Raw genomic sequence first — 106,850 nt, 5'->3', positions numbered from 1 at the left:
CGGTACAGACGCATTATTTGGGCATTTTAAATTTCTTCAATAACAGGGCTACTAATGCTGCTGCGGAATCATTCAATGCGAAGGTAAAATCGTTCTGAAACGCTTTGCGAGGGATACGGGATGTGGAATTTTTCCTTTTTAGACTGGCTAAGATTTATGCTTAGAGCAATCCCCCATGTTTTCAACTTGATCCAAAATGTGTAATTCGCTATTGAGATAGAGTAAAAAATAGAGTAAAAATGAAAAACCCGCGACCAGCGCGGGTTTTAGAAGAAATTTTGCGGGGGAAAGGGGACAGAGTTCGAACTTTTTGAAAGAAGACTTATTGAAAATCAATTATTTATTAAATTATTTAACCATACATAACCAATCTTCCACCGCCTCATCGAGCCATTTATGACAAGGAATGAACTGGGTTACAAAAATAACTCATCAAACTTCTCTGGAATTATCCCTACTTTTTTCGTCCTTTTTATTCGAGGGCTGGATTATATCATAATGTCCGTCCTTCTTAAAAGAATAATCGTTGTTTAAATTAACAGCTCCCGAAAGGCGTAATCTTTCCTCCAAAGACAATACAAGAAAGGGAAACATATTCTCCTCTCGTTTGGAAAGCTTCATATTGCGTTTTTTTTTAGCCATATGTTTTTAGAAGATCAAGAAGTGTCTTTTCAGAAGTAGCTTGAGGCAAATCCTTTGAGCACGCGGATGCGATCTTCCGCACTTTCCCAACACCATAGGTTTCCGTTGTTTCAATTGAATACAAATTTGCTAATTTTTTTAGACAAATGCAAGTATTTTTAGCATTCCTTCGGTTTACCCATGTCCATTCGTCTTGTCTAGATGAATATTCCCAATCTATTGATTCAGTGATCAGAGACAATTCATTCATTAACTGGAGAACAGTTTGTTGTCTGTCACTTGGATTGATTGATAATGCTTTCACTATAATACTACGCATTTTTTTGGGTACGTGTGGCAAAAAGTTGCCCCGATCTGGAAATTGGCCATTAACAATGGCATGGTGCAACTCATCTCTAGTCTGAAAACTATTGAATTGATTATCAAATTGTACATTGCCATTACATAACCTGTAAAGCGTCAAACCCGCCGAATAAATATCGTAGAGCATGCTATGGAAATTCGTCTTTATAGCCTCTGGGGCGCGATGCTTTGAATAAAAACGGTCCTGTCCAGCCATTCCCCAAACATTGGTCGCCATCGCTAAACCAAAATCTGAAACCATAGCTTCATTTGCGGCATTCAATAAAATGTTATCTGGCTTAATGTCGAAATGAACAAGCTTTTTACTGTGAATGTTATTAAGTCCACTCAGAAATTGAATCCCATATCGGATAACCTCCCTAATTGTGAGATACCTACTTTCTATAAGGTCCTTGAGTGAGCCATCGGGATAATAAGGCATTCCGATATAGATATAATTAGCATCTTCAGATGCAAACTTGAGTGGTACAACATTCGGATGTTCAGAATCATTCAACTTTCTTGCCTCCGAAAAAAATTCATCTTTACTTACTATTTTTGTTTTACTAATTTTTTTAACAACAATCTCACAATCTAACTGCACATCTTTTGCAAGACAAACTTCCGAATTTCTTCCATGCTGTCCAATATCCTTGATCGGTTCAAAAGACAGATTAGTAATTGTATTTGTATTATGCATTTAAATGAGCTTTTATAATTTAAAACTTGCAATTGCGACAAGGATTGCATCTCTTTCTTCTGCGTTATATTCTGCTAGCTTTATCCCGGAGTGAGTGGCGCCTTTCTCCTTTATTAAGGGCTTATAAGCGTCTTTTTTAATTCCTAATTTGGCATGTATACCGGAAATGTCACTTGCAAGATACTTTTTAACGGAGGAGGAACTTATTAACTCCTGTATTACGGCTTCGAAAGAAATTCTCTTAATGTCTTTGTTTTTTGATGTTGCCTCTATAGTTCTTATGCCAGCCTGCTCAACCCCGTATTCCCTAATAATATCCTTTATAGTTATACCTAAGAAATTTAATTGTTCTGGGAAATTCAGTGCAAAAGGGACTATAATGCACTCAACCGCAACCAATCTATAATTGTCAGAAATACTGTTGTCATCTACTATCGAATAAAAGACCTTTGAGGCCGTTGCTCTAAAACCTATTGTTTTCATCGTGAAAAATTGCTATTGGCTTATGAATGAATAAATAGTACTAGTATATGACCTTGCATCTGAATAAACCGTTGCTCCAATTGCTTACGCTCCTCATCGACATATATAATAGTCCTCCATAAAAATCTGCTACTGAACTCCAAAAAGTGAAGGCAGACAAATCATATAGTTGAATAATATTCGGAGACCTACATTTAAATATTTTCAATTCGTTATGTATAAAAAGGTGGAAAGAACTGATTGAGCACAGTTTGCGTGTATGGGGCATTTATAACATTTCGAGGTTAAGATGCTTAATAACAATAATTTTAACTTGTTCGGCATTTCGAACTAGCACAATGACTTAACTATCAACTCAATGCCATAAATATACGAAAATGCAGGCATTCCACTTCGAACCAAAAAAGCCTTCAAATCCAAAGACTTGAAGGCTTTCACTTTTAACGCGGACCGGACGGGACTCGAACCCGCGACCTCCGCCGTGACAGGGCGGCATTCTAACCGACTGAACTACCGATCCAAAACTCTTTACAACGACCGATAATCGCATGACCATCAGTATCTTACCGTTGTCCCGTTTTGGGATTGCAAAGATAGCAACAAAACTTCCATTTCAGCAAATCTTTTTAAAAAAATTTTCTATCCCCTATCTTTACATTCGTCTTTAACCTTTAGTACCTGGATTATGCAATTTCTAGATTTTGAAAAACCTATCGCAGAACTTTACGAACAGCTGGATAAGCTCAAGGAAAATGGCGATAAATCTGGCGTCGATGTATCTGCAACCGTGAAGGAATACGAGCAAAAAATCGCCATCACCCGGCAGGAGTTGTATGCCAACCTTACGTCCTGGCAAAAAGTACAGCTAAGCCGTCATCCGGAAAGACCTTATACGCTGGCGTATATAGAAAAAATGTGCACCAACTTCGTGGAGCTGCATGGTGATCGTAACGTGAAAGATGATAAAGCCATGGTAGGTGGCTTCGCCGAACTGGATGGTGAAACCATTATGTTCATCGGCCAGCAAAAAGGCATCAACACCAAAATGCGCCAGATCCGCAACTTTGGAATGGCCAACCCGGAAGGTTACCGCAAAGCCCTCCGCCTCATGAAGCTGGCGGAGAAATTCAATAAACCTATCGTCACCCTCATCGATACCCCCGGTGCTTACCCAGGCCTCGAAGCAGAAGAAAGAGGACAGGGCGAAGCCATTGCCCGCAACCTCTTTGAAATGATTAAGCTAAAGGTTCCCGTAATCTGCATCATCATCGGGGAAGGCGCTTCCGGTGGGGCGCTGGGCATAGGCATGGGTGATCGCATTTTTATGCTGGAAAACAGTTGGTATACCGTGATCTCTCCAGAAAACTGCTCCACCATTCTTTGGCGCAGTTGGAACTTCAAGGAAAAAGCCGCCGAAGAACTAAAGCTCACCTCCGACTATATGAGCAAATTTGGCCTGGTAGATGGGGTGATCAAAGAACCACTGGGAGGCGCGCACACCAATCACGACGAAGCCGCAGCTATCGTGAAGGCAAAGATCAAGGAAACCCTCGCCGAATTGAAGCAGATCGACCCGCAAAACCGCATCGATCAGCGCATCGAAAAATTCTCCAGCATGGGCTTTTTCGATGAACACTAAAATTTTATGTGAAGAAACGATACCAAATTCCAATCTTTGCAGCTCCCGGTATCGGGATATCAAACCTTGGCCCCGCCAGCCCATGGCGGAACTACTTTTTTTATGACACTACAGGAACAACTGAGAGGCACTGGCGTTGCGCTTGTCACTCCTTTTAAAGCAAATGGCGCCATCGACTGGAATGCATTGGAGAAAACGATCCAACATGTAATTAGCGGCGGCGTGGAATATGTGGTAACACTTGGCACCACCGGCGAAACACCCACTATTAACAGCGATGAAAAGCTGGACGTGATAAAATTCACTTTCGAAAAAGTAAATAAGCGGGTACCCGTGATAGTAGGCATCGGCGATTATAGCACTGCCGATGTGGTGAAGCGCCTGGAAACTTGCCCCCTGGAAGAAGCAGCCGCCGTACTTTCCGTATCACCCTATTACAGCAAACCTACTCAGGAAGGCATTTTCCAGCATTATAAAACCATAGCCAAGGCATCACCTAAACCAATCATCCTGTACAATGTGCCCGCCCGCACAGGCCGCAACATGACCGCCGCCACAACGCTGCGCCTGGCGCATGAAGTGGAAAACATTGTGGCCATGAAGGAAGCCAGTGGCGATATGGTACAGTGCATGCAGATATTGAAAGACCGCCCCAAAGATTTTGTGGTGGTAAGCGGCGACGATGCCGTAGCCATGCCCCAGGTAGCCTGTGGCATGGATGGCCTGATCTCCGTGGCAGCAAACTGGTTTGCTAAAGATGTATCCGATATGATACGCGCTGCCCTGGCCAGTGATTATGCCACCGCCCGCACCCTGCAATTTAAACTGCTGGACGCTTTTGAATTGATGTTTGCCGAAAATAATCCCGGCGGCATTAAGGCCTTCATGGCCATCGGTGGCCTGCTGGAAAACGCCTTCCGCCTGCCGGTAGTGCCGGTGTCTGATAGCCTGTATAAAAGCATCGAAGCATTTATGAATAAATAATTCCGGCTTTTACAGCCTCCTCTAAAAGACCCGTTATGCTTTGGCACAACGGGTCTTTTATTGTAAAATCCCTACCTTTCCATCACATAGGAAGCAAACTGGAAAGGGTAGTTAAAATGTTATCAAAGAATACTATTTTCCTATTAACTACCCACCAACAGATATCCTACTTTTATCGATATGAACACGTTTTTACAAATACATCCGCTGGACAATGTATTGGTAGCGTTGCAAGACTTGGAGCAAGGAGCGGAAATCACGTTTAATGGAGCTACAATTCCACTGTTGCAAAAAGTGCCGGCCAAGCATAAATTCCTTGTACATTCACTACACGCTGGCGATGCCATCCGCATGTATGGCGTTACGGTAGGCAAAACTTTGAAGCCCCTTTCCACCGGCGAACTGATTACCACCCAAAATATTGAACATGATGCTAACGCTTTTCACGAAAAAGACCTTGCCTTTCAATGGCAAGCCCCCGACGTGCAGAAGTGGCGCAACCGTACCTTCCAGGGTTATGCCCGCCCGGATGGACAGGCTGGCACCCGCAACTACTGGCTGGTGATCCCCCTGGTTTTCTGCGAAAACCGCAACGTGCAGGTGATCAAAACTGCCTTTGAAAAAGGCCTGGGATTTGCCCCGGAAGAAATTTATAACGAGCAGGTGAACGAATTGGTGAATTTCTATAAAAACAACGACTTGGAGGCCATCCGCAATTATGCCCCAGCTCCCGCAGCCAGCCGGCAAAAGCGGCATACGTTGTTTACCAATATAGACGGGATTAAGTTCCTCTCCCACGAAGGCGGCTGCGGTGGCACCCGGCAGGATGCAGAAGCGCTCTGCGCCCTGCTGGCAGGTTACATCCATCACCCCAACGTGGCCGGCGCTACCATCCTCAGCCTGGGCTGCCAGCACGCGCAGGTATCGCTGCTGCAAGGGGCGCTGGCCAAACTGAACACCAGTTTCAGCAAACCCCTGCTCGTGTTTGAACAGCAAAGAAGCAAGTCGGAATATGATATGCTGAGCGAAGCCATTAAACAAACCTTCCTGGCCCTCATTGATGCCAATAAACTGGAACGTACGCCTCAGCCCCTATCTAAGTTGACCATAGGCCTGGAATGCGGCGGCTCCGACGGCTTCTCCGGCATCTCTGCCAATCCTGCCGTAGGCCACACCTCCGATCTGCTGGTGGCCCTGGGTGGCAAGTCTATCCTGTCCGAGTTCCCGGAACTATGCGGCGTGGAGCAGGAACTCATTAACCGCTGCGAAAACAGTGAAATTGCCGGTAAGTTTATCCACCTAATGCGCAATTACGAACGCGCAGCCAAGCAGGTAGGTTCTGGGTTCGATATGAACCCCTCACCGGGTAATATCCGCGATGGGCTTATTACTGATGCGATCAAATCGGCCGGCGCAGCCAAAAAAGGCGGCTCTTCCCCTATCACGGCGGTGCTGGACTATACCGAATATGCCACTCAACCTGGCCTGAACTTACTTTGCACACCAGGCAATGACGTAGAAAGCACTTCCGCCGAGGTAGGCGCTGGAGCCAATATCGTACTGTTTACCACAGGCTTGGGTACGCCTACCGGCAATCCTATTGCACCCGTGCTAAAACTGGCCACCAATACCCGCCTGGCCACCCGTATGCCTGATATCATCGACATCGATACCGGCGGCATCATCAGCGGCCAGCAAAGCATTGCCGAAGTGGGCGAAGATATCCTGGAATGGATTATCCGCACCGCCAGCGGCGAAGTTTATACCAAAGCGGAACAGCTAAACCAGGACGATTTCATTCCCTGGAAGCGGGGCGTAAGCTTGTAATACCAGGCCCCTTCGCTACTTACTTATACTTAATTCCTATACCCGCCCTGCTTTCAACTGATAACTGGTATTTGGTAAATTTATATTTAATTGGTTATCATAATATTAAATAATCAGTATTTTTATTCCAGCCAGCCCTCCCATAACAGGTACCCCTTATCTCCTACCTTGAACAATTTCCGCTACCTTTGCAGACTCAATCATTTCAACAATGAGCAAACACGGTAAAGTGCTGGTAGCCATGAGCGGCGGTATAGATAGTACCGTTACCTCGCTGATGCTGCACGAACAGGGATATGAAGTGGTAGGCATTACCATGAAAACCTGGGACTATGCTTCGGCAGGCAGTAGCAAAAAAGAAACCGGCTGTTGTAATCTCGATTCCTTTAACGACGCCCGCGCCGCGGCAGTGCATCATGGTTTCCCCCATTTTGTGCTGGATATCCGTGATGAATTTGGCGACTTCGTGATCAATAATTTCGTAGAAGAATACATGGCTGGACGTACACCCAATCCTTGTGTTCTTTGCAATACCCATATTAAATGGCGCGCCCTGCTGAAACGGGCCGATGCCATGGACTGCGCTTTTATCGCCACCGGCCACTATGGCCAGATCCGCGAGGAAAACGACCGCTACATCCTGAGCAAGGGAGTAGATGAAACCAAAGACCAAAGTTATGTACTCTGGGGCCTGCAACAAGATGTGTTGAAACGCACCCTGCTGCCCCTGGGCAAATACCGCAAAACGGAGATCCGCCAAATGGCATATGATTTTGGCTACCCCGAACTGGCCAAAAAAGCAGAGAGCTACGAAATATGCTTTGTGCCCGATAACGATTACCGGGGATTCCTGAAACGGAAGGTAAATGGCCTGGAAGAACAGGTAGATGGTGGCAATTTTGTATTGCAAAACGGCACCATCGTAGGCAAACATAAAGGTTATCCTTTCTACACCATCGGCCAGCGCAAAGGGCTGGATATTGCCCTGGGCAAACCCGTATTCGTGACGGAAATTATCCCCGAAACCAATACCGTGGTACTGGGCGATGAGGCAGACCTGGGCAAGTCGGAAGCCCTGATAGCCGGCATGAACTGGATAAAATACGAGGGCATTACCGACGGCATGGAAGCCCTTACTAAAATCCGCTACAAAAGCCCCGGTGCCGTGAGTAACCTTTACAACGAAAACGGCAAAATCAGGGTCCGCTTTTACGAAGAGGTAAAAAGTATAGCCCCCGGCCAGTCTGCCGTGTTTTACGACGGCGACGACGTGATTGGCGGCGGCATTATCCAGCGCCAGCAACCCGTTATGCTTTAATACAACACATTCCAATAAAACACCCGCCTGCCGCCACGCGACAGGCATTTTTTTTCTCTTTTTCTTAACCTCCTATGATCCATTCCAACACCGTTTACCGGCTGCTGCTAGTCCTGCTCCTCCTGCTGCCTTTGGCCAGCTTGGCCCAGGCACCGCGTTATGTGATCACCTTTACCGATAAAAATAACTCCCCTTACCGCCTTACCACACCCGCCGCTTACCTTTCTCCCCGCGCCCTGGCCCGCCGCCAGCGCATGCATATTGTTCCCGATAGCAGCGACCTGCCCGTAAACCCCGCCTACCTAACCACCCTGCTCGCTACCGGCCAGGTTACCCTGCGCTACACCTCCCGCTGGTTTAACCAGGCCATTATTCAAACTACAGACAGCGAAGCCTTACAAAAGATAAATGCCCTACCCTTCGTAAAAAATACCAGCGCGCCTATGCAGCGCCAACGAATGGACACGGCCCACAACGTATATAAATGGGATACGGAAAGGAAACTAGCTGCTACTAAAACAACCCTGCAAGCAAACGCCAATGATTACGGTTACGCCTATACGCAGATACATTTACACAACGGGGAATACCTGCATCAAAAAGGCTACACCGGCCAGGGAATGCTCATAGCCGTGCTGGACGCCGGTTTTCCGGGAGTAAATACCAATCCAGGTTATGACAGCCTGCGCGCAGCGAATGGAATTGTGTACACGTTCAATTGCTCCACCGCCTTGGAAGATGTATATGGTGATGATGTACACGGCGCCTGGTGTTTTTCCACCCTGGCGGCCAATCTTCCCGGCCAATTGGTGGGCACTGCGCCCGGCGCACAATACGCCCTCTTTAAAACAGAGGAAGCCGCCACCGAACAACCCATCGAAGAAAACAACTGGGCCGCCGCTGCAGAACGGGCAGACAGCCTGGGCGCAGATATACTCTCCTCCTCCCTGGCCTACAATACTTTCGACAATGCCACGTATAATTACACCTATGCCCAGATGGATGGCCATACTTCCCTTATTGCAAAAGCCGCCATCATGGCGGCCCGTAAAGGAATGATTGTACTCAATGCCATCGGTAATGAAGGCAGCAATACCTGGCATTATAGCTGCACGCCCGCCGATGCAGACAGCATCCTGGCCGTAGGCGCCGTAAATGGGAATAAAATTCCCGCCGCCTTTAGCAGTTACGGCCCTGCCGCCGATGGCCGCATAAAACCAGACGTTGCCGCCATGGGCGTCTCCACCCAGTTGCTGGATACGAATGGCACTATCACCGCCAGCAGCGGCACCTCTTTTGCCACACCAGTGCTGGCCGGCCTGGTAACCTGTCTATGGCAGGCCTTTCCACAAATAGATAACATCCGGCTCATGCAGGTAGTCCGTGCCTGTAGCGATCATTACACTGCTCCTGATAACCGGGTGGGATATGGCATTCCTGATTTCAAAATGGCCTTCGATACCCTCACTAAAATTGTAGCTACAGACAGTACGCTCCTGGCAGAGCGCCTCGATCATCACCTGCTGCGGGTACTGCCCAATCCCTTCTCCACTGCTGTAAAGATCTATTATGCCAGCACAGGCAAAGCCCCCGTGCAAATAACCCTTTACAATGCCCTGGGCCGGCTGGTACGCCTATCCACCACCGATGCCCCGGCTAATGGCATTGGCGTACTGTTATGGAACAATCTTTCCAACCTCGCGCCCGGCCTGTATTTCATGCGCTATGTACAAGGCACCGCAAAAGCAAGCACCAAGCTGTTAAAACTATAAAGCCCTTAACCCTCTTTTACAAACCTTACGGCAAACATACTGTCTGCCCCCTGCCCCATTCCCTGGATCAGCCCACCCTCCTGCGCGCGCAGGGATGTATTGGCTTCCAGCCATTGCACCATACTTTCATTCTCCGAGGCAAATACAGAACAGGTGATGTACACCAACTGCCCCCCTTTCTTCAGGTAAGGCACCACGTTGGTGGTGATGTTGCGTTGCAGCATTTCAAACCTCCGCAGTTGGCTCTCCGAAAAGTAAAACAAATTTTCCGGCGACCGCGCCCAGGTACCCGCCCCGGTACAGGGAGCATCTACAATAATACCGTCAAACATCAGCGGCTTAAAATCCGGGCTGGAAAATGGATTGGAAAGGTCTATCACATACCCTTTATATCCATCTATGCGGGCATCGGCAAAACGGTGTTGCAAATTATCTAAGATAGATTTACGTATATCCGATACCGTTAGGTTTACCTCCGGGCATTTATCCCGCAGTAAAATAGACTTGCCACCGCTGGCTGCACAGGCATCCCACCAGGCTTCGCCGGCACGGGCCTGGAATAAATTACCAGTTTGCTGGGAGGAGGCGTCCTGCACCACGTACCAGCTTTTTTCAGGGAGGATGGTTTCTATTTTAGTACCATTGGGCAATGAAATACAGCCAGGGGCGGGCGTTTCAAAGTCGATGTCCTTTTCCTGCAACCGTTTTTCAACAGCAGTTTGTTGCTGCCTGCGCACGCGGATGAACAACCGGGGTTGGGAAAAAAAGGAGTTTACAAACGCCTTCCCATCCAGTGCGGCAGAAAGGTAGCCCATGAAAGGAAAGATGGCCGCTTCTGTAATACCCAGCAGCTTCATTTTTTCCGGCAGGGGCAAGGTTACTTTTTCATTCCATTCCGGTTTCTGCAAAGCCAGTATTTCATTGGGCGTTTGCTCACAAAGAAAGGTGCCGGCTAGCAACCTTTCCTCCACCGGTAGCGAGTCTTTCCGCCAATGCCCAAGCCGGAAATAGTGATACACCAGCTGCGTTATCCAACGCCGGTCGCGGCTACCCATCTGCGGCCGTGCCTTGAAAAAATCTTTCAGGAAATGGTGCAGCGGTAGCTTGCCGTCGTAGCCTTCCAATACTTTCCTGGCCGATACAATATAGGATTCCCAGCGGGTCATGTCTGATTGTTTTAAGAAATGGTGAAATGCCCGTTGTGCCAGCATTTCACCAAAAATGCAAAAGGTAAAATGCATGTGCATTTTACCTTTTGCCCATATGGATGCAGCAGCTACTACAGTTTCAGCAAGGCCTTTACAGGGTCTTTGCCAAAGAGCAGTTGCTCCGGATTTTCCAGCAGGTCTTTTACTTTTACCAGGAAGCTCACCGATTCGCGCCCGTCAATGATGCGGTGGTCGTAACTCAGCGCCAGGTACATCATCGGACGTATCACCACCTGGCCGTTGATGGCCATGGGGCGCTCCTGAATTTTATGCATACCCAGGATGGCAGATTGGGGCAGGTTAATGATCGGGGTACTCATCAGCGAACCAAACACGCCACCATTGGTAATGGTGAAGGTACCACCCGTCATTTCGTCCATCGTAAGTTTGTTTTCACGGGCCTTGGTGGCCAGTTCCACTACTTTTTTCTCGATGTCGGCCATGCCCAGGCTTTCCGCGTTGCGGATCACCGGTACTACCAGGCCTTTGGGGGCAGATACAGCAATGGAAATATCACAGTAATCGTGGTATACCAGCTCTTCCCCATCGATGTAGGCATTCACCGCAGGAAATTCCTGCAAGGCGTAACATACCGCTTTGGTAAAGAAACTCATGAAACCAAGGTTCACTTCATGTGCCTTTTTAAACACCTCTTTATACTTCGCGCGAATGTCCATGATGGCAGACATGTCTACCTCGTTAAAGGTGGTGAGCATGGCCGTGGTGTTCTTGGCTTCCACCAGGCGGCGGCTCACGGTTTTGCGCAGGTTACTCATTTTCTCACGACGCGCCTCTCGGCTAAACAAGGGCTGCCCAATGGATACCCCTGGATGTTGCAGGGCGGCAAATACATCGTCTTTAAGAATCTTGCCATGAGCCCCGGTACCGGTAATGGTTTTCGGGTCTACCTGTTTATCGGCAATCACGGCGGCGGCTACCGGCGTGGCTTTAATATCGTTGGGAATGGATATCACGGGTGCAGACGGTGCAGACGGCTGTGCGGACGGGGTGGCAGCAGCGGCGGGAGCAGCAGCCGGGGTGGGTGTACCCGCAGGGCGGGCTACGGAGGTATCGATCTTGCCTACTACATCGCCTATCTTCAGCACATCGCCCTCTTTGGCTACGCGTTGCAAGGCACCAGCTTCTTCGGCATTCAGTTCAAAAGTGGCTTTTTCAGATTCCAGCTCACAAACCACTTCATCGCGCGATACATATTCCTGATCGGCTTTCACCCAGCGCACAAGGGTTACCTCGCTGATGGATTCACCAACGGTAGGCACTTTCAGGTCTACCACGCCTTTGTTTACCGCAGGTGCTTCCGGGGCGGAAGGAGCAGCCGCAACCGGGGCGGGGGCAGCGGTAGCAGCAGGGGTAGGTGCAGCTACCGGGGCGGGTGTAGCGGCGGCGGGGGCGGCTACCGGCGCAGCGCCACTGGGGGCGGCGGCATCGGTATCAATACTGCCTACTACATCGCCAATCTTCATGGTCGCACCTTCTACGGCTACGATATGGATACGGCCCGCTTTTTCAGCATTCAACTCAAAGGTGGCTTTCTCTGATTCCAGTTCACACAACACTTCATCCTGCTGCACATAATCTCCTTCCTTTTTCAACCACTTTGCAATTGTTACCTCGCTAATAGATTCTCCTACCGTTGGAACTTTGATTTCGATACTCATATGATCTGAATAAAATTGTTAGATGTTGAAACACACGCCCTGCGCTGCTTGCAACCAATAGCTTCCTTAAATATTAAATGCTGTCTCGATAATCTCCAGTTGCTCCCGGGTATGCACCTTTCCATAACCAGTGGCCGTAGCGGCACTCGGGTTGCGGCTGATGACGCCATAGTTCAGTTGCTTCAGGTTCATTTGCAGGAAAGCAGCGGCACCCATATTGAGCGGCTCTTCCTGTACCCAGAAGCAGGTGGCTCCCTTGTATTTCTGCTGAATGGCTTCCAGTTGTTTCACGGGCAGCGGAAACAGTTGCTCCAGGCGTACAATGGCCACATCTTTACGGTTGTCTTTAACCTGTTTTTCACTCAGGTCGAAATACATTTTACCGGAACACAACAACACTTTCTTTACAGTACCAGCATCTGTGATAAACGGATCGTCCAGTACTTCCTGGAAACCACCGGTGGTAAATTCCTGGATGGTAGAGTAAGAACCGGCATGACGCAGGTTAGCCTTGGGCGAAAAATTGACTAGCGGCTTGCGGAACGGCCAGGTAAGCTGGCGGCGCAGCGCATGGAAGAAGTTGGCCGCCGTGGTGATATTGGTAACAATGATATTGTCTTCGGCGCAGGCTTGCAGGAAACGCTCTGGGCGGGCGTTGGAGTGGTCTGGGCCACCGCCTTCGTACCCATGCGGCAACAGCAGTACCAGGCCGTTTTGCGTACCCCATTTCTGCTCGGCGCTGGTGATGTATTGGTCGATAACCGTTTGGGCACCGTTGGCAAAATCGCCATACTGTGCCTCCCACAGCACGAGGCTGTTAGGATTGGCCATGGCATAACCATATTCAAACCCCATTACGCCAAACTCGCTTAGCAAGGAGTTGTAAATGCGGAATTTGTTGGTACCATTCCCGATATTGCCCAGCCGGTTGTAAGTAGCATTGGTATTTTCGTCGAACAGTACGGCATGGCGGTGAGAGAAAGTGCCGCGTTTTACGTCTTCCCCACTCATGCGCACATCCTTGCCTTCCAGCAGCAAACTGGCATAGGCCAGCAGTTCGCCGGTGGCCCAGTCTACCTTGCCTTCCGTATCATATAATTTGATCTTGTCCTGGAGCAGTTTTTCCACTTTACGCAGCGGCACAAAGTCGGAAGGCCAGCTCATTAACTGGGCAAATAATTTTTTAAAGTCGGCCTCCGTAATAGCCGTAACCGGCGATGCCTCAAAGTCGCTGTTATTGCTCTTGCGCAGGGCGGCCCACCACTCTTCCGGCTTCTGCGGCGTGTAGGGCAGCGGGTGTTGCTTTATTTCATCCAGCCTTGCTTGCAGGTCGGCCCAGAAACTTTGTTCCATTTCTTTGGCCAGGGCCTGTGCGTCCGGCTCGCCGTTGTTCAGCAGGTACTCCACATACTTCTCCCGTGGGTTCGGATGTTTATCGATGAGGGCGTACAGGCTGGGTTGGGTAAACTTTGGCTCATCACCCTCGTTATGACCATGCTTGCGGTAGCACACTAGATCCACAAATACATCGCAATTAAACTCCTGGCGGAAACGGGTGGCAATCTCCGATACTTTTACCACCGCCTCGGCATCGTCGCCGTTTACATGGAATACCGGTGCCTGTATGATAGCGGCTACGCTGGTACAGTAATCGGAAGAGCGGGCATCGTCAAAATCCGTGGTAAACCCTATCTGGTTATTAATCACCAGGTGCATAGTACCCCCGGTGTAATATCCTTTCAGGTTGGCCATCTGGGCTATTTCGTAAATAATGCCCTGGCCGGCCACGGCGGCGTCGCCATGTATGAGGATGGGCATTACCTTATCATAATCGCTGTTATAAATTACGTCCGATTTGCTACGGGCAAAACCAAGTACTACAGGGTCTACAGCTTCCAGGTGGGAAGGGTTGGGCGCCAGTTGCAGGTTTACCTTTTTGCCCCCGGGGGTAGTATGCTCGGCGCGGAAACCCAGGTGGTATTTCACATCGCCGCTACCCATAGTACTGTCGGGAATTACTTTGCCTTCAAATTCTGAAAAGATCTGCTCGTAAGTTTTGCCCATGATATTGGCCAGCACGTTCAGGCGGCCACGGTGGGCCATGCCGATCACGACTTCCTGTACACCGTCGTCGCCGGCAATGTTAATCATGGCATCTAGCGAAGGAATGGTGGATTCGCCCCCTTCCAGGCCAAAACGCTTTTGCCCGATGTATTTGGTATGCAGAAATTTTTCGAAGATAACCCCCTGGTTCAGTTTCTGAAGAATGCGGCGTTTTTGAGGTACGCTGAGGGGCTTTTGCATGGCGGTTTCAAACGCCTGTTGCAGCCATTCCGTTTTCTTAGCGTCGTTGATGTAGGTAAATTCAAGACCTACAGCACCCGCGTAAATTTTTTGCAGAAAGGCTACTATCTTTTCAAGCGATACCTTACCTAAACCCAACACCTGAGCAGCATAAAATTCCGTTTTCAGGTCGGCATCAGAAAGGCCAAAGAATGAAATATCAAGATTGGCATGCCGGTCTTTGCGTTCCCGGATGGGATTGGTTTTGGCTACTAAATGCCCCCTTTTGCGGTAGGCATGGATGAGGCGGTACACACCCAGTTCCTTCACCAGCTGTTCGTTGGAAACCGGCAGCCCATTGCTGCTGGCGGGGGCCACTGTGGCGGGTCCTGCCTTACCGTTTACCTGGGATACCGCGAAATCAAATCCTTCAAAAAATTTTACCCATTCAGGATCAACCGACTGCGGATCTTTCGTGAAATCCTGGTATAACGATTCTATGTAAGCAGGATGCGAGTTAGTGACAAATGAGAAATCCTTCATTTCCAACGAGTTTTTCTTAATCTTCTTTGCTAATGCTAAGCGTGAAATGCTTCCTATTAATATACTATACGGGATGCAAATATCGACTCTTTTTTGTAATGTTCTAATAAAAAAGACACGCAATTTTGCATTACTTATTTTTATATGTGACCCTCCGGCAAAGCAAGATAACCGGCCATGAGTGGGCTATTTTAGATGACGGGTCCGCAAGAATAGTATTAGAATTTAACGTACTTTTGTGTTTTTAAACCGGGCAACGGCCGCCGGGTTTCCACTGCTCCCGGAAAGATCTCGCCTTCAGAAAAGATTTTTTTAAGTCAGGAAATGTTTTACCTTTGCCGTCCCATAACAAGAATATAATAAACTAATGGCAAACCATAAAGCAACGAAAAAAGACGTACGTCAGAGTACCAAGCGTAATGAACGTAACCGTTACTACGGTAAGACAACGCGTAATGCCATCCGTGATCTGAAAGTAATTACCGATAAAGCGGCTGCAGGAGCGGAATTACCATCTGTGATCTCCATGATCGACAAGCTGGCTAAACGCAATGTTATCCATAAGAACAAAGCAGCTAACCTGAAAAGTAAGCTGACCAAAAAAGTGAACGCTTTAGCTTAATTGCTGTAAAGATATAACCATACAATAGCTCCTGCTGGCAAACAGCAGGGGCTTTTTTTGTGTGCGGTATTCACTCCGCCATCCAGCCAACCATCCCATTTCCACCCCCACCCCAGCGCAAAAAATTATCTTTGCCTGTAGATTATAGTATACCATCCTTCAAAGATATCCATACCACTCATGCGTCACTTCCTCCCAGCCCGGCTGCTTCGCTGCATGCTATATTTACCGCTGTTCTTATGCTGCATAGCCCACGCAACATGGGCGCAAGACCTGTCCACCGTTTTTGAAAGGTCTCATGCACAGGAAACGGTTACTTATGCACAATGCATTCAATATTACCAAACCCTGGCCAAGCGATTCCCTCACACGATGCAACTGCGCACAGTAGGGCAAACCGATGCCGGCTTTCCCCTACACCTGTTGGTGTACAGCCCTGGCGGGGAATTTGACTTTGCCCACCTCCACCAGCAAAACAAACGCATTATCCTCATTAATAACGGCATTCACCCCGGCGAGCCGGATGGCGTAGATGCCAGTATGCTGTTGCTGCGCGATATAGCCCTGGGCAGGAAAAACCTGCCGGCCAATATTGTGCTGGCCGTGATCCCCCTTTACAACATTGGCGGTGCACTAAATCGCAGCCCCGATTTCCGGGTAGATCAAAACGGGCCGGCGGCATTTGGCAGCCGCGGCAACGGGCAAAACCTGGACCTGAACCGGGATTTTATTAAGTCCGACTCCAAAAATGCCCTGGCCTTCCAGCAAATTTATCAACTCACAGATCCAGATGTGTTGATCGACAACCACGTGAGCAATGGGGCCGATTACCAGCATATTATGACCCTGCTCACCTCCCAGCCGGATAAACTGGGCGGCGGCATGGGCGATTTTTTGCGCAACCAGTTCGAACCCGGCCTGTTTACATTGATGAAGGAAAAGGGGTACGACCTGGTACCTTACGTAAATCATAACGGCGACCTGCCCGACAGTGGTTGGGTAGCCTTCCAGGACAATCCCCGCTATTCCACTGGCTACGCCACCCTGTTTCACACCTTCGCTTTTATGCCTGAAACACATATGCTCAAGGCCTATGCCCTGCGTGTAAAGGCTACTTATGCCCTGATGGAATGTTTCATTGCCTTCACCAGCGCCCACAGTAACGATATGGCCGCCCTGCGTGCGCAAACGAAAAAAGAAGTACGCACCCAAACCAGTTTCCCGCTGGAATGGAAGCCCGATATGCAGCGCGATTCGCTCATCCCCTTCAAGGGCTTTCAGGCAGGATATAAGCCCAGCGGCATTTCCGGCCTACCCAGGCTTTATTACGATCGCAGTTTACCCTTTACCAAACAGGTGAAATTTTACAACCACTTTACCCCGGGCAATTATGTAGCCAAACCAACCGCCTACATTATTCCCCAAGGCTGGTGGGCCGTGATCGATATTTTGAAAAATAACCAGGTACTCCTGCAACCACTGGCGCACGATACCACCATAGCCGTAGCCGTTTATCATATCGAGGATTATAAAACTGCTGCCCGCCCGTACGAAAAACATTTCCTGCATAGCGGCGTAAAAACCAGTACCAGCCTGCAACGCATCTCCTTCCGGAAAGGTGATTATTACATTCCTATGAACCAGGTGGCCAACCGCTACCTCATGGAAACCCTGGAACCCACTGCCGGCGATTCATTCTTTGCATGGAATTTCTTTGACGCCATCCTGGGCCAGAAAGAAGGGTATTCGGATTATGTGTTTGAAGATATTGCCGCAGATTATTTGAGCCAGCATGCAGACTTGCAAGCTTTATTGGCCCGGCAAAGGGCTGCCGATACGGCTTTTGCGAAGAGCGCCGCTGCACAACTGGAATTTGTGTACAAGCATTCCCCGTATGCAGAGCCAGGTTTTTTGAGATACCCTGTATTCCGGGTGGTGAATGAATAAGCCTTGTACCATGGCCTCAATAGCCATTTACAGCGCTTTTTTGAGCAGTATAAAAGCATGCTGCTCCCCGTAATATTGATTATACAATAATACCGTACGGTAGGCTTTAGGAAAAACCGTACCCGCTGGAAACCACTGCTGTGGTGCCTTTCCGGCTTTAATCATTTGAGCGGCCAGCCACAAGCCAAATGCATGGGCCGTATCATATTCCCCACACAGCGGTTTAAACGATACTTCAGGTATACCCGGCAGCGCCTGTGCCACCTGGTCGTAAAAGTGCTGGTAATTACTATCGCCATTACGCCCACTCATGAGCAGGTCTATGTGGCCTGGCTGCAAAGCATGTTCGTCCAGGAATTGCTGCAAGGCTGTATCCAGCTTGTGGGAGGAAGGCTTGTGTAATAACTTCATGCCTTCAATACTGGCTGCGGGATGATCGCCCGGCTGGTTTGCCAGCAGGAAAAACACTGCGCCTTCGCCGGCAATGGTGCCGGGCGAAAGGTGTTGCAGTAATGCGGCGCTATGAATCTTCTCCTGCTTCCACCAGCCGCTATGGCTTTTTATCTGGAACTGGTCGGGCGTTACTTCGTCGAAACCGCCCAGCAACACATGGTGTTTGCCAGCGGATAGTTGCAACAGGGCATCCAGCAGGGCACTTTCAAAAGAAAGACCACGGTGTACAAAGGTGTTGTTGTACTGGGTATTTTGCTGTTGAAGCGCAATCAGCCCGTTCACCGCATTGAAGGTAGATTGGATAAACTGGGTAGGATTGAGGGCGGTTTCGTGGTAAGTCTGGATGTCTTTGATAAACTTTTCCATGTCTTGCAGGCTACCCTTTCCGGTGCCGGTAATGATGGCACCGGGGTTAGCAATACCACCTTCGGCCAGGCATTGGCTGGCGGCAGCCAGGCCCATTTTCAGCGCTTTACTCATGCGGCGCAGGCTATTAGGTGGTATAAGACCGGCATATGATGGCTGCCAGGCCTGCAACATATTGGTATCGGTGGTTTGCAGCGCCTCCGAAAAAATATCCTGTTGAAAGGTGTGTTGCGGAGAAATTGCACAACTGCTTTGTATATAACACTGGAATTTCATGGCTGCTCCTTAAAATTTACTGATAACCAGCGAGGCATTGTTCCCGCCAAAACCGAATGAGTTGGAAAGCACGTGCTGTATGGGCGCGTGGCGCAAGGTCGTTTGGGGTATAATATCCAGTTCCTCCATTTTTTCAGAAAAATTCAGGTTGGGAAAGATCACCTGTTCGCGGATGGCCAGTACAGCAAAAATGGCTTCCACCGCGCCTGCAGCGGCCAGGGTGTGGCCGGTGAAAGGTTTGGTGGAACTAAAGGGCGGCACCGCCTTGCCAAAGAGGCGTTGCAAGGCTTTGCCTTCGGAGGCATCGTTGGTAAGGGTGGCCGTGCCGTGTACATTGATGTACTGCACGTCTTGCGGCGTCAGGCCGCCCATCTCAATTGCTTCCCCCATGGCGGCCAGCGCACCATCGCCCTCCGGTGAGGGGGAGGTGGCATGAAAGGCCTCGTTGGTATTGGCATAACCTGTCAGTTCGGCCAGTACGGTGGCGCCCCGCTGTTGTACCAGCGATTCGCTTTCCAGCACCAGGTAGGCCGCGCCTTCACCCAGGTTCAGGCCATTGCGCTGCTGGTCAAAAGGACGGCAGGGTTGCCGGTCGGTATTTTTAAGTGAATTAAAACCATTGATAGTAAAGCGGGTGAGCGCTTCAGTGCCGCCACATACGGCGCGAGACAGCAATCCCTGTTTTATCATGCGGGCGCCCAGCATCAGGGCATTGGCAGAGGAGGAACAAGCTGTGCTAATGGTGGTTACAAATTCATCGATATGCACGGTGTCGGCTATACGTTGAGAGCAATCGCCACAATCCAGCAGGTCGGCAACAGGCATCATTTCACCTTCGCGGGCGGGATCTGTAAGGGTAAAGTAATGGCGTTCTGTTTCCACCATGCCGCCTACCGTGGTGGCGTTCACCAGTCCAGTGGGTACCTCCTGCGGATCGGCAATACCGGCATTGCGCAGGGCTTCCTGTATGGCCACCAGGCCTAGTAAAGTGGTACGGGAATAACCTTTATTATCGGGAAGGCCGGCCATTGCTGCCAGTTCCACATCGCTGTGTTTTACCTCGGCCACGGGCAGTATGTTGCGGTGTATAGTATCTACATAATCCGTAACACCCAACCCGCTGCGGGCAGTTAGCAGGTGTTCCAGGTTCTGCTGCACATCATCGCCTATGGCGGTTATCATGCCCACCCCTGTTATAAACACACGTTCCCCCATGCTTCTTTTTTAGGATTATGCCAGTTGTTGGGCCAGGATGAATTCCGCCATGGATTGCACGGATTGGAGGATCTTGCGGCCTTCGCGGGGATCTTCCACTTTGATTTGGTAATTTCTTTCGAGCAGCACCATCAGCTCAAGCGAATCGATGCTGTCCAGCCCCAGCCCTTCACCAAATAGGGGGGCGTTATCGTCAATGTCGGCGGGCCTGGTATCCTGCAGGTTCAGGGCCTCAATAATCTGTTCTTTCAGTTGCTGTTTTAATGCTTCTATTGTCATAATATGCTGGTTTTTTGCTCTGTAGAAAGAGCGGGCAAACCGTGCCGCGTATGAATTTGGTAAAAATAGTGTTTTGTATTGACATTCCGGGTTGGCATTGGTCTACTAATCTAATTCATCCTTCGCTTTTCCACAGCGCCGGCGATGGCCAGCAAAGTGCCGGCAAAGCCCAGTAGCAGCCCTATCTGTTTCCACACCTGCCCCATGCCGCCGTTGCGCAGGTATATGTTGTTAATGGCGTCCAGTCCCCAACTGAGCGGCGACAGGCGGCCTATCTGCTGCATGTGGGCCGGCATTACTTCCAGCGGTATCCAGATACCACCAATGGCGGAAAGGATGACGATGGATATAGCGCCGAAATTTAGCGCCTGGTTGGGTGTTTTAAACAAGGTGCCAATGAGTATGCCATAAGCTGTGGCGGCCAGGCCAATGCAGGCTGCGATGATAAGTGTGGGCAGGTATTGGTGTCCCATTTCCAGCTTGGGCAGTGCCAGCAGGGGCAGCAGGTAAATGCCTACCAGCATCATCAGGTAAAACTGTACTACGCAGATGCAGACGAAAAAAAACATTTTGCCTGCCAGGATGGCCAGGTAGGAACCGGGAATCAGTTTCATGCGCAGCAGGCTGCCGTCTTCCCGTTCGCGGATCATATTGCCTGCGATGGGAATTACGATGAAGAACATGGCAAAGATGCTCCAGGCAGGCACATTGTGCTGCACAGAATTAGAGATCACATCCACCCCGCCGCCGGGCACGGTACTTTGCTCCTGAAGTCCTATGGCCTTTAGCTGGATATCCAGGGAATCCTGCTGCGCCGCACCTTTGCGCTTAAGCTGCTGCTGTATACGTTCTATGAGCAGATCTGTTTCTACCTGGGTCAGAAAATTATCGAGCGCCTGGTGAATGGCGCTTTTAAAGGCTTTCTTGGCAGCGGGATCAAAATAAATTACTACGTTCAGCGAATCGTTGCGCAAGCGTACGGGCGCCATAAAAGGGAGGCCCATGCGGCGGCTCAGGTCGTTGGTGATCTTATTGGCATTGCTCACAATGGCACCGGTGGCACCCTGGGGTATGATGATACTGATTTTATAATCGCCCCGGTTCACCAGGGCTTTGGCCTGTTCCTGCGTTACAGGCTGGCCCTGCAGCGAGTCCACAATGCGGAACTGGCCGCTGTGGTCCAGCCCTTCCCTGATATAACGACCCAGCCGCCCATGGTCATTGTCAACCGTAAGGATATCGAACTTCAGCTCCTGGTAGTCCTTAAAAGGCGTATCCTGGATAAGGGCCATCACGGTGATGAGTACCACCGGCATGAGGAATAACAGCCCCAGTCCCATTTTATCGCGGAACAAGAGCCTGTATTCTTTTCGGATGGTGGCGAATAATCTTAGCATGGAAAAAAGGGTACTATATTACCGGTATACCTGGTGGTTTAATGATGATGATGAATGGCTTATCCTGTAAAATAATAAGCTAATCCCGGAGTTTACTTCCTGTGAAATGCAGGAATACATCTTCCAGATTACGGCAGGCTGGCAGGGCATTGATGAGTGCAGCGGGGTTGCCCTGCACCACCTGCCTGCCATCGTCCATGATAACCACGTCTTCACAAAGGTGCTGGGCCTCTTCCAGCAAGTGGGAGGTGTAAAGGATGCTCACCCCTTCTGAGCGGTTATAGTCGCGCAGAAATTGCAGGATCATGCTGCGGGATTGCACATCTACCCCAGCTGTAGGCTCGTCTAGTATAAGCAGGCGTGGCCGGTGTAAAATGGCGGCGATGATGTTGGTACGGCGTTTCATACCGCCGGAAAATTTACCCGTTTCCTTATGGGCGGCTTTCTCCAGGCCAAATTGTTCCAGCAGGGCCAGTATCTGGGTTTTCAGTGCAGGCCCTTTAAATCCGTACAGGTTGCCAAAATATTCCAGGTTTTCAAAAGCGGTGAGTTGTGGAAACAGGGCTATCTGTTGAGGCACCACACCCAGCGCCCGTTTAATGCGTTCGCGATAGTTGGCTTCCTGCGGGATGCCCAGCACCTGTACGCTGCCTTTACCAGCCTTTACCAAGCCACAGAGAATGGAAATGGTCGTGGTTTTGCCGGCCCCGTTAGGCCCTAGCAGCCCCACTATTTTACCCGTGGGGAAGGCAAAAGAAAGCCCTTTCAGCGTGGGTTCCAGGCTGCCGTTGTAGGTTTTGTGCAGGTCTTGCACGGCTATGCTGTACATGACAATTTAAAATTTTACTTGGGCCAGGCGGCGAAACAATACTTCTTCGGCGGCGGCACACTGCACCATCATATCGCCCAGGTCTTTATAAGAAGTTTCATCACCGGCGCGGCTCTTGCATACGCGGCCTGCCTGGAAGGCGAAGTTGCGCCACAGGTCGCCCACAGCGGTAAGCTCCGTGCCCAGGGTACTCAGCACTGGCTTATTCAGCTGCTGCGCGGCTTCCTGCAAAAAGGCAGCATACATAAAGCGGAAACCTGCGCCGCCGGTACCAATTTCTTCCTGCATGCGGATCACATTGCCCAGGAAAAGTCCTGCCTTGCGATCGCCCACTGCATGGGGATATTTCTGTATCCGCTTGGCCAGGAAGCGCATACCTTTTACGCCAAACAAAGGCACCGGTATTTTCAGCATATAATGACAGGCCTGTTCAATGCCTTGCTGGATGGGCTTTTCCCATTTTACTTGGTCGGGCATGGCTACAGGATAGTACATTTTGCCTTTAGGCTCGGGGAAACCTTTGGCAAAACGGGCCGCCACCAAGCTCTCCGGGTCTATCTCGGTAGCTACATCCATGATGGGGTCGCTCACAAGGTAGTTACCGTCTTTCTTACCATACACCACCAGGTTGTGGGCATTGAAGTGAAAGCGGTAGGCCGGCGGGAAATATGGCAGGTAGTACACGCTAGACAATAGCCCTACAGGCGTACCCTGGGCCAATTTTTCGTCCAGCGCCTGCATGGCTTTTTCCGGACTACGGAACGACTCCGACCTAACGGTAACGCCTAAACGCTTGCTGGCTTTATTAAAAATGGCACCCGGGAAAGTGCGGTAGGTGGTACCCGGCACGCCGTTTACTTTCACGAAAGGCAGGTGACCGAAGAAAATGCCGGCCCCAATGCCAAACGCCATTGGCTCGCTGATCTGCATGCCGTGATGGCGAAACAGGTTGGATACCACGCCGCTCTCACAATGGGCAGACTGGGCGTGTTGAAATGTTGAATGATTGATCATAAAGTTGTAGGTGAAAACTGCTTCAGTTCGGCCACGCTGATTTTGAACGTAGCGGCATACCGTTGCAGTAAATGATCGCTGAGCTGCTTAAACACGGAAGGTTTTAAATGCCGTTTCACCTGCCACTGGAACTTGCCTACATAACCGGCCAAGATTTCCACGGTCATGAGATTTTTTTCCATGTAATAGGCGATGGGGCTGAGTTTGCCAGCCAGTACCGCCTGGCGGGTGGCCGCTGTTTTCTGGTGAATCTCATCCCAGGCCTGAGCCATGGCCACGTTCTCCGGTTCCCAGCCTACGCTGGACACTTGCACGTAAGCGCCTTCCTTGTTCACGGCATAGAATAACTGGCTGAACTTGCCTCCGGTGAGGCCGTTGCCATCCTGGGGTACCTCTTCCTGTTTCATGCGAATGCGGTTTGTATTTAAAGTTAATGGTTAAACGGTAAACGCCCGTCGCAGGCTGCCTGGCTGATCCAAACAACAAAAACGACGATGAACGATTAACATTTAACCATTAATCCAACTTCAAAAATATATTAAACCACGGTAAGGTGGGCATATGCGTAGGTAAAGCGGGCGCTCTCCGGCACCATCATTACGATGGTCTGGCCTTTTTTGAGCCGGCCAGTGTTAAGCAATTCTTCTAACATGAGATAGGGCGAAGCAGTGCCGATGTTACCCACATTCACCAGGTTGGTAAACCATTTCTCCTGTGGAATGGGAACGCCCAGGCGTGCTATTTCCTCATCTATCTTGGCACGGAAAAATTCGGAAGACAGGTGTGGCAGGAAGAAATCAATCTCATCCAGGTTGATGTTATGCTTTGCTACCAATTCTTTCCACATCTGTGAACCTACGGGTACAATATTTTTTCCCAGCAGCCGGGTATCTTGTTTAAAAGAGAATACGCTATGCTGCGCCCACTCTTCGGGTGTCATGTCTATCCAGCCTTTGGTAGTGCCATCTGGATTTTTGATGGCTCCAGCGTACATGCAGGTTTCCAGTTCATTGGCATAAGAGGCTAGTTCTACCCAGTTTACGCGCAGCGACAGGCCATCTTCGTTAGGCTTGTCTTGAAACAAAGCCGCAGCAGCGCCATCAGAAAGCATCCAGCGGAGGAAGTCTTTCTCAAAGGCGATGATAGGATTTTCGTCCAGGCTTTTCAGGTTTTCGGCTTCGGGCTGAAATTTCTGGGCCAGCAGCCAACTGGAAAACTTTTCGGAACCGGAGCTAACAGCATTGGTGCTATTGCCCGATTTGATGGACATAAAGGCATATTTAAAAGCCTGCATACCGGCAGCACAGGCGCCGGTGGCAGAAATCAGTTCTACGGGCTTGCATTCTAGCAGGCCATGCACCATTGCGGCGTGGCCGGGGAGCAACTGGTCGGGCGAGGTAGTGCCACAGGCCAGTAACTGCATATTTTCCAAGGGAAACTTTTCGTTGAACAGGCTGCGCACTGCCTTTGCGGTCATCTCTGCATTGGAATGAGTGCTGGTGCCGCTACCGTTTTTATCCAGTGAATAGTAGCGGGTGGTGATTTTATTATTCCCCAGAATCTTCAATCGGGCACGGGAAGGTTTTCCATCTACTTTACCCAATACGGTTTCCATGTCATCGTTGCTCACAGGTTCATTCGGTAAAAATTTCGATAACCTTGTAATAAAAACTTCTTTCATGAGTGAATTATAAAATCTGTTTTTTTATTTGTCATTCACATAACCCCACGGCAAACGGTGTACTTTTAAGTGGTGGCCTGCTATTGACGGTGAAATTAATACATCTTTTTTTAGTTTGGGAATGGCTGCGCTTTCCTACCGTTTGGAAACGCCTTTATAATATTCTACTTCTTTCAGCAAATGTTGCTTTTTAAAGGTGAGTTGGTACCAGGATGAAATGAGGGTGATAGGCGTTAATACGAAAATGCCCAACACCAGCAGTCCTCGGTACATGCGTACACGGGGCTGGCGTTCCGGAGAACCAGGCCCCCCTTTGTCACTGATAAATTTGGCCCAGTAGCGGAAAGCCCGGATGCCCCTTGCTTCCAGCACCACCAGGTTAGGCTTCAGCGAAACAGCCTGCTGTGCCATGAGCTGGTCCTGGAGGTCGCTGAACTGGCGGGAAGCCGCAGCGGCACCTATGATGGGACCAAAACGGCTGGCGGCATTTATATCGGCAGCTTGTATACCTGCTGGCGGCAGCAGGGTGGTGGCTTCTTTTTTCCCTTTAAATAACCAACGCAACACAGTAAGTAGCGACACCAGGTTGGAAGAACGGTCTACCAGCACAATGTTGCCCACCAGGGTGGCTCCCGCCTGCTGCAAATATCCCTTTACTTTTTCCTGGGCATTCAGCCACATGTTACGGCACCCCATTAACGTCACTACCGGCTTGCCTTTCAGCAGGCGGGCGGCTTCCGGGCTTTGCAGGAAGGCGGCGGTAGGCTGCGAGGGAGACAGGAACCAGGGCTGGTAAGCCAGGATCACCAGATCAAAAGGTGTGGCTGGATCTACCTTCAATGGTTTTATTCCACGGGGTTTCCCCTGAACAGTTTCGGGCATGGTGTCGTAAAATGTTTGCTTGCTCCAGGGAAATTCCCAGGGCTTTTCCGACTCCAATTGTTCATACGTAATATCCGCCTGTCCCACAATGGGCGACAGCACAGCATCTATCACGGTTTTGAGTTGTCCGGTCTGCGTAAAATATATTACCAGGATCTTAGGTAGTTCGCTCATAATCAATATGAATAGGAATAGGTCCAGTCAAGAAAGGTGTAAACTTACAAAAAAAGTTAAACGTTAACTGTTATTCGTTCCAGCGGAGCCCAATGAATAACGGTCAACGTTTAACAGGATATTTGTTGATAATAATGTAAAATTAATGGATCATTGTGCCTAAGCGCAGGTACCGTTATACATTCTTTGATATGCCTATAACTGTACCTGTGCCAAAGGACTTTAATTTTTTAGGAAAACGGTTTGATAGCATAACTAGTATAAAAAGGAGTGTTAAAATACCGTTATAGTTCTAAATACAAATTGTTACCTGTAGGCAACAGCGTTGGCAAACAGTGTGCCATGGCTACTCTTTGCGCACAGAACCAGAGCCACCTATATGAGAGCTTACCTGCGGATTGCCCTTGTAGCGAACGTCACCACTGCCGGCTATGTTAGCTTGCAGGTTCACACTGGCGCTCACCTCTACCGTGCCGCTGCCTGCAATATCTGCCGAGGCGTTTTCTGCCAATAAATTAAACCCATGAAAATCGCCGGCCCCCATTACAGTCACAGCTACTTTCCGCGTTTGCCCTTCCACATGGTAGCTGCCAGAACCCGCTATGGAGGCTTTGAACAAAGGCACATCTAACTTACCATTAATATTGCCGGAGCCGGCAATCTCGGAACTAAGCTCTTCTTCGCTGCTATAACCGCCTTGCAGGGTGATGGAGCCAGACCCTGCTACATTGATGGCTTTAAGATTGGGCGTACTCACCCTTACTTTAAAATTTTCTTCCACATCAAACCTTCCCCCATTCCTCATTTTGATGGTTAATTCACCATTTTCATTTTTTAATTCCACATATTTCAATAAATTATCATCGCCACTTATTACCAGATCTTGGGTAGGCCCTTGCATAAGGGCTACATCGATGGGGCCGGACACGGAAATTTTTTGGAAAGCAGCTACAGACCGGGTTTGGGTAATAACACGCCCGCTACCGCGATGACGAACGCAGGCAGCTAATAAACACACTACGGTCAGTGATAGTAGAATGGAGGCAACATACTTCATGCGGAAATGGATTGTGGTTGAGCGCTGAAAGGTAGGAATTTGTTTTAATTATCAAAAGGCCAGTGTCCTGATTTTTACACCCTTTTGATCGGGCCTTTGGCCGTGGTAGTTTTCCACTTATCTTTGCACCACCATGACAGAAAAGATCATTATTCTCGACTTTGGCTCCCAATACACCCAATTAATTGCACGCTGTGTTAGGGAGCTAAATATCTACTGCGAAATCCAGCCATGCCAGAAACCCATCCGGTGGGACCCTTCGATCAAGGGCATTATTCTTTCCGGCAGTCCTTTTTCCGTAAACGACGCGGGCGCACCCGATGTAGACATAGCCGCCATGGCGGCCCAGGTACCGGTACTCGGCGTATGTTACGGTGCCCAGCTCATGGCCCGCAATTACGGCGGAGAAGTAGGGAAAAGCAATGTGCGCGAATATGGCCGTGCCTTTATAGCACACACCAATAAAGCTGCAAAATTATTATACGACATCAGTCCCCGCAGCCAGGTATGGATGAGCCATTCCGATACCATTAAAAAAATACCGGATGGTTTTGAAATCATCGCGGTAACAGACAATATTCCCGTGGCGGCTTTCCAAAGCAACACACTGGCGGCCCACCCTATCCTCGGCATTCAGTTTCACCCGGAAGTAACCCATTCTGTAGAAGGGAAAATTATCCTGCGCAATTTCCTCGTACACATCTGCGGCCTGCGCCAAGATTGGACACCGGCGGCATTTGTGGAAGAAACCATTGCCCGCATTAAAGCACAGGTGGGCGATAAAAAAGTGATCATGGCCCTGAGCGGCGGCGTAGACTCTACGGTGGCGGCAGAGCTAATTCATAAAGCCATTGGCAGTAACCTCTATTGCATTTTTGTAGACAATGGCCTGCTGCGCAAGGATGAATTTGAACTGGTGCTGGAATCTTACAAACACATGGGCCTGAACGTAAAAGGGGTGAATGCAAAAGACCTTTTTTACGGCAAACTGGACGGCGTTTCCGATCCCGAACAAAAACGCAAAATCATCGGCGGCCTGTTTATTGACGTATTTACATCGGAAGCTGCACAGCTTCAAAACATTGCCTTCTTAGGCCAGGGCACCATTTACCCCGACGTGATAGAATCCGTTTCGGTAAACGGGCCTAGCGCCACGATCAAGTCGCACCACAACGTGGGCGGCCTGCCGGAGAAAATGAATATGGGATTGGTAGAACCGCTGCGCTTCCTCTTCAAAGACGAGGTACGCCGCGTAGGCCGCGAGATTGGCATTTCAGAAACATTCCTGGGACGTCATCCCTTCCCTGGTCCCGGCCTGGCCATCCGCATACTGGGCGCCATCACGGCAGACAAGGTTAAAATGTTGCAGGAAGCCGATGCCATTTACCAGGAAGCATTGAAAGAAGATCAGCTCTACGATAAAGTATGGCAGGCCGGCACCATCTTACTACCCGTGCAGAGCGTGGGCGTAATGGGCGACGAAAGAACGTACGAATTTACCGTAGCACTGCGCGCCGTAACCAGTACCGATGGTATGACCGCCGACTGGGCCCACCTGCCCTACGAGTTTCTGGCCAAGGTATCCAACGAGATCATTAACCGCGTTCGGGGCATTAACCGCGTGGTGTACGATATCAGTTCCAAACCGCCGGCCACCATAGAGTGGGAATAATTTTTTTATGTGCAAGGTACATGGTGACAGGTACAAGGTAGGTGCGGTAATCCAAAAAAAAACTGCATGACTGCTTGTACCTTGAAGCATTTTATTCGAGTACGATTTTTGCACTTTAAGCAATACTATGATTCAAATAAAAAATGTAAGGCTGCTCCTTGCAGGCATGGCGCTTGCGGCATTTGTGTACGCCTGTTCCTCCACCAAACCTGTTACCACGAGTACTTCCGTGAGTACGATGCCCGCCGCAAAACCTGCACCGGCCAAAACCGAAACAAAAAAAACAATTACTAAAGCGCCTTTTAATGTGCCGGCTTTTGCCCGCGAGAAAAAGAAAGCTGCTTATAATATCGCTGTATTTGCCCCTTTCTACCTGGACTCCGCCTTTGCCGGCGCCAGCGACCTTCCCCCCGGCCGCAGCCTGCCCCGCTTTGCACTGCCAGGACTGGAATTTTATGAAGGCGTGCAGCTGGCCGCAGATACCCTGCAACAGCAAGGCATAAATGTGAAATTATTCGTGTACGATAATAAATCCCGCCAGAATATTCCTACATTGATCAGTAGCGGGGCGCTGGATTCTATGGACCTGATCATGGGTTCCCTCAATGCGGTGGAACTGAAAGACCTGAGCGAATTTGCCCGCAATAAGGAGATCAACCTGGTATCTGCCACCTACCCGAACGATGCGGGTATTAACAACAACCCCTTCCTGCTGCTGGCCAACAGTACCCTGCGTACTCACTGCGAAGCCCTCCAAAACTTTGCCCAGAAAGGATTTTCTACCCGCAACATCCTGCTGTTTCATCGCAACAGCCCTTTGGAAAAGAAGCTGGCAGAAGATTTTAAAACGGCCTATAACAATATGGACTATGATAAAAAATCACGCATCCGCGATGTGGTGTTTGATAATAATATCACCGACCAGCAAATGGCCAATTACCTGCTCACCGACCGCCCCAACGTATGCATCGTTACTGCACTGGACGAAGCTGGCGCCAAGGCTGTGGTACGCAAACTGGCCGTGCAGGCTCCCAATTTTCCCCTCCACATTTTTGGGATGCCCACCTGGGATGTCATGAAGTTCAAAGAGCCGGAATTCAAAGGCTTACAGGTATATTATTCCACCCCCTATTTCAATGAAAAAAACGATGTGTTCAGCCGCTACATAAACGACTACTTCCGCCGTGTGTATAAGGCCCGACCATCCGACATGGTGTTTAAGGGCTTTGAACTAACCTACTATTTTGCCCAGTTGCTACAAAACGATGGAGTGTATTTTACCCGCGATGTTAACAACAGCCGGAAACTTTATACCAACTACAATTTTCAGCCAGTATACGCGCAGGAGGGTGAGGCCGTTCCTGCTTATTTTGAAAACAAGAACATTTATATCATCCAGAAAAGCGATAGTACCGCAGATCTGCGGGTAAGCGCCAATCAATAATCTTTCTTAAAATAACCAGATAAAGATGCCGGGCAAATGTCCGGCATTTTTTATGTGTGTACTTTACTGGTGGTCATAGTGCCACCCCGGTATGGAAGATCTTTCATTGAAAATGTGTTTTCATGTTGCAATTCACAGACAAGGGCATTTACTGCCCGGCAGGCGATTTTTACATAGACCCCTGGCTGCCGGTAGAGCGGGCGGTGATCACCCATGCCCACTCCGACCACGCCCGCTGGGGTAGCCGTAAATACCTTTGCCAGGAATACAGCGTACCCCTGTTGAAACTGCGACTGGGGGCAGACCTTCAGGTACAGGGATTGCCTTATGGGGAAAGTGTGTATTTCAATAGCGTGCAGGTATCCTTTCACCCGGCAGGACACATGATAGGCTCGGCCCAGGTACGCATTGCACTGGCAGGAGAGGTATGGGTGGTGAGTGGAGATTATAAAGTGGAACACGATGGCCTTTCCACCCCATTTGAGCCAGTAACCTGCCACACTTTTATTACAGAATCTACCTTTGGCCTGCCCATTTACCGCTGGCAGCCGCAGACCACCGTGTTTGCAGGCATACAGCAGTGGATACAGGACAACCAGGCTGCGGGCAAGGCTAGCGTACTCTCTGCCTATAGCCTGGGCAAGGCGCAGCGCCTGCTCTACAACCTGCGCCACGTAACAGGGCGCTTCCTGGTGCATGGGGCCATTGCCATTACCGAACAGGTGGTCCGGGATGCCGGCTGGCCCCTGCCCGCGGTGGAACGCATTACACCACAAACACCCAAAGAAGCTTTTGCCAATGCCGTGATCATCTGCCCTCCCAGCGCCGTAGGCTCATCCTGGATGCGCCGCTTTACCCCCTACTCCCTGGGCGTGTGCAGCGGTTGGATGCAGGTGCGCGGAAATATGCGCCGGCGCAATGCAGACGCAGGCTTTGTCCTCTCCGACCATGCAGATTGGGAAGGATTACTGCAGGCCGTGAAAGCTACCGGTGCACAACGCGTGTACGTAACACATGGCTTTAGCAGCGTATTTGCCCGCTACCTTACGGAACAAGGCGGGCTGGATGCCGCCGAGATCAAAACTGCCTTCGGCGATGAGGAAGAAGATACCGGCAACGAGCCAGACACCAATCACACCGTAGCTGGTAACGGGGCGTGAACACCCGCTGGCACCTAAAACGGAATACTAACGCAAACGCATAAACGCAAATTGCATGACAGACTTCGTAGCATTGGTCAGGATAATAAGCAACAGCACCAAAACCACCGAAAAACTGGAGGCCCTCAGCCATTACTTTGCCCATGCCGATGAGCGGGATAAGCCTTGGGTGCTGGCCCTGTTCACTGGACGCCGCCCTAAACGCACCGTAAATGCTGCCCAACTCAAAAACTGGTGTATACAGCTTACTGGCCTGGCACCATGGCTCTTTGAAGAATGTTACCACACCGTGGGCGACCTGGCCGAAACAATTGCCCTGCTACTGCCTGCACCTTCTATTCAGGCCGATCCACGGCCATTGCATTACTGGCTGGACTTACTCAGCCAGTTGGAAAAAGCCGATGAGGCGGTGAAGCAGCAATTTGTGTTACAGGCATGGGATCAAATGGACAGCGCCGAGAAATTTGTATTCAATAAACTCATTACCGGCGGTTTCCGCATTGGCGTATCGCAACGGATGATGGTAAATGCGCTGTCCAAAACCTACACCATTCCTGCACCCACCATTTCCCACCTGATCAGTGGCGAATGGAACCCACGCACCATTACCCTGGAAACACTACTGCATGCAGAGGAAGGCCAGGCACCTGTTTCCCGGCCCTATCCTTTTTTCCTGGCCTATCCGCTGGAAACCGCACCGGAGGCCCTGGGGCAGCCCTCCGAATGGCAGGCTGAATGGAAATGGGATGGCATAAGAGGGCAGCTCATTAAACGCGCAGGGCAACTATTTGTATGGAGCCGGGGCGAGGAACTGCTCACGGAGAAGTTCCCCGAATTTGCTCCCCTGGCGTCGGCCCTGCCGGATGGTACGGTGATAGACGGGGAAATCCTTACCTGGCAAAATGATGCCCCCCTGCCGTTTGCGGCGCTGCAAACCCGCATTGGCCGTAAAAACGTAACGAAGAAACAACTACAAGAAGCCCCGGTGGTGCTGCTCAGTTACGACCTGCTGGAATGGCAGGGCCAGGACCTGCGCCAGCAGCCGCTTACCCTACGCCGGGCCGCGCTGGTTACCTTGGTAGAAACACTATCCCTGCCCATACTTCGCCTTTCACCCCTGATCAAATTTAATGACTGGGATCAACTCACCGCTTACCGCGAGGATGCACGCAATAACGGCAGCGAAGGCCTCATGTTGAAACGGGCCGGATCCACCTACCAGGTGGGCCGTAAGCGGGGAGACTGGTGGAAATGGAAGATAGCCCCTTTTCAGATAGACGCCGTGATGATCTACGCCCAGAAAGGCCATGGCCGGCGGTCTAATCTCTACACCGATTATACCTTTGCCGTAAAGGATGGCGACAAACTGGTACCCTTTGCCAAAGCATATTCCGGCCTCACCGACAAAGAGATCAATGAAGTAGACCGATGGGTGAAGACCCATGCGGTCGAAAAATTTGGCCCCGTGCGCACCGTGAAAGCGGAACAGGTTTTCGAGATTGCTTTTGAAGGTATTGCCGCCTCCAACCGTCACAAATCCGGCATAGCCTTACGGTTTCCCCGCATCCTCCGCTGGCGGAAAGATAAACCCGTAGATGAAATCAACACCCTCGACGATTTAAAACAACTACTCGCCCAATACCGATCTTAAATAATAAAGGTTTATAGCTATTTTGCTACTCAAACCTAATTTAAACCTATGTACAAACGTTTTTTAGTAGCCTTCCTATGCCTGTCCTTATTTTGTTTGCGGGCATTTTCACAAGACAAGACCGGCCGTGAATTGTTTTCCCACTCCATTGGTTTCACCGGCTTCGGCGGCATCATGGACGATTACAGTGCCGCCACGGATTACACCGGTTTTGGCTTTACCTATTCCCCCCGTTTTAATTTCGCCATCCTCTCTCCTTCTTCGTCATTTTCTATCGGTACACATTTGTCTGCCGGTTTTAGCATCAGTGCCGAAGACCTCTATGTGATCAATGGCGACGATAACCAGGCAGCTTTTATGCTGGACGCGCCCCTACTGCTGGAATACAACTTTGGCAATGCCGCCACCAGAGAGGCTTACAAGAAATGGGGCTTCTTCGTAGGGGCAGGGTATGGCTGGCACATCTCCCAGGCTAAAGTGGCTGTTCAGGATGAGTATTATGGTTATGGATACCTGAAAGAAGACATCCGCGCACGTGGCCCGGTGTTCGATGCAGGTATGCGATTCCCCATTGCACTCGCCTCGCTGGGAGTTCGCTTTTCTTATCAAGTGAATAACAACCCCGGCGTAGTAGCCAACATAAAGGGCATTTTTGGCTTTGGGGTAGAATATAATTTCGGAGCGCCCACCTACCAGCGCAAACGCGCCCATGTACATTACCGCCGCTGATTTTTTGCGTATCACAACCTACTTTACAAAAATACCCGTTGCTATAAAAGCAACGGGTATTTTTGTTAGCACTCCTAACTATATATAACTTCCAGCCACTGGGCCTTATCAGCGTTCGCCCCCTAAGCGGCCGGCAGGTAGGGGCCATGAGTTGGCACAAAATTATGATATGCCCCTACTGTTCACCGCATGCCAGGATAATGGGCCTTGATTTTGTGCAGCGAAGTGCCTACTTTGACACCGTTATACCAAATATAATCGCTGCATGAACCGCAAGCATTTTTTAACGGGCATATTCGGAGCGGGTCTGAGCCTGCCGTTGTGGGGACCACTGGCAAAGGCTGCAAACAAAATTTCCCTGCAACAAGACCTTTCCACCAGCCAGCTTTCCAGCACCGTATTGGCCGCAGGCATTATTCCTCCTTATTTGCAGCCCGGCGATCTTATTGGCATCACCTGCCCGGCGGGTTATATCAGCCGGGCAGATATACAGCCTGCGGTAAAGCTGCTACAGGCATGGGGCTTTCGTATCCGGGTGGGTAGCACGGTAAACGCCCGCGATCATTCCTTTGGCGGTACCGACCAGGCCCGCTACACCGATCTGCAAGCCATGCTGGACGATCCGGAAATAAAAGCCATTATGTGTGGGCGGGGCGGCTATGGAGCAGCCCGGATTGTAGATAGGCTGGATTTCAGCAAGTTTCGCCAGTACCCGAAATGGGTCATTGGCTTCAGCGATATTACCGTATTGCATTGCCATATTCACCGGCATACCGGCATTGCTTCCCTTCATTCGAAAATGTGCAACAGCTTCCCCGACGATTTTGGGGCAGCTGCGCCAGAGGTGCAGCAAACCATCTTATCTATCCGCCAAGCGCTCACCGGTGTGCCCATGCACTACAGCGTAGTACCAGACCCCAATAACCGGCCCGGCAATGCCAGTGGCGCGCTGATTGGGGGCAACCTTACCATGCTGCAAAGCGTAATAGGTACCCAATCGGAGATAAATACCAACGGTAAAATTCTTTTCCTAGAAGAAGTGGGCGAATACCTCTACAGCCTGGATCGCCTGTTTAATAGCCTGCAGCGGGCCAAAAAACTCGACAACCTGGCCGGCCTGGTGCTCTGCGGTTTTAACCGGCTAAAACCCGACGATCCCGGAGAAGAATTTGGCCGCACACTCTACGACATCGTATTCGAAAAGGTGAAGAACTTCCGCTACCCGGTATGTTTTAATTTTCCGGTAGGCCATCAAAAAAATAATTATGCCTTGAAATGCGGTGTACTGCATCAATTGCGCGTGCAGGACAATAGCGTTACGCTAAATGAAATAGGATAAATCTGCCTCCTTGCGGCTTTTGGTCAGTGGGCGGTGTTACATAAACACCTAATTTTTGTTAATCATTTTTCCAACAGCATAGGCATTTTCAGATAGTATCTGTTGTCTGCAAGCCATTCCAACGGACTTGTAAATGCAGTCTTAAGCATCTTCTAAGTTACAAAATTATTCAGGCGGTAAGGATAACTCACAAATTGATGGTCATATAAGGGCGGCTAAACGTCTATTCAAGACAACACAGGCCTACTTTCCGGAATAGTAATGGCAGCTACTATCTCCATCAAATCACCTATCCTCCAGTTTTCCAGGTCAGCAATTACTTCCGTGATATGGGTGCGCACTTCATCGTCTATAATATTTTCAGTGAGTCGTTTAAATTTTTTTTCCACGTCATTCCATTGCAGGGGACGGGAGTGGAAGCCATTGTAATCATCTTTCTTTAGCGACAATGTGCGGCCATCTTTTAACTGCAGGTCTACCCTGGCGGGCAGCAGGCCGGGATACAATTTTGTGAAGGGATCTAACCGGGCAGCGATTTTACGCGGGGTTCTTACGGGAAAGGCCGTAGCTACTTTCACTTTTTTCAGCAAGGATTGTACGTCTTTACGATTTATGCGTTCATGGCTCAGTTGCTCCGGGTACAGTTGCCCATCTAGCAACGCCACTGCTACCACATAGGGCAAACTATGACTAGCCTGTTCTTTATCAAAGACTTTACTGCGATCCCCATATTTGCCACCGCCCACCAGGTGATAAGCCATCATAAACGTAGTGATCTCTATTTCTTCTATATCGTCTATCGCAAAATCGTGCAGTTGTTGCAACTCCAAAACCGTTTCTATAGCAGATTGTGTATGTACTTCGGTATTATAACTTTTGAGTACGCAGCGGGGAATTAAATTATAATTTTCCTCCTGCCAGTTAAATGCGCAAGACATGCCAAAGATCTCCTCCAGTCCCATGGGGCCTTCAAATAGCGAGAGGGGACCGGTCATACCTTGTTTGGCTTGGAGCACCACGTTGGTGCATCCCAGGTTTACCATCGAGGAGGCAAATCCTTTCCATTCGCGGGTATACCCGGCAAGGCTGGTTACAAAAGGATTAAAAGTGCAGCCGGCCATGGCAATGGCGTGGGAAGTTTCCATTTCGGAAAGTCCAAACATACGGCTGAGCGAGGCTGTGACAGCATATCCCAATAGCATGTTAGTATCAAATCCCTTCATCATTACCGGCAGTTGTTGGCAGAGGCGGCATTGCATTTCATAAGCTACCGCCATGGCAGTCAGGAATTCCTTCCCGGAGGCATGGGTAACCTGCCCTGCGGCCAGCAAGGCACCAATATTGTCGCTGGGATAGCAGGCGGCATTTTTTGCTATAAAATGATCCGTGAAATCTACATACCGTATGAGGCCGGTGTATAATTGCGCAGCCCGGTCTACAGCCACATGGCCCACGATGGGTACGGCGCAGCGCCCATCTTCTCCCAGGGAGGTTATCTGTAGTAGCAGCTTCTGCGGGGTAGGCTTATCCAGCGAATGTACCAGGGAGGCCATACTGTCTAACAAATGAAGTTTTAATTGCGCTACCGTGGAGGCGGGTATTGTTTCAAAGCACGCCCCAAGCGCAAAACGGGCCATACGCTGCGTTTCAGGAATCCGGTTCATACCCTGTTAAACGCAAATTACATACCGGCCATACCGTGCAGGCGAGTGCCTGTTTTTGATTAACTTCATATTCTCATGGTACAAACTACGCGCGGATGGACAGTGGTCATGGAGTGGCTTGAAGCCAGGGGGCAGCAGCCTTTTACCTTTCAGGAAGAAGCCTGGGAACAGTACTTGCTGGGCAAATCGGGGATGGTGAATGCTCCTACCGGTTATGGTAAAACCTTTTCCCTGTTCCTGGCAGTGATCATTGCCTGGATAAATGAACATCCCAACGACTTTCAACGAACCGCTAAAAACGGACTGCAATTATTGTGGATCACCCCTTTGCGCGCCCTGGCTAAAGACTTGGGCAGGGCCATGCAGGAAGTGGTAGATGAACTGGGCCTGGCCTGGCAGGTGGGCATTCGCAATGGCGATACGCCTACCAGCATGCGCACGGCGCAGAAAAAACAAATGCCGGAAGTACTCATTATTACTCCCGAAAGCCTGCACTTGCTGTTAGGTCAAAAACATTATCCCAGCGTATTCACCCACTTGCAATGCGTGGTTACCGACGAATGGCATGAACTGCTGGGTACCAAACGCGGTGTGATGGTGGAGCTGGCCCTCTCCCGCATTAAAAACCTGGTGCGCAATAACTGGAGCAACGACCTCCGCATCTGGGGTATTTCTGCCACCATCGGCAACCTGGAAGAAGCACTGGAAGTCTTGCTGGGCCACGATGCTGCCCATGGTGTGATCGTGCGCGCCCTGATCAATAAAGAGATTGCACTCAAAAGTATATTACCAGACGGCATTGAAGAACTGCCCTGGGCGGGCCACCTGGGCATACGACTGCTAGACAAGGCCATTCCCATCATTGAGCAAAGCCGCACTACGCTGATCTTTACCAACACCCGCTCCCAGGCCGAAATCTGGTACCAGGAAATTTTGCGCCGCTATCCCGACTATGCCGGGGCCATTGCCCTGCACCACGGTTCGCTGGATATGGAACTGCGCATTTGGGTGGAAGACGCCTTGCACACCGGGCGGCTAAAAGCCGTGGTATGCACCTCCAGCCTGGACCTGGGTGTAGACTTCCGCCCGGTAGATACCGTCATACAGGTGGGTAGCCCCAAAGGCGTGGCGCGCTTCCTGCAAAGGGCGGGCCGTAGTGGTCACCAACCAGGCGCGGTAAGCAAGATTTTTTTCCTGCCTACCCACTCCCTGGAACTGGTGGAAGCGGCGGCGTTGAAAGAGGCTATGGAAGAAAATTTCATTGAAAGCCGCCCCCCGGTGGTATTAGCCTACGACGTGCTGCTGCAATACCTTATGACGCTGGGCATTTCCGACGGCTTCTACGCCCATCAAATATGGCAGGAAGTAACATCCACTTTCTGTTTTCAAGATATGACGCCTGAAGACTGGCAATGGGCGCTGTCTTTCCTCACCACCGGTGGCGAGGCGCTGCACAGCTATGACGAGTTTCGCAAGCTGGAGCGAAACGGGAATTTCTACGCCTGCCACAGCCGGCAATTAGCCTTGCGCCACCGCCTGCACATCGGTGCCATCGTGAGCGATGCCATGCTGAAAGTAAAATTCATTACCGGTGGGTACGTGGGCGTGGTGGAAGAGTACTTCCTGTCGCGGCTTTCTCCGGGCGATGCTTTTAGCCTGGGCGGTCATAACCTGGAGTTTATCATGATCAAAGACATGACGGCGCTGGTGCGGAAGTCGCATGCAAAAAAAACCATCGTACCCAGTTGGAATGGTGGAAGAATTCCCCTGTCTGCCAACCTGGGTAAAATGCTGCGCAAAAAATTCCAGGAAGCCATTGCCGGTCATGCTACCGATCCGGAACTCATCGCACTGCAACCACTATTTGCCTTGCAGGCGCATCTCTCCCACATTCCGTCTGCTAAGGAATTGCTCATTGAAAAAATTAATACCAAAGATGGGCATCATTTATTTGTGTACCCCTTTGAAGGCCGGTTGGTACACCAGGTCATGGCGGCCTTGCTGGCTTTCCGTATCAGTATGCATCACCCCATTACCTTCTCTATTGCCATGAATGATTACGGCTTTGAGCTGCTCAGCGACCAGCCCATTCCGCTGAACGATGACAACGTGAAAGCCCTCTTCTCGCTGCAAGATTTAAATACCGACCTGCAACGCAGCATTAACGCTACCGAAATGGCGCGGCGCAAGTTCCGCGACATCGCGGTAATTGCAGGATTAATTTTCCAGGGTTATCCCGGCCGCAATAAAACCAACCGGCATTTGCAGTCGTCCGCCTCGCTGCTGTTTAATGTGTTCCGCGATTACGATCCGCAAAGCCTGTTGCTGCGGCAGGCTTACAACGAAGCCTATTTTTACCAGATAGAAGAAGCACGCCTCCGCGATATGCTGGGCCGCATTGAAAATCATTCCATCGTCATCACCCAACCGGAGCGGCTCACACCTTTCTGTTTCCCTATTAAGGTAGACAGCCTGCGCGAAAACCTGACCAGTGAAAAGCTATCGGACCGGATTAAAAAACTGCAACAGCAAAATTTCCGCCCGGTAGACGATAAGCCCTCCAAACCGGCCAAACCCACGCGGGCAGGCACTCCCAGGAAGTTGTTATAGTATTTAAAAACAATAGTAAAATTGGACGATTTAATATTTCATCACCGATCGCAGCACTGGGTACTCTCCCCGCACAAGGCCATTTACTGGCAGGAAGAGCAAGCCCTGATCGTTTCGGATCTGCACCTGGGCAAATCGGCCCACTTCCGGAAGGCGGGCATTGCCGTGCCGGCCAATATTGTGCAGGAAGACCTTTTTTGTTTGCAAAAATTAATCACCCTATACCAACCACTGCGCATCATCATCGTGGGCGATCTGTTTCACAGCGTAGCCAATAACGACATTGCCTATTTCCGCCTATGGCGGCAGCAGTTTGCGCACCTGGCCTTTGAGCTGGTGCAAGGCAATCACGACATCCTCCGCCCGGCGTTGTATGCCGAGCTGCAAGTTCAGGTGCATACTCATTTGCAACTACGCAATATATATTTTGCCCACGATGCGGAGGAGGCCCTTCCGCAAAAAAAATATGTGATATCGGGGCATATTCACCCCGGTGTGGTGATCTCCGGTATGGGAAAACAGTCTATGCGCCTGCCCTGTTTTTATTTTGGGAAAAAATACGCAGTACTACCGGCATTTGGTAAGTTCACCGGTCTGGCCAGCGTGGCGCCCGAACCGCAGGAATCGGTATTTGTGATTGCAGACCAGCAGGTGCTACAATGGCAATAGTGTATCTTCAAAAAATAATTAATTCAAACCAAAAGGAGCTACCTGTACAAAGCGCCGCAGCGCGCTGCTGTAGCGTAGGCAATACGGTTTATACACCGGCAAAATAATTGCGGTACGGTAACTTGTCCGCACATGGCAAGCATATCGGTATCCCTGCAAACGTAGGCCAATGCTTAGTTTGCTGCAAGTACGTTTTCTCTTAGAAATTGGGAATCAAAGGAAGGTGGCATGATGTAAGAAATTTATAAGGCACTGAATTAGCTATACAAAAAGGGAAAGCGTGTACGAGGGTTTATATTCGTTCATCTAAAACTGATCAGCATGAAACAGTATGATTTCCCAAAAGAATTACTCATAATTCTGCTACTACTCGTGCCAATGATCTACCTGGGCATTATCTGGCCTCACATACCCGAGATGGTTGGCACCAATTACACGACCGATGGTGTACCTGGAAGAATAGGTAGTAAGAACGAGGTGCTATTATTGATGATATTTCTGTTCCTGACCAATTTTTTATTGTATTGCCTGTTTCGTTACATTCCTAAAACAGACGAAATGCCGGATCATACATCGGGTTACCGGCGGGCGTATTTCCGCACCCGTTTCCTCATTCACCTGTACCTGGCAGTATACACCTCTTTGCTTATTTTCTTAATTGATATCGGCAAAGAATTTTTACTGGAACGCTGGGCTTTTGTGGGTGTTGGACTACTCATTGCGGTGCTGGGCTTTTACCTGGGTACCCTAAAGCCCAACAATTTCATCGGGGTGCGCACGCCATGGACGCTACTGAGTACCGCTGTGTGGGAAGAAACCCATAAGATGGCCAGCCGCCTCTGGATCATTGCGGGCGTAGTGATCATGGCCTGCGGTTTCTTTATGCAGGTGGTAGCTGCGGTGTTTGTAGTAATTGTGATAGCGGCCATTATATCGGTGCTGCCCTATATTTATTCCTACCGCCTGTACAATACCAACCAAGGTTAATACAAACAATATAAAAAGCGAAAGCGTGCGGTAAAGAACGGCACGCTTTCGCTTTTTTATGAAAAGTGATTTACTAACGGTTACCCATACACGAAATATTAAAACCAACCCTGCATAGCGCCTACTGCGCGGAAAGGCCAGGGCACCAGTGCCAGCACCAGCAACAGGGCAATACCGAAGAAGAGCAGGGCCGTTTTGTGGCGCTGCGCATCCGTACCTTTCTTGGTTTTAGCCCGGCCAATGTGTACCAGTACAAACGCAATAATAGCCAGGGTTTCATGCTCTACGGTGTAGAAACGTATAATAGGGTCTTTCATGGCCCCTGCCATATCATGTATTCCTACCAGCGGACTGGCAAAGAAATAAAGGGCCAGGCCCACCAATAATTGCAGATCAAAGAATATCATATAAAACAACCCGGCTTTGCCATCAGCGCCGGTGTAAGCCTTCTTGCCGGTTATCCCGCCCAGGGAGCGCAATACAGCGTAAAAACCTGCCAACAGGATGAGCCAGCGCAGGAGGGAGTGGATGATCTTAAGCGTATCGTACATAAGTTTAGATTTGACTGCTGGCAAAAGTAAGCCCGGAATTCCCAAATCCCAAATCCTTCCCCCGCAAATAAGCCCCAACTTTTTTTTACATTTTTTTGTTTAATTCATTTTATTTGCTAATTTTGTTAGCAACGAACTAAATTATTTAGGATGTCAATCGTTTGCCGTAATTTAAAATACCTGCGTAAACAAAAAGGGTGGACCCAACAGGAGTTTGCTGATAAATTAGGTATTAAGCGATCCCTGCTAGGTGCTTATGAAGAAGAACGCGCAGAGCCCCGCACCGAGGTGTTGGAAATGGTCAGCGATATGTACCGGGTATCTATCGACGACCTGCTAAGACGTGACCTGGGCGACCAGAAAGAAAACTTTTTAGAGAAACGCCGGCAACTTAAAATGGCCAATAACCGTCAGCAGATAGAGTTTGTGCCAGTAAAAGCTGCCGCCGGTTACCTGGCCGGGTACAATGATGATGAGTTCATCGAAGAACTGAACACCTTTACCCTGCCCATGCTCGGCGCCGGCTCTTACCGCGCCTTTGAGATCGCAGGCGATTCCATGCTCCCCACCCCTTCCGGTTCTGTGATCGTATGCCATAAAGTAGATGGTTGGGACGAGTTACGTAACAATGAAACCTACGTGGTGATGACCAGCCGCGAAGGCATTGTATACAAACGCGTGATCAAGAGCAACCGCTCTAAAACCAAGGTGACGCTGATGTCAGATAATCCCCAGTTTGAACCCTATTCCGTAAGCATGGATGATATACTGGAAATCTGGCAAACAGACGCGGTGATCAGCAAAACCAATAATCAAAGCCGCATGAGTGTAAACCACCTCGCCGATATGGTAAGCCACCTGCAAGACCAGGTAACCCTGCTGAAGAAAAAGATCAAGGAATAGCATATGCCAGGCAGCAGCACCTGCATTGCCCGCCCACTACTTTAATTTTAAGAATCAGTGGCCGCTACGGCTGCATCTATAATAGCCCGGGCCTATGTCCGGGCTATGCCAATGTTGAACAAGACTTATCCACAGTCCTGTCCAGAACAGGCATAGCACAGGCCTATTTTTTTTTCAGCACAGGCTCACTTTTTAGCAGCTATTTTCATTGACCTACCTTCCCAACACAGAGATCCCCCGCTCAATTCATACCGTTTTTATCTTAAAAAAATGGCCTGCCATTGCTGGCAGACCATTGTGTAATACCTATTTTCCAATCGGGTTTTGCAACCCTAAGACCATTTTTGTTATTCTAGGTTAAACAATCCTTTGTTTAATACCTGCAAGGTTTTATCCTTGTACTGCGCGGCCACCAGGATGGAAATATTATGGCGGCTACCCCCGTAAGAGATCATTCTTACCGGCACGTCCGACAGGGAATCAAAAAGCTTTTGTAAGATAGATGGCGTGGCCGCTACCTCATTGCCTACGATAGATACGATGGTTTGGTGATGATCCAGTTCCACCGTGCCAAATGGCTGTAGCTCTTTCAATATCTGTTCCAGGTGTATCGTGCTATCGATCGTAATAGAAACAGCCACCTCGGACGTGGTGATCATATCGATTGGGGTGCGGTATTTCTCGAACACTTCAAATATCTTGCGCAGGAAACCGTAGGCCAGCAGCATGCGGCTGGACTTGATCTTAATGGCAATAATGCCGTCTTTCGCGGCCACCGCTTTCACGCCGTTGCCATTGGGCAGTTCGGTAATAATGGTGCCTTTAGCTTCGGGCTGCAAGGTATTAAGCAGCTTCACGGGAATATTAAAATGTTGTGCAGGCCAGATAGAGGCAGGGTGCAGGATCTTAGCGCCAAAATAGGCCAATTCTGCCGCTTCGTCAAAGGAAAGCTGATCGATGGGGAAGGTCTTTTTTACCACGCGGGGATCGTTATTGTGCATCCCGTCAATGTCTGTCCATATCTGAATTTCCGAAGCATGAATAGCGGCGCCGATCAGGGAAGCAGAGTAGTCGCTCCCACCCCGTTTCAGATTATCTATTTCCCCCTTGGCATTGCGGCAAATGTAACCCTGGGTCACAAAAACAGTATCATTTTTATATTGGTCTATGAGCGCCGTGAGCCGGGTTTTAATGCGGGGAATTTCCGGTTCTTCAAACTCGTCTATGCTCATAAATTCCAGGGCAGGCAGTAACACTGCTTTTATACCCGCTTCCTGCAAATAAGCCGTGAAAAGCCGGGTAGAAAGCAATTCGCCCTGAGCCAGAATATCTTTATTCAGCGCTTCATTAAAAGAGATTTTCAGGATGATATTGAGGAATTCAAAATGTTCATCCACAATCATCGCTGCCGCCGCGCGGGCTGCATCGGTTTTTACCAGTGCTTCACAAAAAGCACGGTAATGCGCTTCCAGCTTATCTATCTGTTGTTTCGCCTGTGCCTTGTTACCTTCTGACAAGGACTGGCCTATTTCCACCAGCGCATTCGTAGTGCCGGACAATGCAGACAGTACCACGATCTTAGCTTCCTGATCTGCGGTGATGAGTTGGGCCACCGAATGCATACGTTCCGGTTTGCCTACCGAAGTGCCACCAAATTTTAAAACTTTCATGCTAGAAATATGTAGTAAAGTGACTAATAGTTGATATTAAATTTTTGCGCTACTGCCTGCAGGTCTTTCACCACAGGTTCCAGTAGCGGAATGCCGTTGAGCAGGCGCTCGGCCTGCATTTCCCTTTCCGGATCGCCGGGAATGAGTACCGGCTGCTCATCGTGAATGGGCGTGGTGGCGCGGAAACGGCTGATCCAGTTATCCATATGGTCTTTAAATTCGCCCACTGGCCGGAACGCGTCTACCCGCATGGCACCAAAGAAATGGCCCAGCCCCTGCCCTACCGGGTCTGGTGCCAGCGGCAGGAAGCTTACGAAGGGTGGTGCCCAGGGGCCGTAATTGGCGCCAGACAGTACCGCCGAAAATATATCGACCACCGCGCCCAGGCCATATCCTTTGTGACTACCATGTTCCCGGTCGCCGCCCAGTGGCAGCAAAGCGCCTCCATCTTTCAGCTCGTAGGGGTTGGTGCTGCTATTACCCTGCTTATCCTGTATCCAGCCGGTGGGGGCCGTTTCCGCTTTGCGTTGAAGCATCTCCAGTTTGCCGTTGGCCGCCGTAGTGGTGGCAAAATCGGCTACAAAAGCAGGCTGTTTGTTTGCCGGGATAGCCACGGCAATCGGGTTGGTACCTAGCATGCGCTCCTTGCCGAAGGTGGGTGCCACCAGCGGGCTGGCATTGGTCATTGCCATACCAATCATATCTTTATCCAGAGCCTTCATCGCGTGGTAGCCGGCTATCCCGAAGTGGTTGGAATGTTTTACGCTCACCCAGCCAGTACCCACCTGGGCAGCCTTATCGATGGCTACCTGCATGGCAAAGGGCGCCACTACCAGGCCCAGACCACCATCCCCGTCTACCACGGCGGTAGAGGGTGTTTCATGCACAATCCGGATATGGGGGTTGGCATTAATGCGCCCTCCCTCCCATAAACGCACATAGCCCGACAGCCGGGCTACGCCATGAGAATCAATTCCACGAAGGTCTGCGCTTAATAATACTTCGCTGGCCAGTTCGGCCTGATCTGCCGGGCAGCCGATCGCGATAAATACATTCCTGGTAAATTCCCGCAGACGGGCATAAGCATACGTTTGTTCCATAACGCGAAGTCTCAGTAATGCTGAAAAATGTAAACCGGGCAAAGCCCGCAATGCTACGCCAGCACTAGGCTTGCGCGGAAGGCCCGCCAAAATTCATGGGCATGGATACCGGCTCCTGGTCCTGGATGGTTCCATGCACGGATTCATATTTTTTGATGTTTTCCAGCATGGCCTTCATAAAACGCTTGGCATGCTGCGGCGTTAAAATAATGCGGGACTTCACTTTAGCCTTAGGCAATCCGGGCATTACGTTCACAAAATCCACTACAAATTCTGCATTGGAATGTGTAATAACGGCCAGGTTAGCATAAGTGCCTTCTGCCATCTCCTCGCTCAGTTCTATGTTTAATTGATGCTGCTCTTCTTCCTGAATATCCATATTGGTTTTTTTAACGCGGTACAAAAATAAAAAAAGAGACTTCAAATGAGGCCTATTTTTTTAAATGCAATGATTTTTAAGACTTTAATGTATATTCTGCTAAAGCCTTGTCAGCCTGGAATAAGGTATTACAGGGGCGATGCCTTTTATATTTACTGACACACTGAAAGCGCCTCCTGGCCAGTAGGTGAGCTGGTACAACCCACTATAATTGCGCCTCCATTTACCAGGTCACAGATAGTAAAAAGGCCGCCAGCAGGGTGCTGGCGGCCTTTCGGGCAAAAATGGATTAGATTAAAATTTATCCCAAAACAACTTGGTCGATAAAGCGTCGCCTCCAATGGCGGCGGCAGCGGCATTATAGTTGGTCTTATTAAGGTTCTGTTCCGTAACCGGGTAAGTATACCGTACCGGAATGTCTGCATAGTCGTCTACATTTGGTGGAACGTTAAAGAGGGGGAAGTCCAGCGTTCTCCAGGAAAGCCATCCTTCATAACCACGGTTGTAGTGAGCTATCCAGGATTGGGTGCCAATGGCCCCTTTCCAGCCATTTGGAACGCTGGCAGTGGCATAGGCTACAGATGGTTGCGCAACATACGCGGCGTAATCATCTTCCGTACCACCCCAATAAAGGATAGACGCTTTGATACCTGCATTGTAATGACTGGCGGGCGTGCCACCTACTGCGTAACCACGGGCGGCTGCTTCCGCCAGGTAAAATTCTACCTCTGAATAATCCAATACCAGGGCTTCACGGTCTTTCACTTCTACTTTCGGGCTGGGACCAGACCAGTCGGTGAATACTGATTTTACACCATATGGCGCACCGGCATACACGGCGGGGTCCGAGCCGGGAACCGTTGTAAAGAATTGAGGAAGGCGCGGATCATTGAGGGCATTGAGAATATCTACTAAGGTATTGGTGCCGATAAAGTCATGACGGCCACTTTGTACCAGGGCCACCCACACCGGATTTGTATTGGGCGGAATGGTGGAGTAAGCAAAAGACGCATTGTCGGCGGCGGAGGTGAACACGCCTGCCGCAGCTTCTGCCGCTTTCTGTCCGGCGGTACCGTCTACATCCGCTACTGTAAGCGCCATTCTCAATTTCAGGGAATTGGCAAACTTTTTCCATAGCTCCACCTGGTTGCTAAGTTTCGCATCGGTAGTGCCGTATATCAGGTCTATGCTACCAAAGCCCTCGCCACTGGTACTAAGCGCTGCTATGTCGGCGTCGAGGCGGGTAAACAAGTCAGCATAGATAGTAGCAGCATCGTCGTAAGTGGGCATCACGTTGTTGATGTCCAGCGCCTTGCTGTAAGGAATATTACCGTAAATGTTTACCAGCGTGGAGTAGGTAAACACTTCCAGCACGTCTATAATGGCCAGTTGGTTTTTGCTAGTGGCGGAAGTAGGATCGGCGGAAGCCGGCAGCAAGCTCTTAGCTCTCTCCAGGTCCTGAAGTACATCGCGGTACAGTGCGGCCCATATGTGATCGGGAATAGCGCGAGAGTTCAGGTTGTAATTGGCTTCATCCACATAAGTGGTTTCCGTCCAGTACTGCGATTGCAGTCGGAATACGTTATAGTTCTCATCCGCATCGGTAAGCTGGTTCACCAGGCGCAGTTCTGCAGCGGAGAACAAGGTGGTGTAAGATACGTCCTGCGGGCTTTTCGTGATAACGTTCAGGTCCTCCAGGTGTTTGGTGCAGGATACCATAAAAGCGCTCACCACGGTGTATATCAGGCAAAGTTTGAATCTTTTCATCGTTTCTGGTGTTGTGTTTAGAATCTCAGTTTAACGTTAAAACCAATGTTACGGGTGGTAGGATATGCGCCTACCTGGTAGCCTTGCAGGTTACCCGACCCCAGGCCATCTTCCGGATCGGAATAAGGCAGGTTTTTATGAATAATCCAAAGGTTACGGCCCAGCAGGCTAATATCTATGCCTTTAAATGCATTCACATGCGACAGCCATTTTGAAGGCAGGGAGAAGGTGAGTGCTACTTCCCGCAATTTTACGTAGCTGGCATCGTACACAAAAGCCTTATCGGGATTGTAGTAGTAACCAGCTTCTCCGTAATCTGCATAGGTAATACGTTTGGTATTGGGCTTACCATCTGCGGTAACACCCTTATTCAGCACACCACCATTGCTATTCGGATCACCTCTTTTTTCTCCACCCAGTTCATTTAGCCCAGCCGTTTCCTGGTACAAGCCGGTAGCCAGTCCATAATACATATCAAGCGAGAATACATCGCCGCCATGTTTAATGTCTATCAGGAAACTCAGGGACAGGTTTTTGTATTTAAGTGTATTGGATACGCCGCCTATCCAATCAGGGCTTACATTACCGATAGTATTGTTGGAAGTACTGGTAAATACGTAATGGCCGTCTTCGTCCACTTCCCGCTGTCCGTTCAGGTATACATAGTCTGTACCCCGGATGTTACCATAGGCCTCTCCCTTGGTGGCATTGATGGTTACGCCGCCCTGTGCATCCAGGAGTTGCAGTACGTCCGTACCATTCAGCTCTGTAACACGGTTGCGGTTGCGGGCAAAGTTCAGGTTTAACGTCCAACTGAAATCCTTGGTCTTCACCGGCGTTACGTAAGCAGAAAGCTCAATACCTTTGTTTACGATCGTACCGGCATTAATCACTTTATACGTATATCCGGTAGCGTTAGATACGGGTAAGGGTACGATCTGGTCAATGGAGCGCTGGTTGTAATAAGAGAAGTCAAAGCCTACCCGGTTGTTCAGGAAAGCAGCTTCCAGGCCAAATTCATGGCTGATGGTTCTTTCCGGTTTCAGGTCGGGATTGTTTTTGGTATTTCTTACAGATGCCAGCGGCGTACCATTAATACCGGTGGGTACATCGTAGTAATCCTGGATCAGATAAGGAGTTCCGCTGTTGCCCACTTCTGCAATGTTGGCGCGCAGTTTACCATAAGACAGCCAGGTAGCACTGGGCATCAATTTGGAGAATACAAAACCCAGGGAAGCGGAGGGGTAATAGTAGGTATTGTTATTGGCCGGCAAGGTAGAAGCCTTATCGCGGCGACCGGTAATATCCAGGAAGAGCAAGTCTTTCCAACCTACGGTGCCGGAGGCAAAGATACCATCCACTTCAAACGTGGAATCTGTTTCAGTGGGCGCCTGCATGGGGTTGGCCGTATTGGTCAGGGAGTACAGGCGATCTATCAGCAGGCCTCCGTTGGTAGAGGCCAGGATGGAAGACTGCGTATTGCGGCGAACGTTGCCCCCGATCAGCCCTTTCAGCGACAGGCCGGAAGCAAAGGTGTGCTGGAAGTTCAGCAGCAGGTCGTAGTTGTACTCATTGTATTCATGGTTAAAACGCTGGTATTGCGAAACGTTGATACTGCCTTTGGCAATACGTTCTTCCTGTATTTCATTGTAATGATCTACCGATACACGGCCCATTACGCTAAACCATGGAGCAAATTTATAATTCAAGGCTACGTTGCCGAAGATGCGGTTGCGGGAATCGTTCTCATAGTTTTCATACCGCACAAAATAGGGATTGTCCCAATAGGCCGGCACCGGGTCGTCTGCACCATTGCGGTTCCAGGTATCATTTTGTTTGGTCCGGAAGTAAGCATCTTTCTGCGATTTAAGATCGGTATTCATTTCCCACCACTGGCGCAGGTTGCTCGATACGTTGTTCAGCCCATACCCGGTACCATAACGGCCCAGGCCCGTCTGCCGAGTAAAGTTTGCATTGGCGCTGGCGGTAAGCTTGTCGGTTACATCGTAAGAAGCGCCGAAGTTTACCAGGTCTTTTTTCAGTTGTGAATTTGGCAGGATGCCATCTTCTATGCTTTTGGTGTACCCCAGTTTAAAGTATCCTTTTTCTCCTCCGGAATTAATGGTAACACTGTTGTTGGTGGATGTAGGGTTCAGGTAAAAGGAGTTGGGGCCATGGGAAGCGGCCACCCAGGGCACAGACTTGCCATAATTTTTATCTGTAGGATCAAACGATTCCCAGGTATACACCTGCATGGAAGGATCAAATTTATGACCCAGGGAAGCATCATCATACATAGGTACAATAGGTACATCATCGGCACCATAATCGAAGTAATCGCCATAACCGGCACCGTATTCATGCTGGTATTTAGGCAGGGTAGATTTATCAATGTAGCCTTTTGTTACCCCGCTGTTGATGGTAACACCTACACCTTTGGCTGCTTTTTTGGTAGTGATCATGATCACCCCGTTTGCTGCGCGGGAACCATACAATGCACTGGCAGCAGCGCCTTTCAGTACATTCACCGATTCAATATCATCGGGGTTAATGTCTGCCGCCGCATTACCATAATCATAACCACCAGCACCCGTGCGGGAATCATGGTTGTTGGTATTGGCATTGTCTATCGGCACACCATCTACCACAAACATAGCCTGGTTATCATTGGTCAGCGATTTATTACCCCGCAGCACAATGTTGGTAGAACCACCCAGGCTGTTATTGCGGCGTATTTCCAGGCCGGATACTTTACCGGAAAGTGAGTTGGTTACGTTTGCATCGCGGGTCCGGTTTAGCTCTTCGGCAGTTACCGTTTGTGCAGCGTAAGGCAGCTCATTTTTATTTCTCCGGATACCGAGCGCCGTAACCACCACTTCCTGGAGGCTGGCGTTATCTGGCGTCAATATAACATTGAGAGTGCCGCCATTGCCTACCCTGACTTCCTGTGATTGAAATCCTACGCTTCTTATTACCAGGATGTCGCTGGGGTTTACCGTCAATGTAAAAACGCCATTAGCATCCGCTGTGGTACCAGTGGTGGTACCTTTTACCTGGACAGTGGCAAGAGGAACTGCAGCGCCATCACTGCCAGTAACCTTCCCGGACACCTGGTGCTGCTGGGCGTAGACCATGGTTGCAGCCACCATAAGCATGGTGAAAAAGAGTAGTGCTCTTTTCATAAAAAGATTTAAATTTTGGTTAATGAACTATGTAAAAAAACTTAGAGATCAAGGGGTATGCCCATGTCCATGACCAACGCCTTCGCATTGATTTGTGCACATGGCACAGCATATACATTTGGGTGGAAATAAAACTGCGTTACAAACCTTTCAGTACTATTTTTCCAATAGTGTGCATGTAGAGCGTTTAGATTTTGATTGAAATGTTCAACACCAATAATACGCCATGGTAGCGATTAAGCACAGGTCAAACGAATCGGGTTATATAATTGATTTTGTTGTTAGCGCATTAAATGATTGAGCTATTGATTGACAAACGGTATACATTATCCAAAATACTTGGCAGACTGATTTATAGCATCAGGGTAAAGCAAATAGTCTTACACAAATTTTGTTGTTACCAGGTTCTTCTAACAATTTTGTTGATCGATATTTTAAATTTCGTTGTTGATCTTATTGAAACACTATTAACAAATCAAACACACACGAAAGCTTCGTTTTAGATTTTGGTACTAATGCAAGGTATAAAAAAACATTGTTTAAACAAATAAAAATTAACAAGGGTTTAACATTAATATAATTAAAATATGTATAACCTATGTAGATAGTAGACAATGACAAGAATTGGTCTTTTATAAAAATGATCCGCTTACGGCTGCTGCGGTAATTATGCAGTGGCCGTCATAGGCTACTGGCGCGGCTTTCCGCGCACGTTACCTACCATCATCCTACATCCGGTATTCTACCTGTACCTGTAAAGCTGTTTTGTTAGGCCCTTTTATTTCATCCCATCCACTGCCAATATGATCTGCATCGCTATAGTGCGCCTGGCGCAAACGGCACCAGCAGGTAAAGTGTTTTGTTTTGTATCGCGCCTGCACATACCAGGTATATCCTTTCCCATATAGCTGCGCAATATCATAACTATACAGCATACTCGTTTCATTGATGTAGATCCTTGCGTCGGAATTATCCGTATTAAATAAAGTGATTCTTCCGGTTAGCGTGAATCGTTTCCACTGGCGACTGCCTTCTTCATACAACATCCATCCGGCGGCATGTTCGCTACCATGGCGGTAGGTCGATGTTTGCACCCGCATTTTCCAGGTGAACGCCGGGGAACATGCCACTATGGACTGCCACCGCCATCCGAAAGTATGTGCGGGCCATACCGGCGTTAGCCCCTGCGCTGCCACCGCCAAGTTCTGGTCATGGGTTTTGTGATGATAACCCATGTAAACACTACTTTTTTTAGACAGTGCATATAACAAGCTCCCTTGCAGGTCGTTGCCCGCCGAGGGCGCATTCACACGGTATTTCAGCCAGGGAAAGCGGAATGCATCGAAGTAAGCATTGAGCGTAAGTGGCTTAAAGAGCCGCCAGGTGAGCGCACTATATACACCGCTTTCATTGGCCGGGCGAAAAGATTCGCCGAAGGCATTGGCATACAGGCTTTGATAGGCCCGGTCGTAATGCCGGTACACCAGTGCCAGGTCTATCGCAGGCGCCACGGCAGCCAGTAGCCCCTGTATCATAGAAAAACGGCGGTTATCGCTGGCAGCTACTTCTCCAAAGAAATGCAGGTTGCGCCAGTTACCGCTATAGTCTACACTGGCATTGCCCAGCGCCTGGCCAGCAAATTCGAACCGGTTATAAGGATAGGCCCGTTTTTGCAGCGGCTGCGAAAGGTGGTTGTACAACACATTCAGCCCCCATTGCCAGGTTCGATAGTGCAGTCCTATGTTGCCACCCATTGTATATTGCCTCACCTGCTGTCGCTGGTTTAGTTCATTTTCTGAGCGGTGGTAGCCGCTGGCCACCAGGGAGGTAATATAGTTTATGCCGAGGGTATCAGTCACAGCATTGCCGTCCAACTTACGGCTGGATGCAAAAGCAGTGCATCGCCAGTGGCCTGCCCGCAGGGTAATGGCAGCCCCGCGGTAAAAATAATATTCACCTGCGGAGGCATAAGGCCGCAACAAGTCGCCCTGCCGCTCTACGTTCATCACGCCGGCGCTTTTGCCAAAGGCCTGTGCCTGCCAGTTTACAAGCCCCTGCCCCATGTTCACCGTATAGTCGCCCAGCAGGAGGGCCGCCAGGGCCTTGTCGTTTTTTATAGCAGCATGGGCGCTGTAAAAATCGAAGCCCTGCTTTTCCGCACCTTGAAACCACTGCTCCCCCGCGTCTTTTTGCATCACAAGTCCATAACTCGCATAACCTGGATGGTTGTAACGGTAACGCAGTTGCAAACCATCTGGGCTACCCAGGTAATGTGGCGCGACGCTATCTGCCGCCTGGTATCCCCTGGCCGCTTCCATGGTGCGGGTGTAGCGCAGTAACATGCTGGTACTGCCCTGGGTAAGCCTGGTACGCCAGTTGATATGCGGGTCCAGGTCGTAACCCACCTGTACAAAGGGTAGTAAGCGCTCAATGGTGGACTGGTCAAAACCAGGAATAGCTTGCAGTTCATATAAGCTGATAAACGCTCCAAGGGTATCACGGTAACGCAGCAACGCCGTAATCTGCCAAGGCGTAAGCATGCCCAGGGAAGCCAGTTCCCCAGCGCTGGCTTTGTTCAGTTGCAAAGGACGGCGGCGGTAAGCCTCCTGGTCCTGCCACTGCCCATCTTCTTGCGGAATAGCGTCTGTGCGGGCACTTTCTTCTTCAAACTGGTTTTCGGTGATGTAGGGCTGTGTTTCGGGCTGCTGCGCGAGTACCCGTGCGCAGGCAAAAATGCCAGCGAGAAGGAACAGTACAGTTTTCATGGACGATGGGGTATAACGATGAATGATTTTTTTTCAGGGATGAATATGGAGGTTAGGTAAAAATGCTGAAGTAAATCCGCATAGGAAGCCTCACATGCGTATGTGCTATGGCGTGGCGTCCCGTGGCGTGCCGCGCCAGATGAGCGTAGCCGCCGGTGTAATGCCCAGTTGTGGATGATAACTACCGGCTACGTCTATACGCAGATGTGATAAGCGCAGCGACACACCTGCAAAATTATATTGCGCATTGGTAGCGATGCCGGCCTCCAAGGCCAGTTGTTTTACCAGCACATAGGTACAAGCCACCCGCGTGAGCAGGGGCTGTCCTGCTGTAGCAGTGGCCACGGCGCTTACATACCATTGCGATGCTTCGTAACCTGCCCCCACGGTACACATGGCCGCCAATTGTTCTTCTCCCAGCTTATATAGTCTTTTGCGAACGGGGTTAAATACATCTACCCCCACATGCACCTGGGGGCTGATATGCACCATCACCCCACCGTTAAAAGTAGTTACCGCAGCCTGCCCATACCCGGCAATTGATTTCACAAAATAATCTACCTGCAAGCCTATGTCTACCAGCTTGCCCAGGTGACGCCCGTAACCAAAGCCCACCTGCTGCTCCCGGTAATCCGAATAACCGAAGTGCTGCATATTAAGTCCAAAGCCGCCCGGCCCCGCCGGCAATGCAATGGCTGCGGCATATGCATTGGTAGCCTCCAGCATAAACCTGCGCTCCGCATAAATCCCCGCTGTAAAACTGCCCTGCCATGCCAAGGCCGCCGGATGCTGCACCGTGGCAAATACTTGTTGAAAATGATGGCTATAAACGCCCAGCCCCGGGTCTTTTCCCACGGGCCATAATACCTGCGCAAATGCGCATCCGCGTAATATCACGCAGAAAATCACCAACAAATGTTTCATGGTGGAATACTCAATAAGGGTTACAAAATGATAGGGTTCAAAAATGATAGAGGGAACAAAGCGGTTAACTATTCCATCGCATCAACTATACTGCAATTAGCAAATTGATAGGATACCAAATGTTTATAAATTGTTAATGAGGGAAAAAGTATAATTAAAGCAGAGACTGGTAATGGAACAAAAAAAATCCAGGCCATATGCCCGGATCAGGTTGTTGGTGCGGCGGTGTATGAAAATTGTTCCGGACTTAAAATAATCCGTTGATCTGCGATTCTATTTTAGAAATAATATCACCCAAGTCTTCTTCATTCTCCGCAAATTTATTTTTGTCGATGTCGATGATCAGTAAAGGACCTTCTTTGTATTTGTCTATCCAGTTATTGTAATATTCATTTAACCGTTTCAGGTAATCTAACCGGATGTTCTCTTCGTATTCGCGCCCGCGTTTTTGAATTTGCGCCACCAGCGTAGGCACCGAGGCTTGCAGGTAAATAAGCAGGTCTGGTGGTTTCACCATGGATTTTAGCGTTTCAAAAAAGTTGAAATAGTTGTCGAAATCCCGCTTGGTCATCAGGCCCATTTCGTACAGGTTGGGCGCAAAGATATGTGCATCTTCGTAAATGGTGCGGTCCTGTATCACCGTTTCGCGTCCGTGCTGTATGTCCAGCAACTGGCGTAGGCGGCTATTCAAAAAATATATCTGTAGATTAAACGACCAGCGTGGCATGTCTTCATAAAAGTCGTTCAGGTAAGGATTGTTTTCGACATCCTCAAACTGCGGCATCCATTTGTAATGTCTGGACAACATGGAAGTGAGCGTCGTTTTACCGGCACCTATATTACCGGCTACCGCGATATGTTTAATCTGCTGTTGTTTTGCCATCTCGGTTTGATACTAACGGTTGCGGCTATACGCAACTGTCAGGGATTTAGTAATAATTGATGCCGATCAGTTTCCGTACCTGTTGCAACGTGTCGGCTGCACTGGCCCGTGCTTTATCGGCGCCCGCACGCATGACGTTGTTAAGATACGTTTTATCTTGCTGCAATTCCAGCGTTTTTTCCCGGATGGGCCGGATAAAGTTTACCATGTCTTCCGCCAGTTGTTTCTTCATATCGCCATAGCGGATATTGCCCGCATCATAGTCTTCCCGGAATTTTTTTACCGCATCCGGTGCGCTTACCAACGTCATAAGCTGGAAGAGGTTCACCACAGACTCGGGCATTTCACCACCGGCGGCGCTATCACTCTTGGCCTTCATCACTTTTTTGCGGATCAGGTCATCCTCATCGGCAAGGTATAACGTGGCCATCTGGTTTTCACTTTTGCTCATTTTACCCGCTCCATCCAGGCTGGGAATGCGCACCAGATTGTCGCCATAATTAAATGCCTGCGGCTCGGGGAAAAGGTCTGCGCCGTAACGGTTATTAAAACGTACGGCAAAATGCCTGGCCATTTCCAGGTGCTGCTCCTGGTCTTTGCCCACCGGCACATGGGTGCCGCGATGTACCAGTATATCCGAAGCCATCAGCACCGGGTAGGTGAGCAGGCCTGCATTTACATTGCCCGGTTGCAGCCTTACTTTTTCTTTAAAAGTTGGCACCTTTTCCAGTTCACCCAAGTAAGCCACCGTATTGAGCAGCATATACAGCTCCGCAATCTCTGGTATATCGCTTTGCACATACAATGCCACTTTCTCCGGGTCCAGACCGGCGGCAATGTTTTCGGAGATCATGCGCATCACGTTGCCGGCAAGATCTTTCGGATCGGGATGGGTGGTGAGGGAATGCCAGTCTGCAATGAAAAAATAACAGTTAAAATCTTCTTGCATCCGCACATAGTTACGGATGGCCCCGAAATAATTTCCGAGGTGCAAATAACCAGTGGACCGGATGCCACTAACCACAATTTCTTTTTCTGTAGCCATAATCGGGTTGCAAGTTAATGAAAATAGCTTTCTACCCCAGCCGTTTTGAAAGGCCCGGCCACCGCTACAGGATGCATTTAGCCGCTGGTAGCGAATGTATACTGGCCATCCGCTATTTTATTTACCTTTGGGCAACAATGTTTATATTCAATTAACGATTCATTTAAGTTAGCACGTATGGAAGTAAATGATGCACTGGTACAGCAGTTGGCCACCCTTTCCCGCCTGGAATTCAGTGCGGAAGAAAGTGCAGGTATCCAACAAGACCTGCAACGCATGATCACCTTCGTGGAACAACTCAGTACGCTGGATACCACCGGCGTGCCCCCTCTCCTGCATATGACCGATAACGTGAACGTACTGCGGGAAGATGTGGTGATACCGGCTATCAGCCGCGAAACGGCCCTGCGCAACGCCCCTGCGGCCAGCGACCAGTATTTCAAAGTACCCAAAGTAATCAAGAAATAATATGGCTGCTCCTGCTGTTATCCTCCTGCAAAATATTGAGAAAAGTTACGTGACCGGCAAACAGGCCCTGCCTGTACTCAAAGGGGTGTCGCTTCAAATTCTCAAAAATGAATACGTAGCCCTGATGGGGCCTTCCGGCTCCGGCAAGTCTACGTTGATGAATATCCTGGGCTGCCTGGACACACCTACTGCTGGCCGTTATATTCTCAGTGGCCAGGACGTAAGCAGCATGGAAGACGACGACCTGGCGCTGGTGCGCAATAAGGAGATTGGGTTTGTATTTCAGCAGTTTAACCTCATGCCCCGGCTTTCTGCCTGGGAAAACGTGGCCGTACCTCTCATTTACGCCGGCATAAATGCAAAGGAAAGGCAGGAACGCGCCATGGCTATGCTGGCCAGGGTAGGCTTATCTGAGCGCGCCAAACACAAACCTAACGAGCTTTCCGGTGGACAGTCGCAACGCGTAGCCATTGCCCGCGCCCTTATTAACAATCCCTCCCTCATCCTGGCCGACGAACCTACTGGCAATCTCGATACCAAAACCTCCATCGAGATCATGGATATTTTTAGCAGCCTGCAAGCGGCCGGCAATACCGTGGTACTGGTTACCCATGAAGAAGATATTGCCGATCACGCACACCGCGTGGTGCGCCTGCGCGATGGCGTAATCGAGTCAGACCGCATCAACGAAAAGATCACCGTTTAAATTTCCGCCCACATGGCATTTAAAATTTATACCAAAACCGGCGATAAGGGCAAAACTTCCCTGATCGGCGGAGCCAAGGTATCCAAAAGCCATATCCGCATAGATGCCTATGGCACCGTAGATGAATTGAACGCTTACCTGGGCCTGGTCATCGATTACCAAACCCATACCGGTACCAGGGCTTTGTTGCAAACCATTCAGGACCGCCTCTTCGTAGTGGGCGCCTCCCTGGCTTCCGACCCGGAAAAGGAGCAGAAAATGAGCATTCCCGACCTGCTGCCGGAAGACATTCAACAATTGGAACAAGCCATCGATAACATGGAGGCCAGCCTGGAACCCCTGAAATATTTTCTGTTGCCTGGAGGCCATGTAGCGGTATCTACCTGCCACATAGCCCGCACCGTGTGCCGCAGGGCGGAAAGGTTGTGCGTGGCCATGCAGGAAGCAGGACAGCTGGTAGTACCCGAAGTGTTACAATACCTGAACCGGCTAAGCGATTATTTGTTTGTGCTGGCACGGTTCACCAGCTTTCAATTAGGCGTGGCGGAAATTCCCTGGAGGCCCAGGAAAAGGGAAGATTAATGAGATACACTTTTTATTTCATCGACAATCTTACCGTCTTTCATCACCAGTTGACGGTCGCTGAGAGGCGCTAGTTCTTCATTGTGGGTTACGATCACAAAGGTTTGGTTAAACTGATCGCGGAGGGAGAAAAATAACTGGTGCAGCTCCCGCGCATTATGAGAATCCAAGTTTCCTGTTGGTTCATCGGCCATTACGATGGCAGGGGTATTAATCAAAGCCCTGGCCACTGCCACCCGCTGCTGCTCCCCTCCGGAAAGCGCTGAGGGCTTATGATCCTGGCGACTGCCCAGCCCCAGGGTGTCCAGTAGGAACATGGCCCGTTCTTTTACGCCCTTTTTGGGATGCCCGGCAATATAGCCTGGTATACATACATTCTCCATCGCCGTGAACTCTGGCAGCAAGTGGTGAAATTGGAAAATAAAGCCAATATGCTGGTTCCGGAAATCGGCCAGGGCCTTGCCCCGCAAGGCCGTTACATCTTCATCGTGCAAGAAAATCTGGCCCGATGTAGGCGTATCCAACGTACCCAGTAAATGCAGTAGTGTACTTTTCCCTGCCCCCGAAGAACCAACAATCGTGACGATCTCTCCTTTACTCACTTGAATATCAACACCTTTCAGTACAGGCAGGTTGGAATAATTTTTGGTAAGATTGCGGGCAGTAAGCATATTTGGAAAAGTAATTGACCGTTAAAATACTAGATGTTGTTTATTTCAAATTAAATAATACTTTTGCGAAAATTTAAAAAGTAAAACTTTTGATAACATGTACTGGACACTTGAATTAGCTTCATACCTGGAGGACGCTCCCTGGCCAGCTACGAAGGACGAACTTATTGACTACGCCATCCGCTCCGGTGCGCCTATCGAAGTTATCGAAAACCTCCAGGAGCTGGAAGATGAAGGTGAAATTTATGAAGGCATTGAAGACATCTGGTCGGACTACCCGTCTCAGGACGATTTCTTCTTTAACGAAGACGAGTATTAGCTGCAATAGACTGTTGTTGGTTCCCCCCAACGCACCCCTATGCGAAAAAAATTTAGCCGTTCTGAACCAGAACGGCTTTTATTTTTTATAGCCACTTGCCGGCGGGCTGCCCCGCCGGCGCTATGTTTTATTTTTCCATTTGTTCTACTACCGCCGCAGATACACCAGTGAAGGAGAATCCACCATCGTGGAAGAGGTTTTGCATCGTCACCATCTTGGTAAGATCGGAAAATAAGGTTACGCAGTAATCGGCGCATTGTTCGCCAGAAGCATTGCCTAGCGGGCTCATTTTTTCGGCGTAGCTAATGAAGCCATCAAAACCTTTCACGCCACTGCCTGCCGTAGTACGGGTGGGCGACTGGGAAACGGTGTTGATGCGTACTTTGTTTTTAATACCATACTGGTACCCAAAGCTGCGGGTAATAGATTCCAGCAAAGATTTGGCATCGGCCATATCGTTATAATCCGGGAATACCCGCTGTGCTGCAATATAAGTCAGCGCCACCACAGAACCCCATTCACTGATAGCGTTCAGGCCAAAAGCCGTTTGCAGCACGCGGTGCAGCGACAAGGCAGAAATATCGAGCGTTTTGTGAAAGAAATCGTAATCGAGGTCGGTATAGCGTTTCCCTTTACGAACATTGAGGCTCATACCTACAGAGTGTAGCACAAAATCTACTTGGCCGCCAAAATGCTCCATTGATTTTGTGAACAGGTTTTTCAGGTCATCCATGTTGGTAACGTCTGCGGGAATTACCGGTGCTTTACATTGTTCCGCCAGTTTGTTGATCTCGCCCATACGCAGCGCAATCGGGGCATTGGTCAATACAATTTCAGCACCTTGTTCTACGCAACGCAAGGCCGTTTTCCAGGCAATAGATTTTTCGTCCAGTGCGCCGAAGATGATACCTTTTTTTCCTTTTAGTAAGTTATGAGACATTGGTTAAATGTTAATTTCAGCAAAAATAATTATAATAAATCCCAAATTCCAAATATTAGCCCAACACCATTTCCCTTGCATTCTCTAAGGCAGCCGCGGTAGGCCTCTCCCCGCTCAGCATTTGTGCAATGCTGTGTATACGCTCTTCCTGCGACAGAATGCGCACACCGGTGGTAACCCGGGCTGCGGCGGCATTCTTAAACACGAAGTAGTGTGTGTCTGCCTTACCTGCAATCTGTGGCTGGTGGGTAATGCAAATCACCTGGTGTGCATCGGCCAGGCCTTTCATGATGATGCCTACCTGGCGTGCCGCCTCACCCGAAATACCGGTATCGATTTCATCGAATATGAGGGTGGGCAGATGCACCGACGTGGCTACTAGCGACTTGATGCAAAGCATTAAGCGACTTAACTCACCGCCGGAAGCCACTTTGCCCACCGGGGCAAAATGATCGCTCCGGTTAGCATCAAAGAGCAGCTCTATCACATCCTGTCCATATGCGTGTAAGGCACCTTGGGCAAGGCTTACTTTCAGGCGCGCATTTGGCATTCCCACCTGTGCAAGCAGGGCATTTACCTTTTCTTCAAAAGGCGCAGCCATAGCCTGCCTGCGGGCAGTAATATCGTTGGCAGCAGTTTGCAATTTTTCGTGCAGGCTTTCCCGTAGTTGTTCCAGCGCGGTAATGCGCTCATCCAGGTTTAACACGCCTTGCATACTGGATTCCAGTTGTTGCTGTACAGCCAGCAGCCCGTTGGTATCACTTACGTTGTGCTTTTTAAACAGGCGGTAACCCAGCGCAAGCCGCTCATTAAGCAGGGCAATGCGTTCCGCATCGTAATTTACCTGGTCGTTAAGCTGGGATATTTCCTCGGCAATGTCCTGCAACTCCAGGTAGGTAGATTGCATACGTTCTGCCAGTGCCGGCGCGGCAGCATGAAAGGCAGCGAGGCCTTGCAGGGAGGATTGCAATTGCTTGAGTTGCTGCACCACCGGCTGCTCGTCTTCCCTTAGCTGAAAGTAAATGCGGCTCAGTGTATGCTTGATCTCTTCACTATGGTTCAGCACTTTCAGCTCACTATCCAGTGTTTCTATTTCGCCGGCAGTGAATTCCGCTTCCTGCAATTCATCCAGCAGGAATTTATTATAATCCAGTATTGCATTGGCATGGTCGCGCTCTGTAATCAGCTGCGACAACTCTTTCTGCACCTGGCTGTATTTGGTGTATTCCCCACGGTAGGCCTGTACGCGGCTGGCATTGCCCGCCAGGGCGTCTACTACCTCGCGCTGGAAATGCGCGCTGCTTAGTTCCAGCGTGTCGAACTGCTGGTGCAGGTCTACCAGCAGGTTGCTCAACTCAGACAGTTGTCCCAGATTCACCGGAGTATCGTTTACAAAAGCCCGCGATTTGCCAGCGGCACTGATCTCGCGGCGGATGATCAGTTGTGGCTCCTGGTCCAATTCATGTTTGATGAAAAATTCGGCTACCTGTTCAGCCTTAACAAGAAAAGTGCCTTCGATCACGCATTTGTGCTGCTTGTCGAACAGTACGCCCGGATCGGCCCTTTCACCCAGGATGAGCGAGAGGGCACCCAACAGGATAGACTTACCAGCGCCCGTCTCGCCAGTGATCACATTAAAATGCCCGGAGAAGTCTACCTCCAGGTTTTCAATGATCGCGTAATTCTGAATAGTTAAACGTTGTAACATAGTGGCGGCACAATTCCGGCAGCAAATTACGGGAAAAGTTCATTTGTGCGGATATTTAAAAAAGGGTGGTGGATAATTCAACGCATAGTAATAGATCCTTCCTGCACAACGCAAACATAACCCATGCATACGCAGGGTATATGCGCTGCAACAGCAATCTGCCAAGAGGAATGCGTAACAAGGTTACCCTAAAAACAGGATGCAGGATGTGGTCAAAGCGGGTTTATTCCATTCCTATCCGTTGCAACCCCGCTTTGGCGCGGTGATCGAGAGAATTTTTATAATCGTGATCAGGCAGGGATATGCAGGTGTGGTAACATTCCGCCGCCTTGCGCTTGTCGTTCCGTTTTTCATAAATATAGCCCAGTTGCAGGGCTGCCCGCGCGGCATAATATTCCTGGCGGCCGGAACCTACTTTAATAGTTACCTCGTACATGGCAATAGCCCTATCCTGCTGATCCAATTCATCATACACCCGGCCCAGGCGGTAGGCATATTCCAACTTATCTTCCGTGCGTGTAAAGGTTGCGGCATGCACTGTTTGCAGTAGTTTCAGGGCTTCTGCAAACAGGCCTCCATCGCTCAGCAAACGGGCCTTCAGCAATACCGGTTGCGGCCAGTTGCCGGATTTGGCGTCTTTGAGGGCTTGCTTGTCGGCATCGGTTTCGGTATTGCCATGGGTAAAGATAGCCTGCCGGCAGCGGTTAGCCTGGTCCATCCGGCCTTGCAGCAGGTAGGCCCAACTGAGGCGCTGATAGGCTTCTTTCACATAAAACTTGCCTTTGAACTGCTGTACAAATTTTTCCAGGTAGCCCGCCGCATCGGCGTCCTGGCGTTCCAGTTTCATAACACCCAACAGGTAGTTTGCATAAGGCAGGTCCAGGTAAGCGGCACTATCGTTCCGGTCTTGCAGCACCTGTATGCCCATGCTGGCCCGCTGGTTGTTCATGGCCAGGTTGGCCACCATCAGGGCAAAGAGGTAGTTATTACGCGTGTCTAACTGCTTGTCCCGGATAAACACAAATACATCGTCGGGCTTATTTTCGATAAATACTTTGAGGTAGCAATAATAATAGTAAGATTCTTCGCGGAACAGGGTGGCGGATGGATCGTTATTGTTTATCACCCCCTGCACCAATGCCATGCCCTGTCGAATATTTCCTTTCATGCCCAGGATGTTGGTAATCCATTTATACCCGTCGGGAATGGTACCAAACACCGCTTGCATAGCGCCCAGCAACAGGTTGTTAGGTGCAAAACCGGGAAACTTGCGCTGGTTATCTTTTAGTAGGATGTAGGCCTTACGGATGTCCCATACGGCGTCCCATTTGTCATTGAATTTCACCTTCACAAAAGCCCACTGGAAGCGGATGGAGGCTTGGGTATACAAGTAATAAGGAGAATCTTCAGGTCCGTCACTCATCAGGGAAAGCCGCTCTTTACGATGCGACTCCGCTGCGGCATAGGCCTGGGGGTCTTCATTAAAAAAGAGGGGGAAAAAATCGGTATAGTTGTCGATGTAGTAAGGAATGAGGTTATCCGGGTGTTCGCGTTTTTCCGCATCCAGCAATGCCCTGGCATCATTCATCCGCAGTTGCATCACGGCATTATAAGCCTGCTGGCAGCGGGCATTAAAATCAAATACTTTCTGGCCGGCATGGGCCAACAGGGCCAAGCAACAGAAAAAGCCGGTAAAGATTACACGCATGCGCAAAATGAATTTCCAACATTACAATTTCTAACGATACACCCGGATACCGGGCTTTCTCCCTTTAGCAATTTCCAGTCCAGTAATTCACAATACAACCATTCACAAAATTTCATAGCGGCCTGGAGGCATGGCAATTAAAAAAAAGGACACCTGCAAACAGATGTCCTTTTCCAAATATGCTGAAATACCTTAAATCGTTACGGTAGCGTCCAGGTCGTTATCTACGAGGATGCGGCCACAGTGTTCGCACACGATAATCTTTTTGCGCTGGCGGATTTCTGCCTGACGCTGTGGAGGAATAGCGTTGAAACAACCGCCGCAGGCGTCGCGGGCCACGGTTACCACGGCCAGGCCATTGCGGTAGTTAGTGCGGATTTTTTCGTAAGCGGCGAGCAGGCGGGGTTCTACCTTGGTACGGGCTTCTTCACTTTCCTTGCGGATCTCATTTTCTTCCTTGTCAGTCTCGGCCACAATCTTTTCCAGTTCGCCCTTTTTGTGCTTCAGGTTATTTTCCTTGTCGGCAATTGCTTTCTTGGCGTTTTCCAGTACGCGGGTCTTTTCCCGAATCTCTTCGGTAGCGTCCTTGATATGCTTTTCAGACAATTTGATATCCAACTGCTGCATTTCCACCTCTTTAGTGATGGCTTCAAATTCGCGGCTGTTTTTTACGTTATCCTGCTGCTTTTCGTATTTTTTAATGAGAGCCTCCGATTCCTTCATTGCGTTCTTCTTGCTGGCAATGAACTCCTGAATGCCGGCCATTTCGTCTTCGATATGGTTAAGGCGGGTGTTCAATCCTGCGATCTCGTCCTCCAGGTCTTTTACTTCAATTGGCAACTCACCCTTCAGCACCTGGATTCCGTCCAGTTTGGAATCGATCTTCTGTAAACGCAGCACAGAGGATAATTTTTCTTCTACGGAGAATTCTTTAACAGTAGCCATGCTTTATAAATAATTTACCGGGTTTGTACGAATGCTTGATTTAAGAGGCGCGAAATTACGAAATTTCTGCGTTAATATATGATAAAATAATTCCACGGTGAACTGTTCGCTTTCAAAATGTCCAATGTCTGCAATAATCAATTGATTATCAGCATCAAAAAATTCATGGTATTTAAAATCTGCCGAAATGTAGGCATCGGCCCCGGCCGCAATGGCCTGCTTTAACAAGAAACTACCTGCCCCGCCACACAACGCCACGGTTTGGATGGGACGGCCCAATAACGGCGTATGGCGTACACAGCCGGTACGGAACTGTTGCTTTACCCATAGCAGGAAGGCCTGTTCCTCCATGGGCGTTGCCAGCGTACCTACCATGCCGGCCCCTGCCCCTTCCCAGGTATTGTCCAGCGCCACCAGGTCGTAGGCCACTTCCTCGTAGGGGTGGGCTTCCAGCAAAGCCTTTACCACAGCGCCTTCCAGGTATCGTGGCAACACTACTTCCAGTTTGGCCTCCGCCTCGGTGTGGCGGGAGCCCGGCTGGCCGGCGAAGGGGTGGGTAGATGCATCGCCCCGGAAAGTACCCTGGCCTTCCCCCTGGAAACTGCACTCACTGTAATGCCCGATATGGCCGGCGCCTGCGGCAAATACTGCGGCGCGAACGGTTTCCAGGTGGGCCACCGGCACAAAGGTGTACAGCTTTTTGAGCAGGGCCGGTTTGGGGGCCAGTATCCGGCAGTTTTGCAGGTCCAACTGCTCCGCCATGCGCGCATTCACCCCGGCCAGTACATTGTCCAGGTTGGTATGCGCCGCATATACCGCGATATCGTGCTTAATGGCCAGGATAGCCACCCGCTCTACGTAATTACTGCCATTGATCTTTTTAAGTCCCCCAAACACTATAGGATGGTGGGCCACCACCAGGTTACAGCCTTTTTCAATGGCTTCCAGCATCACCGCTTCCGTGGCGTCCAGGGTAAGCAGTACATTGGTAAGCTCCCAATCGGGATGGCCGAAAATAAGGCCTGCATTATCGTACCCCTCTTGGAGAGAAGGCGGTGCAAAAGCGGCGAGGGTATGGATAATCTCCCGGATCTTCATGGATCGTTTTGTTGTTTATTGTAAATGATGAATCGTCTTACCGCGTGATTACATAAATTTGGACTTTACCATCAAACCACCAGCACTATGCAGATCCGCACGGCAACAACAGCATTGTACGACGATTTCAAGACAAAAATGCAAAAAATTGCGGACGTGCAAATGGCCTCCGCTGTGCTGGGCTGGGACCAGGAAACCTACCTGCCCGAAAAAGGTGCCGGCTTCCGGGGCCAGCAAATTACCACCCTGTCTTCCATTGCCCATGAATTGGCTACCGAAACCGCCCTGGGCGATCTACTCCGTGAACTGCGCCAGCGCGATGACCTGGACGCCATTGCCCATCGCAATGTAGACCTGGCTTTTGAAGATTATGAAAAACACCTGAAATACCCGGCCCCCTTCGTATCTGCCATGAGCCAGGCCACCAATGCCTGTTACCATGCCTGGATAAAAGCCCGCAAGGCCAACGATTACCAGCTGTTTGCTCCTGAACTGGCCAGCATGGTATCGCTGAAAAAACAAGAGGCAGACCTCCTGGGATACACCACCCATCCTTATAATGCCCTGCTGAACGAATACGAAAAAGGCGCTACCGTAAACATGCTGGACACCATCTTTGGCGAAGTAAAAACCGCCATGACGGACCTGTTACGGCAAATTTCGGCCCGGCCCCAGGTAAGTAAGGCCCTGCTGCATAAAACCTACCCTAAAAAGCTGCAATGGCAATTCGGCATGCACCTGCTACAAGCCATGGGCTTTGATCTCCTGGCCGGACGTCAGGATATTTCCGAACATCCTTTCACCACCAGTTTCAACCCCAAAGATGTACGCGTAACCACCCGTGTAGATGAGCAGGATTTTGGTAACATGACCTGGAGTTGCATTCATGAAGGTGGTCATGCCTTGTACGAACAGGGCCTACCCACCAGCCAGTATGGCCTCCCCTGCGGCGAGGCCGCCAGCCTGGGCATACATGAATCGCAGTCGCGCCTGTGGGAAAATAATATTGGCCGCAGCAAAGACTTCTGGCATTTTCACTATCCCACCCTGCAAGCCCTTTTCCCGGAAAACCTGCAAGGACATTCCCTCACCGAATTTTATCACGCCATAAACCAGGTACAACCTTCCCTGATCCGCACCGAAGCCGACGAGCTTACCTATCATAGCCACATAATGATCCGGTATGAAATAGAAAAAGCATTGATAGACGGCAGCCTGACAGTTAAAGACCTTTCCGCTACCTGGAACCAATACTACCAGCAGTTTTTGGGCGTATCCGTACCCAGCGACACCCAGGGCGTTTTGCAGGATATTCACTGGTCGCATGGCAGTTTTGGCTACTTTCCTACCTATTCCCTGGGTAGCTTCTATGCAGCACAGTTCATGGCCGCCGCAAAACGGCAGCTTCCCGGCCTGGATGCACAGATACACCAAGGCAATTACACCCGGCTGCTACAGTGGCTGCGCCAGGAAATTCATGAGCATGGCCGGTTTTACACTTCTAATGAATTATGTAAAAAAGTAACAGGCGAAACCCTGGCTTTCAAATATTTCCTATCTTATGCACAGGAAAAATACAGGGAAATTTACCGGTAGCCATGGCCTTCAGCTGAAGCCAATGGCCAATTTTAGAGAACCCCAAAAGAAAGATGTTGCCAACTATCATTACATATAAATTTTTGCTATAAATGGCCGGTAATTTTGTAAATTTGGAAATGCTTTTCCCGGCTGTACAAAAAGGATGGTAGCACAGATGCTGCCATCCGCCCATAACAACCGTAACAGCACATTAATTATCCTGGCAATCAAGACACTACTGCCAAACGGTAAAGTAGCAATATCAACCAAGCAAACTGTCAGCGCTTTAATTCAATTTTTTTTATAAATATTTTTAGTTTCCTGAAAGACCTGGGACCGCACACCTGGCCAACAAAATGTTGCGGACAACCTCCTATCCAAATGAGAAAACGCCAAATACAGCGCCTGGCCACAGGTCTGTTATTGTTCCTATGTACTGGCGCCGCCCTTCCCCTGGCAGCGCAAACAGCCAGCTTTACGCTAGATAACGACCATGGCTGCGGCAGCGCCCCGGTAAATGCTACCAATACCTCCACGGCAGGAGCTACGGCCTACGACTGGTATTTTGGCGAAGGCACCGGACACTCGTCGCTGGTAAATGCCTCGCATGTATACACCAAACCCGGCACCTACACCGTAACCCTTACCGCCACTTATCCCAGCGGCGTAAAAACCGCTACCCAAACAGTAACCATTTACAACCTGCCGGTAGCTACCTTTACCAGCTCTGTTACAGAAGGCTGCTCCCCGCTTACGGTAAACTTCACCAATAAAAGCACCGCCGGCGATGGCACCATTGCCCAGACTATCTGGGATTTTGGCGACAAGATCGTGGACCAGAATAATACCAACGCTACCCACACGTTTACTGTAGATCCCAATGATCCCTCCAACCATCCGAATGGTGTAACGTTTCCGGTTACACTGGTGATCATTAACAGCCTGGGTTGTAAAAGCGCACCCTTCTCCGGCAATACGTCCGTGCATGTAAACGTGGCCCCCCTCATTACCGTTACCAGCGACCTGGCCGGAGCTTGCAGCGTACCGCAAACGATACATTTCAGCAACGCCGCCGTGGAAGATCCTGGTGTACAATATAGCTGGAACTATGGCGATGGTACTATAGACAATACCGGTACCCATACCTACACCAAACAGGGCGATTTTTCGGTGGTATGCACCGCCACCTCGGCCCAAGGTTGTACTACGGTGAGTACGGCCTACCCGGTTTCTTTACACCCCATAGAACCCAATTTTACCATATCCAACACCTGTACCGGCGCCATGGTAAGTTTTGTCAATACTGCTACACCCACAACAACTGGCGCCCAGTGGGATTTTGGTGATGGCAGCCAGGCAAACGGCAACCAGGTGCAACACCCCTACGATAAGGCCGGCACCTACTCCGTAACTATGACGGCCATCGGTGCGCCAGGTTGCTCTAGTGCCCCCATAACCAAGGATATCACCATTACCGATCCTCCCGTGATCGCCAACGTAGAAACAAACATTGGTGGTTGCAGTGCGCCCTTCACCACCAGTTTCAGCGCCAACACCACCGGCGCCATAAAATGGAGCTGGTCTTTTGGCGATGGTAACACCAGCACCGGCAAAGCCGCCGCACACACCTATACCAGCCTGGGTACTTATCCCGTTATCCTCACGGCCAGTAATGCTGCCGGTTGCGATATCAGTATGCAGGCCTATACGGTGACCATCAAATATCCCATGGCCCAATTAGGCCGGGCCACCGGATGCCTGCCCTTTACCACCACCTTTAATCCCTTGATCACCTCCGACGACCCTGTCACCTCCCTCACTTGGAACTTTGGCGATGGCAGCACCGGCACCGGTGCTTCGCCCACCCATACGTATACCAAACAGGGCGACTTCGACGTGAAACTCACCATGCGCACCGCCGCTGGCTGCGTAAAAGATACCATATTCACCAAGGCCGTGGAAACAGGGGCACCACTGATCATAGATTTCAGCGCCAACCCGCTGACGGCCTGCGCCAAGGAACCCATCGCTTTTAAAAATCTTACCACCCCCACGCCACTGAACGATTCCATCATCTGGCTGTGGCAGTTTGGGAACGATGGCACTTCCTCCGACAAAGACCCCACCCACCCTTTTTTGAATCCCGGCAACCAAACCGTTACACTCACAGCCATCAACAATGGTTGCCTGAGCAATGGCACCAAAACAGATATCGTTTACATTAAAACACCGGTGGCTATCTTCACCGCGGCCATCGATTGTGCTACGCCTTTCGTTGTTGCCGTGCAGAACACCTCCAAGCTGGATCCCCTGGGTACCTACACCTACACCTGGGATTTTGGCGATGGCACCCCCATCGTTACCGACAAAGATCCCGCACCGCATACCTACACCAAAACCGGCAGCGACCAGATACATCTTTCCGTGTCGGATGGCTCCTGCAAGACCGATACCACCCTGACCAAAATTGTAATGGACCCTCATCCTATACTGAGCGCTAACCAGGATACCATTTGTATGCTGAATGATATCAAGTACACGCTGAGCAACTTTTCTTCAAATGAAATTGCCAGCGGGCGCTGGGAAGTAAGTCCAGGGGCCATTTACGAGCCAGGTATCAACTCCTATACCTTGCAGTACAATGTGCCACAGGAATTTAACGCAGTCTTCAACTATATCGATGGTGTGGGATGCCCTCATAGCACCGCCTCCATTCCTATTGTGATTAACGGGGCTTTGGTGAATGTAGGAGTTACCTCCACCATGAATTGCGTGGGCAAGGAAATTACCTTCTCCGACGGAAGTAGGTCCAATCCCAACGATCCTATCACTAGCTGGCGCTTCGACTGGGGCGATGATAGTCCCAGCTCGGGCAAGCTCCCTACGGCACCGGTGAATTATGCCCATACCTTCCCCGGAGAAAATACCAGCTTTAACGTAACCTATGCTATCACCGACAAAGCTGGTTGTGGCCCTTATGGTATGACCCTGCCCGTGAACCTGAACCAACCCAAAGCCGATTTTGCCCTTGGCTCTCCCTATGGCTGTCCGGATGCGCCGATAATGCTCAGTAATACGTCGGTAGACATTGGCAACATACCACGTTCCTTCACCAATGTAGACTGGACTTTTAGTGACGGCACCAGCGCTTCCGGCGAAACACCTTACAAAACCTTTAGCCATCCAGGCACTTACGACATTACACTGAAGGTAACCGACGCTATTGGCTGTACGGCCACCAAAACCGGCACCCAGGTGATCACCGTGCATAATCCCAAAGCCATTTTCAGCTTGCCAGACGTGTCGCAGATATGCCCCCCCGTGGTAGCTAATCTTTCCAATACCAGCACCGACTTTCAGGCTTCGGCATGGGATTTCGGCGATGGGGCTACTAGCGATATTGCCGCCCCCACCCACGTGTACAACCGGCCCGGCTCCTATACCATTAGCCTCACCGTAACATCACTGGGCGGCTGTACCAGCCAGACCGAAGAAACCGTAAAAGTGAAAGGACCGGATGGCAACCTCACCATGTCTTCCCTGCTAGGATGCCCTCCCATGGACCTTACCGCCTCCGCAACAAATACGGTGAACACGGTAAAATACATTTACGATTACGACGACGGTACCACCAACCAGCTTACCACCTCCACCGATACCCATACCTACCTCCGCCCTGGCGTATACCACCCCCGCCTGCTGTTGCAAGATGGCGATGGCTGCCAGGTGCCGGCCAATGGCGATAATGAGGTAGTGGTAGACAGTATTGGAGTACAACTGGTCATGGACGCCTCCCAAGCCTGCGATGGTGGCCCGGTGAGCTTCACGGCCCTGCCGAAGTCTATCTCCCAAACCGTACTCGGATTGCCCAGCGATATAACCTGGTACTTCGGCACCACCGATACAGACAATACCGCCACCGGCCCATCCGTAACCCATACTTATGGCGTGGGCGATTATACCGCAACACTGAACGTTACTTCTGGCGGAGGTTGCGTAGCAAAGCCTCTATTACAGCCCGTTCACATCAGCCCCCTGCCGGTACCAGTTATCGAGGTTATTCCTACCCTTTGCATGGGTACCCTTTACCAACCTGTAGGCCACGATAGCAAAAATATCAGCTCAGCCACCTGGACCTGGCAAATCAAGGGCAATACCTACACCAACCCATTACCTCCCCGCATCCTGTTCGACCAGAGTGGCACCTTCCCGGTAACACTTTCTATCGTAAATGCAGATGGCAGTTGCCCAGCCTCAACTACGGCCAATGTGAATGTAAATCCTTTGCCATCTATCACCGTATCGCCCAAACAGGCGGGCGTGTGCGAGGGTAGCTCCGTGCAGCTCACCGCCTCGGTAGCCCCCGGCAATACGGTAACCTGGACCAGCTATAACACTTCCGACATACATAGCCTGCACCCCAGCGTATCGCCAGAAATAGATACCCTGTATGCAGTGCAGGTGCAAGACCCCATTGGTTGCATCAACGCCGATTCTGCCCGGGTGAGCGTGGTACACCGCTTCCAGCTAGACGCTATGCCGGCGGTTTCCGTGTGTGCCGGTCTTAGCACCCAACTCATGGCCAGCGGGGCCGATCTGTATAGCTGGTCGCCCACTACAGGTCTTAGTAATGCCAGCATTTCTAACCCCATGACCTCCCCTGCTACCAGCACAGTGTATACGGTGACGGGCAAAGACAAAACCGGCTGCTTTACCGAAACAGCTCAGGTAAACGTAACGGTCAATCCTGTACCAGTCATAAAAGTGATCAGCCAGCAGGAAGTGATAGCCGGTTCCTCCGTACCCATCCTGGTGCAAGCGAGCAGCGACGTAACCAGCGTGTCATGGTTCCCGCCCGATGGGCTGAGCTGCACCGACTGCCTCACTCCAACGGTTACGCCTACACGTAGTGGCGGCTACACCATTACTGCCTCCAACAATTATGGCTGTATAGACATGGAGCAGGTAAATTTTAAACTGGTGTGCAACGGAGCGGCTTTCCTACCCAATACCTTTACGCCCAATGGAGATGGTATGAATGATGTGTTTTACATCCGTGGCAAAGGCGTGCGCGTGGTGAAATCCTTCCGCATATTTAACCGCCTGGGACAAGTAATGTTTACCCGCGAAAATTTCCCCATCGAAGACCCTGCTTTCGGCTGGGATGGCAGATATGCAGGGCAACCATTATCACCAGACGTATTCATTTACTACGCAGAACTGATCTGCGAAACCGGGGAAAAATTTGAAATGAAAGGAAGCATCATGATAGTGCGATAGCAGTATCCTACGGTCATACAAACTCACCGAAACCCTACCTGGTTTAGGATACCTTATCCATATCAGCGTATACATTTTACCCAATACAATTATTAATCAATATATTAATATAAAAATTAGTTAATTTGTAGCAGGTTCCGTGGAAGGCCATAAGGCGTCCTTTGGGGACTATAAATGCAGGAAAATCCTATGAAAAACCTCCTTGCGAAGTGCTGCACCGGGTTTAAAGCCCTGGGCCTGTTAACCGCCGGAATATTGGCGGGTGGCGTATCCTATGCCCAGCAAGCCTCGTTTTCCTTTACCACTACCCCAGGCACTGCCTGTGCACCAGCGGTGGTCACGTTCAAAAACACCTCGACCGCGGGGGCGCTCTCCTATAGCTGGGACTTCGACAATGGCCGCTACTCGCAGTTGTCCGACCCACAGGTGACTTACACCGTGGCCGGCACCTACCACGTGGCGCTTACCAGTTACTATGCAACGGGGCCGGTTACCTTTACCAAGGACATTGTAGTAAATCCCTTGCCAGCACCGGATTTCAGCGTATCGGAGGCGATGAGCTGCAAGGCTTACTCCCCCACCTTCACCGATCTTACACCTGAGGGTACTAGCCGTGTGTGGGACTTTGGGGATAATACCGGCAATATTACTACGCCCAATGCTACCATCACCCACAACTACCAGCTGCCCGGCGTGTACGATGTAACCCTGTCTGTTACCAATGCCAATGGTTGTACCAATACGGTTACCAAAAAACAATTCATTCAGATTGCCCTGCCCACCCTCACCGCGCCCTCGCCCGTGGCAGGCTGTGTGCCGGTGAATGCTACCCTGGCCGTAACGGTTTCTAACCTAAAAAACGAAGCCGTAACCGCCTACGCCTGGAACTTCGGCGACGGGCAAAGCCAAACCGTGGCCACGCCCGCCGTACAACATACGTACAGCAGCACGGGCCGCTACGATGTAACCCTTACAGTGACTACACAAAGCGGCTGTACTGTGAGTGCGGCTTATAACGACCTGGTGATGGCCGGCGTAGCTCCGGCTGCGGCAAATTTTGGCGTAACGCCCAATCCTGTTTGCGCCGGCGACGCCGTACGGCTGGTGGCCACCGCCACGGGTGCCGATACCTATAGTTGGGACTTTGGCGACGGCACTTTACAAAGCGGCGCTCAAAACGACATTACCCATATTTTCCAGCAAAATGGGCCTATCACGGTAAATATGAGTGCTGGCTCCAATGGCTGCTACAACAGCGCCACCCCGGTAACGGTGCAGGTAAATGGTCCCGTGGCCAGCTTTGATTTTGTACGCGATTGCAGCAATAAACACCAGTTTCTTTTCACCAATACCTCCAAAGAAATTCCCGGCAATACCTACGAGTGGGCTTATGGCGATGCCAGCGCTTTGGGCAATACCCAAAACAGCGCCCATACCTACACCACACCCGGCAAATACTTTGTGCGCCTTACCTTAACAGCCGGTAGTTGCAGTAGTACCGCCATAGATACCCTGTACGACTTCAACCCCGACTTCAGCGCCGGCGTAAACACCGTATGCCGTGGCACTTCCGCCACCTATTCCGTGCTGAACGTACCCGGCCCACTGGTGGCCAATTACAGTTGGCGTTTTGCAGATGGCACTCAGCAAGACGGTCCCACCCTCACCGATGTTTCCAAGGTGCTGGACCAAACTGGCGTAAAAACAGACTGGTTGGTAATTTCGTATATAGATCCCCGTTATTGCAACGATACGGTACGTAAAGTAGACCACATCAGCGTAATTGCCCCTACCGCAGATTTCTCGTTAGATAATACGGCCTGCGTAGGCCAGGACGTGGCCTTCATCAATACCACCGTTCCTTCCCCCAACATTCCGGTGATCACCTGGAGCTGGGACCTGGGCAATGGCGCTACCGCCGACACAGAAACCCCGGCCAATGTGGTGTATGCTGCTTCCGGCACCTATCCCATAAAACTGGTGATCACCGACGCACGCACCTGTATGGATTCCATTACGCGCAGCATTACCATTAACCCTACGCCTTACCTCTATACCAGCCGCTCCGCAGCCAAACTATGCGAAGGCGATGCCGTGACACTCACTGCCAGTACCGACGCTACTGTGCAATGGCTCACCAATTATAACCTGAGCTGCACGGCCTGTAATACTACTTCGGCTACGCCGGCCATAGATACCATCTACCACGTGATGGCCACTAACGCATTTGGCTGCTCCGTGGAAGATAGCGTTCGCATGCAAGTGGTACCCACCGTGGTGCTGAGCGTGAGCAGCGATACCGCTATTTGCACCGGCGCATCGGTACAGCTGAAAGCCGAGGGCGCCACGACTTATAGTTGGTTGCCTAAAGACAACCTTACCGATCCGGACACTGCCTCCCCACTGGCATCGCCCCCCACCCAAACTACTTATACGGTAACCGGCAGCAACGACGCAGCCTGCCCGGGCGAAAGCAAATCCGTGACCATCACCGTAAACCCACTGCCCACCGTGAGTACACCAGCCCGTGAGATTGTAACCGTAGGCAGCATTGTACCGCTGAATGCCACCGGATCGACAGATGTAATTAGTTGGCAATGGGCACCTGCCGATTACATTGACTGCACTACCTGCCAGAACACGAATGCCGCCGTGCGCAAGCCCATTGCCTACAGTATAACAGGCACTAACAGCTACGGCTGTACGGCCAGCGCCGTAACCGAAGTAGTACTGGTATGTGATGAAAATGTAGTGTTCATCCCCAATACCTTCACCCCCAACCACGATGGCGTAAACGACGTGTTTTACGTGCGGGGCAAGGGCATTGCCAACGTGCGCTACTTCCGCATCTTCAACCGCAACGGGGTAATGGTGTTTGAACGCAACAATTTTAATGTAGATGATATAAGCGCCGGCTGGGATGGCACTATTAAAGGCCAGTCCGCAGCCTCCGACGTGTATGTGTATTTAGTAGACATGGTATGCGATAATAACCAGCCTTTCCAATTGAAAGGCAATGTGACCTTATTACGATAACCGGATTAAAAAAATATAAAAACGCAACATGAAATCGTTGTTGAAAATAAGTTTGTTCATCGCATGCCTGGGTTGCACCGCCACCATTACTGCGCAGGACATTCACCTGTCGCAGTTTTCCGAAACGCCCATCCTGCGCAATCCGGCGCTGATCGGCATCTTCAATGGTGATGTGCGCGTACAGGCCGTGTACCGCAACCAGTGGAACAGCGTAACCATTCCTTATGAAACAGGTACCATCAGCGGGGAACTGAAATACCCGGTGGGCACTACCGATTTTGTGACCGTAGGCCTGCAACTCACCTACGACCGTGCCGGCACTTCCAAGTTGCAGTCTACCCAGGTATTTCCCGCCTTCAACTATCATAAATCGCTGAGCGACGACAAGAGTACTTTTCTTTCGCTAGGCGCTATGGGCGGCCTGGTACAGCGCCAGTTCGACATCACCCACCTTACGTTCGATAACCAATATACCAATGGCCGTTTTGACCCAACCGCCTCCACCGGGGAAGACGGACGCCTTTCCCTGCGCGGTTATACCTACCTGGATGCTGGCGTGGGCCTGAGTTTCAACAGTGTTATCGGGGAAAATACCAACTACTATATTGGCGCAGCGTTGTATCACTTTAACCGGCCCAAGGTTTCTTTCATGGGCGATAAATCCATACAACTGCAAGCTAAGATTACTTTCAACGCCGGCATCACCATACCCGTGTCTGAAAATGTGAAAGTGATTGCACAGTACAATGAATTACACCAGGGCAGTTATTCCGAGTTTATTGGCGGCGCCATGATTGGATATGGGCTGCTAAGCCAGGGATTGGAATCTGATCATGGTGTATATGGTGGAGTGTACTACCGCTATGGCGATGCCATTATTCCCATGGTGCGGCTGGATATGGGCAAATACGAAATTGGCTTCAGCTACGACTCCAATATTTCCTCCCTTACACCGGCAAGCCACGGCCAGGGCGGGTTCGAGATATCACTCGTGTTCAAGGCTTTTCGCAATGAAGACGTGGCTAATATGGCCTGCCCTCGTTTCTGACCGGATGTATATTGGGTGAATCCAGTTGTGTATGAAACGCATTTGCCTGTTATTAGCCCTTGTTAAAAGCTATAATGTGCCCCGCCTGTTTTCCTTCAACAAATAAGAACAATTTGGACTGGGGGCGATGGCAAATCCGTATTACCAGCTTGTTTTGCAGCCCTGCTACATTTTAGCAGCGATCAGCAATGGGCGCCCCTGGCGTTGCAGTACACCCAGGCAGCTACCTACTGGAAAAACCTGCTCCCAAAAACAAAAACCGCCTGGCAGGGGGCTTACTAATAAAAAGGACCGGCAGCAGCCCACCAGCCTCCAGTACGATATTTATTTTAACCTGGCCTAATGTGCCATCTGGGGCAAGGACTATACCGGGGCCATACATTACCTAAACCAATGCAGCTTGCTGTATCAGCTGGATAACGATACCCGCGGGGCTGGTGGATAACCTGGACATCCTGAGCCCACCTACCCGCTGTTTTTAATGCCGGTTTAATTGCCCTTAACGCAGAATGCAATAACTTGCCATACGTGAAACTCTTTGCTATGAAAAAGTATGTTTGCTGCCTGTTGACGGGATGGTATTTGATGACCGGGAGTACGGTGCATGCACAGATTGATGGCGTTGTGGAAACGGTGGTAACTTACCAGAAGCCCGCCACGCGCAAGCTTCCGCCAGATGCTAAAACATATGACGTGCGGTCCCACAGCAATTTTTCGCTATCGCCTTTTGGCATGTCAGAGGGCGAAATCTCCGCCAAACTGGCCCTGAACGGCCTGCAACGCGTGCCGGAAAATGGCGACCTCCACCTGGTGGTGACAGTTGGTACCGCCCAAGGCCCCCAAAGCCTGCACCCGAAAATGGTAAACACCGGCGATTATATCATGAGTATAGAAGCCCCCATTTACGCCCCGCTATACTATAAGCTCACCGATGCAAAAGGGATGGTGTATGAAGAAGATTCTGCCCTCTCGTCATCCTACCAAACCTTTTCTGTGGCCTTCCGCAGCCGTACCAATGTAGAACCAGCGGTAAGCTCTTATACTAACAATACCCTGCTCCAAACCCATACCCGATCTGCTATTGAAACCAATATAGACTGGATTAATTTCCTGCTGAACGAACAGTTTTTCGGTGGTACTAAAAAGGTGAACATGCACTTTTTCTACCTTAACAAATCAGCGAAGTTTGGCCTGGATGGGATGGACAAACAGCAGGCCGATAGTATAGTGCTGGCCCTGAACCAGTTTAGCAGGGACCAGCAGTGGCCTCCCTTGGAGCAACGTGCCCAGCAGGCTGCCGCTTATTGGGAGGTGGAGCTATCCCACCTGGATCAGCTCACCCCTTCCCTTAAAAATCATAACGACCGTTATGACATGTTGTTCCTTAAATACGATTTGTATTATAACCTGGCCCTGGCTTATATCTGGCTGAAAGATGGTCGCCGCGTAGACTATTACCTGGATCGCTGCCGCCTGCTGAAAGAACGCGAAGGCTTTACCGCCGATGCGGAAGGCAACTACCAAGACATTTTCCCGGCACGTTAGGCTGTACCGGCAAGATAAGGCCCAGGCGTAAAAATTTAAGAGATCGCTATGTTCCGACAGGGATATGATGTAACTTTCGCGCGTTAATTTAAGCGTTCACTATTTAAAATACTTTTATGAGCTTAGCCACTGGAACACCCGCACCGGCATTCTCCCTGTACGATACCGACAAAAAACTCACCACCCTGGCCGATTTCAAGGGCAAAAACCTGGTAATCCTGTTTTTCCCCCTGGCCTTTACCAGTGTATGCACGGCAGAACTGTGCAGCATGCGCGACAACCTGGCTACTTACAATGGCCTGAACGCAGACGTAGTGGCCATATCCGTAGATTCTCCATTTGTTCTTGGCAAATTCAAGGAGGAACAGCAACTGAACTTCCCCCTGCTGAGCGACTTCAATAAGGAAGTATCCAAGGCCTACGGCGCCTATTATGATAATTTTGTACTAGACCTGAAAGGGGTGTCTAAAAGGGCAGCTTTTGTGGTAGACAAAACAGGTAATCTGCAATATGCAGAGGTGCTGGATTCGGCGGGGAATCTGCCTGATTTCGAGAAAATAAAAGAAACGCTGGCGAAACTTTAAGCAACGTTAATTTTTTGAAAAAAAAAGCGGCAAGCACATAATAATTGGCTTGCCGTTTGTTATTTTTACAATATATGAGAAAATAAACGTCCTCGAACGTAGATATTCAAAAAATATTATATCTTTGGAATACTATGATTAAAACCTATACACTCTTTTTTCTTATGGTATGTTGCTGCTTGTCCTTTAGGGCAAAGGCGCAGTATTCCCCTAAGAATGAGAATGCTACGGTTACTAAAATCATAAAACCTCCTTACCCTAACCCCGCTACCAGCCGTATTAATTTTGAGTTCCAGAAGAATAACGACAAGCATTATGTGCTTATTGTGTACAATTTTCTAGGAAAAAAAATGGAAGAGGTGAAAGACTTGTCCTATCGTACAGAATTAAACCTGGACAATTATTACACCGGTATTTATATTTACCAGCTCCGCGATCAAAATGGCAACATTGTTGAATCCGGTAAATTTAATGTCATTAAGAACTAACCTCCCGGGTATTTGCTTTATACCTTCCAATAACGCATCACTTATTCCTTTTATTTTATTGCAGCTAAATATTAAATGGCAAAAGCCCCGCCCTTTGCAACTATAATCTGCGCTGGACAAGGCTTTCGTTCAAATTATATTTTTATGCGCTCTTGGCAGCCCATTCTTTCCGCAACTTTCCTGCTGCATGTTGAGGACTACTTACACACTACGATACTTCAACAATTAAAAACTTCAGGTAGGTGGTATTATCCACGCTCCATAGTATAGGGTGATCCTGTGCCTGTGTCTGAAAAGTTACCTGTCGCAATCTCTTCTTAGCATCCTTGGCCGCCTGGTCTATGGTTTCCAGGAATACTGCCGGCGTCACCAGGTTGGTGCAGGAAGCCGTGACCAGGAAACCGCCTGGTTTCAGTAACTTCATGCCCCGCAGGTTAATTTCTTTATAACCCGTAATCGCTTTCTGGATATTTTCCCGGCTCTTGGTGAAGGCGGGAGGATCCAGGATCACTACGTCAAATTTTTTGTCTTCCTTGGTCCATTGTTTCAGCACATCGAAGGCATTTACCGCCTGGAAGCGGCATACCTCCTGCAAGCCATTTAGCGCCGCGTTGCGGCGGGCGGTGTTCACCGCGTGGTCAGAAATATCCAGTCCCAGCACGCTTTTAGCACCGTAGTGGCCCGCGTGGCAGGAAAAAGTACCGGTATAGCAAAATGCCTCCAGCACATCGGCGCCTTTCACGATATGTTGAATCTCGCGGCGGTTGTCCTGCTGGTCCAGGAAATAGCCGGTTTTCTGGCCATTTTCAATATCTACATGAAATTGCAGCCCGTTTTCCCGGATGATAAGATTAGTATCGAAAGGAGCGCTCAGAAATCCTTTTTGCTGGGCCAGGCCTTCCAGCTCCCGCACGGGCACATCGTTGCGCTCATAAATACCTTTGGGGGAGAAAATGCGTTGCAGGGCATTCACGATGGCAGGTTTCCATTTGTCCATACCCAGGGAAAGGGTTTGCAGTACGAAGTAATCGTTGAACTTGTCGATCACCAGGGCGGGCATTTCGTCTGCCTCGCCAAATACCAGGCGGCAGTTTTCGGTGTAGCCCAGGCGCTGGCGGTATTCCCAGCATTTTAGCAGGCGGTGGTAGAAGAATTCATCATTAATCTGCTCATCCCGGTGGCGGGTAAGCAGGCGCACCAGTATCTGGGATTGGGGGTTAATATAGCCTCTGCCTACGAAAAAGCCCTGATGGGTGTACACTTCCACGGTATCACCAGCCGTTACGTCGCCCTCTATATTATTTACCTCGTTGCCAAAGATCCAGGGATGCCCCAGCATAACGCGGTTCTGTATTTTTTTCTTCAAAAAAACTTTCGTCATCGTAGTAGTTGAAGGGGCAAAGATAAGATGTTAGCTGCACCCATCAATCAGTAAGCTGCAAGCCCTCTTATTCCCGGCCTACTGGCTTGCCGTGTGAAAAGGCTTACCTTTGCAGCAGCTTAGTGAAAGAATGTCAATTTGTCCAGCCAGGCAACGCTGGCAAAGAAATTGACTTAACTAAACTGCGTTAATCTAAACACAATTATGGCAGCAGAAAAAGAGCAAACCGGACAACCTGGCAACAACGCCGATTTTAATATTAATACAGACGAGAACCTGAGCGGATCCACCCACCTGAATGATGCGGTGACTGATGGCGACGAACTGGAAAAGGCCCAGCAACAGGTGAATGAATATAAAGACAAATACCTGCGACTGGTAGCAGAGTTCGACAACTTCCGCAAGCGTACTGCCAAAGAGCGCCTGGAATTGATACAAACCGCCAATAAAGAAACCATCCTATCCATGCTGGATGTGCTGGATGATTCTGAAAGAGCCGCCAAACAATTGGAAACTGCTGACAATTTTGCAGCGGTAAAAGATGGTATTTCCCTGGTGTTCAACAAACTGAAAACTACCCTTACTAATAAAGGCCTGAAGCCTATGGAAAGCATTGGCCAGGAATTTAATCCCGACCTGCACGAAGCCATCACCGAAATCCCTGCCGCACCGGAACAAGCTGGCAAAGTGATCGACGAAATGCAAAAAGGCTATTACCTGAATGATAAACTGATCCGCCATGCCCGCGTGGTGGTCGGAAAATAGCATTATCGTTTAATTTTATTATGGGCGATAGCGCGTATGTTTTCGTGTAAATTCATTTACACGAAACCTGCGCGATCATTTTTTTTAAGTACATCACATCATGTCTACCAAAAGAGATTATTACGAAATACTGGGGGTGGCCAAATCGGCCTCACAGGATGAGCTGAAAAAAGCGTATCGCAAAGTAGCTATGCAATACCATCCCGACCGCAATCCGGACAACAAAGAAGCGGAAGAGAAATTCAAAGAGGCGGCAGAAGCCTTTGAAGTGCTGAGCAACCCAGACAAACGCGCCCAGTACGACCGCTTTGGCCACGCAGCCCCTGGCCGTGGTGGTTATAGTGGCGGTAATATGAACATGGATGATATTTTCTCCAACTTTGGCGACATCTTTGGCAGCGACGACGTATTCGGCAGTTTCTTCGGTGGCGGTCGCAGTGGCGGCGGTGGTGGCAGAAGCCGGGGCCGGGGTGTACGTGGCTCCAATTTGCGCGTAAAGATTAAACTCACCTACGAGGAGATCGCCAAAGGCGCCAACAAGAAGATCAAAGTAAAAAAACATGTAACCTGCACTACCTGTAATGGGAATGGTGCTAAAGATAAAAATTCCTTCCAGAGCTGCGGCACCTGCGGCGGCAGCGGTCAGGTAAGGCGCGTAAGCCAAACCTTCCTGGGTCAAATGCAAACCGTGACCACCTGCCCTACCTGCAATGGCGAAGGACAGATCATCACCGCTAAATGCACCAGTTGTAAAGGCGAAGGCCGTTTGTACGGAGAAGAAACCGTGAATATTGATATCCCAGCCGGTGTGGGCGAAGGCATGCAACTAAGCCTTAGCGGCAAAGGCAATGCCGGCGAACGGGGCGGCGCACCAGGCGACCTGCTCATTCTCATCGAGGAAGAGGCGCACCCAGACCTGCAACGTGATGGCCTGAACGTAGCCTACGACCTGCACATTTCTTTCACCGATGCCGTATTCGGCACCTCGCTGGAAGTGCCTACCATAGATGGCAAAGCCAAAATCAAAGTGCCACCAGGCACACAAAGTGGCAAAATTTTCCGACTTAAAGGCAAGGGCTTCCCCTCCGTAAATTCTTACGAACGCGGAGACCAGCTTATTCATGTGAACATCTGGACGCCACAACACGTTTCTTCCGATGAGAAGGCGATGCTGGAAAAATTGCAGCTGTCAGACAATTTTAAGCCGCAGCCGGAGAAATCGGAAAAAGGATTTTTCGATAAGGTGCGGGACATTTTTGGATAAATAATAGCGCTTACAAGCGCCTGCTATACATCATCATGAAAACGGTCAGGAAAGTTTCCTGGCCGTTTTTTTGTGACTTGCAAGGTGCCAGTGGCTGGCCATCCTATACAAAGGCCCTTACCCATTGTTGCGACGGCTCTCGGCAGATAGCCAGCAATAGCAGTCCCCGGCCCGGCGGAAGCTTCCCCTCCTTCCCCCTTTTTATTACCTTCGCGCCATGAGCATTGATCCCGCTAAGCTGCAAATGTTTGAAAACCGCTTGCAGAAAGTATTTAAACACACCAGCAAGATCGCACGCCGGCAAAACATTACTTGCTACCGCGTGTACGATGACGACATCCCGGAATTTCCTTTCAGCATAGAAATCTATGAAGACCATGTATACGTGGCAGAATACCAGCGCCGCCATGGCATGGAAGAAGACGTTCATGATGCCTGGCTGGATGAATGCCTGGTTAAGATTGCCCAGATACTGCAAGTGACGGAAGATGCCATTTTTGTAAAGCAGCGCGTGCGCAAGGAAGACCGGCAAAGTCAATACCAGCGCGTAGCACAGGAAAAAAATGAATTTATCGTGCAAGAGGCGGGTCTGAAATTCAAAGTAAATCTTTCCGATTATCTCGACACCGGCCTGTTCCTGGATCATCGTATTACCCGCAGTATGGTGCGGGAGGAAGCTGCCGGCAAAAAAGTACTTAACCTTTTCTGTTATACCGGATCATTCTCCGTTTACGCCGCCAGCGCCGGCGCAGCCGTTACGTCGGTAGATCTCTCCAAAACCTACCTGGCCTGGGCGGAGGTAAACATGCAGCTGAATGACCTCACACCCGCACAACATCAGTTTATCCACGCCGATGTATTGCAATACCTCGATACCCTTAAGCTCAATACCTTTGACCTTGTAATCCTGGACCCGCCTACGTTTTCCAACAGTAAACGCATGAAAGAACATTTAGACATACAGCGCGATCATGTGGATATCCTGAACAAAGTATTATTAGCTACCAAAAAGGGAGGTGTAGTATATTTCAGCAATAATTACCGCCGTTTTATACTGGATGAAGCGCAGATAGCAGCTACCAGCATCAAGGATATTACGAACCAGACCCTGCCATTTGATTTTCAACAAAAGATGATCCGCAAGTGCTACCGCATCGTTAAATGATCAGTGTGCAGGGGGGGTAATGATCCATAACTTACCCTCCTTTTTAACAGCCTTAGCCATTTTCAGGAATTCACCCCGGTATCCTTCCGGGTCCTGGTCTTGCGAGGACTTGGCAATACGGATCACCAAGTCTATGTTGCCCTGGCCGGCAAAGGCCGATTTGCGCAGTAGCATCCCAAACAAACTTACAGAACTGGCAAACCTGAAATCTGCTGGTGCCATAGCGAAAGGGGTACAGGCTGGTTTTAGTGCACCGTAAAAAGTACGTATAGCCGTATCCGTTGGCAGCCGGTACCACAGGTCTATACCGGCTATCAGGCTATCCTTTTGTGTCTGGACTGCGGCTGGCTCTATTTCATAGGTTGCCACTGCGCAATGGTCTGTACCTACAATACCGCCCGTAAAAAGTGGTGTAGTGCTGGTATCGTCGGTCAATACTTTATTTTCATACCCTATCAGCCTGTAGGAGGCCACCAGCAAGGGGTTGAAGCTCACCCTTGCTTTCACGTCTCTGGCCACGCTAAACAGGGTGCCGCCAAATTCATGGGCGAAAACCTTGGTGGCTTCATCCAGGTTATCGATATAGGCAAAGTTACCATTGCCCTTATTGGAGAGTGTCTGCAACTTGGAATCCTTATAATCTTTCATTCCAAAACCAAGACAGGTAAGCCATACGCCGCTTTCCCGCTTCTCTGTAATGAGTGCCTCCATTTCCTGATCGCTGGTCATGCCCACATTGAAATCGCCGTCGGTAGCCAGTATCACGCGGTTATTTCCGTTAATGATATAGTTAAGCATAGCCTGCTGGTAGGCCATTTTAATAGCGGCTTCCCCGGCGGTAGCGCCTCCGGCACTCAGATTATCAATGGCATTGAGGATTTTTTGCCGCTGGTCGCCGCTAGTGCTGGGCAAAATAAGACCTGGCGTGCCGGCATAGGCCACAATAGCTACCTTGTCTACCGGACGCAGGTTCATCACCAAAATGCGGAAAGCCGCCTGCAACAGCGGTAGCTTATTGGCCGCCCCCATACTGCCGGATACATCGAGGAGAAATACCAGGTTACTAGGCGGTAGGCTATCACAATTTACTTTGCGGGCACGTACTACCACCTGCAACAAATTATGAGATGGTGCCCAAGGACAGGTGGCATAGGTGCTAAACACCGCCAGGGTGCTGTCTTTTTGCGGTAAGGGATAGTTATAGTGAAAGTAATTTACCATTTCCTCAATGCGCACCGCATCGCTGGGAATAGGCTCTTTCAGATGAATGAAACGGCGCACATTGCTATAGGCAGCACGGTCTACATCTACCGCAAACCAAGACTGGGGGTTAGTTTGAGTGTGCAGGAACTTATTTTCATATAGTACACCATAAGTTTCGCCATAGAAAGTGCGCACTCCCATGGATACATTGCCATAATTGGAGTTGAGCGTGTGGGTTACGCGGGCGTTTATCTTGGCGATGGTTACGGCGTCCATCGTTTTGGGCTTAGGCTGTAAAGCCACCAGCAGCCTGCTTTCCGGTGTGATAGGGACGATGCGGGTAAGGTAGCCGGCGCTGCCTATACGCAATTGGGTAACACTAACGGGTATGTATATACGAAATAAGCCAAAGGCATTGGTCACTACCAGGGCCGTATCCTGCACGGCACTCACCGCGATGCCAGGTAAAGGTTGGTGGTTCACACTATCCTCTACCGCACCGGTAATCCACATCTTTTGGCCATGGATGTCACGTGGAATGGCCAAAAGGCATACCCATAGCAGCAACTGGCGCATATATAAATGTAAGCTAATTGAGTTATGTACTATATACGAGGTATCTGGTGCCAGGTATTGGACACCCTGAAGTTAATTCCTGTTAGCACCACGATACGCATGTCCTGTATAGTACCACATGCCTTGTTTATTCCACCAACTGATAGATTTCGGGGAGGTTGCGGCCAAGGCCATCGTAATCAAGACCGTAACCGAGTAGAAATTTGTTGGGCACCGAAAAGCCAAGGTAATCGATCTTAATGGGGTATTGCAGCGCCTCGGGCTTGTGCAGCAGGGCGGCGATCATCAGTTTTTTAGGGTGCTGGTGTTCCAGTTGGGGAAGGAACTGACTGAGGGTTTTTCCGGTATCTACAATGTCTTCGAGGATCACTACAGTTCGGCCAAAAAGATCTTCATCCAGACCAATGGCAGTCACCACATTGCCGGTAGATTTAGTGCCTTTGTAGGAAGCCAGTTTAATAAAGCAGATCTCCGCGTTCACATCCAGGTGTTTGAAAATATCGGCGGCAAACATAAAAGAGCCGTTCAGGATGGCGATAAACAAAGGCCTGGAGCCTTGCAGGTCATTATTAAGCTGGGCGGCCAGTTCTTTAATGCGCGTCTGCAACTGCTCCTCGTTAATGTAAGGCTGGAATTGCTTGTCATGAACCTGTATTACCGGCATCCTGTTCGCTTTTAAATTTATCAAAGTGCAAATGTAGGCAAATGGTCTTTTAAAAATAACGCGGAGGCTACTTCCTCACCAGGATGCGCTGGCCTATTTTAATGTCGTAGCCCTGTAAATTGTTCCAGGCCTGGAGGTTGGCGATGCTTACGTTAAAACGCTGGGCAATACCGTAGAGTGTTTCCTTGGGCGTTACCTCGTGGTAGCCGTTGGCGTCCATGTTGCCCGGTGCGGCGGCAGGCGGCGGCGTGGCCATGGGGGTGGTAACTACCGGCGCGCTGGGGCCTGCACCTGCATTGGCCGGCGTTTCTTTGATCGCTACTGCTGCTTCATCGCTGCCTTCCGGTTTTTCCGGCGTGGTGGTGCTGGCCTGGGGCTTAGCCGGCAAAGTGCTGGCGGCGGGAGGTATTTTGTTCACCTGCGCTACTTTTTTCAGGTCGTCTTCCATACCGGCGGGCAGTTTATTTACCTGCTGCTGGGGGGCGGGTGCCGGCGTGGCAGCGGTGGTGGCGGTGGTGCTGGCACCACCGTTGCGGATGTTGTTTACGCCCTCTTTCAGGTCGTTCCATATTTTTTTGGGTTGCAAGTCTTTAGGCTGCTGATCCTCTTCTTTCAGGGGGGTGGCGGCTACATCGGTGCGCACAGCGGGCTTCTCAGAAGCAAAGCCGTCTAGCACCAGCTTAGCGCCGGGGGCAGGTTCCTGGCCTTCATCCATTTTGTTGCGGCGGCGTAGCCATTTCATCTGTATACCTTCTGCCTGGGCAACGTCGTGCATCGTTTCGCCGGGAGCTACCAGGTGATAATCGTCCTGACCACGTTTGCTTTTTTTCTGTAGAAATACCAACATATCCTGTGGCAGCGACTGATCATCTTCCAGGTCGTTGTACTTCACCAGGTTGCTCAGCCGAACATCGTACTTAGTGGCCACCTGAATGAGTGGGGTGCCCGCCTTCGCGAACAAGGCTTTGCGCCCGTTCACCTTTACCACTGCGCCAACGATATAATTTTTACTGGGGGCATTGTAGGTGGTATGGTTGCTTTTGTCGATAGGACTATTCCCCAGCGCATAGTCCCTGCCGCGCTTGCCACCATAAGAAACGGGTGCCAGCGGATCAGACAGCTCTCCATTGCCAGGAGCTTCGTTCAGGGCGATCAGCGTGTATTGATTCAGGTTATTGTCTTCAATAACCTTGATGAGTTGCTGCGGGTAGGTGGGGCTAGTGGCGTAACCTGCTTGTTTAAGGCCGTAGGCCCATGACTTGTAATCGTGCTGGTCTATCTTAAAAAGCGTGGCATAGCGAGGGTTTCCTGTGAGGAATGCGGAGTGGTCCTTATAAGAATCTGCGGCAGATTCGTATTTGCGAAAGCATTCCCCTTTGGCATCATCGTCGTAGGTTACGTAAGGTCCTGTCCAGTTATTTTTGCATTTAATCCCAAAGTGATTGTTGGAGTTGAGTACCAGCCAGCAATTGCCGGATTGGCTTTCCACCACGCCCTGGGCCAGTGTAATGGCGGCCGGGATGCCGGTGCGGCGTTCTTCCTCGATCGCAATGTTTTTATAAGTGTTGACGTATTGCGCTGTAGTCATGTTCTGCGCCTGCACCGCAGCCGCACAGCCCATCAGTATAACGCTAATGGTGAAACATTTTCCAAGTGGCATTGTATTTATGAATTTAATGGGTTTCATTGTTTGCTTTAACGCTGCAAGGTGGCTTTGCATTGCCCGGCTACCCGCCTGCTGTTATTTTTTACGCATCATGAGCAGCCCGTCGCGTACGGTAAGCAGCACTTCCTCTACCCGCTCGTCCGCCTTTATTTTTTCACAAAATGCAACCATGGCTTTGGCGGGGCTGCTTTGTGCGGCAATTTCTTCCATCACCTGGCCATGGTACAGTACATTGTCGGCCAGGATAATGCCACCGGTTTTTACCATGGGCAGCACCATATCGAAGTAGGTTTCATACATGCCTTTATCGGCATCGATGAAAACCAGGTCAAAAATTTCATGCAGTTGGGGAATAATGCTGGCGGCTTTGCCAATGTGTAGCGTGACCTGGTGTTCCAGACCGGCCTGTTTAAAATAGCGCAAAGCCATATCTTCCAGTTCCTCATTACTATCAATAGTGTGCAGATGCCCGTCTGGCGGAAGGCCGGCAGCCAGGCATATGGCAGAGTAGCCAGTGTAGGTGCCTATTTCCAGCACCCGTTGCGGGCGCATTACCTGGCTAAGCATGCGCAGGAACTGGCCCTGCAAATGCCCGCTAAGCATGTGGGCCTGCTCTACCTTCATATGCGTTTCACGGTTCAGCCTTGCCAGCACCTCACTTTCGGGTGTGGTGTATAACGCCGCGTAGGCTTCTATGGTAGCCGGTAACGTATCCTTCATGGGCAAGTTTACGCGAAATTAAGAAAAAAGCCAGTGCCGTCGCATTTAGAAGTTGGGGCGCAACTTATTAGTGGTATAGAATACGCGAAAGTATTCCACTACTTCTTCCGCCGTGTCGAAGAGTTTTAACAGGCCTAAGTCTTCAGGATTAATGTTGCTTTCCTTGAGCAGCATAGTATTATGTATCCAGTCCAGCAGGCCGCTCCAGTATTCTTTACCCACCAGCACCAATGGGGTTTCCGTCATCTTACGGGTTTGGATAAGGGTGGCCACTTCAAAAAATTCATCCATGGTACCAAAGCCGCCGGGCATCATTACAAAACCCTGCGAGTATTTGGTAAACATCACCTTGCGGATAAAAAAATAATCGAAATGCAGGCGCTTATCGTGGTCTATGTATTCGTTGTAAAACTGCTCATGGGGCAGGGTAATATTTACGCCCACAGATTTGCCATTGGCCATCTGAGCGCCTTTGTTGGCCGCTTCCATCACACCGGGGCCACCACCTGAGATAATGCCAAAACCTTCTTCGGCAAGGCTCCTGGCAATTTCCACGGTAAGGTCGTAGTACTTATTTCCTGGTTTGGTGCGGGCCGATCCGAATACGGAAATGCAGGGGCCTATCTGTGCCAGCGCTTCAAAGCCTTCTACAAATTCGGCCATGATCTTAAATATCTGCCAGGAGGAATGGGCGCGGGTTTCTGTCCAGTCGCGCATTTTTAAATGCTTGAGGTGATCGTTCATGGGTTGCTTTATTTTAAACGCCGGTTACGATATAGCCGTAAGTGCTATTGTACATTTCACAACGCAGTGTTATCTTATGGTATATGCCGGTGGCTTATTAATCCTTTGATTAACTTGCATACCGATAAAAATAAGTATTTATGAGCAAAAGTATCGTGGTGTTTTGCGGTTCCAGTATGGGTGCACAGGCTGCCTATGCACAACAAGCCAAGGCATTGGGCTACGCCCTTGCAGAAAGGGGCATCACACTGGTATACGGCGGTGGTACCGCTGGCCTTATGGGCCACATTGCCGATAGTGCGCTGGAAAAGGGTGGAGAAGTGATCGGGGTAATTCCTGAATTTCTTAATACGAAGGAGCGACGCCATGAACACCTTACCAAACTGGTAGAAGTGCAAACTATGCACCAGCGCAAAACCATTTTATATGAACTGGCCGATGCCGCCATTGCGCTTCCCGGTGGTTATGGCACCCTGGACGAATTCTTCGAGATCCTTACCTGGAACCAGCTTACCCTGCATACCAAGAAACTGGGCCTGCTCAACATTAATGGGTTTTACGATCACCTTTACAAACACCTGCAACATGTTACTGACGAAAAATTTGCCCCACCGGTACAACTGAACAACCTGCATATCGACAGTGATGCCAGCGCGTTGCTATCAAAAATGCTTTTATAAAAAAAAGCCGCAGCGGATATACGTTGCGGCGGTTTTGTGATATGGCTTACTAATTAGAAACCGAAATTAATACTGGGCGAAATAATAGGCCCATTACCGTAAGGCGAGTAGTCGCGGTTCAGCACATCAAACAACACCATCAGTGAAATGTAGGAACGCCCCCCACCTACCCCCATGGAATAGCCCCCGCCTACCAGCAGGCTGGGTACTCCGTAAGTACCTTTGCCCAACTGCTCGCCGGTATCATAAATGCTGCTTTTATACTGTACACTATTTAGCTCCGGCTGTACATGAATAAATGCCTGCGGTATGGGGTAAAAGCGGGCCCATAATCCACCGCCAAAAGCGGTGTACTGATCTTTGAGCCGGACAGTATTATCGTTTTTATCGAACCCGTAATATCTATCACTGGAATACAGGAAATTAAGGGCTACGCCTGCCGCCACGAAGCGGTTAAAGTGATAACCAATTAAGGGCTGTACAGCCACATTGGTAAAATCGCCGAAAGCCAGGCCCAGGCCACCTCCGAATATCAGTTTGGATTTGTCAAATCCTGTGTGCGACCCGGTATCTGTCCGGTAATACTGTGCATGCACGGCCTGCATGCAGGCTATCAGGGAAATGAGTAACAATACGCGTTTCATGAGATAAGATTTTTACAAAAGCCTGGGGTATGATTACCTGTTATACATTCCGGCACGGTGTGCGTTGCCTGGAATGGGTGTAATGGCCCGCAGGCGCTATTTGATCAATTATTGCAAAAGTAGTTTAATGTGGCTAATCAAAAATCTTTCCTGGGTTCAGGATGCCGGTGGGATCAAAAACTTTTTTGATTTGGCGCATGAGGTGCAGGCTTACTTCGGGGAATAGGATGTGCATGTAGGGTTTTTGCACCAAGCCTATGCCGTGTTCGCCGGAAATGGTGCCGCCCAGGGATTTTACCAGTTCAAAAATTTCAGTAATGCCTTGGGTTAATGAGCCATTCCACTGCGCTTCCGTAAGGTTGCCTTTTATAATATTCACGTGCAGGTTGCCATCGCCGGCGTGGCCGTAACACACGGAATGAAATCCGTAGCGGCGGCCTATTTCTTTCACCCCTTTCAGCAGCACGGGCAGTGCTGCGCGGGGCACCACGGTATCTTCCTCCTTATACACAGAGTTTGATTTTACGGCTTCGGCCACGCGGCGGCGCAGTTTCCAGAGGGAATCTTTCTGTACGGAATCATCTGCAAAAAGTATTTCCCCGCAATCGAATTCTGTAACAATGCCGGCAATGCCTTCCATTTCCTGCATCAGCAGTTCTGGGTAGTTGCCATCTACTTCTATGAGCAGGTGAGCCTGCACATCGGCGGAGATGGGTACGGATGTATTGTCTACATATTTCACGGCCCACTCCAGTGCATCGCGTTCCATAAACTCCATGGCCGAGGGGGTGTAGCCCGCGCGGAAGATAGCGCTCACCGCTGCACAGGCATTTTCTGCGGAGCGGAAAGGCACCAGCATCAGCAGGTCGTGCTTGGGCAGGGGAATGAGGCGCAGTACAATTTTGGTAACAATGCCCAGTGTTCCTTCACTGCCTACTATCAATTGCGTAAGGTTATAACCGGTTGCGTTTTTCAAAACGCTGGCCCCAGTCCAGATCACTTCGCCGGAGGGCAATACCAGTTCCAGGTTCAGCACATAATCTTTTACCACGCCGTATTTCACTGCTTTAGGACCGCCGCTGTTTTCAGCAATATTCCCACCGATAAAACAAGTGCCACGGCTGCTGGGATCGGGCGGATAGAAGAGACCTTTTTCTTTCACCGCGTTTTGCAATACTTCGGTAATCACCCCCGGCTCGGTGGTCACCTGCAAATTGCGTTCGTCTATATGGATAATGCGGTTAAAACGTTCCATAGACAGCAGTACGCCACCATACTGGGGCAGAGCACCCCCACTCAGCCCGGTGCCGCCACCACGGGGCGTTACGGGCAAATGATATTGGGTACACCATTCCATGATGCGGCTTACCTGCTCGGTGGTATTGGGCTTCAGCACTACGGAGGGCAGGAAGTGCAGGTCTTCAGTTTCATCGTGGGCGTAGTGCGCCAGGTTATCCGGATCGGTCAGCACAAAAGCTTCGCCAAGTAGCGCGCGGAATGCCTCCAGGTGTGCATCATTTACCGTACTGAAATAGTTCATGGGCTAAAGATAATAAAAGTGCAAGGCCTTTAAAAAGATGGGCAAATGGTAGACCGGCGTGCACTACTGAAGCTGCGGTTAGTATACAGGCCGGTGTACACCAGGCCAATCTCGTAAGCACCCTGCCGGCCATTATTTACCGCCAGCGAGGAGGTAGTAACATCATAGCTGAAATTGAGCTTTACCTGTTGCAACTGGTAGCCCACCATCAGGATGGCGGCATCGTGGGCGCGGAAATAGGCACCGCCATAAAGCTGTTGCACCCCATCACCGGAAAGGTTATAAGCTACATTGGCACCCAGCACCAGTTCCGTGCTTTTGGTCTGCCAACTGTAATAGCCACCGGGATTTACAATTACTTTATCACTGAGTTTTATACTGGCATTCAGGAAGCCAATGTAGCGGCGGGCTATTTCATTGTCGGTGTTGTAAAAAGATTCTCTTGGATGATTAAGGTGCTGTACGGACACGCCTACATTCACATAAATATTTTCGGTGGGAAAATAAGCATAGTTCATGCCCACCTGCAAGTCGAAATAATTTACATGGTTATTCTGAATAGGCTCTGCGGTGGGTACGGCGGCGTCGAAGAACTGTCCGTTCCACTGATCGCCGAAAGTAAGTTTGGTGATGTCTACATGTTTGTTGGCAATGCCCCCGTTAAAACCCAGCGACAACAGGCTGCTTTGCCCCAGCAACTGGTGATAGGCAATGGAGCCATAGGCTTTGGTGGAAGTAAGATCGCCAGCCCCGGCCACATCGCGCAGTATAACACCGCCTACACCCAGCCAACCATATTCCAGGCGGTCGCGCAGTAACTGGAAATCGCCGAATGCCGACATCGTTTTATAAGGCACCGGTATGCTGCTCCACTGATCCCGGTAGTTTACGCCCAGGCGGTAGTTGCCGTCCGGAATAAATCCGGTATTGGCCGGGTTGGTGAGCAGGGGTGAATTGTAAAACTGTGAAAAATGGAGGTCTTGTGCAGATAATGGCAGAACCGCTATCAGCATCACTCCCAGGCCGGCTAAAAATTGAACGAGCGCTTTCATGTTACAGCATTATCTAAGTAAAGTTACACTGCCAGCTTTATTGGCCTTGGTACCGTCGGTAAATACCAGCGTTACCTCGTAAGCATAAGCATCCATGGGTTGTGCGGCACCTTTATACTTACCATCCCAGCCTATTCGCGGATCATTGCTCTGGAACACCAACTGTCCCTGACGGTTAAATATTTTCATTTCAAAATTATCGACTCCAAATGCTTTTACCAGGAACACATCATTGAGCCCATCGCCATTGGGTGAAAAAGCAGAAGGTACGTCAAACAGTGGCACAATGATGGCGCTTACTTTCTGGCACAATGTATCCAGGCATCCGGTAGCATTGGTGGCAATTAAACAAGCATCAAAAGTACCGGTAGTGTTGTATTGATGCTCCGGATTGGTCTCTGCCGAAACCTGTCCGTCCCCAAACGACCACAGAAATTGTACCGCATCCGAGCTGGAACTGTTAGTAAATTTCGTAGGCGTATTTACCTGGGCTATCACAGGGGCATAACTAAAGCCGGCCACCGGCGGCGGCACTACGGTAATGGTGCTGGTGGTACTATCTACCCCGTTGCAGGTGGTGCTGTCGTAAGCATACATCTTCACCGTGTAGGTGCCGGGATCCAGGTAGGTGGTTACAGGATAAGCTTCGGTAGAAGTTTGTCCATTGCCGAAATCCCAGGAAAAAGTTAGCCCTCCCTTCGTGGTGTTATTAAAATTCACGGTAAGCGGTGCGCAACCACTATCTGGCACCACGTAAGAGGCCACCACATTGGCCGCTACACGCAGGGGAATGGTGTCGATATCGGGTGTGTTGCAATAGTTGGTATCGACGAGGGAAAGCAACACATTGTAGATGCCTTCCTGCGCATAACTGTGCATCTGGTGAGTAGTATCGGTAGTAACCAACGGGCTGCCATCGCCAAAATCCCAGGTGAAGGAGGTATTAGTAAAAGGCTTGTTGCCGGGGGCTACAGACAGGTTATCAAAGCGGTAGGTAAGGCTGCCACAAGGTGGCTGCCGGATGGCCAGGCCGGACACATTGGCTTTGTCCGTGCGAACCCGTACATTATAATAAGCCGTATCATAAAGATTACAGGCGTTGGGATCATATTTAATAAGGCGTACGGTGTAATCGCCATTCTGCGTGTAGGTATGCTCTACCGTATCGATTGTGCCGGTAGTATCTGCCGATCCATCTCCGAAATTCCAGGTCCAGCTCTGGGCAGCCGATTGGGTGGTATCTACAAAGGTAATGGGATCGCCAAGGCAGAAGTGGCTTTTACGGCCAATGCTTGCAATACCGGCTTTAATTCCATCCAGGTTAAAGGAAATTTTGAGGGCGGCCAGGTTGCAATCCACATTCGGGTCTTTTGTAGAGGCATAGGCACCTGGGGTGGTAGGAAAGCGCGGCTGTGGCGGATTTACATAACATGCGGCGCAAATGGCCTGGTAGATAATACCGTTGCGGTCAAAACGGCTGGTCCCTCCATCCACATGCTCGAACAACCCGTTGCCGCCAAAGTAGCTACCAAACAAAATGCCCCTTGCATCGCGCTGCAGTACAAAGAAATAAAAATCCTTCCCGTCTGTAGTCCTTTGTAGCGGCGATTTCAGCGGCAAACCAGTGGTATTGGAATTAGGGAAACCAACATCAATGCCCCCCACTGTTTTATCGCCCCCCCAGCCGGATACATAAACGTTCTCACAACGGTCTACCAGGAAGGCCACGGGCGATATACTGGGATCATTGGCCTTCTTACCAAAGGTGGTGGAATATACAAAATCGGAAAGGTCGGGTTTTATTTTAGCGATGTATTGTTTGGAATTATCGTTATAAAAAGTTGTAGTTCCTGTGGGCTGGCGGATAGGCCAGTTGCCCTCCGTAGTACCCATGGCATACACATAACCATTAGCATCCATTTGCAAACCGTACAACATGTCGGCGGCTTCGTTATCGCTGCCCAGAAAAGTGGATTGCAGGATGCTCTTGCCGTCTGCAGAGATATGGGTAATAAAACCATCCGTTTGGCCACCCCGGAAGGAAGAAGCGATCACCGTACCCACGGTCTTGAAATTGGAGCTGGCCGTGGCCCCGCCTACATAGATAGATTTGAGGTCGGGAATAGCCAGTACAAAGGCTGCATCATCATTGGATCCGCCCAGGAAGCTGCTCCACACAATGCCACTACAGGTAGGATTGATCTTAAGCACCACCCCATCCTGTGCGCCGCCAATGGTGCTCTGGAAGCCACCGCTCACCGGGAAGTTGGCAGACGTCGTACAACTGGCCAGGTAGATAAACCCGGCAGGGTCGAGCAATACTTCACTGCGGGCCCCATCGCCATAATTGCGCGCAGTGGTCTTAAACTCACCGCCTTCCTGGTTAATGTTTACCCCGTCTGCATTGCTGCCGCCAATAACCATGGAGCCTACCAGCGCCGTGGCCGTGGCATTGAACTTCACCATCACAATATCCCAGTCGCCGCGAGGACCTATCAGTGTCTTACCCGGAAAGTTAGAAGAGTGGGTGCGTCCGGACATAACTAGTTGTTGCTGGCTGTCTACAATCAGACTATGCGGCTCGTCCAGTCCATTGCCACCAATGTAGGTGGCATATACCAGCTTGGTGCCATCGGGCGTAAATTTAGAAATACCGATATCGCCGGGAATGCCTTGGGAAGTACCGCCGGCATAGCTGCTTTGAACTGCACCCATGGTAACGGGATAACCATTATCCGCCACAATGCCGCCCGCGTAAAAATAACCCTGGTCGTCGTAGGTGGCAGTAAAGCCCCAGTTGTCTGCACGGGAGCCGGTAAAAGTAGAAAATATATAGTTAGGATCAATGATCAGCGGGTAAGCTGCGTCGTACTCCTTACCCACTTTAAAACTTACGACACCCTTTTTTAACTGGTAACTAACGGTTACGGATACACGCTCATTATTCACGTATTGATAGGCTACCGGGGCCTGCTCTATCACATCGCCAATGGAGGTATGAATCAACAGGTTACTTTTTTTGATCTCCACACCGTTGGCATAATTATACGCCAGTTGTACCGCGCTAATATTAGCACCGGGGTTTACCACCAGGTCGTATTTTAGCGCCGAGGCTTCGGAATACACATGGAGGTCTATATTGGGATACAGTTGCTGGTAGATGATGTTTTTATACGCCAGTACATTAGCCCGCCATTTGGTAGAGTCGTTTCCAATGAAATAGTTGCGATGGGTATCACTGGCTTTGTCCGGTACAATGGCTGGATTGGCATTAGCGCCCTGGAACACCACTTCGTAGGCATGCCCCCGCACAGCGGGTACTGGACCTACACCGGCACCGTTCTCATTGGTGCCACTGCTGGATACTGCTTTGGAATCAAGGCCCACCGGTACATTTCCTTTGGGTACCAGCACAATGCCGGTGTCGGCAGCCGGGGGCTTACCATGCATCCATTTATGGAGCTTTTCCATATCGCCGGGGTCTTGCAGGAAAAATACGAAACTGTTCTTTTTAAGGAACACCTTACCGCCGCCCATATCTGCCTGGTATAAATAGTCTTCCATCCACTGGCCTTTGTTTTCGATAAATTCCAGCGGTGTATAACTCACCGGGCGTGTTATTACAGTGGCTTGCTGAGCGCACACCGGCAATATACCTAACCATAAAAGCACATTCAGCAATGCACCCACGTGCTTCCGCAAAGGCCGATCCATTAAAATAGTTTTAAAACACCTCACCTCAAAAATTATAAAATGTTCAATAGCAACAATCCACTCCTTTTTTGTTAATCGAGAGCAGCGCTAATATGGTTTCTGTGGCTTCGGGCATAGGCCTTCTGCTATATCACCGTATTATATCAGGTTAAATGATCCTTGCACCTGCGGCTATCCATTTATATTAGCCGGTTGTAGGAAGCAAGGTAAATGGCTGCTTTCAATACTCATTTCAGCAAGGTCACGCTACCAGCCTTACTGGCTTTGGTTCCATCCGTAAAGAGCAATGTCACTGCATAGGCATATGCATCTATGGGCTGGGCCACGCCTTTGAAGGTGCCATTCCATCCAATCAGCGGGTCGTTGGTTTGGAATACCAACTGCCCTTGCCGGTTAAATATCTTCAGATCGAACTTTTCTACACCGAATGCTTTTACCAGCAACACATCGTTCAGCCCATCGCCATTCGGTGAGAAAGCCGAAGGTACGTCAAAGAGCGGTACTACAATGGCGCTTACCTTTTGGCACAGCGTATCGGCGCAGCCCAACGCATTAAAAGCCGTGAGACATACGTCGTAAGTACCGGTTTTATTGTACTGGTGTTCCGGTTGTCTTTCATCCGACACTGAACCATCACCAAACGACCAGATAAAACTGGTAGCGTCGGGGCTGGAAAGGTTGGTAAACACGGTGGGTGTATTCACCTTGGCAATCACCGGGGAAAAGCTAAAACTAGCCCCCGGCGCAGCTACCACGGTAATGGTTTTGGTAATACTATCTGTTTGGTTACAGGTGGTCGTATCAGTGGCCACCATTTTTAGCTGGTACTGCCCTTTTTGCCCGTAGGTATGTACTGGGTAGGCATCGGTAGAAGTACTGCCGTCGCCAAAGGTCCAGGTAAAGAACTGTCCCCCTTTGGTGGTATTGTTGACCGTAAAGGTGAACGGTACGCAGCCGCTATCCGGCACAAAGAAACTGGCCACCACGTTGCTGGCCACCCGCAGCGGGATGGTATCTACATCGGGCGCGTTGCAATAATTAGTGTCAATGAGCGTGAGCAGCACGTTGTAAATACCTTCCTGTGCAAAGGTGTGCCTCTGCGTGGCAGTGTCTGTGGTTACTATTGGGCTGCCATCGTCAAAATCCCAGGTAAAGGAGGTTTTAGTGAACGGCTTGCCATTTGGTGCTTCAGAAAGGTTGATGAACTCGTATGACAGACTGCCGCAGGGGGGTAAACGTTTAAACTGTGTCGCTACATTTGCCTGATCTTCCCGGATGCGCACCGTATAATAAGCGGTATCGTAAACATTACAACTGTTAGGATCGTATTTGATGAGGCGCACTTTATAATCGCCGGCTTTTTGGAATGCGTGTCCGATGGTGTCTTTCCCAACCACCGTCACCCCGTCGTCAAAATCCCAGGTCCAACTGGTAGCGGCCATCTGCGTAGAATCTATGAAAGTGATATTGTCGCCCACGCAGTAGTGGGATTTACGATTGATGGTTTTTATGCTGGCTTTAATACCATCCAGGTTAAAGGATATTTTGAGGGCTGCCAGGTTACAACCCTGTGGCTGTACCGATGAGTAAGCACCCGGCGTGGTGGGATAGCGGGGCTGGGGGGTGCCGGCCCGGCAGGCGGCGCAAATGGCCTGGTAGATAATACCGTTGCGGTCAAAACGGCTGGTGCCACCATCTACATGCTCAAACAGCCCATTGCCCCCAAAGTAACTTCCATAGAGCTGCATGGTGGCGTCTTTCTTCAGCACGAAAAAGTAAAAATCTTTCCCGTCGGTCGTGGCTTGCAGCGGGTTTTTCAGGGGCAGGCCTATGGTGTTGGAGTTGGGAAACCCTGCATCCAGGCCATTTACCACCTTATCGCCACCCCAGCCAGATACGTACACATTTTCACATCGATCCACCAGGAATGCCACGGGCGAAATACTGGGATTATTGGCCTTCTTACCAAACGTGGTGGAATATACGTAGTCCGACAGGTCGGGCTGCATTTTTACGATGAACTGTTTTGAATGATCGTTGTAGAATGTGGGAGTGCCGGCAGGTTGTTTAGAAGGCCAGTTGCCCTCTGTGGTACCCATGGCGTAGAGGTAGCCATTGGCATCCAATTGCAGGCCATACAGCATATCCGCTGCCCCATTGTCTGACCCGATAAAAGTGGATTGCTGCATGGCGCTGCCGTCTGCGGCAATGTGGGCCACAAAACCATCCGTGGCGCCACCCTGGAAAGTGTTGGAGATCACCGCGCCTTTCACCGGGAAATCTGGACTGGCTGTGGCGCCGCCCACATACACCGATTTGGTATCAGGCAGCGCCAGTACAAAGGCCGCATCATTGGCCTTGCCCCCCAGGTAACTACTCCACACCAGGGCGGAGCAATCCGGATCAAATTTCAGCACCACTCCATCCTGCTCTCCACCTATGCTGGTTTGAAAACCGCCACGGATGGGAAAGTTGCGGGACTGGGTACAGCTGGCCAGGTAAATAAATCCGGCCGGGTCCAGCAGCACCTCACTACGGGAGCCATCGCCATAATTACGCAAGGTGGTAAGTGCCCCTGTAGATTCTTCTGCCACGTTTACCCCATCGGCATTGCTGCCACCAATGGAGATGGAGCCTACCAGCGCAGTGCCGGTGGCGTTGAGCTTCACCACGGCAATATCCCAGCCGCCCCGGGGACCAATGGCAGTTTTGTAAGGGAAGTTTGCGGAGTTGGTACGCCCGGCAATAATAAGTTGGTGCTGCCCGTCTACAACTAGGCTGTGGGGTTGATCCTGGTTACTGCCTCCCAGGTAGGTGGCGTATACCAGTTTGGTACCATCGGGTGTGAATTTGGAAATGGATATATCCGAAGGGGGAGAGCCGGTACCGCCACCATAGCTGCTTTGCACAGCACCCATGGTTACCGGGTAGCCCACCCCCATCACAATACCACCAGCGTAAAAATATCCCTGGTTGTCGTACGTAGCAGTAAAACCCCAGTTGTCTGCCCTGGAACCGGAAAGGGTAGAGAAAATATAATTGGGGTCAATGATGAGCGGGTATCCGGGGTCGTACTCACCACTTACCTTAAAACCTACCAGCCCTTTTTTTAACTGGTAACTAACGTTAACGGATACACGCTGATCATTGATATATTGATAAGCCACGGGAGCCTGCTCTATAGCATCGCCCACGGAGGTATGAATAACCAGGTTGCCCTTTTTAATTTCCACGCCACTGGTATGTTCATAATCCAGCTTCACCGCATCTACCCGGCCTCCCGGCGCAATGATCAGATCGTATTTTAGCCGGGCCGCCTCGGAGTATACGCGTACATCCACGTTAGGGTATATTGCCTGGTAGGTAACGTTTTTATAGGCGAGCACATTAGCCCGCCATTTCGTAGGGTCGTTCCCGATAAAGTAGCTGCGATAGCCTTCAGTGGCTTTTTCCGGGATCAGGGTGGCGTTGGGATTGGCACCGGCAAAGGATACTTCATAAGCATGTCCGCGTACTTTGGGCATGGGACCCACGCCCGCGCCGCTGCCCGAAGCGGGTGCAATGGGCGAAGGAATGGGGTTGTTATTTTTTACGCCGGCATGCTTGCTGCCAATGTCCTGAATATAATCGCCGCTGGGCCGGCCATGTACCCAGTCGTGCAGTAAATCGAAGTCGTTTTTATCCTGGAGAAAAAATACAAAGCTGTTTTTACGGAGATATACCATGCCTCCGCCCATGTCTGCCTGGTACAAAAAATCCTGGCTCCATTGACCTTTGTTCTCAATAAATTCAAGCGGGGAATAATCGGGTGAAGCAGTTTGCTGTGCACTTGCACCCAAAGCACAAAGACAGATGAGCCCGAAAAAAAAGCCGGTACGGCCAAGCTGGAAAATGTGCCTGAATGCCAAAGTTTTAGAATGTTTCACCACAAGAATATACTCAGTTTTAACGCTATATGGATGGCAAATGTTACGGTTTACAAAAAATAACAACCCGGAATACCGTACAGCAGGAATTATGCAGGGAAGCAGGGGGTTAAACGTGGAATAGGCGTAAACAGTAACTTCTATTAACGTAAAAAGTGGTCAGGAAATTTTGCTCCATTGAGATTTTCCTTGCAACAGGGCAAGGTAGTTACGTAAGGGCTGATTATCTGGCAGTTGTAGGTCTGGATCGTCCGATAGTATTTTTTCTGCGCAGGCGCGGGCTGCTTCCAGGATGGGTTTGTCCTGCACAATATCGGCCAGTTTAAAATCCAGCACCCCGCTTTGCCGGGTACCCTCCATGTCGCCAGGGCCCCGCAGCTCCATGTCTTTTTCGGAAATAAGAAAACCATTGTTGGTCTGCACCATTACTTCAATGCGTTGCTTACTGTCTTGGCCTACTTTATTGCCAGTCATAAGAATACAGAAAGACTGATCGGCGCCGCGCCCCACACGACCGCGCAACTGGTGAAGCTGGGAAAGACCAAAACGTTCGGTGCTTTCAATGACCATCACAGAGGCATTAGGTACGTTCACCCCTACTTCTATCACGGTGGTAGCCACCATAATCTGGGTATCGCCGGTTACGAAGCGCTGCATGTTGGTATTGCGCTGGTCTGCTTTCTGGCGGCCATGCACCATGCTGATGTAATAGCGGGGTTCGGGAAAAAAGGCTTTTACTTCTTCATACCCTTTCATGAGGTTTTCGTAATCCAGCTTTTCCGAATCTTCGATCAGGGGATATACAATGTAAGCCTGGCGGCCTTTTTTGATTTCTTCACGGATAAAATCCATCACCTGCGGTCGCTGAAATTCTGTGCGATGCACAGTGGTAATGGGCTTGCGGCCTGGCGGCATTTCATCGATCACCGACACATCCAGGTCGCCGTAAATGGTCATGGCCAGTGTACGGGGAATGGGCGTAGCCGTCATGACCAGTATATGGGGTGGGATATTATTCTTTTGCCAAAGCAAGGCCCGTTGAGCCACGCCAAACCTGTGCTGCTCGTCTACAATAGCCAGGCCCAGGTTTTTGAATACCACTTCATTTTCCAGCAGGGCATGGGTGCCTATGAGTATTTGTATTTCCCCTCCGGCCACTTGTTCCAAAATGGCTTTCCTTGCTTTGCCTTTTATGCTGCCGGTGAGCAGGGCTACCTTCAGCGGCATTTGCGCCAGCAGCTCACACAGGCCCTTGTAATGTTGTTGGGAAAGTATTTCCGTTGGCGCCATGAGGCAGGCCTGGAAGCCATTATCTACCGCCAGTAGCATGGAAAGCAGGGCCACCATGGTTTTGCCGCTGCCCACGTCGCCTTGCAGCAGCCGGTTCATCTGCCGGCCAGTTACGGTATCCTGGCGTATTTCTTTGATTACCCGCTTTTGTGCGCCGGTGAGCGGAAAAGGAAGGTGTTCATTGTAAAAACCGTTAAAATATTCGCCTACATTATCAAAGCGGTATCCATGTGATAACTGATGACGGCGGATCTTGAGCCGGCAGATACGCATCTGCACAATGAAAAGTTCTTCAAATTTCAGGCGTCGCTGTGCCATCTTCGCCTCTTCTTCATTCATAGGTTTATGAATCTTGAAGAAGGCCACGTGGCGGGGCAGCAGCCGGTATTGCTGCAAGATGGAAGCAGGAATATTTTCGGGTACCTCACCAGGCAGTAATTGCTCCAGCAAGTTGCTGGTGAGTTTGCCAATGGCTTTACCGGTAAGGCCGCGTGCTTTCAGTTTTTCGGTGGTGGAATATACTGGCTCCAGAAACTGCTTGCCGCCACCTGCTTCGGTGCTGACGAGATCCATCTCCGGATGCGATAATTGTAAATAACCGTTGAACATCGATAGCCGCCCAAAGACCAGATAAGGCGTATGAAGCTGCAATGATTTTTCCATCCACTGCCAACCCTGGAACCATACTAGCGGTATCTCCCCCGTTTCATCCCGGAAAGTGGCCACCAGGCGTTTGGCGCGCTTATCGCCGATCACTTCCTTGCGTACGATCCGGCCCCGCAATTGCACAAAATCCATCTGGTAGTGCAGCTGTACCACCTTTTCTACCTTGGTTTTATCCACGTAGCGGAACGGGAAGTAATGCAGCAGGTCGCGGAAAGTAAATACGCCGATCTCCTTGCGCAGCAGATCGCCCCGCTGCGGGCCTACGCCCTTGAGGTATTCGATCGGATTGTTTAGGATGGCGGCCAGACTGCTCATGCGGGTGTAAATTTATTAAAAAAGGCAAATGATCTTCCGACCATTTGCCTGCTCTTTTATGATGTTGGCACTTACTGCTTATTCTGCACTGGCTTCCGCCTTTCCGGTAACAAACAACTGCATCCACTCAGAAGTTACCGACTTTGGACGTTCCAACGGCTGGCCCATGACGCGATCCCAGCAAAGAGAGGCCAGTACACCGAGTGCACGCGAAACGCCAAAAAGCACGGTGTAGAATTCGTATTCCACCAAACCGTAATGCACCAGTAGGGCACCAGAATGCGCGTCTACATTGGGCCAGGGATTTTTAACCTTGCCCAGTTCCTGTAAGATAGGCGGAACGGTTTCATACACATTCCATACAATATTTACCAGCGCATCATCCGGCAGGTGCTTTTTGGCAAACTCCATCTGCGCGGTGAAACGGGGATCTGTTTTGCGCAGTACCGCATGGCCATAGCCTGGTACTACCTTACCATCGGCCAGGGTTTTGCGTACGTAGGCGGCAATTTGCTCTTTGGTAGGAGTGCCGCCGCCCAACTCTTGTTGCATTGCCAGAATCCATTTAATCACTTCCTGATTGGCCAGGCCATGCAGCGGGCCAGCCAGGCCGGTCATACCTGCAGCAAACGATAAGTAAGCATCGCTCAGCGCAGAGCCTACCAAATGAGTAGTGTGGGCGCTTACATTACCTCCTTCATGATCTGCATGGATGGTCATGTACAAGCGCATCAGTTCCTTGAAGCCTTCGTCTTCATAACCCAGCATATGGGCAAAGTTTCCCGCCCAATCGAGCATGCCGTTGGGTTGAATATGATAATTGTTCTTGTATTTACGCCGGTAAATGTAAGCGGCAACACGGGGCAGTCGGGCAATCAGATTCAATGCATCTTCATACATGTAGCCCCAGTATTCTTTTTTATTAATGCCATCTGCATATGCTTTGGCAAATAGCGACTCTGTTTGCAAAGCCAGCACTCCCGTGGTAAACATGGTCATGGGATGGGTATTGATGGGCAATGCGTCTATCGTAGCAAATACATGATTGGGTACATGCGAACGACGGGCCAGTATACCGGAAAGCTCCTGCACCTGCTCCGTGTCGGGCAGTTCTCCAATCAGCATCAGGTAAAATAATCCTTCGGGTAAAGGTTCTGCACCACCATTAACCTTGGGTAGTTTTTCGCGCAACTCAGGGATAGAATAACCCCTGAAACGGATGCCCTCATTGGCATCCAGTAAAGATGTTTCCGAAACAAGCCCGGTAATACCCCGCATACCCTGGTACACCTGGGCTACCGTTACTTCACCAATTTTGTCGCTTCCATGTTCTTTCAATATCTCCTTCACTGTGGCGTTCAGTTCATCAGCCTTAACCTTAAATTTATCTTTTATCTGGACCATTGTGCAGTGATGTTTATAACGTAGTAAATATTAAAAATAAGCATTTACAGTTGTATTTTAAACTAATATAAAGCAGGTTTTCCGTAGCGGCATATGGCTGCAACATGGCCCCAGCGGGCGAAACACACGGAATTAGATCAGCCTTCCCCGTTGTTCACAAGGTTCCGCAAATATTACATTTTTATTCCTTAATGAAAGTCAAATTTTTCATTTCTTTCAATATTTTTTGAAAAATATAACATTTGCTACGCCCCATTACAAAGACGGTTTTAGGATCATTTGGGCGCCCTTCTGTACAGGTAAAAAGCCAGCGCGCCAAAGATTACATTGGGTATCCAAACGGCTAGCAGCGGGTTTAAGTTAGACTTGGTGGAGAATACGGTGGCAAATTGAAGAAAGATGATATAAGTAGCGCTGATCACGATGCCAATGGCCAAATGCAGGCCACTGCCGCCCCGCACTTTCCTGGATGCAATGACCCCGCCGATCAGTGTAAGGATTACCACCATGAAAGCTGCCGCCGTGCGCCGGTATTTTTCCACTAAGTAGGTATTCAGGCCTTCTGCACCCCGCAATTGCTGACGGTTAATGTAATCGGTAAGCTGGGGCGTGGTCATCGCCACCTGCTCATCCCGCTTGTTAATCAGCTCCTCCGGCGTAATGCGCAGTTTCATAAGCGAGTCCTGTTTGTAAGTCCAGGTTTCTTTGAGACCGTTAATATGGCGCATAGAAATATTGTACATCTTCCATTTATGGGCCACAGAGTCCCAGGTAATACGGTCTGCCTTGAGCTTGTAGGCAATATTTTGGCGATGGATTTCCTGCATTACGAAAGTGGCACCAGACTTATAATTAGGATCCCAGGAACCAAAGGTTACGTAATTGAAACTATCTATCCGCACTGTTTTATCGTAAATGGCCAATACGTCTTCATGGCGGCGCACATAATTTTCCTGGAAGGAAGTAACAATGCGGTTGGCATTGGGTACCACCCAGCGATTGGCCAGCCAGAGCACACCACCGAAGAAAAAAGCACCCACCCAATAAGGCCTCAAAAAGCGGCGGAAACTTACGCCCGATGCCAGGATGGCAATGATTTCGGATCGGTAGGCCATTTTAGAGGTGAAGAAGATTACCGAAATAAAAATGAAAAGAGGAAACAGCAAAGCCGCAATGGAAGGAATAAACCCGATGTAGTAATCGAAAATAATGGTCTTCAACGTAAGGTTATTGCGCATAAAATCATCCACCTTTTCCGTGATATCTATTACAACGGAAATGACGAGTAAGATGATAAGCGAATAAAAAAACGTACCGACGAATTTTTTAAAGATATACCAGTCGAGCTTTTTCATGGGTCAAATATAAGGAGCGGAATCCTTTGGGCTACCCGCCCGGGGGCGGATAGCTGTTAGCATTTAGTTAATTCGCCTTATAGCCTGGTTTTAAGCTGGGGTATCATGCTGGCTTTCCAGGCGGCAAAGGTACCCGCCAGTATTTGCTGCCGTGCTTCGGCCACCAGCTCCAGGTAAAAACGCAGGTTATGCATGCTGGCCAGCGTAAGGCTCAGGTATTCGCCGGCCACGAACAGGTGGCGCAGGTATGCCCGGCTATAATTGCGGCTGGCAAAACAGGAACTTTGTGCATCGATGGGCGAAAAGTCTGTGGCCCACTTTTTATTGCGGATGTTAATCACACCATTCCAGGTAAAAAGCATGCCGTTACGCCCGTTGCGGGTGGGCATTACACAATCGAACATATCTACCCCCAGTGCTATGTTTTCCAGTATGTTCCAAGGCGTACCCACCCCCATCAGGTAGCGGGGCTTGTCTTTGGGCAGGATGTCGCACACCAGTTCGCACATTTCATACATATCCTGTTCCGGCTCGCCAACGCTCAAACCACCAATGGCATTGCCTGCACATTCCCTGGCCGCAATCTCCGTGGCGGAAATGGTGCGCAGGTCTTTAAAAGTGCTGCCCTGCACAATGGGAAACAACGTTTGTTCATGCCCGTAGGCCGGCGATGTTTCGGCCAGGCGCTGTATGCAACGATCCAGCC

Annotated in this window: 81 protein-coding genes and 1 tRNA gene (1 of these 82 only partly in view); 34 read left to right on the top strand and 48 right to left on the bottom strand. The window is 50.0% G+C overall.

Annotated features, from left to right (window positions below):
* A partial coding sequence (locus GA0116948_RS21765; protein ID WP_394363570.1) for a transposase occupies window positions 1-98 on the top strand: 98 nt, incomplete at its 5' end.
* 536 nt (window positions 99-634) lie between these two features.
* On the opposite strand, the gene GA0116948_RS07070 is transcribed toward GA0116948_RS21765, so the two are convergent.
* The 3 genes from GA0116948_RS07070 to GA0116948_RS07060 all read right to left on the bottom strand — a co-directional run bounded on the left by GA0116948_RS07070 (window position 635) and on the right by GA0116948_RS07060 (window position 2,687).
* Window positions 635-1,684, bottom strand: coding sequence for a serine/threonine-protein kinase (locus GA0116948_RS07070; protein ID WP_089710490.1), 1,050 nt, complete (start codon window positions 1,682-1,684; stop codon window positions 635-637).
* Between the two features lie 12 nt (window positions 1,685-1,696).
* Complete coding sequence (locus GA0116948_RS07065; RefSeq protein ID WP_089710487.1) at window positions 1,697-2,167, bottom strand: hypothetical protein; 471 nt, start codon at window positions 2,165-2,167, stop codon at window positions 1,697-1,699.
* A gap of 446 nt (window positions 2,168-2,613) precedes the next feature.
* Window positions 2,614-2,687: transfer RNA gene (locus tag GA0116948_RS07060), tRNA-Asp, on the bottom strand.
* Window positions 2,688-2,852: 165 nt separating this feature from the next.
* Between GA0116948_RS07060 and GA0116948_RS07055 the strand changes: the two genes are divergently transcribed.
* The 5 genes from GA0116948_RS07055 (at window position 2,853) to GA0116948_RS07035 (ending at window position 9,707) form a co-directional block, all read left to right on the top strand.
* A complete protein-coding gene (locus GA0116948_RS07055) occupies window positions 2,853-3,806 on the top strand; it encodes an acetyl-CoA carboxylase carboxyltransferase subunit alpha (protein ID WP_170876072.1) in 954 nt (317 codons plus the stop codon).
* Window positions 3,807-3,908: 102 nt separating this feature from the next.
* Window positions 3,909-4,790 (top strand): 4-hydroxy-tetrahydrodipicolinate synthase, encoded by an 882-nt coding sequence (gene dapA / locus GA0116948_RS07050; RefSeq protein ID WP_089710544.1) that lies wholly within the window; start codon window positions 3,909-3,911, stop codon window positions 4,788-4,790.
* Window positions 4,791-4,970: 180 nt separating this feature from the next.
* Window positions 4,971-6,617 carry a UxaA family hydrolase gene (locus tag GA0116948_RS07045; RefSeq protein ID WP_089710484.1) on the top strand — a complete coding sequence of 549 codons (1,647 nt, stop codon included), beginning with the start codon at window positions 4,971-4,973 and terminating at the stop codon, window positions 6,615-6,617.
* A 211-nt stretch (window positions 6,618-6,828) separates the two neighbouring features.
* Window positions 6,829-7,935, top strand: coding sequence for a tRNA 2-thiouridine(34) synthase MnmA (mnmA, locus tag GA0116948_RS07040; RefSeq protein WP_089710482.1), 1,107 nt, complete (start codon window positions 6,829-6,831; stop codon window positions 7,933-7,935).
* A gap of 74 nt (window positions 7,936-8,009) precedes the next feature.
* Window positions 8,010-9,707: a S8/S53 family peptidase gene (locus GA0116948_RS07035; protein WP_089710480.1), complete on the top strand. Its 1,698-nt coding sequence runs from the start codon at window positions 8,010-8,012 to the stop codon at window positions 9,705-9,707.
* 5 nt (window positions 9,708-9,712) lie between these two features.
* Here GA0116948_RS07035 and GA0116948_RS07030 read toward each other — a convergent pair whose 3' ends face one another.
* From GA0116948_RS07030 to GA0116948_RS07020, 3 genes are all read right to left on the bottom strand, one after another.
* Window positions 9,713-10,948 (bottom strand): RsmB/NOP family class I SAM-dependent RNA methyltransferase, encoded by a 1,236-nt coding sequence (locus GA0116948_RS07030; protein ID WP_170876071.1) that lies wholly within the window; start codon window positions 10,946-10,948, stop codon window positions 9,713-9,715.
* Window positions 10,949-10,986: 38 nt separating this feature from the next.
* A complete protein-coding gene (gene odhB / locus GA0116948_RS07025) occupies window positions 10,987-12,594 on the bottom strand; it encodes a 2-oxoglutarate dehydrogenase complex dihydrolipoyllysine-residue succinyltransferase (RefSeq protein WP_089710476.1) in 1,608 nt (535 codons plus the stop codon).
* Window positions 12,595-12,660: 66 nt separating this feature from the next.
* On the bottom strand, window positions 12,661-15,420 hold the full coding sequence (locus GA0116948_RS07020; protein WP_089710474.1) for a 2-oxoglutarate dehydrogenase E1 component: 2,760 nt from the start codon (window positions 15,418-15,420) through the stop codon (window positions 12,661-12,663).
* Between the two features lie 367 nt (window positions 15,421-15,787).
* Between GA0116948_RS07020 and rpsT the strand changes: the two genes are divergently transcribed.
* Window positions 15,788-16,042: a 30S ribosomal protein S20 gene (gene rpsT / locus GA0116948_RS07015; RefSeq protein WP_089710472.1), complete on the top strand. Its 255-nt coding sequence runs from the start codon at window positions 15,788-15,790 to the stop codon at window positions 16,040-16,042.
* Between the two features lie 180 nt (window positions 16,043-16,222).
* Window positions 16,223-17,989 (top strand): M14 family zinc carboxypeptidase, encoded by a 1,767-nt coding sequence (locus tag GA0116948_RS07010; protein WP_240619124.1) that lies wholly within the window; start codon window positions 16,223-16,225, stop codon window positions 17,987-17,989.
* Between the two features lie 27 nt (window positions 17,990-18,016).
* Here GA0116948_RS07010 and GA0116948_RS07005 read toward each other — a convergent pair whose 3' ends face one another.
* From GA0116948_RS07005 to GA0116948_RS06960, 10 genes are all read right to left on the bottom strand, one after another.
* Entirely contained in the window at window positions 18,017-19,084 is a 1,068-nt protein-coding gene (locus GA0116948_RS07005; RefSeq protein ID WP_089710470.1) for a beta-ketoacyl synthase chain length factor, read from the bottom strand.
* A 9-nt stretch (window positions 19,085-19,093) separates the two neighbouring features.
* Window positions 19,094-20,299, bottom strand: a complete 1,206-nt coding sequence (locus GA0116948_RS07000; protein ID WP_089710468.1) for a beta-ketoacyl-[acyl-carrier-protein] synthase family protein — start codon at window positions 20,297-20,299, stop codon at window positions 19,094-19,096.
* 15 nt (window positions 20,300-20,314) lie between these two features.
* The gene (locus tag GA0116948_RS06995) at window positions 20,315-20,578 is read right to left on the bottom strand and encodes a phosphopantetheine-binding protein (RefSeq protein ID WP_089710466.1); all 264 of its coding nucleotides are present in this window, start codon (window positions 20,576-20,578) and stop codon (window positions 20,315-20,317) included.
* Window positions 20,579-20,688: 110 nt separating this feature from the next.
* Entirely contained in the window at window positions 20,689-21,975 is a 1,287-nt protein-coding gene (locus tag GA0116948_RS06990; RefSeq protein ID WP_089710463.1) for an ABC transporter permease, read from the bottom strand.
* 79 nt (window positions 21,976-22,054) lie between these two features.
* Entirely contained in the window at window positions 22,055-22,804 is a 750-nt protein-coding gene (locus GA0116948_RS06985) for an ABC transporter ATP-binding protein (protein WP_240619126.1), read from the bottom strand.
* A gap of 6 nt (window positions 22,805-22,810) precedes the next feature.
* Entirely contained in the window at window positions 22,811-23,818 is a 1,008-nt protein-coding gene (locus tag GA0116948_RS06980; protein ID WP_089710461.1) for a BtrH N-terminal domain-containing protein, read from the bottom strand.
* A complete protein-coding gene (locus GA0116948_RS06975; protein ID WP_089710459.1) occupies window positions 23,815-24,225 on the bottom strand; it encodes a hypothetical protein in 411 nt (136 codons plus the stop codon). The genes GA0116948_RS06980 and GA0116948_RS06975 overlap by 4 nt, the downstream gene beginning before the upstream one ends.
* A 131-nt stretch (window positions 24,226-24,356) precedes the next feature.
* On the bottom strand, window positions 24,357-25,499 hold the full coding sequence (locus GA0116948_RS06970) for a beta-ketoacyl-ACP synthase III (protein WP_089710457.1): 1,143 nt from the start codon (window positions 25,497-25,499) through the stop codon (window positions 24,357-24,359).
* A 135-nt stretch (window positions 25,500-25,634) separates the two neighbouring features.
* On the bottom strand, window positions 25,635-26,555 hold the full coding sequence (locus GA0116948_RS06965; protein ID WP_089710454.1) for a hypothetical protein: 921 nt from the start codon (window positions 26,553-26,555) through the stop codon (window positions 25,635-25,637).
* 346 nt (window positions 26,556-26,901) lie between these two features.
* On the bottom strand, window positions 26,902-27,612 hold the full coding sequence (locus tag GA0116948_RS06960; RefSeq protein ID WP_089710452.1) for a head GIN domain-containing protein: 711 nt from the start codon (window positions 27,610-27,612) through the stop codon (window positions 26,902-26,904).
* Between the two features lie 133 nt (window positions 27,613-27,745).
* Between GA0116948_RS06960 and guaA the strand changes: the two genes are divergently transcribed.
* The 6 genes from guaA (at window position 27,746) to GA0116948_RS06930 (ending at window position 35,607) form a co-directional block, all read left to right on the top strand.
* Window positions 27,746-29,284 carry a glutamine-hydrolyzing GMP synthase gene (guaA, locus tag GA0116948_RS06955; protein ID WP_089710450.1) on the top strand — a complete coding sequence of 513 codons (1,539 nt, stop codon included), beginning with the start codon at window positions 27,746-27,748 and terminating at the stop codon, window positions 29,282-29,284.
* A gap of 127 nt (window positions 29,285-29,411) precedes the next feature.
* Window positions 29,412-30,728 (top strand): ABC transporter substrate-binding protein, encoded by a 1,317-nt coding sequence (locus GA0116948_RS06950; protein ID WP_089710448.1) that lies wholly within the window; start codon window positions 29,412-29,414, stop codon window positions 30,726-30,728.
* Between the two features lie 122 nt (window positions 30,729-30,850).
* Window positions 30,851-31,888: a ligase-associated DNA damage response exonuclease gene (locus GA0116948_RS06945; RefSeq protein WP_089710446.1), complete on the top strand. Its 1,038-nt coding sequence runs from the start codon at window positions 30,851-30,853 to the stop codon at window positions 31,886-31,888.
* A 55-nt stretch (window positions 31,889-31,943) separates the two neighbouring features.
* Window positions 31,944-33,539, top strand: coding sequence for an ATP-dependent DNA ligase (locus GA0116948_RS06940; RefSeq protein WP_089710444.1), 1,596 nt, complete (start codon window positions 31,944-31,946; stop codon window positions 33,537-33,539).
* A 48-nt stretch (window positions 33,540-33,587) separates the two neighbouring features.
* A complete protein-coding gene (locus GA0116948_RS06935; protein ID WP_089710442.1) occupies window positions 33,588-34,268 on the top strand; it encodes a hypothetical protein in 681 nt (226 codons plus the stop codon).
* 265 nt (window positions 34,269-34,533) lie between these two features.
* Window positions 34,534-35,607 (top strand): S66 peptidase family protein, encoded by a 1,074-nt coding sequence (locus GA0116948_RS06930; RefSeq protein WP_089710440.1) that lies wholly within the window; start codon window positions 34,534-34,536, stop codon window positions 35,605-35,607.
* Window positions 35,608-35,834: 227 nt separating this feature from the next.
* On the opposite strand, the gene GA0116948_RS06925 is transcribed toward GA0116948_RS06930, so the two are convergent.
* Window positions 35,835-37,271: an MmgE/PrpD family protein gene (locus GA0116948_RS06925; protein WP_089710439.1), complete on the bottom strand. Its 1,437-nt coding sequence runs from the start codon at window positions 37,269-37,271 to the stop codon at window positions 35,835-35,837.
* A 75-nt stretch (window positions 37,272-37,346) separates the two neighbouring features.
* Between GA0116948_RS06925 and GA0116948_RS06920 the strand changes: the two genes are divergently transcribed.
* The 3 genes from GA0116948_RS06920 (at window position 37,347) to GA0116948_RS06910 (ending at window position 41,537) form a co-directional block, all read left to right on the top strand.
* Complete coding sequence (locus tag GA0116948_RS06920) at window positions 37,347-39,881, top strand: ligase-associated DNA damage response DEXH box helicase (protein ID WP_089710436.1); 2,535 nt, start codon at window positions 37,347-37,349, stop codon at window positions 39,879-39,881.
* Between the two features lie 21 nt (window positions 39,882-39,902).
* Complete coding sequence (gene pdeM, locus GA0116948_RS06915) at window positions 39,903-40,550, top strand: ligase-associated DNA damage response endonuclease PdeM (RefSeq protein ID WP_205686038.1); 648 nt, start codon at window positions 39,903-39,905, stop codon at window positions 40,548-40,550.
* 321 nt (window positions 40,551-40,871) lie between these two features.
* Window positions 40,872-41,537, top strand: coding sequence for an SdpI family protein (locus tag GA0116948_RS06910; RefSeq protein ID WP_089710434.1), 666 nt, complete (start codon window positions 40,872-40,874; stop codon window positions 41,535-41,537).
* A gap of 98 nt (window positions 41,538-41,635) precedes the next feature.
* Here GA0116948_RS06910 and GA0116948_RS06905 read toward each other — a convergent pair whose 3' ends face one another.
* Window positions 41,636-42,088 (bottom strand): hypothetical protein, encoded by a 453-nt coding sequence (locus tag GA0116948_RS06905; RefSeq protein ID WP_089710432.1) that lies wholly within the window; start codon window positions 42,086-42,088, stop codon window positions 41,636-41,638.
* A 150-nt stretch (window positions 42,089-42,238) separates the two neighbouring features.
* Here GA0116948_RS06905 and GA0116948_RS06900 point away from each other — a divergent pair, with 150 nt between their 5' ends.
* Complete coding sequence (locus tag GA0116948_RS06900; RefSeq protein WP_089710430.1) at window positions 42,239-42,991, top strand: XRE family transcriptional regulator; 753 nt, start codon at window positions 42,239-42,241, stop codon at window positions 42,989-42,991.
* A gap of 347 nt (window positions 42,992-43,338) precedes the next feature.
* Here the strand turns inward: GA0116948_RS06900 and GA0116948_RS06895 are convergent, their stop codons facing one another.
* From GA0116948_RS06895 to trpS, 9 genes are all read right to left on the bottom strand, one after another.
* Window positions 43,339-44,661: an aspartate kinase gene (locus GA0116948_RS06895; RefSeq protein ID WP_089710428.1), complete on the bottom strand. Its 1,323-nt coding sequence runs from the start codon at window positions 44,659-44,661 to the stop codon at window positions 43,339-43,341.
* A gap of 23 nt (window positions 44,662-44,684) precedes the next feature.
* The gene (locus GA0116948_RS06890) at window positions 44,685-45,761 is read right to left on the bottom strand and encodes an Ldh family oxidoreductase (protein WP_089710426.1); all 1,077 of its coding nucleotides are present in this window, start codon (window positions 45,759-45,761) and stop codon (window positions 44,685-44,687) included.
* Between the two features lie 64 nt (window positions 45,762-45,825).
* Window positions 45,826-46,140 carry a DUF3467 domain-containing protein gene (locus GA0116948_RS06885; protein WP_089710534.1) on the bottom strand — a complete coding sequence of 105 codons (315 nt, stop codon included), beginning with the start codon at window positions 46,138-46,140 and terminating at the stop codon, window positions 45,826-45,828.
* 294 nt (window positions 46,141-46,434) lie between these two features.
* The gene (locus GA0116948_RS06880) at window positions 46,435-47,907 is read right to left on the bottom strand and encodes a SusD/RagB family nutrient-binding outer membrane lipoprotein (protein ID WP_089710423.1); all 1,473 of its coding nucleotides are present in this window, start codon (window positions 47,905-47,907) and stop codon (window positions 46,435-46,437) included.
* A gap of 17 nt (window positions 47,908-47,924) precedes the next feature.
* Window positions 47,925-51,089, bottom strand: a complete 3,165-nt coding sequence (locus tag GA0116948_RS06875; protein ID WP_089710421.1) for a SusC/RagA family TonB-linked outer membrane protein — start codon at window positions 51,087-51,089, stop codon at window positions 47,925-47,927.
* A gap of 728 nt (window positions 51,090-51,817) precedes the next feature.
* Entirely contained in the window at window positions 51,818-53,854 is a 2,037-nt protein-coding gene (locus GA0116948_RS06865; protein WP_089710417.1) for a ComEA family DNA-binding protein, read from the bottom strand.
* A 105-nt stretch (window positions 53,855-53,959) separates the two neighbouring features.
* Entirely contained in the window at window positions 53,960-54,778 is an 819-nt protein-coding gene (locus tag GA0116948_RS06860; protein ID WP_089710414.1) for a hypothetical protein, read from the bottom strand.
* A 247-nt stretch (window positions 54,779-55,025) separates the two neighbouring features.
* Window positions 55,026-55,661, bottom strand: coding sequence for a deoxynucleoside kinase (locus GA0116948_RS06855; protein WP_089710413.1), 636 nt, complete (start codon window positions 55,659-55,661; stop codon window positions 55,026-55,028).
* Between the two features lie 46 nt (window positions 55,662-55,707).
* Window positions 55,708-56,706, bottom strand: coding sequence for a tryptophan--tRNA ligase (trpS, locus tag GA0116948_RS06850; protein ID WP_089710411.1), 999 nt, complete (start codon window positions 56,704-56,706; stop codon window positions 55,708-55,710).
* A gap of 177 nt (window positions 56,707-56,883) precedes the next feature.
* Between trpS and gatC the strand changes: the two genes are divergently transcribed.
* Genes gatC through GA0116948_RS06835 form a run of 3 tightly spaced genes read left to right on the top strand, consistent with a single transcriptional unit; the run spans window position 56,884 to window position 58,462 of the window.
* Window positions 56,884-57,174 carry an Asp-tRNA(Asn)/Glu-tRNA(Gln) amidotransferase subunit GatC gene (gene gatC / locus GA0116948_RS06845; RefSeq protein WP_089710409.1) on the top strand — a complete coding sequence of 97 codons (291 nt, stop codon included), beginning with the start codon at window positions 56,884-56,886 and terminating at the stop codon, window positions 57,172-57,174.
* Window position 57,175: 1 nt separating this feature from the next.
* Window positions 57,176-57,880: an ABC transporter ATP-binding protein gene (locus tag GA0116948_RS06840; protein WP_089710407.1), complete on the top strand. Its 705-nt coding sequence runs from the start codon at window positions 57,176-57,178 to the stop codon at window positions 57,878-57,880.
* A gap of 12 nt (window positions 57,881-57,892) precedes the next feature.
* A complete protein-coding gene (locus tag GA0116948_RS06835) occupies window positions 57,893-58,462 on the top strand; it encodes a cob(I)yrinic acid a,c-diamide adenosyltransferase (protein ID WP_089710405.1) in 570 nt (189 codons plus the stop codon).
* On the opposite strand, the gene GA0116948_RS06830 is transcribed toward GA0116948_RS06835, so the two are convergent.
* The gene (locus GA0116948_RS06830; protein ID WP_089710403.1) at window positions 58,459-59,133 is read right to left on the bottom strand and encodes an ABC transporter ATP-binding protein; all 675 of its coding nucleotides are present in this window, start codon (window positions 59,131-59,133) and stop codon (window positions 58,459-58,461) included. The two genes, GA0116948_RS06835 and GA0116948_RS06830, sit on opposite strands and share 4 nt — an antisense overlap.
* A gap of 97 nt (window positions 59,134-59,230) precedes the next feature.
* Here GA0116948_RS06830 and GA0116948_RS06825 point away from each other — a divergent pair, with 97 nt between their 5' ends.
* On the top strand, window positions 59,231-59,452 hold the full coding sequence (locus GA0116948_RS06825) for a DUF2795 domain-containing protein (RefSeq protein WP_012794455.1): 222 nt from the start codon (window positions 59,231-59,233) through the stop codon (window positions 59,450-59,452).
* A gap of 127 nt (window positions 59,453-59,579) precedes the next feature.
* Here the strand turns inward: GA0116948_RS06825 and GA0116948_RS06820 are convergent, their stop codons facing one another.
* From GA0116948_RS06820 to GA0116948_RS06800, 5 genes are all read right to left on the bottom strand, one after another.
* A complete protein-coding gene (locus tag GA0116948_RS06820) occupies window positions 59,580-60,392 on the bottom strand; it encodes an enoyl-ACP reductase FabI (RefSeq protein ID WP_089710401.1) in 813 nt (270 codons plus the stop codon).
* 55 nt (window positions 60,393-60,447) lie between these two features.
* Complete coding sequence (gene recN, locus GA0116948_RS06815; RefSeq protein ID WP_089710399.1) at window positions 60,448-62,100, bottom strand: DNA repair protein RecN; 1,653 nt, start codon at window positions 62,098-62,100, stop codon at window positions 60,448-60,450.
* Between the two features lie 223 nt (window positions 62,101-62,323).
* Window positions 62,324-63,808 (bottom strand): tetratricopeptide repeat protein, encoded by a 1,485-nt coding sequence (locus GA0116948_RS06810; RefSeq protein ID WP_089710397.1) that lies wholly within the window; start codon window positions 63,806-63,808, stop codon window positions 62,324-62,326.
* Between the two features lie 192 nt (window positions 63,809-64,000).
* Entirely contained in the window at window positions 64,001-64,753 is a 753-nt protein-coding gene (locus GA0116948_RS06805; protein WP_089710395.1) for a zinc ribbon domain-containing protein, read from the bottom strand.
* Window positions 64,754-64,756: 3 nt separating this feature from the next.
* Window positions 64,757-65,851, bottom strand: a complete 1,095-nt coding sequence (locus tag GA0116948_RS06800) for a Nif3-like dinuclear metal center hexameric protein (RefSeq protein WP_089710393.1) — start codon at window positions 65,849-65,851, stop codon at window positions 64,757-64,759.
* A gap of 87 nt (window positions 65,852-65,938) precedes the next feature.
* On the opposite strand from GA0116948_RS06800, the gene GA0116948_RS06795 reads away from it, so the two are divergent.
* The 8 genes from GA0116948_RS06795 (at window position 65,939) to GA0116948_RS06760 (ending at window position 79,410) form a co-directional block, all read left to right on the top strand.
* Window positions 65,939-67,447, top strand: coding sequence for a carboxypeptidase M32 (locus tag GA0116948_RS06795; RefSeq protein WP_089710392.1), 1,509 nt, complete (start codon window positions 65,939-65,941; stop codon window positions 67,445-67,447).
* Between the two features lie 363 nt (window positions 67,448-67,810).
* Window positions 67,811-72,709: a PKD domain-containing protein gene (locus GA0116948_RS06790; protein ID WP_089710389.1), complete on the top strand. Its 4,899-nt coding sequence runs from the start codon at window positions 67,811-67,813 to the stop codon at window positions 72,707-72,709.
* A 189-nt stretch (window positions 72,710-72,898) separates the two neighbouring features.
* Window positions 72,899-75,745: a PKD domain-containing protein gene (locus tag GA0116948_RS06785; protein ID WP_165798328.1), complete on the top strand. Its 2,847-nt coding sequence runs from the start codon at window positions 72,899-72,901 to the stop codon at window positions 75,743-75,745.
* Between the two features lie 28 nt (window positions 75,746-75,773).
* On the top strand, window positions 75,774-76,793 hold the full coding sequence (locus GA0116948_RS06780) for a PorP/SprF family type IX secretion system membrane protein (protein ID WP_089710385.1): 1,020 nt from the start codon (window positions 75,774-75,776) through the stop codon (window positions 76,791-76,793).
* A 127-nt stretch (window positions 76,794-76,920) separates the two neighbouring features.
* Entirely contained in the window at window positions 76,921-77,136 is a 216-nt protein-coding gene (locus tag GA0116948_RS06775; RefSeq protein WP_089710383.1) for a hypothetical protein, read from the top strand.
* A gap of 200 nt (window positions 77,137-77,336) precedes the next feature.
* Window positions 77,337-78,338, top strand: coding sequence for a hypothetical protein (locus tag GA0116948_RS06770; protein WP_123891688.1), 1,002 nt, complete (start codon window positions 77,337-77,339; stop codon window positions 78,336-78,338).
* Window positions 78,339-78,454: 116 nt separating this feature from the next.
* On the top strand, window positions 78,455-78,922 hold the full coding sequence (locus tag GA0116948_RS06765) for a redoxin domain-containing protein (protein ID WP_089710374.1): 468 nt from the start codon (window positions 78,455-78,457) through the stop codon (window positions 78,920-78,922).
* Window positions 78,923-79,056: 134 nt separating this feature from the next.
* A complete protein-coding gene (locus tag GA0116948_RS06760) occupies window positions 79,057-79,410 on the top strand; it encodes a T9SS type A sorting domain-containing protein (RefSeq protein ID WP_089710372.1) in 354 nt (117 codons plus the stop codon).
* Window positions 79,411-79,618: 208 nt separating this feature from the next.
* Here the strand turns inward: GA0116948_RS06760 and GA0116948_RS06755 are convergent, their stop codons facing one another.
* Window positions 79,619-80,791, bottom strand: a complete 1,173-nt coding sequence (locus GA0116948_RS06755) for a class I SAM-dependent rRNA methyltransferase (protein ID WP_089710370.1) — start codon at window positions 80,789-80,791, stop codon at window positions 79,619-79,621.
* A 204-nt stretch (window positions 80,792-80,995) separates the two neighbouring features.
* Between GA0116948_RS06755 and GA0116948_RS06750 the strand changes: the two genes are divergently transcribed.
* The 3 genes from GA0116948_RS06750 to GA0116948_RS06740 all read left to right on the top strand — a co-directional run bounded on the left by GA0116948_RS06750 (window position 80,996) and on the right by GA0116948_RS06740 (window position 83,985).
* The gene (locus GA0116948_RS06750; RefSeq protein ID WP_089710368.1) at window positions 80,996-81,556 is read left to right on the top strand and encodes a nucleotide exchange factor GrpE; all 561 of its coding nucleotides are present in this window, start codon (window positions 80,996-80,998) and stop codon (window positions 81,554-81,556) included.
* Between the two features lie 100 nt (window positions 81,557-81,656).
* Window positions 81,657-82,820 (top strand): molecular chaperone DnaJ, encoded by a 1,164-nt coding sequence (dnaJ, locus tag GA0116948_RS06745; RefSeq protein WP_089710367.1) that lies wholly within the window; start codon window positions 81,657-81,659, stop codon window positions 82,818-82,820.
* A 217-nt stretch (window positions 82,821-83,037) separates the two neighbouring features.
* The gene (locus GA0116948_RS06740; RefSeq protein WP_240619127.1) at window positions 83,038-83,985 is read left to right on the top strand and encodes a class I SAM-dependent methyltransferase; all 948 of its coding nucleotides are present in this window, start codon (window positions 83,038-83,040) and stop codon (window positions 83,983-83,985) included.
* On the opposite strand, the gene GA0116948_RS06735 is transcribed toward GA0116948_RS06740, so the two are convergent.
* From GA0116948_RS06735 to GA0116948_RS06715, 5 genes are all read right to left on the bottom strand, one after another.
* On the bottom strand, window positions 83,986-85,764 hold the full coding sequence (locus GA0116948_RS06735) for a YfbK domain-containing protein (protein WP_089710365.1): 1,779 nt from the start codon (window positions 85,762-85,764) through the stop codon (window positions 83,986-83,988).
* A 127-nt stretch (window positions 85,765-85,891) separates the two neighbouring features.
* Complete coding sequence (gene hpt, locus GA0116948_RS06730) at window positions 85,892-86,428, bottom strand: hypoxanthine phosphoribosyltransferase (RefSeq protein WP_089710363.1); 537 nt, start codon at window positions 86,426-86,428, stop codon at window positions 85,892-85,894.
* A gap of 67 nt (window positions 86,429-86,495) precedes the next feature.
* Window positions 86,496-88,088, bottom strand: a complete 1,593-nt coding sequence (locus GA0116948_RS06725; RefSeq protein ID WP_165798329.1) for a glucosaminidase domain-containing protein — start codon at window positions 88,086-88,088, stop codon at window positions 86,496-86,498.
* Window positions 88,089-88,169: 81 nt separating this feature from the next.
* Window positions 88,170-88,814 (bottom strand): O-methyltransferase, encoded by a 645-nt coding sequence (locus GA0116948_RS06720; RefSeq protein WP_089710360.1) that lies wholly within the window; start codon window positions 88,812-88,814, stop codon window positions 88,170-88,172.
* Between the two features lie 45 nt (window positions 88,815-88,859).
* Entirely contained in the window at window positions 88,860-89,558 is a 699-nt protein-coding gene (locus GA0116948_RS06715) for an LOG family protein (protein WP_089710358.1), read from the bottom strand.
* Between the two features lie 140 nt (window positions 89,559-89,698).
* Here GA0116948_RS06715 and GA0116948_RS06710 point away from each other — a divergent pair, with 140 nt between their 5' ends.
* The gene (locus GA0116948_RS06710; protein WP_089710356.1) at window positions 89,699-90,238 is read left to right on the top strand and encodes an LOG family protein; all 540 of its coding nucleotides are present in this window, start codon (window positions 89,699-89,701) and stop codon (window positions 90,236-90,238) included.
* Between the two features lie 53 nt (window positions 90,239-90,291).
* On the opposite strand, the gene GA0116948_RS06705 is transcribed toward GA0116948_RS06710, so the two are convergent.
* The 9 genes from GA0116948_RS06705 to tgt form a co-directional block, all read right to left on the bottom strand.
* Window positions 90,292-90,882 (bottom strand): hypothetical protein, encoded by a 591-nt coding sequence (locus tag GA0116948_RS06705; RefSeq protein ID WP_089710354.1) that lies wholly within the window; start codon window positions 90,880-90,882, stop codon window positions 90,292-90,294.
* A gap of 133 nt (window positions 90,883-91,015) precedes the next feature.
* Window positions 91,016-92,422, bottom strand: coding sequence for an FAD-binding oxidoreductase (locus GA0116948_RS06700; protein ID WP_089710352.1), 1,407 nt, complete (start codon window positions 92,420-92,422; stop codon window positions 91,016-91,018).
* Between the two features lie 29 nt (window positions 92,423-92,451).
* Window positions 92,452-93,474, bottom strand: coding sequence for a PorP/SprF family type IX secretion system membrane protein (locus GA0116948_RS06695; RefSeq protein WP_089710350.1), 1,023 nt, complete (start codon window positions 93,472-93,474; stop codon window positions 92,452-92,454).
* A gap of 9 nt (window positions 93,475-93,483) precedes the next feature.
* Window positions 93,484-97,188, bottom strand: a complete 3,705-nt coding sequence (locus GA0116948_RS06690) for a gliding motility-associated C-terminal domain-containing protein (RefSeq protein WP_089710348.1) — start codon at window positions 97,186-97,188, stop codon at window positions 93,484-93,486.
* 227 nt (window positions 97,189-97,415) lie between these two features.
* Window positions 97,416-101,096: a DUF7948 domain-containing protein gene (locus GA0116948_RS06685; protein ID WP_123891689.1), complete on the bottom strand. Its 3,681-nt coding sequence runs from the start codon at window positions 101,094-101,096 to the stop codon at window positions 97,416-97,418.
* A gap of 177 nt (window positions 101,097-101,273) precedes the next feature.
* Entirely contained in the window at window positions 101,274-103,385 is a 2,112-nt protein-coding gene (recG, locus tag GA0116948_RS06680; protein WP_089710344.1) for an ATP-dependent DNA helicase RecG, read from the bottom strand.
* A 78-nt stretch (window positions 103,386-103,463) separates the two neighbouring features.
* Entirely contained in the window at window positions 103,464-104,789 is a 1,326-nt protein-coding gene (locus GA0116948_RS06675; protein WP_089710343.1) for a citrate (Si)-synthase, eukaryotic, read from the bottom strand.
* A gap of 275 nt (window positions 104,790-105,064) precedes the next feature.
* Window positions 105,065-106,144, bottom strand: coding sequence for an LptF/LptG family permease (locus GA0116948_RS06670; RefSeq protein WP_089710341.1), 1,080 nt, complete (start codon window positions 106,142-106,144; stop codon window positions 105,065-105,067).
* Between the two features lie 77 nt (window positions 106,145-106,221).
* Window positions 106,222-106,850, bottom strand: partial view of a tRNA guanosine(34) transglycosylase Tgt gene (tgt, locus tag GA0116948_RS06665; RefSeq protein WP_089710531.1) — the 3' portion only. Its footprint extends 502 nt past the window's final position; 629 of the gene's 1,131 nt are visible here — the last part of the coding sequence; its start codon lies beyond the right edge, outside the window — the gene reads right to left on this strand; the stop codon is at window positions 106,222-106,224.

This window comes from Chitinophaga costaii, assembly GCF_900094705.1.
In the GTDB taxonomy this organism is placed as follows: Bacteria; Bacteroidota; Bacteroidia; order Chitinophagales; family Chitinophagaceae; genus Chitinophaga; species Chitinophaga costaii.
This window is presented reverse-complemented; position numbering and strand designations above follow the sequence as displayed.

Bases quoted from the DNA above. Each gene is read 5' to 3' on its own strand.
- GA0116948_RS06980 (WP_089710461.1), bottom strand. From the start codon at position 23,818: ATGATCAATCATTCAACATTTCAACACGCCCAGTCTGCCCATTGTGAG.
- odhB (WP_089710476.1), bottom strand. From the start codon at position 12,594: ATGAGTATCGAAATCAAAGTTCCAACGGTAGGAGAATCTATTAGCGAG.
- GA0116948_RS06935 (WP_089710442.1), top strand. From the start codon at position 33,588: ATGTACAAACGTTTTTTAGTAGCCTTCCTATGCCTGTCCTTATTTTGT.
- GA0116948_RS06750 (WP_089710368.1), top strand. From the start codon at position 80,996: ATGGCAGCAGAAAAAGAGCAAACCGGACAACCTGGCAACAACGCCGAT.
- guaA (WP_089710450.1), top strand. From the start codon at position 27,746: ATGACAGAAAAGATCATTATTCTCGACTTTGGCTCCCAATACACCCAA.
- GA0116948_RS06775 (WP_089710383.1), top strand. From the start codon at position 76,921: ATGGCAAATCCGTATTACCAGCTTGTTTTGCAGCCCTGCTACATTTTA.
- GA0116948_RS06995 (WP_089710466.1), bottom strand. From the start codon at position 20,578: ATGACAATAGAAGCATTAAAACAGCAACTGAAAGAACAGATTATTGAG.
- GA0116948_RS06855 (WP_089710413.1), bottom strand. From the start codon at position 55,661: ATGGCAAAACAACAGCAGATTAAACATATCGCGGTAGCCGGTAATATA.
- GA0116948_RS06930 (WP_089710440.1), top strand. From the start codon at position 34,534: ATGAACCGCAAGCATTTTTTAACGGGCATATTCGGAGCGGGTCTGAGC.
- GA0116948_RS06735 (WP_089710365.1), bottom strand. From the start codon at position 85,764: ATGCGCCAGTTGCTGCTATGGGTATGCCTTTTGGCCATTCCACGTGAC.
- GA0116948_RS06920 (WP_089710436.1), top strand. From the start codon at position 37,347: ATGGTACAAACTACGCGCGGATGGACAGTGGTCATGGAGTGGCTTGAA.
- GA0116948_RS06925 (WP_089710439.1), bottom strand. From the start codon at position 37,271: ATGAACCGGATTCCTGAAACGCAGCGTATGGCCCGTTTTGCGCTTGGG.
- GA0116948_RS06790 (WP_089710389.1), top strand. From the start codon at position 67,811: ATGAGAAAACGCCAAATACAGCGCCTGGCCACAGGTCTGTTATTGTTC.
- dapA (WP_089710544.1), top strand. From the start codon at position 3,909: ATGACACTACAGGAACAACTGAGAGGCACTGGCGTTGCGCTTGTCACT.
- GA0116948_RS06795 (WP_089710392.1), top strand. From the start codon at position 65,939: ATGCAGATCCGCACGGCAACAACAGCATTGTACGACGATTTCAAGACA.
- GA0116948_RS06860 (WP_089710414.1), bottom strand. From the start codon at position 54,778: ATGAAACATTTGTTGGTGATTTTCTGCGTGATATTACGCGGATGCGCA.
- GA0116948_RS07070 (WP_089710490.1), bottom strand. From the start codon at position 1,684: ATGCATAATACAAATACAATTACTAATCTGTCTTTTGAACCGATCAAG.
- gatC (WP_089710409.1), top strand. From the start codon at position 56,884: ATGGAAGTAAATGATGCACTGGTACAGCAGTTGGCCACCCTTTCCCGC.
- GA0116948_RS06945 (WP_089710446.1), top strand. From the start codon at position 30,851: ATGTTGCAATTCACAGACAAGGGCATTTACTGCCCGGCAGGCGATTTT.
- GA0116948_RS06960 (WP_089710452.1), bottom strand. From the start codon at position 27,612: ATGAAGTATGTTGCCTCCATTCTACTATCACTGACCGTAGTGTGTTTA.
- GA0116948_RS06800 (WP_089710393.1), bottom strand. From the start codon at position 65,851: ATGAAGATCCGGGAGATTATCCATACCCTCGCCGCTTTTGCACCGCCT.
- hpt (WP_089710363.1), bottom strand. From the start codon at position 86,428: ATGCCGGTAATACAGGTTCATGACAAGCAATTCCAGCCTTACATTAAC.
- GA0116948_RS06885 (WP_089710534.1), bottom strand. From the start codon at position 46,140: ATGGATATTCAGGAAGAAGAGCAGCATCAATTAAACATAGAACTGAGC.
- GA0116948_RS06695 (WP_089710350.1), bottom strand. From the start codon at position 93,474: ATGAAAGCGCTCGTTCAATTTTTAGCCGGCCTGGGAGTGATGCTGATA.
- GA0116948_RS06810 (WP_089710397.1), bottom strand. From the start codon at position 63,808: ATGCGTGTAATCTTTACCGGCTTTTTCTGTTGCTTGGCCCTGTTGGCC.
- GA0116948_RS07035 (WP_089710480.1), top strand. From the start codon at position 8,010: ATGATCCATTCCAACACCGTTTACCGGCTGCTGCTAGTCCTGCTCCTC.
- GA0116948_RS06805 (WP_089710395.1), bottom strand. From the start codon at position 64,753: ATGGCTACTGTTAAAGAATTCTCCGTAGAAGAAAAATTATCCTCTGTG.
- GA0116948_RS06910 (WP_089710434.1), top strand. From the start codon at position 40,872: ATGAAACAGTATGATTTCCCAAAAGAATTACTCATAATTCTGCTACTA.
- GA0116948_RS07010 (WP_240619124.1), top strand. From the start codon at position 16,223: ATGCGTCACTTCCTCCCAGCCCGGCTGCTTCGCTGCATGCTATATTTA.
- GA0116948_RS06760 (WP_089710372.1), top strand. From the start codon at position 79,057: ATGATTAAAACCTATACACTCTTTTTTCTTATGGTATGTTGCTGCTTG.
- GA0116948_RS06770 (WP_123891688.1), top strand. From the start codon at position 77,337: ATGAAAAAGTATGTTTGCTGCCTGTTGACGGGATGGTATTTGATGACC.
- GA0116948_RS07030 (WP_170876071.1), bottom strand. From the start codon at position 10,948: ATGCATTTTACCTTTTGCATTTTTGGTGAAATGCTGGCACAACGGGCA.
- GA0116948_RS06890 (WP_089710426.1), bottom strand. From the start codon at position 45,761: ATGGAACAAACGTATGCTTATGCCCGTCTGCGGGAATTTACCAGGAAT.
- GA0116948_RS07045 (WP_089710484.1), top strand. From the start codon at position 4,971: ATGAACACGTTTTTACAAATACATCCGCTGGACAATGTATTGGTAGCG.
- GA0116948_RS07065 (WP_089710487.1), bottom strand. From the start codon at position 2,167: ATGAAAACAATAGGTTTTAGAGCAACGGCCTCAAAGGTCTTTTATTCG.
- GA0116948_RS06950 (WP_089710448.1), top strand. From the start codon at position 29,412: ATGATTCAAATAAAAAATGTAAGGCTGCTCCTTGCAGGCATGGCGCTT.
- GA0116948_RS06670 (WP_089710341.1), bottom strand. From the start codon at position 106,144: ATGAAAAAGCTCGACTGGTATATCTTTAAAAAATTCGTCGGTACGTTT.
- GA0116948_RS06895 (WP_089710428.1), bottom strand. From the start codon at position 44,661: ATGAAAGTTTTAAAATTTGGTGGCACTTCGGTAGGCAAACCGGAACGT.
- GA0116948_RS06780 (WP_089710385.1), top strand. From the start codon at position 75,774: ATGAAATCGTTGTTGAAAATAAGTTTGTTCATCGCATGCCTGGGTTGC.
- GA0116948_RS06675 (WP_089710343.1), bottom strand. From the start codon at position 104,789: ATGGTCCAGATAAAAGATAAATTTAAGGTTAAGGCTGATGAACTGAAC.
- GA0116948_RS06900 (WP_089710430.1), top strand. From the start codon at position 42,239: ATGTCAATCGTTTGCCGTAATTTAAAATACCTGCGTAAACAAAAAGGG.
- GA0116948_RS06825 (WP_012794455.1), top strand. From the start codon at position 59,231: ATGTACTGGACACTTGAATTAGCTTCATACCTGGAGGACGCTCCCTGG.
- GA0116948_RS06700 (WP_089710352.1), bottom strand. From the start codon at position 92,422: ATGAACTATTTCAGTACGGTAAATGATGCACACCTGGAGGCATTCCGC.
- GA0116948_RS06865 (WP_089710417.1), bottom strand. From the start codon at position 53,854: ATGAAAACTGTACTGTTCCTTCTCGCTGGCATTTTTGCCTGCGCACGG.
- GA0116948_RS06975 (WP_089710459.1), bottom strand. From the start codon at position 24,225: ATGAAACAGGAAGAGGTACCCCAGGATGGCAACGGCCTCACCGGAGGC.
- GA0116948_RS06880 (WP_089710423.1), bottom strand. From the start codon at position 47,907: ATGAAAAGATTCAAACTTTGCCTGATATACACCGTGGTGAGCGCTTTT.
- GA0116948_RS06965 (WP_089710454.1), bottom strand. From the start codon at position 26,555: ATGAGCGAACTACCTAAGATCCTGGTAATATATTTTACGCAGACCGGA.
- mnmA (WP_089710482.1), top strand. From the start codon at position 6,829: ATGAGCAAACACGGTAAAGTGCTGGTAGCCATGAGCGGCGGTATAGAT.
- GA0116948_RS06715 (WP_089710358.1), bottom strand. From the start codon at position 89,558: ATGAACGATCACCTCAAGCATTTAAAAATGCGCGACTGGACAGAAACC.
- GA0116948_RS06725 (WP_165798329.1), bottom strand. From the start codon at position 88,088: ATGCCACTTGGAAAATGTTTCACCATTAGCGTTATACTGATGGGCTGT.
- trpS (WP_089710411.1), bottom strand. From the start codon at position 56,706: ATGGCTACAGAAAAAGAAATTGTGGTTAGTGGCATCCGGTCCACTGGT.
- GA0116948_RS06830 (WP_089710403.1), bottom strand. From the start codon at position 59,133: ATGCTTACTGCCCGCAATCTTACCAAAAATTATTCCAACCTGCCTGTA.
- GA0116948_RS06940 (WP_089710444.1), top strand. From the start codon at position 31,944: ATGACAGACTTCGTAGCATTGGTCAGGATAATAAGCAACAGCACCAAA.
- GA0116948_RS06840 (WP_089710407.1), top strand. From the start codon at position 57,176: ATGGCTGCTCCTGCTGTTATCCTCCTGCAAAATATTGAGAAAAGTTAC.
- GA0116948_RS06835 (WP_089710405.1), top strand. From the start codon at position 57,893: ATGGCATTTAAAATTTATACCAAAACCGGCGATAAGGGCAAAACTTCC.
- GA0116948_RS06705 (WP_089710354.1), bottom strand. From the start codon at position 90,882: ATGAAACGCGTATTGTTACTCATTTCCCTGATAGCCTGCATGCAGGCC.
- GA0116948_RS06820 (WP_089710401.1), bottom strand. From the start codon at position 60,392: ATGTCTCATAACTTACTAAAAGGAAAAAAAGGTATCATCTTCGGCGCA.
- GA0116948_RS07005 (WP_089710470.1), bottom strand. From the start codon at position 19,084: ATGAAATTCCAGTGTTATATACAAAGCAGTTGTGCAATTTCTCCGCAA.
- GA0116948_RS06985 (WP_240619126.1), bottom strand. From the start codon at position 22,804: ATGTACAGCATAGCCGTGCAAGACCTGCACAAAACCTACAACGGCAGC.
- GA0116948_RS06740 (WP_240619127.1), top strand. From the start codon at position 83,038: ATGAGCATTGATCCCGCTAAGCTGCAAATGTTTGAAAACCGCTTGCAG.
- GA0116948_RS06970 (WP_089710457.1), bottom strand. From the start codon at position 25,499: ATGAAAGAAGTTTTTATTACAAGGTTATCGAAATTTTTACCGAATGAA.
- GA0116948_RS06875 (WP_089710421.1), bottom strand. From the start codon at position 51,089: ATGAAAAGAGCACTACTCTTTTTCACCATGCTTATGGTGGCTGCAACC.
- recG (WP_089710344.1), bottom strand. From the start codon at position 103,385: ATGAGCAGTCTGGCCGCCATCCTAAACAATCCGATCGAATACCTCAAG.
- GA0116948_RS06905 (WP_089710432.1), bottom strand. From the start codon at position 42,088: ATGTACGATACGCTTAAGATCATCCACTCCCTCCTGCGCTGGCTCATC.
- GA0116948_RS06755 (WP_089710370.1), bottom strand. From the start codon at position 80,791: ATGACGAAAGTTTTTTTGAAGAAAAAAATACAGAACCGCGTTATGCTG.
- recN (WP_089710399.1), bottom strand. From the start codon at position 62,100: ATGTTACAACGTTTAACTATTCAGAATTACGCGATCATTGAAAACCTG.
- dnaJ (WP_089710367.1), top strand. From the start codon at position 81,657: ATGTCTACCAAAAGAGATTATTACGAAATACTGGGGGTGGCCAAATCG.
- GA0116948_RS06690 (WP_089710348.1), bottom strand. From the start codon at position 97,188: ATGGATCGGCCTTTGCGGAAGCACGTGGGTGCATTGCTGAATGTGCTT.
- GA0116948_RS06720 (WP_089710360.1), bottom strand. From the start codon at position 88,814: ATGAAGGATACGTTACCGGCTACCATAGAAGCCTACGCGGCGTTATAC.
- GA0116948_RS07000 (WP_089710468.1), bottom strand. From the start codon at position 20,299: ATGGGGGAACGTGTGTTTATAACAGGGGTGGGCATGATAACCGCCATA.
- GA0116948_RS06785 (WP_165798328.1), top strand. From the start codon at position 72,899: ATGAAAAACCTCCTTGCGAAGTGCTGCACCGGGTTTAAAGCCCTGGGC.
- rpsT (WP_089710472.1), top strand. From the start codon at position 15,788: ATGGCAAACCATAAAGCAACGAAAAAAGACGTACGTCAGAGTACCAAG.
- GA0116948_RS06990 (WP_089710463.1), bottom strand. From the start codon at position 21,975: ATGCTAAGATTATTCGCCACCATCCGAAAAGAATACAGGCTCTTGTTC.
- GA0116948_RS07055 (WP_170876072.1), top strand. From the start codon at position 2,853: ATGCAATTTCTAGATTTTGAAAAACCTATCGCAGAACTTTACGAACAG.
- GA0116948_RS06765 (WP_089710374.1), top strand. From the start codon at position 78,455: ATGAGCTTAGCCACTGGAACACCCGCACCGGCATTCTCCCTGTACGAT.
- GA0116948_RS07020 (WP_089710474.1), bottom strand. From the start codon at position 15,420: ATGAAGGATTTCTCATTTGTCACTAACTCGCATCCTGCTTACATAGAA.
- GA0116948_RS06710 (WP_089710356.1), top strand. From the start codon at position 89,699: ATGAGCAAAAGTATCGTGGTGTTTTGCGGTTCCAGTATGGGTGCACAG.